This window comes from Dyadobacter sp. CY351, from assembly GCF_021502625.1.
Taxonomy (GTDB): Bacteria; Bacteroidota; Bacteroidia; order Cytophagales; family Spirosomataceae; genus Dyadobacter; species Dyadobacter chenhuakuii.
Map to the genome: position 1 here is coordinate 1 of NZ_JAKFFU010000009.1, position 115,343 is coordinate 115,343.

At 45.8% G+C, this 115,343-nt stretch carries 99 protein-coding genes and 1 tRNA gene (1 of these 100 running past the window's edge); 40 read left to right on the forward strand and 60 right to left on the reverse strand.

Features of this window, described 5'->3' with window-relative positions; genetic code table 11:
- Positions 1-108 precede the first annotated feature (108 nt).
- Positions 109-480 (reverse strand): hypothetical protein, encoded by a 372-nt coding sequence (locus L0660_RS17065; RefSeq protein WP_235160481.1) that lies wholly within the window; start codon positions 478-480, stop codon positions 109-111.
- A 171-nt stretch (positions 481-651) separates the two neighbouring features.
- Between L0660_RS17065 and L0660_RS17070 the strand changes: the two genes are divergently transcribed.
- On the forward strand, positions 652-1,152 hold the full coding sequence (locus L0660_RS17070; RefSeq protein WP_235160482.1) for a hypothetical protein: 501 nt from the start codon (positions 652-654) through the stop codon (positions 1,150-1,152).
- 8 nt (positions 1,153-1,160) lie between these two features.
- On the opposite strand, the gene L0660_RS17075 is transcribed toward L0660_RS17070, so the two are convergent.
- The 4 genes from L0660_RS17075 to L0660_RS17090 all read right to left on the reverse strand — a co-directional run bounded on the left by L0660_RS17075 (position 1,161) and on the right by L0660_RS17090 (position 8,118).
- Positions 1,161-3,371, reverse strand: coding sequence for a DUF2357 domain-containing protein (locus L0660_RS17075; protein ID WP_235160483.1), 2,211 nt, complete (start codon positions 3,369-3,371; stop codon positions 1,161-1,163).
- An 8-nt stretch (positions 3,372-3,379) separates the two neighbouring features.
- Positions 3,380-4,975 carry an MrcB family domain-containing protein gene (locus L0660_RS17080; protein WP_235160484.1) on the reverse strand — a complete coding sequence of 532 codons (1,596 nt, stop codon included), beginning with the start codon at positions 4,973-4,975 and terminating at the stop codon, positions 3,380-3,382.
- 108 nt (positions 4,976-5,083) lie between these two features.
- The gene (locus tag L0660_RS17085; protein ID WP_235160485.1) at positions 5,084-5,611 is read right to left on the reverse strand and encodes a DinB family protein; all 528 of its coding nucleotides are present in this window, start codon (positions 5,609-5,611) and stop codon (positions 5,084-5,086) included.
- Positions 5,612-5,613: 2 nt separating this feature from the next.
- On the reverse strand, positions 5,614-8,118 hold the full coding sequence (locus tag L0660_RS17090) for a YfhO family protein (RefSeq protein WP_235160486.1): 2,505 nt from the start codon (positions 8,116-8,118) through the stop codon (positions 5,614-5,616).
- Positions 8,119-8,334: 216 nt separating this feature from the next.
- On the opposite strand from L0660_RS17090, the gene pfkA reads away from it, so the two are divergent.
- Entirely contained in the window at positions 8,335-9,309 is a 975-nt protein-coding gene (gene pfkA / locus L0660_RS17095) for a 6-phosphofructokinase (RefSeq protein WP_026628635.1), read from the forward strand.
- A gap of 13 nt (positions 9,310-9,322) precedes the next feature.
- On the opposite strand, the gene L0660_RS17100 is transcribed toward pfkA, so the two are convergent.
- Entirely contained in the window at positions 9,323-10,096 is a 774-nt protein-coding gene (locus L0660_RS17100; RefSeq protein WP_235160487.1) for a YdcF family protein, read from the reverse strand.
- Positions 10,097-10,203: 107 nt separating this feature from the next.
- Between L0660_RS17100 and L0660_RS17105 the strand changes: the two genes are divergently transcribed.
- Entirely contained in the window at positions 10,204-11,607 is a 1,404-nt protein-coding gene (locus tag L0660_RS17105) for a TlpA family protein disulfide reductase (RefSeq protein WP_235160488.1), read from the forward strand.
- Here L0660_RS17105 and L0660_RS17110 read toward each other — a convergent pair.
- The gene (locus L0660_RS17110) at positions 11,602-12,702 is read right to left on the reverse strand and encodes a lactonase family protein (protein WP_235160489.1); all 1,101 of its coding nucleotides are present in this window, start codon (positions 12,700-12,702) and stop codon (positions 11,602-11,604) included. The two genes, L0660_RS17105 and L0660_RS17110, sit on opposite strands and share 6 nt — an antisense overlap.
- A gap of 108 nt (positions 12,703-12,810) precedes the next feature.
- On the opposite strand from L0660_RS17110, the gene L0660_RS17115 reads away from it, so the two are divergent.
- From L0660_RS17115 to L0660_RS17160, 10 genes are all read left to right on the forward strand, one after another.
- Positions 12,811-13,149 (forward strand): tRNA-binding protein, encoded by a 339-nt coding sequence (locus L0660_RS17115; RefSeq protein ID WP_235160490.1) that lies wholly within the window; start codon positions 12,811-12,813, stop codon positions 13,147-13,149.
- 350 nt (positions 13,150-13,499) lie between these two features.
- Complete coding sequence (locus L0660_RS17120; RefSeq protein ID WP_235160491.1) at positions 13,500-14,372, forward strand: hypothetical protein; 873 nt, start codon at positions 13,500-13,502, stop codon at positions 14,370-14,372.
- 84 nt (positions 14,373-14,456) lie between these two features.
- Complete coding sequence (locus L0660_RS17125; RefSeq protein WP_409013421.1) at positions 14,457-14,669, forward strand: heavy-metal-associated domain-containing protein; 213 nt, start codon at positions 14,457-14,459, stop codon at positions 14,667-14,669.
- Positions 14,670-14,690: 21 nt separating this feature from the next.
- The gene (locus L0660_RS17130; RefSeq protein ID WP_235160492.1) at positions 14,691-15,155 is read left to right on the forward strand and encodes an HYC_CC_PP family protein; all 465 of its coding nucleotides are present in this window, start codon (positions 14,691-14,693) and stop codon (positions 15,153-15,155) included.
- Positions 15,156-15,242: 87 nt separating this feature from the next.
- On the forward strand, positions 15,243-17,468 hold the full coding sequence (locus tag L0660_RS17135) for a TonB-dependent receptor (protein WP_235160493.1): 2,226 nt from the start codon (positions 15,243-15,245) through the stop codon (positions 17,466-17,468).
- Between the two features lie 11 nt (positions 17,469-17,479).
- Complete coding sequence (locus tag L0660_RS17140; RefSeq protein WP_233797467.1) at positions 17,480-18,049, forward strand: helix-turn-helix transcriptional regulator; 570 nt, start codon at positions 17,480-17,482, stop codon at positions 18,047-18,049.
- 29 nt (positions 18,050-18,078) lie between these two features.
- A complete protein-coding gene (locus L0660_RS17145) occupies positions 18,079-18,315 on the forward strand; it encodes a heavy metal-binding domain-containing protein (protein WP_235160494.1) in 237 nt (78 codons plus the stop codon).
- A 20-nt stretch (positions 18,316-18,335) separates the two neighbouring features.
- A complete protein-coding gene (locus tag L0660_RS17150; protein ID WP_233797469.1) occupies positions 18,336-18,677 on the forward strand; it encodes a heavy-metal-associated domain-containing protein in 342 nt (113 codons plus the stop codon).
- Between the two features lie 16 nt (positions 18,678-18,693).
- Complete coding sequence (locus L0660_RS17155) at positions 18,694-20,130, forward strand: hypothetical protein (protein ID WP_235160495.1); 1,437 nt, start codon at positions 18,694-18,696, stop codon at positions 20,128-20,130.
- Between the two features lie 87 nt (positions 20,131-20,217).
- Positions 20,218-20,961 carry a class I SAM-dependent methyltransferase gene (locus tag L0660_RS17160; RefSeq protein WP_235160496.1) on the forward strand — a complete coding sequence of 248 codons (744 nt, stop codon included), beginning with the start codon at positions 20,218-20,220 and terminating at the stop codon, positions 20,959-20,961.
- Positions 20,962-20,991: 30 nt separating this feature from the next.
- Here the strand turns inward: L0660_RS17160 and L0660_RS17165 are convergent, their stop codons facing one another.
- The 4 genes from L0660_RS17165 to L0660_RS17180 all read right to left on the reverse strand — a co-directional run bounded on the left by L0660_RS17165 (position 20,992) and on the right by L0660_RS17180 (position 24,481).
- Positions 20,992-21,369: a type II toxin-antitoxin system VapC family toxin gene (locus tag L0660_RS17165; RefSeq protein ID WP_235160497.1), complete on the reverse strand. Its 378-nt coding sequence runs from the start codon at positions 21,367-21,369 to the stop codon at positions 20,992-20,994.
- Complete coding sequence (locus L0660_RS17170; protein ID WP_235160498.1) at positions 21,354-21,563, reverse strand: hypothetical protein; 210 nt, start codon at positions 21,561-21,563, stop codon at positions 21,354-21,356. Before L0660_RS17170 ends, L0660_RS17165 begins: the two co-directional genes overlap by 16 nt.
- Positions 21,564-21,608: 45 nt before the next feature.
- A complete protein-coding gene (locus L0660_RS17175) occupies positions 21,609-23,000 on the reverse strand; it encodes an MBL fold metallo-hydrolase (protein WP_235160499.1) in 1,392 nt (463 codons plus the stop codon).
- A 95-nt stretch (positions 23,001-23,095) separates the two neighbouring features.
- Positions 23,096-24,481, reverse strand: coding sequence for an MATE family efflux transporter (locus tag L0660_RS17180; RefSeq protein ID WP_235160500.1), 1,386 nt, complete (start codon positions 24,479-24,481; stop codon positions 23,096-23,098).
- Between the two features lie 347 nt (positions 24,482-24,828).
- Here L0660_RS17180 and hflX point away from each other — a divergent pair, with 347 nt between their 5' ends.
- From hflX to L0660_RS17195, 3 genes are all read left to right on the forward strand, one after another.
- Positions 24,829-26,064 carry a GTPase HflX gene (hflX, locus tag L0660_RS17185; protein ID WP_233797474.1) on the forward strand — a complete coding sequence of 412 codons (1,236 nt, stop codon included), beginning with the start codon at positions 24,829-24,831 and terminating at the stop codon, positions 26,062-26,064.
- A 46-nt stretch (positions 26,065-26,110) separates the two neighbouring features.
- Positions 26,111-26,182: transfer RNA gene (locus L0660_RS17190), tRNA-Arg, on the forward strand.
- Between the two features lie 823 nt (positions 26,183-27,005).
- Entirely contained in the window at positions 27,006-28,202 is a 1,197-nt protein-coding gene (locus tag L0660_RS17195) for a L,D-transpeptidase family protein (RefSeq protein WP_235160501.1), read from the forward strand.
- Here the strand turns inward: L0660_RS17195 and L0660_RS17200 are convergent.
- From L0660_RS17200 to L0660_RS17210, 3 genes are all read right to left on the reverse strand, one after another.
- A complete protein-coding gene (locus L0660_RS17200) occupies positions 28,160-28,936 on the reverse strand; it encodes a murein L,D-transpeptidase catalytic domain family protein (RefSeq protein WP_235160502.1) in 777 nt (258 codons plus the stop codon). The genes L0660_RS17195 and L0660_RS17200 overlap by 43 nt on opposite strands.
- Before the next feature lie 167 nt (positions 28,937-29,103).
- Positions 29,104-29,961, reverse strand: coding sequence for a prephenate dehydrogenase (locus tag L0660_RS17205; protein WP_235160503.1), 858 nt, complete (start codon positions 29,959-29,961; stop codon positions 29,104-29,106).
- A 37-nt stretch (positions 29,962-29,998) separates the two neighbouring features.
- Positions 29,999-31,156 carry a pyridoxal phosphate-dependent aminotransferase gene (locus tag L0660_RS17210; RefSeq protein WP_235160504.1) on the reverse strand — a complete coding sequence of 386 codons (1,158 nt, stop codon included), beginning with the start codon at positions 31,154-31,156 and terminating at the stop codon, positions 29,999-30,001.
- 141 nt (positions 31,157-31,297) lie between these two features.
- On the opposite strand from L0660_RS17210, the gene modA reads away from it, so the two are divergent.
- The 4 genes from modA to L0660_RS17230 all read left to right on the forward strand — a co-directional run bounded on the left by modA (position 31,298) and on the right by L0660_RS17230 (position 34,400).
- Complete coding sequence (gene modA / locus L0660_RS17215; protein ID WP_235160505.1) at positions 31,298-32,050, forward strand: molybdate ABC transporter substrate-binding protein; 753 nt, start codon at positions 31,298-31,300, stop codon at positions 32,048-32,050.
- Between the two features lie 48 nt (positions 32,051-32,098).
- Positions 32,099-32,773 carry a molybdate ABC transporter permease subunit gene (gene modB / locus L0660_RS17220; RefSeq protein ID WP_235160506.1) on the forward strand — a complete coding sequence of 225 codons (675 nt, stop codon included), beginning with the start codon at positions 32,099-32,101 and terminating at the stop codon, positions 32,771-32,773.
- Positions 32,754-33,647, forward strand: a complete 894-nt coding sequence (locus tag L0660_RS17225) for an ABC transporter ATP-binding protein (protein WP_235160507.1) — start codon at positions 32,754-32,756, stop codon at positions 33,645-33,647. The genes modB and L0660_RS17225 overlap by 20 nt, the downstream gene beginning before the upstream one ends.
- A gap of 75 nt (positions 33,648-33,722) precedes the next feature.
- A complete protein-coding gene (locus L0660_RS17230) occupies positions 33,723-34,400 on the forward strand; it encodes an SGNH/GDSL hydrolase family protein (protein ID WP_235160508.1) in 678 nt (225 codons plus the stop codon).
- Positions 34,401-34,496: 96 nt separating this feature from the next.
- Here L0660_RS17230 and L0660_RS17235 read toward each other — a convergent pair whose 3' ends face one another.
- The 8 genes from L0660_RS17235 to L0660_RS17270 form a co-directional block, all read right to left on the reverse strand.
- A complete protein-coding gene (locus L0660_RS17235; protein WP_235160509.1) occupies positions 34,497-35,618 on the reverse strand; it encodes a C1q-like domain-containing protein in 1,122 nt (373 codons plus the stop codon).
- Between the two features lie 171 nt (positions 35,619-35,789).
- On the reverse strand, positions 35,790-36,689 hold the full coding sequence (locus L0660_RS17240; RefSeq protein ID WP_233797484.1) for a sugar phosphate nucleotidyltransferase: 900 nt from the start codon (positions 36,687-36,689) through the stop codon (positions 35,790-35,792).
- Between the two features lie 125 nt (positions 36,690-36,814).
- Positions 36,815-37,141, reverse strand: coding sequence for an iron-sulfur cluster assembly accessory protein (locus tag L0660_RS17245; protein ID WP_026628659.1), 327 nt, complete (start codon positions 37,139-37,141; stop codon positions 36,815-36,817).
- Between the two features lie 121 nt (positions 37,142-37,262).
- Positions 37,263-38,192 (reverse strand): homoserine kinase, encoded by a 930-nt coding sequence (locus tag L0660_RS17250; protein ID WP_235160510.1) that lies wholly within the window; start codon positions 38,190-38,192, stop codon positions 37,263-37,265.
- Entirely contained in the window at positions 38,189-38,581 is a 393-nt protein-coding gene (locus tag L0660_RS17255) for a HEPN domain-containing protein (RefSeq protein ID WP_235160511.1), read from the reverse strand. Before L0660_RS17255 ends, L0660_RS17250 begins: the two co-directional genes overlap by 4 nt.
- Positions 38,578-38,916, reverse strand: a complete 339-nt coding sequence (locus tag L0660_RS17260; protein ID WP_235160512.1) for a nucleotidyltransferase domain-containing protein — start codon at positions 38,914-38,916, stop codon at positions 38,578-38,580. Before L0660_RS17260 ends, L0660_RS17255 begins: the two co-directional genes overlap by 4 nt.
- Before the next feature lie 35 nt (positions 38,917-38,951).
- Positions 38,952-41,408: a bifunctional aspartate kinase/homoserine dehydrogenase I gene (gene thrA, locus L0660_RS17265; protein ID WP_235160513.1), complete on the reverse strand. Its 2,457-nt coding sequence runs from the start codon at positions 41,406-41,408 to the stop codon at positions 38,952-38,954.
- 94 nt (positions 41,409-41,502) lie between these two features.
- Complete coding sequence (locus L0660_RS17270) at positions 41,503-42,243, reverse strand: hypothetical protein (RefSeq protein ID WP_233797490.1); 741 nt, start codon at positions 42,241-42,243, stop codon at positions 41,503-41,505.
- Positions 42,244-42,455: 212 nt separating this feature from the next.
- Between L0660_RS17270 and L0660_RS17275 the strand changes: the two genes are divergently transcribed.
- Positions 42,456-42,710: a YrdB family protein gene (locus tag L0660_RS17275; protein WP_233797491.1), complete on the forward strand. Its 255-nt coding sequence runs from the start codon at positions 42,456-42,458 to the stop codon at positions 42,708-42,710.
- A gap of 1 nt (position 42,711) precedes the next feature.
- On the opposite strand, the gene L0660_RS17280 is transcribed toward L0660_RS17275, so the two are convergent.
- Entirely contained in the window at positions 42,712-45,678 is a 2,967-nt protein-coding gene (locus L0660_RS17280) for an FAD-binding and (Fe-S)-binding domain-containing protein (protein ID WP_235160514.1), read from the reverse strand.
- Between the two features lie 123 nt (positions 45,679-45,801).
- Here L0660_RS17280 and L0660_RS17285 point away from each other — a divergent pair, with 123 nt between their 5' ends.
- Positions 45,802-47,259: a hypothetical protein gene (locus L0660_RS17285; protein WP_235160515.1), complete on the forward strand. Its 1,458-nt coding sequence runs from the start codon at positions 45,802-45,804 to the stop codon at positions 47,257-47,259.
- A gap of 745 nt (positions 47,260-48,004) precedes the next feature.
- Here L0660_RS17285 and L0660_RS17290 read toward each other — a convergent pair.
- On the reverse strand, positions 48,005-49,267 hold the full coding sequence (locus L0660_RS17290; RefSeq protein ID WP_235160516.1) for a HAMP domain-containing sensor histidine kinase: 1,263 nt from the start codon (positions 49,265-49,267) through the stop codon (positions 48,005-48,007).
- Entirely contained in the window at positions 49,264-49,941 is a 678-nt protein-coding gene (locus tag L0660_RS17295; protein WP_233797495.1) for a response regulator transcription factor, read from the reverse strand. The genes L0660_RS17290 and L0660_RS17295 overlap by 4 nt, the downstream gene beginning before the upstream one ends.
- Positions 49,942-50,104: 163 nt before the next feature.
- On the opposite strand from L0660_RS17295, the gene L0660_RS17300 reads away from it, so the two are divergent.
- The 4 genes from L0660_RS17300 to L0660_RS17315 all read left to right on the forward strand — a co-directional run bounded on the left by L0660_RS17300 (position 50,105) and on the right by L0660_RS17315 (position 56,650).
- Positions 50,105-51,520 carry a TolC family protein gene (locus L0660_RS17300; protein WP_235160517.1) on the forward strand — a complete coding sequence of 472 codons (1,416 nt, stop codon included), beginning with the start codon at positions 50,105-50,107 and terminating at the stop codon, positions 51,518-51,520.
- A 14-nt stretch (positions 51,521-51,534) separates the two neighbouring features.
- A complete protein-coding gene (locus L0660_RS17305) occupies positions 51,535-55,893 on the forward strand; it encodes an efflux RND transporter permease subunit (RefSeq protein WP_235160518.1) in 4,359 nt (1,452 codons plus the stop codon).
- Between the two features lie 86 nt (positions 55,894-55,979).
- Entirely contained in the window at positions 55,980-56,273 is a 294-nt protein-coding gene (locus tag L0660_RS17310) for a type II toxin-antitoxin system HigB family toxin (RefSeq protein WP_235160519.1), read from the forward strand.
- Positions 56,270-56,650 carry a transcriptional regulator gene (locus tag L0660_RS17315; RefSeq protein WP_310587953.1) on the forward strand — a complete coding sequence of 127 codons (381 nt, stop codon included), beginning with the start codon at positions 56,270-56,272 and terminating at the stop codon, positions 56,648-56,650. Before L0660_RS17310 ends, L0660_RS17315 begins: the two co-directional genes overlap by 4 nt.
- A gap of 54 nt (positions 56,651-56,704) precedes the next feature.
- Here the strand turns inward: L0660_RS17315 and L0660_RS17320 are convergent, their stop codons facing one another.
- From L0660_RS17320 to L0660_RS17435, 24 genes are all read right to left on the reverse strand, one after another.
- Positions 56,705-57,280: a DUF4136 domain-containing protein gene (locus L0660_RS17320; RefSeq protein ID WP_235160520.1), complete on the reverse strand. Its 576-nt coding sequence runs from the start codon at positions 57,278-57,280 to the stop codon at positions 56,705-56,707.
- Between the two features lie 309 nt (positions 57,281-57,589).
- Complete coding sequence (locus L0660_RS17325) at positions 57,590-58,957, reverse strand: Gfo/Idh/MocA family protein (RefSeq protein ID WP_233797499.1); 1,368 nt, start codon at positions 58,955-58,957, stop codon at positions 57,590-57,592.
- Positions 58,958-59,054: 97 nt separating this feature from the next.
- Positions 59,055-59,261 carry a hypothetical protein gene (locus L0660_RS17330; RefSeq protein WP_235160521.1) on the reverse strand — a complete coding sequence of 69 codons (207 nt, stop codon included), beginning with the start codon at positions 59,259-59,261 and terminating at the stop codon, positions 59,055-59,057.
- Positions 59,258-59,710 carry a DUF6932 family protein gene (locus L0660_RS17335; RefSeq protein WP_235160522.1) on the reverse strand — a complete coding sequence of 151 codons (453 nt, stop codon included), beginning with the start codon at positions 59,708-59,710 and terminating at the stop codon, positions 59,258-59,260. The genes L0660_RS17330 and L0660_RS17335 overlap by 4 nt, the downstream gene beginning before the upstream one ends.
- Positions 59,711-59,723: 13 nt before the next feature.
- Positions 59,724-60,671, reverse strand: a complete 948-nt coding sequence (locus tag L0660_RS17340) for a sugar ABC transporter substrate-binding protein (RefSeq protein WP_235160523.1) — start codon at positions 60,669-60,671, stop codon at positions 59,724-59,726.
- A 72-nt stretch (positions 60,672-60,743) separates the two neighbouring features.
- Positions 60,744-61,691, reverse strand: coding sequence for an ABC transporter permease (locus L0660_RS17345; RefSeq protein WP_235160524.1), 948 nt, complete (start codon positions 61,689-61,691; stop codon positions 60,744-60,746).
- A 62-nt stretch (positions 61,692-61,753) separates the two neighbouring features.
- The gene (locus L0660_RS17350; RefSeq protein ID WP_235160525.1) at positions 61,754-63,256 is read right to left on the reverse strand and encodes a sugar ABC transporter ATP-binding protein; all 1,503 of its coding nucleotides are present in this window, start codon (positions 63,254-63,256) and stop codon (positions 61,754-61,756) included.
- A gap of 198 nt (positions 63,257-63,454) precedes the next feature.
- On the reverse strand, positions 63,455-64,615 hold the full coding sequence (locus L0660_RS17355; RefSeq protein WP_233797505.1) for a Gfo/Idh/MocA family protein: 1,161 nt from the start codon (positions 64,613-64,615) through the stop codon (positions 63,455-63,457).
- Positions 64,616-64,635: 20 nt separating this feature from the next.
- Positions 64,636-65,697 (reverse strand): sugar phosphate isomerase/epimerase, encoded by a 1,062-nt coding sequence (locus L0660_RS17360; RefSeq protein ID WP_235160526.1) that lies wholly within the window; start codon positions 65,695-65,697, stop codon positions 64,636-64,638.
- 18 nt (positions 65,698-65,715) lie between these two features.
- Complete coding sequence (locus L0660_RS17365) at positions 65,716-66,930, reverse strand: class I mannose-6-phosphate isomerase (protein ID WP_235160527.1); 1,215 nt, start codon at positions 66,928-66,930, stop codon at positions 65,716-65,718.
- A gap of 291 nt (positions 66,931-67,221) precedes the next feature.
- Positions 67,222-68,304 carry an aldose 1-epimerase family protein gene (locus L0660_RS17370; protein WP_235160528.1) on the reverse strand — a complete coding sequence of 361 codons (1,083 nt, stop codon included), beginning with the start codon at positions 68,302-68,304 and terminating at the stop codon, positions 67,222-67,224.
- Positions 68,305-68,342: 38 nt separating this feature from the next.
- Positions 68,343-69,158 carry an alpha/beta fold hydrolase gene (locus L0660_RS17375; RefSeq protein WP_235160529.1) on the reverse strand — a complete coding sequence of 272 codons (816 nt, stop codon included), beginning with the start codon at positions 69,156-69,158 and terminating at the stop codon, positions 68,343-68,345.
- A gap of 4 nt (positions 69,159-69,162) precedes the next feature.
- Positions 69,163-69,990 (reverse strand): sugar phosphate isomerase/epimerase, encoded by an 828-nt coding sequence (locus L0660_RS17380; RefSeq protein WP_235160530.1) that lies wholly within the window; start codon positions 69,988-69,990, stop codon positions 69,163-69,165.
- Between the two features lie 34 nt (positions 69,991-70,024).
- Positions 70,025-71,092: a ThuA domain-containing protein gene (locus L0660_RS17385; protein ID WP_235160531.1), complete on the reverse strand. Its 1,068-nt coding sequence runs from the start codon at positions 71,090-71,092 to the stop codon at positions 70,025-70,027.
- A gap of 24 nt (positions 71,093-71,116) precedes the next feature.
- The gene (locus L0660_RS17390) at positions 71,117-71,968 is read right to left on the reverse strand and encodes a sugar phosphate isomerase/epimerase (protein WP_235160532.1); all 852 of its coding nucleotides are present in this window, start codon (positions 71,966-71,968) and stop codon (positions 71,117-71,119) included.
- A 35-nt stretch (positions 71,969-72,003) separates the two neighbouring features.
- Complete coding sequence (locus L0660_RS17395; RefSeq protein WP_235160533.1) at positions 72,004-72,768, reverse strand: DUF1080 domain-containing protein; 765 nt, start codon at positions 72,766-72,768, stop codon at positions 72,004-72,006.
- Positions 72,769-73,002: 234 nt separating this feature from the next.
- Complete coding sequence (locus tag L0660_RS17400; protein WP_233797513.1) at positions 73,003-73,557, reverse strand: fasciclin domain-containing protein; 555 nt, start codon at positions 73,555-73,557, stop codon at positions 73,003-73,005.
- Between the two features lie 289 nt (positions 73,558-73,846).
- Entirely contained in the window at positions 73,847-74,992 is a 1,146-nt protein-coding gene (locus L0660_RS17405) for a glycoside hydrolase family 130 protein (protein ID WP_235160534.1), read from the reverse strand.
- 79 nt (positions 74,993-75,071) lie between these two features.
- The gene (locus L0660_RS17410) at positions 75,072-75,668 is read right to left on the reverse strand and encodes a YceI family protein (RefSeq protein WP_026628689.1); all 597 of its coding nucleotides are present in this window, start codon (positions 75,666-75,668) and stop codon (positions 75,072-75,074) included.
- A 68-nt stretch (positions 75,669-75,736) separates the two neighbouring features.
- A complete protein-coding gene (locus L0660_RS17415; protein WP_235160535.1) occupies positions 75,737-76,288 on the reverse strand; it encodes an alpha/beta hydrolase in 552 nt (183 codons plus the stop codon).
- Positions 76,289-76,312: 24 nt separating this feature from the next.
- On the reverse strand, positions 76,313-77,398 hold the full coding sequence (locus L0660_RS17420; protein ID WP_235160536.1) for a formylglycine-generating enzyme family protein: 1,086 nt from the start codon (positions 77,396-77,398) through the stop codon (positions 76,313-76,315).
- A gap of 8 nt (positions 77,399-77,406) precedes the next feature.
- Positions 77,407-78,861: an NAD(P)/FAD-dependent oxidoreductase gene (locus tag L0660_RS17425; protein ID WP_235160537.1), complete on the reverse strand. Its 1,455-nt coding sequence runs from the start codon at positions 78,859-78,861 to the stop codon at positions 77,407-77,409.
- Positions 78,862-78,871: 10 nt separating this feature from the next.
- A complete protein-coding gene (locus L0660_RS17430) occupies positions 78,872-80,365 on the reverse strand; it encodes a sulfatase (RefSeq protein WP_409013425.1) in 1,494 nt (497 codons plus the stop codon).
- Between the two features lie 276 nt (positions 80,366-80,641).
- The gene (locus L0660_RS17435; RefSeq protein WP_235160539.1) at positions 80,642-81,205 is read right to left on the reverse strand and encodes a DUF4142 domain-containing protein; all 564 of its coding nucleotides are present in this window, start codon (positions 81,203-81,205) and stop codon (positions 80,642-80,644) included.
- 183 nt (positions 81,206-81,388) lie between these two features.
- Between L0660_RS17435 and L0660_RS17440 the strand changes: the two genes are divergently transcribed.
- From L0660_RS17440 to L0660_RS17460, 5 genes are all read left to right on the forward strand, one after another.
- Entirely contained in the window at positions 81,389-82,006 is a 618-nt protein-coding gene (locus tag L0660_RS17440; RefSeq protein ID WP_235160540.1) for a biliverdin-producing heme oxygenase, read from the forward strand.
- Positions 82,007-82,008: 2 nt separating this feature from the next.
- Positions 82,009-84,291 (forward strand): ATP-binding protein, encoded by a 2,283-nt coding sequence (locus tag L0660_RS17445; RefSeq protein ID WP_235160541.1) that lies wholly within the window; start codon positions 82,009-82,011, stop codon positions 84,289-84,291.
- A 116-nt stretch (positions 84,292-84,407) separates the two neighbouring features.
- A complete protein-coding gene (locus L0660_RS17450; RefSeq protein ID WP_235160542.1) occupies positions 84,408-85,508 on the forward strand; it encodes a DNA topoisomerase IB in 1,101 nt (366 codons plus the stop codon).
- A 26-nt stretch (positions 85,509-85,534) separates the two neighbouring features.
- Positions 85,535-86,503, forward strand: a complete 969-nt coding sequence (locus tag L0660_RS17455; RefSeq protein ID WP_235160543.1) for a lipid A deacylase LpxR family protein — start codon at positions 85,535-85,537, stop codon at positions 86,501-86,503.
- A 153-nt stretch (positions 86,504-86,656) separates the two neighbouring features.
- Complete coding sequence (locus L0660_RS17460; protein WP_233797525.1) at positions 86,657-87,124, forward strand: PA2169 family four-helix-bundle protein; 468 nt, start codon at positions 86,657-86,659, stop codon at positions 87,122-87,124.
- A gap of 85 nt (positions 87,125-87,209) precedes the next feature.
- Here the strand turns inward: L0660_RS17460 and L0660_RS17465 are convergent, their stop codons facing one another.
- From L0660_RS17465 to L0660_RS17485, 5 genes are all read right to left on the reverse strand, one after another.
- Entirely contained in the window at positions 87,210-87,860 is a 651-nt protein-coding gene (locus tag L0660_RS17465; protein WP_310589154.1) for an outer membrane lipoprotein carrier protein LolA, read from the reverse strand.
- A gap of 95 nt (positions 87,861-87,955) precedes the next feature.
- Positions 87,956-90,487: a DNA translocase FtsK gene (locus tag L0660_RS17470; RefSeq protein ID WP_255712380.1), complete on the reverse strand. Its 2,532-nt coding sequence runs from the start codon at positions 90,485-90,487 to the stop codon at positions 87,956-87,958.
- A gap of 34 nt (positions 90,488-90,521) precedes the next feature.
- Entirely contained in the window at positions 90,522-91,553 is a 1,032-nt protein-coding gene (locus tag L0660_RS17475) for a quinone-dependent dihydroorotate dehydrogenase (RefSeq protein WP_235160545.1), read from the reverse strand.
- A 64-nt stretch (positions 91,554-91,617) separates the two neighbouring features.
- Positions 91,618-92,106 (reverse strand): DUF6036 family nucleotidyltransferase, encoded by a 489-nt coding sequence (locus L0660_RS17480; RefSeq protein ID WP_235160546.1) that lies wholly within the window; start codon positions 92,104-92,106, stop codon positions 91,618-91,620.
- The gene (locus L0660_RS17485; protein ID WP_233797528.1) at positions 92,097-92,300 is read right to left on the reverse strand and encodes a hypothetical protein; all 204 of its coding nucleotides are present in this window, start codon (positions 92,298-92,300) and stop codon (positions 92,097-92,099) included. Before L0660_RS17485 ends, L0660_RS17480 begins: the two co-directional genes overlap by 10 nt.
- A gap of 292 nt (positions 92,301-92,592) precedes the next feature.
- Between L0660_RS17485 and L0660_RS17490 the strand changes: the two genes are divergently transcribed.
- The 4 genes from L0660_RS17490 (at position 92,593) to L0660_RS17505 (ending at position 103,460) form a co-directional block, all read left to right on the forward strand.
- The gene (locus tag L0660_RS17490; RefSeq protein ID WP_235160547.1) at positions 92,593-95,022 is read left to right on the forward strand and encodes a TonB-dependent receptor domain-containing protein; all 2,430 of its coding nucleotides are present in this window, start codon (positions 92,593-92,595) and stop codon (positions 95,020-95,022) included.
- Between the two features lie 283 nt (positions 95,023-95,305).
- Positions 95,306-96,019 carry a hypothetical protein gene (locus tag L0660_RS17495; RefSeq protein ID WP_235160548.1) on the forward strand — a complete coding sequence of 238 codons (714 nt, stop codon included), beginning with the start codon at positions 95,306-95,308 and terminating at the stop codon, positions 96,017-96,019.
- Between the two features lie 81 nt (positions 96,020-96,100).
- Positions 96,101-101,029 carry a translocation/assembly module TamB domain-containing protein gene (locus tag L0660_RS17500; RefSeq protein ID WP_235160549.1) on the forward strand — a complete coding sequence of 1,643 codons (4,929 nt, stop codon included), beginning with the start codon at positions 96,101-96,103 and terminating at the stop codon, positions 101,027-101,029.
- Positions 101,019-103,460 (forward strand): BamA/TamA family outer membrane protein, encoded by a 2,442-nt coding sequence (locus tag L0660_RS17505; protein ID WP_235160550.1) that lies wholly within the window; start codon positions 101,019-101,021, stop codon positions 103,458-103,460. The genes L0660_RS17500 and L0660_RS17505 overlap by 11 nt, the downstream gene beginning before the upstream one ends.
- 9 nt (positions 103,461-103,469) lie before the next feature.
- On the opposite strand, the gene mce is transcribed toward L0660_RS17505, so the two are convergent.
- Both mce and rsgA read right to left on the reverse strand, forming a co-directional pair.
- On the reverse strand, positions 103,470-103,874 hold the full coding sequence (gene mce, locus L0660_RS17510; RefSeq protein ID WP_235160551.1) for a methylmalonyl-CoA epimerase: 405 nt from the start codon (positions 103,872-103,874) through the stop codon (positions 103,470-103,472).
- 1 nt (position 103,875) lies between these two features.
- On the reverse strand, positions 103,876-104,811 hold the full coding sequence (rsgA, locus tag L0660_RS17515) for a ribosome small subunit-dependent GTPase A (RefSeq protein WP_026628708.1): 936 nt from the start codon (positions 104,809-104,811) through the stop codon (positions 103,876-103,878).
- Between the two features lie 244 nt (positions 104,812-105,055).
- Here rsgA and L0660_RS17520 point away from each other — a divergent pair, with 244 nt between their 5' ends.
- The gene (locus L0660_RS17520) at positions 105,056-106,279 is read left to right on the forward strand and encodes an ROK family transcriptional regulator (RefSeq protein WP_233797536.1); all 1,224 of its coding nucleotides are present in this window, start codon (positions 105,056-105,058) and stop codon (positions 106,277-106,279) included.
- Between the two features lie 41 nt (positions 106,280-106,320).
- Here the strand turns inward: L0660_RS17520 and L0660_RS17525 are convergent, their stop codons facing one another.
- Positions 106,321-107,577, reverse strand: coding sequence for a 3-deoxy-D-manno-octulosonic acid transferase (locus L0660_RS17525; RefSeq protein WP_235160552.1), 1,257 nt, complete (start codon positions 107,575-107,577; stop codon positions 106,321-106,323).
- Between the two features lie 220 nt (positions 107,578-107,797).
- Here L0660_RS17525 and L0660_RS17530 point away from each other — a divergent pair, with 220 nt between their 5' ends.
- From L0660_RS17530 to L0660_RS17545, 4 genes are all read left to right on the forward strand, one after another.
- Positions 107,798-108,568, forward strand: a complete 771-nt coding sequence (locus tag L0660_RS17530) for a hypothetical protein (RefSeq protein WP_026628711.1) — start codon at positions 107,798-107,800, stop codon at positions 108,566-108,568.
- 61 nt (positions 108,569-108,629) lie between these two features.
- Complete coding sequence (gene lipA, locus L0660_RS17535) at positions 108,630-109,508, forward strand: lipoyl synthase (RefSeq protein ID WP_235160553.1); 879 nt, start codon at positions 108,630-108,632, stop codon at positions 109,506-109,508.
- Positions 109,509-109,712: 204 nt separating this feature from the next.
- The gene (metK, locus tag L0660_RS17540) at positions 109,713-110,993 is read left to right on the forward strand and encodes a methionine adenosyltransferase (RefSeq protein WP_235160554.1); all 1,281 of its coding nucleotides are present in this window, start codon (positions 109,713-109,715) and stop codon (positions 110,991-110,993) included.
- A gap of 353 nt (positions 110,994-111,346) precedes the next feature.
- Positions 111,347-112,288, forward strand: a complete 942-nt coding sequence (locus L0660_RS17545; protein ID WP_235160555.1) for an acyl-CoA desaturase — start codon at positions 111,347-111,349, stop codon at positions 112,286-112,288.
- 5 nt (positions 112,289-112,293) lie between these two features.
- Here L0660_RS17545 and L0660_RS17550 read toward each other — a convergent pair whose 3' ends face one another.
- The 3 genes in view from L0660_RS17550 to L0660_RS17560 are tightly spaced (at most 41 nt apart) and all read right to left on the reverse strand, a layout consistent with a single transcriptional unit that may run on beyond the window.
- The gene (locus L0660_RS17550; RefSeq protein ID WP_235160556.1) at positions 112,294-112,707 is read right to left on the reverse strand and encodes a putative toxin-antitoxin system toxin component, PIN family; all 414 of its coding nucleotides are present in this window, start codon (positions 112,705-112,707) and stop codon (positions 112,294-112,296) included.
- Positions 112,707-112,922: a hypothetical protein gene (locus L0660_RS17555; RefSeq protein ID WP_235160557.1), complete on the reverse strand. Its 216-nt coding sequence runs from the start codon at positions 112,920-112,922 to the stop codon at positions 112,707-112,709. The genes L0660_RS17550 and L0660_RS17555 overlap by 1 nt, the downstream gene beginning before the upstream one ends.
- A 41-nt stretch (positions 112,923-112,963) precedes the next feature.
- Positions 112,964-115,343, reverse strand: partial view of an efflux RND transporter permease subunit gene (locus tag L0660_RS17560; protein ID WP_235160558.1) — the 3' portion only. The gene runs 737 nt beyond the window's last position; the window shows 2,380 of its 3,117 coding nt (coding positions 738-3,117); its start codon lies off the right edge, out of view; its stop codon occupies positions 112,964-112,966.

Here is a 115,343-nt window from a genome sequence, read left to right on the forward strand (position 1 = left end):
GCGCCGGGCCCGGGGGGGGCGGGCTGGGGGGGGTTGTGTTTTGTGCACCGCCCCCTTCGGCTCCGCTCAGGGTGACAGGGGTGGTGACTTATCTGGATCAATCCACCCTCAAATCACCTTCAACTCCGGGTCGTAGAACCCTTTCCAAACCTCAATCGTCTCTTCTAATGTTTCCGGTGGGGCGGCCAGGTAGGCTTTGATCTTGGCGAGATTTTCGGAATGGGCGTCTTTGGCGGTGTATTTGATGAGGTCGACGAGCAGGGCGTCGATTTTGGATGTGTCGTTGCGCCAGTTTTTACTGTATTTATTATACCATTCTTCATTTAAAAATACAACGCCCGAATAACGGTAAACGTCAGAAAACCCGAATGCATCGATCACAACCGGTTCTGTCGGCCATTCTTCATCCAGAGCCTTGTCGCTGAAACGCTCACGCCCGTCGCCCAGCAATGCAATAAATCGATATGTTTTTACTGTCATAAGTTTCTTATTTGATGTTTTTTTAAAGCGTCCCAAATTTGCACAATTACTGAACACCACCGAAAATATTATTCCCGACCGAAGAAGCCCGAAAGAATTGCTTGTCCAATTTTAGCCAAAAAGTGGGCATAAGGTGATAATGTGTCCGGAAAATGAACAGATATTTACATTATGATACGCATCTCAACACTCCCTCTCATTGAAACTACCGCGCAATTTGATGCAGCGACGCTTATTTTGCTTGTTGATGTCCTTTTTGTGGGGGATACGCCGCGGAAAATGCGAGAGCATATTAAGGCTAATCATGGTGGGTTTATTTATGATAAGAAAACATTCATTCCCATTACATTAACAGGCACGCCGGGAAGCCTAATTGCCAATGCCGGCACGCCTATTGTTTTCAAATTCGACCACGGTTTCCAGAATGACTATCACTTCAACGGCAACCTGGATGCTGCTATTTTTCACAAAAAACTATACGACATTTCGCATCTGGCCGGCGAGCCTTCGATTCAGTTTGTGAAAGAGGAAGATTTTATCATTGAGCGTTATTTATCCGGAGCACGTGAATATACCGAACCTGAAAAAGAGGCTAAACTCCTTGCGCCTGTTGCGAAAATGCCCGCTATCGGCCAGAAAGCGATGAAAGGTCTGACCCCGGTTAGGAAGTAACACAACCGTTACTTCACCAAAGCTTTCGTTAATTCAGAGAGACTTACCACGAAAGGAACGCTGGAAGCCCTGTTTGGTTTGTATCCGGTCAGTTTTGTAATATCCCATCTTTGGTTCTCGAATTCCGGTTCTACTTTCAAATCAATGCGATAAACGAGATAGAGTATTCCTTTTGGCTTGGGATAATTCTTTTTGATTAAATCTTCTTTTGAAAAAATCCTGGGGCCGGCATCTCTGAGCTTGCATAAGCGGGCCGAAATGGTTTCGCCGGGGCCGTGCAGGAGCAAATATTTTGCATTAGCCTGCTTTGCGCCGAGTGGCAGCGAGCCGCTGTCGGTGCCCGTCCTGAAATTGTAAAGCTTATTTTTCCTGATCCAGCTGAGCTGCTCGGCACTTTTATAAAAGCCAATGATCACGAATGTCTCGTCCGGAATAAGCCCGCGGTTTGCGCCAAGCGTTTCGGGCAAAGGTTCGGTGACAGTTTCTGTGCTTTGCGTTTTATGAATGTCATAATGATGGAAAGCCGCTTTTTCACGTTGCGATGCCCTGTTCAGGAAATGGCGCGTCACGTCTTTCAAAAAATTCCGCAACGCATTGATGCCATTATTAGTCCTGGATGGTCGCACCGCAAAAGCGCCCAGACCGGGAATTAGTTCGTTGAATCCTTTCCATTTGAACGGCTTCTCGCCATCACCCGGATATAGCACATAAGCACCGGCAGATCTGCGGATTGCATCTTTGTATGAATGCATTTTCAAAAGATCATCGCGCTTATATTCCGTGAAAGATTCGACGCGATATTTAGCATCGAAATGAATGTGAACGATCAACTCCTCTTTTTCGGCTTGTTCCTGGCTTATTCCAACCGGCCAAACCGTCAATGTAAAATCCGGTCGCATCCCGGCTGTCCAGCTGCCGGGATTAGGATAATCATTTTTGCCCGAGAATGACCTGTTATAGCTGAATTCTACATTTAATTTCCGGGAAGGGCCATTGAATATGCCCTGAACTGCGACGTGTTTTCCCTGTTTGAGCTGCAACCCCAGTCCGTCCGCAGTTGGCTTTATCAAGTCTTCAATGCTGGTAGGTGTAATTTCAAAAATCTCCCTTACCAGGTCCAGCAACTGGAAAAACAGCCAATACTCGTAAAGCGTGGCAACATCTTTTTTACCGGCTTCATACACATCGTCCCCACCGCGCCAAATCAGTTTCGCGGCCAGATCAAACATCAGCCAAACCCGCAAAACCTCTTTATAACCTGCTTTTCGCTGTAAAACCGGGCTGTTCAGCGAAAGCATAACAGGTTTACCGATGGCTGCAAAAAACGGATGCGTCGACAGCACATGCAGCTCATTTTCCAGCACAATGGCTTCTTCAAAAAGCCGGCTCCCGGCAATTGCATGTGTCCTAAAATCACTGACCAATGCTGAAAAAGTATTCAGCGCATGTTTCACAAAACGATTTTCCAGCGTATCCGCTGATTCAACTTTTGAAGTTGTGACGATGTGGATGGGAACAGAGCCAAGCCGCTTGTACAGCGAATGCGTTTCAGGAAGCCCTACCCGATTGCCCGGGGCTGACAGTTGCCGCAAGATTCCGCCGTTTAACTTTCCAATCCTTCTGATATCTACAACTTGCTCATAATCCGCCCACTTCAAAACCGGCACAGCGGTTATTTTATGGACTGCATTCAGGAAATCTTCGGATTGCAAAATTGATCTGATGAAAGCAAAACGCTGGTATAATGTCCGCGCATCCTGATGAAAATTCGTTGTAAAATTGTGGGTAACCGGCGAACGATATGCCAGCAGCAATTCCGTGCACTTTTCCGTAATGTCCTCCAACATTAACCTGTAATCCTGCCGGTAACTCGCCTTTTTCGAGCGGACTTCCAGTTTAATGTCCGCACATTTAAGCCTCGTTTTGGGTTCCAAAAGTTCCAGGGACGCGGTTCCTGTATAAATGTTGGGTGCCAGACGTCCCGCAGAAGCGCTTAATTTGGATGGAATAACAATTTCCGAAGCCTTTAAACTGTAACTGCCGGACAAGCTATATTCATAAAAATGCCCTTCTATCAACTGTATCTGCGCTTCGCCATTTTCCTGCGCCTCCAATAAATCAATGTAGAAGATGGTCTCAAGTCCATTGTCTTCACCCACGATTTTCAGCTCCACATGCTCACTACCCGCTTTGATGATGATTGTTAATCCGTTGTCCATCGCCTCCATTAAGCCTCAGCAAAGCTGGTGAACCCGTTGTCGACCAGGCTTCTGTACATTCTCTTGAGCTTTTCTAAGGTGACGGGATAATGCACTTCTTCCAGATCTGAGAATGGAATTTTAGCATTGAAATAGTCATCCATTTTGCCCCCGTCTTTCGCACATAATGTTCCTATTGCACGCAATACTGGCTCCAATCTCCTCCGGGAACCGTGCACTTTGGGCAATAATTTTTGAATGATGGCAGCGTCAATGATTTCGTTGACAGGCCAGTGCGGGGATATCTTACTGGCAATGGCTGCAAACCGTAAAATCTCCGCCGCACTGCGATATCCAAATTCCGCACCTGCATGCTGAAGCGACTCGAAGAATGACATAAATACATTAACAATGAACGACTTATGCTTGGATTCGGTCACATTCATCAGCGCGATCTCCATAAAATCGCCCGCCATAACCGCGCCGGAGCCTGCCAGGGTATCCAGGCTTAATGTGCAATCCAGACTCAGAAAATGTTCCATTTCCTCTTTGATCACCCGAAACTCAATTACATTGGCACGGTCCAAAACCTTGGGACTGAACATATAAGTGGTTTCATCAATGTTCACAGTGCCAATAATGAACAGGTTTTTTGGCAGCTTAATCTTCGCCGGAACGCCATCAAGCATGTCCGACTGCCCCGAATGCAGCCGAATGTGCTCGCCTGATTCCATAGCACTCAGAAAATCAGCAAAATAGCGCTCGACGTGACTCAGGTTCATTTCATCAAGAATGAGGAAATAAGGTTTTCTGGGATTTTTACCGGCCAGCAACAGGAGGTCCAGCACACCGCTGTCGGGCTTCACATATTTACCCTGTTCCAGCGCATTGGGATAACCCAGCAACGGCTCACGATTGGTCCAGTCTGCACCGACTGCCACCAGACAAATCTGATTTTCGCTTTCGCAAAGCCATTTGGAGAATGCCAGCGCCAGTTTTGTCTTTCCGGAGCCAGACAGTCCCGTCAGTATCACGAACGGTTTGGCCAGCAAAGACGTAATAAAGCGTAATGTAAAGTTGGGGTTAATGTGCAGGTTGCAGCTGGTAATGCTTTTTTGGAATGCCTTAAAATCGAATGCAACTTTCGTATTGATTTTCTTTTTTGTCGGAACAGGCTTTTGGCCAACGGCCTGCTTATAAATAAGGATGATCTCCGCCAGATCACTTTCAACTTCTGTCCTATCCAGTTTCGCAGGGTCGTAAACTTTAAACACCAGCGAAGCGCCGTAACGGGCGGGTTTGCCCAGATCTTTTTTCTTGAAATACGTGCTAATTTTCACCTGATCCGCCGATTTCCAGCTTATCGCGGGCGGAATGGTTTCGCTTAATCCGTAAGCGAGAATAAGGATATTTTGCTTTTTGTAGTAAAGATAAAATGGATAAATGCCGTTGGTGATCGTTTGCCCCTCTGCCAGAAAAGCGATCCAGGTAACCCGTGCCGGATTGCCTTTTCCAAAGCTTAGCTTGACTTTCAGCCCCTCGAATTGATCGGCGAAATGCGCAGTTTTAAGACTGTCAGTCTGCGACTGTTCCAGAAACCTGGAAAGTTCATTGAAGTAATCCATCAAATAGTGTGTTCAGAGGTCTTTAAAATTCATCCCCGTTGAGGGTTTAAAGATGCTGAATTTTTATTTCTATTCAATCAAAACTTACAACGAAAACTCTTTTTGCGCTTACAATTCTTGTCCCAGAGCCAGCTTAATATGCGCCAAATGATGCTGTAAATGCCAAACCGACATAGCCAGCGCCGCTTTTTGATTAATCCATATTTGCCGTATACTATGGAAATAAGCCTTTGATAAAACTTCCTCATCCAAGGCGGCGGCAAAAAAGACATAGCGCTGGTTTGTACCGTCCAGGATGTTGAGCGAATCCGCAATGGGCATTTGAAGCGAATCGGAAGTTGCTGCCCAGGCGTCCATATTTATTAGCGTGGGCGCATCATAATCCGGCTCGGTAACGGCCTTTTTCATCCGAAAGTAATGCAGGATGGCAATGTCACCCACATGGTGGATCAGCTGGCGAATGTTCCAGCTTCCTTCCCGGTAGGTTTTAGCCAGATCATCGTCTCCAAGGCCTTCTACCAATTTCCTATATTCAGACGCGCTGGTAGCAATGATTTGCAGAAACTGAGCGACGTCTTCTGTTGTATAATTTTCTTTCAGGACAAATGGCCCTATGGGATATTTGCGGTCTGTCATGGCTATGCGTTTTTCTTTTTTTTGGTTTGTACAAAAATGGCCCCGGCGATCAATGCTACCAATAATATCGAGCTAATTAGGTCAATTTTACTTCCAACAGCGACAGAAACGGGCTCGAAACTGAATTTGATCGTATGCTTTCCGGCAGGAACCCTTAACGCCCGCAGAATGTAATTTGCACGCAGCATATCGGCCGGTTTGTCATCGATAGTAACCTTCCATTCGTCACGGACATTGTAATATATCTCTGAAAATACAGCTAACCCGTCTGCTTTTGAGTTGCTTTCGTAGGTCAGTTCATTGGGCTTGTAGCTGGTCAGGACGATCTTATCCGTCGAGTCGGGCTGTAAAGTAAGGCCCGCGAGCTTGGCAGCGAATTTTTGGTCAAGAACTGCTTCGTCTTTTGGTTTTAATGAATCCAATGCGGCCATTTCTGCATCGGCATTGGGCACAACCTTATAACTTTTCACAAACCACGCATTGCCAAGAGCATCGGGGTTAGTTTGGGCCACTTTATTGCCCTGCTGATCCGGGAAAAGGATGTACTTGGTGTTCAACATATTAATAATGTTGGCATTAGGCTTTTGCGTAGCGAGTTGCCGCTCAAACAATTCCTGATAGCGACGCAGTTTTGCGCCGTGATAACCACCCAGTGATTTGTGGAAATACGAAGCGTCAGCGCTGTTGGTTGGTCCTTGCCGCGATGAAAGATCGTAAACACGGTAATTCGGATCCGGATCGCGCAAAATTTGCTCGTCAGCCGGAGATGGCGTGGTTACGCTCTGAGCCGCATAACTGCTCAGAAAGTCTTCATCATTCAGATATCTTTTGTCAATACCAAAAAGGTCGAAAATCACAAGGATCAACAATGTTCCGTAGAATAGGACGGGTTTTACCTTATCCTTCATCGCAAACCAAACCAGCCCGGCGGCCAGCAAAAGGAATATCAGGCTTCGGATGGCATCGTTTTTCATCAAGCTGGCACGATCCTGAACAATGGAATTCATGAATTGCTGGGCAAATGCCTTATCCTGCATCTGCGGCATCAGATATTGTTCAACATATTGCGGATCGCTTGCTGCCTGGAAATCGAAAAACACGCCCGGCATAAGCGCCAGAATAAGCGTAACACCCCCAGTTATGCCCAATGTCATGAGGAAAGATTTCTGAAATTCTTTCCATTCTACACGTTTTTGAACGATCTCGATCAACGCAAGCACGCCTAACAGCACCATTAAAAGCTGCGCCAGCGACACGACCATGGTCATCGCCCTGAACTTGTTGAACATAGGGAAATAGTCAAAAAACAGGTAATTGACCCCTGCAAAAGTTTTACCCAAAGCCCATATAATGTAGAGCAGGATAACGCCCCCAGCCCAGTATTTGATCGGATTTTTTACAATAAATAAACCTAAAACAAAAAGAAAGAAGACGATAATGCCAACATAGTTCGGCCCGCCCATAATCGGCTGATCGCCCCAGTAAAGCGGCATTTGCTGGATCACACTCAAAGCAGACGCAGGATCTACTCCTCTGGCAACTAATGTCTTATAGGATTCGGAACTGTTGGTAAGCGGGCCGTAGGATGTGCCGCCATAAGCGTTGGGAATAACCAGCGTCAGCAATTCGCCGAAGCCATAACTATATGTAAAAGCATATTGTTTGTCCAGGCCGTTCCCGTTTGCCTCGGCCGTTGCCGCACCGCCCGGCGTTGCCCGCGGCGTAAGCTCGGATTTTCCGCGGATGGTTTCTTTTGTATAATCAAATGCATTCCAAAGCCGTGTCGTATGCGTGCCCACAGCCACAACAGCGGCGAAAGCAAGACCAGCCAAAATCAATGTAAGATCTTTAACTAACCCCTTTTTGATATAGGAAACACTCTCTATAATAACCAATATAATGATCCCGATCCCAAGATAATAGGTGATCTGAACGTGGTTAGCGTAAAGCTCCAGGGATAGAAAAAGGCCTGTTAATGCGGCTCCCGCCAGCCAGTTTTTCCTGAAAGCCAGGATCACACCCGCCAGGACACCCGGCGCATACATGATCGCGATCACCTGAGAAACGTGCCCCGCTTCGAGATTAATAACATTGAATGCTGAAAAAGCGAAAGCTACGCCGCCGATTGCGGCCAGCCAGCTCCCGGCCCCCAGCACCAGAAAAAGAATATATGCACTCACCATGCCAATAAGGAAATAATTGGCTGGCGCGGGCAGAAGCCGGTTAATAGCCTGCCCGAGCTTGGTGGAAACGCTCGTGGGATAATCGGCGGCAACGAGGTAAGCAGGCATTCCTGAGAACATCCCGTTGGTCCAGCCAGACCATACGCCGGTTTGTTTTTTATAATCCAAAACTTCCCGTGCAGCTCCCTTGGCCTGGACATCATCCTGCGCAGTGAGTTTTTTGCCCTGTAAAACAGGAGAAACGTACGCGATGGAAAGAATCATAAATCCAACAACCGCTACGAGATGCGGCCAGGCACGCTGCCATGAAATCAAATTTTTCATTCGTTAATGCATATTAAATTTCTATTAACAGCCGCAAATATATAAGTAATGATATATGTTTGAGGTGTAAAATTCGAATCTTCATCCGGCATTTTTTTAACAGAATTCGGAATCAGGTCGTATATTTTAAGAAAATACCGGATAAATTTGCGGAAATTGTGCCTTTAAGATTTTAAAGGAGCTGAACAGAGAACGAAAGAAGTAACCCGAAATTAAATGAAAAGAATTGGAGTATTTACCTCAGGAGGAGATGCCCCGGGTATGAACGCCTGCATTAGGGCGGTGGTGCGCGGAGCTTGCTACCATGGGATCGAAGTTTATGGAATAAGACGAGGATATAGCGGAATGATTGCCGGTGATCTCTATAAAATGGAGTCCCACTCGGTTAGCAATATAGTACAAAGAGGAGGAACGATCCTCAAATCGGCGAGAAGCAAGGAGTTCATGACGCCGGAAGGACGGAAAACTGCATATGATAACCTTCAGGCAGCTGGCATTGAAGGACTGGTGGCGATCGGCGGAAACGGAACATTCACCGGTGCGATGATCTTTGGCAACGAATACGGCATTCCAACCGTGGGCGCGCCGGGAACGATCGACAACGACTTGTACGGAACCGACTATACGATTGGATTCGATACGGCTGTAAACACGGCATTGGACGCGATCGACAGGATACGCGACACAGCGAGCTCGCACGACCGGATATTTTTTATTGAAGTAATGGGCCGCGACTCAGGTTACATTGCCGTGCAGTCCGGAATTGCAGGCGGTGCGGAACTGGTAATGGTGCCGGAAGTTCTTACGCCGATCTCCGAAGTGGTCGAAACCTTAAAACAAGGTTGGAGCCGTTCCAAATCTTCTTCAATCATAATTGTTGCGGAAGGTGACGACGAAGGAAGCGCACAGGAAGTGGCAGAAAAGATCAAAGGCCAGGTGGATGAGAATGCGGATATCCGTGTAACCACATTGGGTCACACGCAACGCGGAGGTCCTCCATCTGCTTATGACCGTATTTTGGCGAGCCGTCTGGGCCTTGGCGCTCTGGAAGGTTTGATTGGCGGACAAAAGAATGTAATGGCGGGGATTATCAACAATGACCTGGTTTACACGCCTTTTGAAGATACAATCCGCCTTCCCAAGCCTATTAATGAAGATTTGTTGAGAATGGTAAAAATATTGAGTGTGTAACTGAGATGGCAGATCAGGTGTAACCCACCAATTTGTAAACAACATTCCCTATCCATTCATGCCAAAGCATGCTGAAAGCGGCGATCGCGCCGGGATCAGGGATCAGGAAATCCTGCAACCTCAGTTGATAATACACACCATAGAAGTCGGCCGGAAAAGTGGCAGCCTGAATGCCCACTTTATTAAAACATCCGGCCGACCGGCGCATATGGAATGCTGAGGTGATCAGCACATATTTACTGGAAGGAAATTTTTGTTTTAAAATTGAAGCTGAAAACTTCGCATTCTCGCGCGTATTTCGGGCCTTTTCTTCAAATATAATGTCTTCGGCCGGCACGCCCCATTTCACCATTAACCTGGCAGCAAGCCTGGTTTCCCCTTTTCCTAAGAATATCCGCTGATCCGAGCTTGTTCCGGTGATCAGGATTTTTTTGATTTTACCTGTCTTATAAAGCAGAAAGGTCTGCAAAACCCGGTCGCCCCGCTTCCCCAGAACGGGATGGTCCTCATCCGGGTGATTGGAATCCATCAAACCGCCCGAAAGTAAAACCCCTACATCATAGACTTCATGGATATCGCGCAAGTTAACCTGCCTGGGTTCCCACCAGTTCAGCGCGGCGTTGACCAGAAAAGTATTTGAGATGAGATACAGCACCACAAAAGCAGATATAGCAGCCGCTTTTCTTGCCTTGCGTCGGCTGGTAAACAAGCTGTAAAGCAGCAAAAAGAACACAATGCTCAGCGGCATTGCCACAAAATCTATTGCTTTGGACAGAAAATAGAACATTTGGATAAGATGCTGATAGAAGTTATCGTTTTGAAGTTAATTTTGTGGCCTGCGCAATATTTGATCCAGCCAAATATAACATTCATAAGCTAACAACTTTTACCTTGATGAAAAAATACAACCGCACTTTACTTCTTATCCTGGTGCTTTTTGCAGCTTCCCAAACGGCTTTTTCACAAGGCTATCGCATTCAGGCAACCATTAAAGGACTTGCGGATTCATCACTGGTAATCGGGCATTACAGCCGGAACAACACCACTTTCGTCCCAAAAGACACTGCGAAGGCTGATGCGACGGGAAAAGTAGTTTTTGAAGGAAAAACAGATCTTCCGGGAGGCTTATACGTTATCCTTTTCCCCGGTAACCGCAGCTGGGTGGAACTGGTGTATTCCGGAAAGGAGCCCAATTTCTCAATCGAAACGGATACAGTTGACGCCATTGGCAATATGAAGGTGACAGGTTCAGCGGAAAACGAGCTTTTTTATACTTATCAAAAGAAATTAAAGGCTGGCGCGCTGGAAATTGAAGCATTGAAGAAAAGCGGCAGCGCGGATGCAGGAACCAAGATAAGGGCTTTACAAGACAGCTTTAATGCATCTCGTTTAAAAATGCTGGCCGACAACGCAGACGCATTTACAGTAAAATTGCTTAAAATGTCTGCCGACCCGGAAATTCCTGCTGCACCGAAACTGGCGAGCGGCAAACCGGACTCTGTCTGGGTTTTTAATTATTACAAAGCACATTACTGGGACAATTTCGACTTCTCCGACGCCCGGATCATCAACACACCTTTCCTCGAACCAAAACTCGACCGCTATATCAAGAATCTGGTCGTTCAGAGACCGGATTCACTGATTAAGGATGCGGATATGCTGGCGAAAAAGGCATCGGCCAATAAGGATGTGAAGTCGCAGGTTGTTTTATACATTACCAACCAATACGAAAACCCCAAAACGGTTGGTACGGAGGCCGTTTGGGTGCATATGGCGCAGAAATACTATCTGTCCGGCGAAATGGGCACTTCCGAGGACGTCAAAAAACGCATTGCCGAAAAGGTAAATACATTGAAAGATCTGTTGGTCGATAAGACCTTCCCAGCGCTGACACTGACTGATCCGGCAGGCAAAAAGATCAGCGTTCAGGACCTGGACGCCAATTACAGCGTCATTTTCTTTTACTCGCCGACCTGCGGACACTGCAAGGAGGCCACCCCGAAACTGAAAGCTTTTTATGACAAGAATAAGGCCAAAGGGATCAAGATCATGACTGTTTCCACCGACCATAACATGGAAGAATGGAAGACATTCATCAAGACATTCCACCTGGAAGAAGTCCCGAACGGCTTTGACGCATTGAACCAGATCGATTTCATCAAGAAATTCGACGTGGTAACAACGCCGATGATCTATATTTTGGATAAAAATAAAAAGATCATCGCCCGCAAAATGCCAGTGGAACAACTGGAAGACTTTCTGAATTATTACCAGAACAAACTGGCGCGAAAGTTATAAGAAAGCCACGCAAATTGGCGCCTTCACGCCAATGCTCTCCTGCCGGAAACTGAACTTCCCGGTAGCAGCATCGACATCGTAAATTACCAGATTATCAGTAGATTGATTAGCAACGATCATAAACTTTCCGCTAGGATCAATGTTAAAATCACGCGGAATAGCGATTGACTTCGTCTGCTGATCCACCATTTCCAACGCACCATTAGCACCGATTTTAAATGCGCTGATGGAGTTGTGCCCACGATTGGACACATACACGAACTTGCCGTTAGGATGCAAATGGATAGCGGAGCTCGTGTTGGTAGGCCCTGAATAATCTGCCGGGATCGTCGGATACGTGTTAAGCGCTTTAATCACCCCATTTTTATCAATGGTGCACGAAGTGAGCGTTGCTTCCAGCTCATTCAGCAGGAAAAGTGATTTTCCCGAAGGATGAATGATCAAATGCCGCGGTCCTGCGCCTGGCTTGCCTGAGAAAAATGGCTGCGCCGGATTAGGTTTTAATGCTCCTTTGCTATTCGCCACGTAATTCATGATTTTGTCTGATCCCAGGTCCGTTACATACACATATTTCCCATCCGGCGAAGCGGTTGCAAAATGTGCGTGTGCTTTATCCTGACGTTTTTCGTTTGGGCCTGTTCCTGAATATTGTTCTTTAAGAACTGCCGCCGAAACCTTGCCATCAGGCTGCAAATCATAAGCGGAAAAGCTTCCACCTCCATAATTGGATACATAGGCGGCCTTACCGGAAGGATGCACCGAGACGTGGCAAGGACCAGCACCAGCCGATGATTCGCTGTTCAGGTAAGTCAGTTTTTTATCTCCTCCTATCGCAAAAGCAACAATTTTATCGCCCCCCACGGCATACAGATTTTTCTTATTAGGTGAAATCGCCACATAGCCGGGACCGACGCAATTATTGAATGTATCGATCACGGTAACCTGTCCCGTAGACATGTTCAACTCGCAAAGGGAAACAGAAGAATTCGCACCTTTGTCCGCAGTTCCGATATAGAATGCCACCGTTTTATCCTGGAATGAAATGCTTACCAAACCGGCCAGCAACAAGGCAAAGACTGTGAATAGCTTTTTCATAATTTTTTGATTTTGTAAAGGCAACTTGAAAGGGAAAGCAGCGCAAAAGGCATTTTTAATGTTATTTTGAATAATATAAAAACAGATTGCTTCACAAAAACGCAGCATATGGACACGATCACCTGGCAGGATTTTGAAAATGTAGACCTCAGGGCAGGAACCATTATTCAGGTTGATGATTTCCCAAAAGCACGGAAACCAGCATTCAAACTCAAAATCGACCTTGGTCCGGAGATCGGGATCAAAAACAGTTCGGCCCAGATCACCAAACGTTACACCAAAGAGCAGCTTCTCGGCAAGCAGGTTTTGTGCGTCACAAACTTTCCCGTCAAACAAATAGCAGACTTCAAATCCGAAGTCCTGACCACCGGCTTCATCCTCCCCGACGGCGAAGTAATCCTATCCAGCCCCGACTTCGATGTCCCGAATGGTACAAGGCTGGCATAAAAAAGATCAAAGAAATAAATCCCGGAGGGATGAAATATCGGTAGCAAGAGGCAATCGCAAACAATGTAAAATCCCGGAGGGATGAAACAAGATGCATGATGTTACATCCCTCCGGGATTTAAAACATTATCCGGGCGTTTCGTTGCTACCAATATTTCATCCCTCCGGGATTTAGAAATCATCCGGCGCATTTCGTGGCTACCAACATCTCATCCCTCCGGGATTGTTTCCGATTGCCATTTAATCATTCATCCCGGCCTTAGGAACATTGGATTGGCCGATCCGGATGCTATTTCACTTTCTTTACTAACCCAACATCTGCAAACGCATCGGTCATTTAAACCCGACTTATGCCCCGTTGTGCCAAAAAAGTTGCCGTATTAGTCCACGCTTGCGACAGATATCAGTTCCTATATAAAGGTTTTGAATATTTCTTTTCCAAATATTGGGACTTTGCTATTGAATGTAATTACTATTTCGCGACTGAGATTTTAACTGCCAATATTGACGGATTTCAGAACATTAAGTCCGGGGAAGGAGCTTGGTCAGACAGATTGGCCTGCTTGCTGACGACTGAGATAGAAGAGGATTATATTCTTTATTTTCAGGAAGATATGTGGCTGGACAAGAAGGTTGACAAAGCGTTTTTCAATGAGTTATTCGAGCTTGCACCGAGTAAGGACTGGAAACAGGTTAAACTTCACAGCGCAAAAATTTACCATACCGAAGCGACCGGACACTATATTCAAAACCTGAATGTGGCGAGGGTGGACAAGACCGTGTCGGATTACCTGATGTCGCATCAGGTCACGCTTTGGAACAGAGAATTCCTAATTAAACAACTTGGCAAAAACGAACATCCCTGGCGGAATGAACGACGGGCGACAAAGCGGTTAAGAAGTGATCCCAACCCTATTTTTCACATTGATTATTTTGCGGAGAACGGCTCCGCTGAAATAAACAGAAACAAGCCTCAGGCGGAGAGAAGTCGCTACTATACCGTTTCTATCAATGGCATACTGAATGCCCACATCGAAAGTTTCGCCTGTGAGCTGATGCAAGGCAACGTAGTGGAGAAGGTTTATGCAAAACGGCTTTTATTCAACTTTGCCAATCAATTGACTCATGACGGGCAACCCAAGCCCAGAAAAGTGGATTTTTTCAAAAAAATCAAATTATGGCTCAAACGGCAGGCCATTTTTGCAAAACCAAAAACTCTGTAATTCATTTTTGTAATTCTGTAACAACTTCGGAGCGGGTTGGGGCGATATTTGCAGGACAAAATTTGAAAAACACTGAATTGATTGATGATGGAAACGCTGAAATTTAAGACTAATATAAAATGCGGGGCTTGCGTGGCGACGGTTACGCCTTTTTTGAATGAGGATAATGCGGTTGAAAACTGGAATGTGGATTTACAAAGCCCCGAGCGGATTTTGAAGGTTGAAACTAGCAAAACTCCCCAGGAAATCGCCGAACTCATGAAAAAGGCGGGTTATAATGCAGAAGAAATAGCCTGATAATTAATATCTTTGAGTTATATGAAAAGCAACTTACACCGATCGATCACTGTTTTCATGGCCTTCCTGGTCCTGATGAGCAGTACGGGATTTGCCTTTATCGAGCATCAGTGCTTGGTCCGGGGCAAGTCGGTGCAGGTTGTGAAGGAGCTCAAAACGGATTCTTCCGTGAGTATGGCCGGCTCTTCCTGCTGCGCCAAAAGCAAAAAATTAAAAGAAGCAAAAGGAATATTTTTCAAAAAAACCGATTGCTGTAAGGAAAGCCAGAAGTTCGAAAAGCTGCAAGTCACCACTTCCACAACTCACGAGCTGGCGAAATTGCTGAAATCCTGGAACGGAGAGCCGTTATTTCTAGTACAAACCGGCTTTTTATCCATCATTGAACAGGAAACAGGCGCCAATGCGCCACCCATTCCTGATATATCCTTCTCCTCCCGGTTGCATGGGAAAAGTATGCGCTATGCAATCCAGTCCCTGCTGATTTGATACATTGATTTCAATAGTTTACGTGCCAAAATTCGCCTCGCGAAGGACCGCACCGCTTTTCTTTTGTTTCAATGAATTAAATAAACCATGCTTAAATATCTGACGGGAGGATTCTTCTTTCTTGTTTCTTCCGCGCTATTCGCGCAACGTATAACCGGCTCAGTCAATGAGCAGGTGCCCGGCAGCAAAGCGCTCAAACCCATTGCGGGAGCAAATGTTTACTGGTCCGGAACAACCCAGGCCACGGCGACGGACACCATCGGCCAGTTCAATATTCCGCGATCGGCGCAGTCCAACTTACTGGTGATCAGTTTCGTTGGATTCCGGAATGATACGGTTAAAATAGGCGCAGAAAACGATTTGCAGGTGGTTTTGCAAAGCGACCAGACCTTGAATGAGGTTGTGGTTCGTGGCAACACGTCAACGATCGACAGGCTTTCGCCACACCAAACCGAAATCATAACCACCCGTGCCCTGGCCAAAGCGGCTTGCTGTAATTTGTCCGAAAGTTTTGAAACCAATGCTTCGGTTTCTGTTTCCTATGCCGACGCTGTTACCGGCTCCAAGCAAATCCAGATGCTGGGATTGAACGGAACCTACATTCAGACCAACATTGAAAACATTCCTTCTATCCGTGGGCTGGCTTCCACTTTCGGGCTCAATTTTGTGCCGGGAACCTGGATTCAGTCGATTGATGTGGGTAAAGGCGCGGGTTCTGTTGTGAATGGTTATGAATCCATGACGGGCCAGATCAATGTTGAAATGCAGAAACCGGACAGCCGCGAAAAGCTTTATTTAAACACTTATCTCAATAACTTCGGTCGCGCGGAAGTGAACCTGAACCTGGCAACACAACTAAACGAAAAGTGGAGCACGGGACTGCTGACGCACGCCAGCACATTGCGCAATCGGGTGGATAATAATAAGGACGGATTCCTGGATATGCCGCTTTATACACAATATAATGTGGTAAACCGCTGGAAATATCAGAGCGAAAAAGTGATGGCGCAGTTCGGTGTAAAAGCTTTGCATGAAGATCGTTTGGGTGGCCAGAATGGCTTTAAAAAAGAGATGAAAGGCTCCGGTAATGTTTACGGTTTTGGCGCCAAAGTGAACCGTTACGAGTTCTTTTCCAAAATCGCACGATTGTTTCCCGATAAGCCTTACAAAGGATTGGGTTTCATTATGAATGCCTCTCTGCATGATTCCAAGTCATTTTTTGGAATGAATAATTATGACGGAACACAAAAAACGCTGTACGGAAACCTGATCTATCAGTCGATCATTGGCAACACCAATCATTCTTATAAAACCGGTCTGAGTTATCTGCTGGATAACTACAACGAACTTTACAAGGACATCCGGCTAGCCAGAAACGAGTCGGTTCCAGGGGCATTTTTCGAGTATACTTACAATAATCTGGATAAGTTTGTCCTCGTTGCGGGCGGCCGAGTCGATTTCCATAACCTTTACGGCACGCAATGGACGCCGCGCATGCATTTGAAATACAACCTGACGGACCAAACCACGCTTCGGGCCTCGGCAGGAAAAGGGTTCAGGGTTGCCAATCCGCTGGCAGAATATTACGGTAACCTGGTGAGTTCGCGCACGGTACAATTCCGCGAAAGCATTCGTCCCGAAGTTTCCTGGAATTACGGCGCAAGTGTTACGCAGGAGTTCAAGATGGGTAATATGAGCGGGAATTTTATCATGGATTTTTATAGGACAAACTTTGAAAACCAGCTTGTAGCCGATATGGAAGATCCGCGTTACATCCGGTTTTATAATCTGGAAGGCGATGCTTACGCCAATAGTTTCCAGGCAGAGGCGAACTTGACACCCATTAAACGCCTGGAATTCAAGCTTGCTTACCGGCTTTTTGATGTAAAACAAACCATTCGGAATGTATACGACGAAAATGTGTTGCTGCCGAGAATGATGGTAAGCCGCGATCGGGTGCTTTTCAATGCCGGATATGCGCTGCCTTATGACAAATGGAAGTTTGATGCAACTATGCAATGGAATGGAAAACGGCGGATCCCGTACATGGGCCACGTTGACGAGCACCACGTTCCCGACAACCTGACATCGACAATGTCGCCGTCATTTTACAACTTCAATGCACAGGTTACGCGTACATTTCCCAAATGGGACATTTACCTTGGCGGAGAAAACCTGGCCAATTTCCGTCAGAAAAACCCGATTATGGGCGCTAATGATCCCTTCGGACAGAATTTTGACGCGGGAATGGCCTGGGGGCCTGTGGTAGGACGAATGATTTATGCGGGAATACGTTATAAAATAGTGAGATAATTGAGCGCGTTATGAAACTGCATATAAAAAACATGGTTTGTGATCGTTGCAAACGGGTAGTCCGGGAAGATCTGGAAAATCTGGGCATTGCATTGCAATCCGTTGAGCTGGGCGAAGTTGAAACCGCCACGGACATTGATAATCAACTGCTTACTAAGGTAAAATCCACATTAGAAGCGAGCGGATTTGAATTACTCGACGACCGCAGGCTGGCCATTGTGGAGCACATTAAGACCTTGATCATTGAGGAAGTGCAATTTTTAAAAGGTCATAAACCTGAACAGCAGAACTTTTCGGATTATTTGTCTGAAAAAATCGGTTACGAATATTCTTATCTGAGCAACCTTTTTTCCTCCGAAACCGGGCAGACCATTGAACAATACATTATCGCCCAGAAAACGGAAAAAGTGAAAGAATGGCTTTCTTATAATGAGCTGACATTGAGCGAAATGGCGTGGCGATTGTCATATAGCAGCCCGGCGCACTTAAGTAATCAGTTCAAAAAGGTGACCGGGATGACGCCCGGAGCGTTCAAGAAAAGTACTTTGGGGAGAATCACGCTGGACAAAGTAGGACATTAGAACAAACATTAAATAAACCTTCAATGATCATGAAAAATATCCTTTTTGCCTCGCTATTGTTCCTTTTTACCGCTTGCGGAGGAAACAACGAAAAGACCGGGAAAGCAGAAACTGAGGCAATGGCCACAGCTGAGAAAAAATACGCATGCCCTATGCAATGCGAGGGAGAAAAAACCTACGCAGAAGCTGGAAAATGTCCGGTTTGCAAAATGGACTTACAAGAAGTAGCGATGGCAGAAACAGATTCTGCGGAACACAATCATTGATCACTAAAACATTCAAAATCATGAAAACTACCATTCTATCCTTATTAATAGCACTTTTTGCCAATATTACATTGGCTCAGGCCGACGGCGACAAGCAGATCAAGATCAAGACTTCTGCGATCTGTGAAATGTGTAAAGAACGCATCGAGCGCAATCTGGGGCTTTCCAAAGGAGTAAAAGAGTCCAATCTGGACCTGAAAGACAAAGTGGTTACGGTGAAATACAACCCGAATAAAACCACCCCGGAAGCCATTAAAGCGACCATTATCAACACGGGTTATGACGCCGATACGCAGGTTGCAAACCAAAAAGCACACGATAAACTGCCAAGCTGCTGCCGGAAAACAGCTGCTGCACATTAATCAAAACCACTTCGTCATGAGCAATAACAAATTGAAAATGCTGGCAATAGCCGGCATAATGGGCACCGCCTTCCCTGTGCTCGCGCAGCACGAGCATCATCAGGAGTCCAAAAAAGATTCAGCGCAGCATGCCGGGCATGATAGGAAGGGCATGGATCGCAAAACCATGAAGCACGACACTGTGGATCACAGTAAGATGGATCACAGCAAAATGGATCACGGCAATATGCAGCATGACTCCGGGCATATGACGCACAGTTTTTCCCTCAGTCTTCCTATGACGCGGAATGGCTCGGGAACAGGCTGGCAACCCGATGCAACCCCGATGTACGCTTATATGAAGCACTCGGATAAGTGGAATTACATGTTGCATGGAAGTGTCTTTCTCCGCTACACGGCTCAGAATTTCAATAATGATGGCTTAAAAGGGTCAAAATCGAAGGTTAGCGTACCAAACTGGTTCATGGGCATGGCGCAACGGCAGGTTGGCAAGAATGGCCTGCTAAATATCCGCGCGATGGTGTCGCTGGACAGGTTGTTTGACGGAGGTGGCGGTTATCCGCTTTTATTTCAATCCGGTGAGACCTGGAAAGGCGAGCCGCTGATCGACAAGCAACATCCGCACGACCTTATTTCCGAACTTTCCGTTGCTTACACCCAAAGGCTGAATGAAAACATTGACCTGACGCTTTACGCGGGCTATCCGGGCGAACCAGCATTGGGGCCAACCGCATTTATGCACAGAATGTCGGCTTTCAATAATCCTGATGCCGTTTTGGGGCACCACTGGCAGGATGCAACGCACATTACATTTGGAGTTGTTACGGCAGGAATCCGGCTCTGGAAATTCAAGCTGGAAGGCTCGTCCTTCACCGGTCGTGAGCCGAATGAGAACCGGTTTGACTTCGATAAGCCACGTTTTGATTCGTACAGTTACCGGTTAATGTTTAATCCTTCCGCAAACTGGGCCATGCAGGTGAGCAGGGGTTTTATCAAAAATCCTGAACCATTGCACGGCGGTGAAAACGTGGACCGGACAACGGCTTCGGTGCAGCATTCGACTAATTTGAGTGGAAAAAACAGATGGATTTCTACTTCCGCGGTTTGGGGGTTGAATGAAGCTGGCGGTCATCATAAGGAGCATGCTATTTTGCTGGAATCGAATCTGCAACTGGACAAATGGGCTGTTTATGGTCGTTATGAACGGGTTGAGAAGAACATTAGTGAACTGGGGATCACCAGATATGATGACATTGGAAAAGAGAAATTTCCAGTTTCCCTGTTTTCACTTGGAATTAACCGCCAGATTGCTTCCTTCCAAAATACCATTTTACAAGCAGGAGCACAAATGGGAATTTACTCCATTGAAAATTCGCTGAAATCCGTTTACGGCAACACGCCGCTGTCCGGACAAGTTTACCTGCGTATAACGCCAGGCCTCATGCGTATGTAATGTTCCGCGCTATCTATATTTTAGAAAGCTGTCAGTCATCCTGGCAGCTTTTCGTAGTTTTGCGCTTCAAAATTAAAGAACGCTCCCGTGGCTTGGTATCACAATTATTTCAAAGGACTTCCGCAACGCGCCTGGAAACTGCATCAGGATGAAGAATACACCGATTATGAAGTCGATTTTTTGCGGGATGTGCTTGAAATAACGAAAGGAAGCAAGGTTCTGGACATGCTAGCGGGTTACGGACGTCATGCTGTTCCCTTGGCTGAGGAAGGTTGCGCAATGACGTGCGTTGACATTTCCAGTGAATATTGCGATGAATTGAAGGCCGTGGCCAAAAAGCAAAAACTGCCTTTGACGGTTATTTGTGACGATGTGCTGCAATGTGATATTGAGGCAAATGCATTTGATGCAGCTTATTGCATTGGAAATAGTTTCAGTTTCTTCCCAAGGGCTGAAATGCAGCAATTTATTTCAAAAATGGCAAACGCAGTCATATCCGGCGGCCACATTGCCATTCACACCGAAAATCTCGCAGAAAGCATTCTGCCCAACTTCCAGACTCGTAACTGGATGCCCGTGAAAGAAGACATTATCTATCTGGCCGAAAACGATTACCGGCCCGAAGAGGGTTATATAGCCGCCGAGCAAACATTTATCTCCGGTTCCGAAAAAGTAACGCACACAGTCCGTCAACACATTTTCACCCTATCAGAAATCATCTACATGTTCGAAACCGCCGGTTTACAAGTCGTAGGAACATTCGGAAACCTGGAAGCCGATCCATTCACATTAGGCGACGAACAGCTATATCTGGTTGCCAGGAAGCTTTGAGGGGAATTCGCTTAGGACAAAGCTGAGCGATTAAAGCTTTTTCGGATTAATTACTTTCAACTTTGTTATATGCTCAAAGTCCTTCTCGTTATCGGTAACGAGTGTTAGGTTATTGGCAATTGCAGTCGCTGCAATAATTGCATCAGGAGTTTTGATTTTCCTGCTTTTGCGAATACTTACGCAGATTGCTACAACTTCGGGAGTAATGTTGAAAATTAAACTGTCATTTATAAAATCACTAATCTGACTGCTTTTCAATGTTTTCCAAGAAAGGAGTTCGATTTGACTTATTACCGACAAGTTGGGAGTCGCATTGATGACGTCATCCATGAAATCGATGCCCGGTTGCGTCAGCATCGCTGATAAATAGTGTGAGACTGCGTTCGTATCAATTAAATATTGCTCCATTCATTACGCATTTGACTGATATGGCGGGTAAGGTCCTGGCTCTCTTCTTTGGAAAGAATGCCCTTGTATTTTTCAGATAATTTAGGCTTTGGGACGTCGGTATTATCGTGCAACTTAATGATTTCCATTGCTTCCAGATCCCTCAGCAACTGCAAAGCCCGCTTATGCGTCAACTCAACGATCATTGTTTCCATAGTGCATCATTTTTGATCATAATATACAAATAACCTGCATCAAATTTAAACCCCTTGCAAAACGGGTAGGTTTGTCTTTTCTACTGCGCCGAAGCCTCCTTCGATGTTGATGACGTGGTCGATGCCGCGTGATTTTAGGATGGAGGCGGCTATCACGGAGCGGTAACCTCCTGCGCAATGTATGTACAGCGTTTTGTTCTTGGGAAATTCAGCCATGAGTTCGTTAATGTAGTCTAACGGCAGATTTTTGGCCCCGTTAATGTGCCCGGCTTCGAATTCAGCTGGCTTTCGCACATCGATCACTTCGGGACTTTCTTCATGATACACCTTTTCAAAAGCATTAGCAGAAACATTTTCAACAGAATCAACCTCTTTTCCAGCCTGGACCCAGGTCTCAAAACCACCATTTAAAAATCCGATGGTGTGATCATAACCAACTCTTGCCAGGCGTGTTACCACTTCCTCTTCCATTCCCGGCTCCGTTACAATCAATAAATTCTGATTCAAATCCGGAATTAATGCGCCTACCCACGGAGCAAAACCGCCCTGAATACCAATGTTGATAGAATTTGGAATAAATCCTTTGGAGAAATCCTCCGGCTTCCGCGTATCCAGAATGAGCGCACCCGTGTTATTAGCCTTAGCCTCAAACGCTTCCGCAGATAATGCCTGATCACCGCGTTCGAGCACGTCGTCAATGCTTTCGTAGCCGTCCCGGTTCATTTTTACATTCTCAGGGAAATACTTCGGAGGTTCGGGCAAACCTGCGGTCACTTCTGCGACGAACTCCTCTTTGGTCATATCCGCCCTTAATGCATAATTGAACCGCTTTTGGTTGCCTAACGTGTCGGAAGTTTCCTTGCTCATATTCTTTCCACAAGCGGAACCTGCACCATGTGCGGGATAAACGATGATGTCGTCAGGCAAGGTCATGATCTTAGTTCGCAGACTTTCAAACAGCATTCCCGCAAGGTCGTCCATATTCAGGTCACCCTTTTGCGCAAGATCCGGACGTCCGACATCGCCGATAAACAATGTATCGCCACTGAAAAGCGCAGTTGGTTTTTGATTTTCATCGAACAGCAGATAACTCGTCGATTCCAGCGTGTGACCCGGCGTATGCAATGCCTTGATAGTAATGTCACCTAATTTAAACTCTTCATTATCAACGGCGATGTGTGCCTTAAATGCAGGATTTGCATTTGGTCCGTAAACAATTTCCGCTCCCGTCTTTTCAGCCAAATCCAGATGTCCCGAAACGAAATCGGCATGAAAATGGGTCTCAAATACATACTTGATTTTCGCACCGATTTTATTGGCCTTTTGAATGTAAGGCTCCACTTCGCGCAAAGGGTCAATAACCGCCGCTTCGCCGTTTGAAACAATAAAATAAGCACCCTGAGCCAGGCATCCGGTATATATCTGTTCTATTTTCATGAAGGATAATTTCAGTTTATCGATACGAAGTTAACCAAAAGGCAGTTGTTTTCGTTTCTGGGCGGGGATCGAATGCACCATCCCCGCTCAGTATTTCATACTTTAACCAACTTCCATTTACCCAGCCTGAACCGCCAGATCCCCAGCAATGCCAGAATGGATTCCGCAAATGGAACCGAGGCAAAAACGCCGATCGGGCCGAAATTCATCATAACGGCAAGCACATACGCAACCGGAATCTCAATCGCCCAAAAACAGATCAGGTTCAGGACAGTCGGCGTTTTGGTATCCCCTGCCCCATTGAGCGACTGGATAACGACCATTCCATAAGCATAGGCAGCATAACCCAGGCATAGCACGCGCAATGCCATTTTGCCTGTGGCAATAACCTGTGGATTAGGACTGAACAGACCAATAAGTTGCTCCGCGCCAATGAACATTAAAACGGCCAGGCCCAGCAGGAAAATAAAGTTGTAAGACGCACACTTCCAGACCGATTTCTCCGCCCTATCCGGCTTCCCGGCCCCCAAATTCTGCCCCACAAGCGTCGCAGCAGCATTAGCAAGCCCCCAGGCAGGCAATAATGTGAACATAATGACGCGAATGGCAATGGTGTAACCTGCCACCACGTCACTGCCGAATTCGGACAAGATACGCGTCAGAAAAATCCAGCTTGCGGAACCTATCAGAAACTGGACGGTGCCACCCGTGGCCACTTTTACAATCGTCGCGATGGTTTTGGGATCAGGACGCAGATCGACCCATAGCAAGCCGAGCGGTTTTTGTGCTTTTGTCAATGAAAATAACTGATAACCAACGCCAATAGACCGTCCTAATGCCGTGGCGAGAGCCGCGCCTGTTACGCCCAGCTCAGGAAATGGCCCAAGTCCGAATATCAGCACCGGCCCCAGAATCATGTTGAAGCAATTGGCAACGATTAGTGACCGCATGGCGGTTGCAGCGGCACCGGCGCCTCGCAATGCTCCGCTCAGGGAATAAAGCAAAATGACGACAGGGCTGCTCAGAAACTGAATTCTTGCAAAATCTGTCCCGAGTTCGATCACCTTTGCATCGGCACCCATGATCCGCAGAATATCGCCCGCAAACCATGTCCCGACCGTTGCAGTAACTGCCGAAATAGCCAGAGAGATCACAATAACCTGCCCCACCGCATGCCTGGCGCCATTTGTATTCCCTTCGCCAACGCGACGTGCAATGGTGGCCGTTGCAGCCGTACTCAAACCAATGGCCACAGAATAAACCAGCGTAATCACAGATTCAGTAAGCCCGACAACCGCCACGGCTTCTGTACTCACTTTTGAAACGAAAAAAATGTCAACAACGGCGAAAAGCGACTCCATGACCATTTCAAGGATCATTGGGACGGATAGTAGAAATATAGCACGGTTGATGCTTCCTTCGGTAAAACTTTCTTCGGAGCCACGAATAGCCTGACGAAGCAGTTGAAACCACTTTTTCATGGATGAAATAAGATTGAAATAAAATAAGAATTGAAAGTGACTAGCGAAAGTCACAGAGAACAGTCCGGTGGGAGAATGTCCGCAGACGGACCAGGAAAAGACTTGTGGTTATTGTAAACCGGGGATGATCACCAACATATTTCGAAGAATTTGGGCAAATATACAAAAGTGCTTTTCTATTATTCAAACAAAATACTGGATTAATTCAGATGTAAGTGTAATTTCACGGCCTGGACGGGGTGAACTTTTGCTTTCGCCAAACCGTTGCCATTCTACTCTTTCCTGCAAATTTTGGTATAAAAATTGGAGCATCGGGCAGGAAAGGAAATACCATTAAACAACTCTTCATGATTGATAAAAAGAAGTTATACTCAACAGCCGAAAAGCCGGAAACTGCTGTGCTTGTGGCTGTTAGTACCCAAAAACAACCGGCGGAAAAGACAAAGGAATACCTGGACGAGCTTGCTTTTCTGGCAACAACACTGGGCGTGGAAACGGTTAAGACATTTACACAAAATCTGGAACGAGCTGATATCCGCACCTACACCGGAAAAGGAAAATTGGAAGAAATTCTGATTTATGTGACCGCGAACCCTGTGGACATGATCCTGTATGATGATGACCTTACGCCGTCGCAGGTGCGAAATCTGGAAGCTGTTTTCAAAGACATTAAAGTGATTGACAGGAGTTTACTGATCCTGGATATTTTCGCGATGCGGGCTCAAACTGCACAGTCGAAATTACAGGTTGAGCTGGCCCAGTATCAATATATGTATCCTCGATTGACACGCCTGTGGACTCACTTAAGCCGCCAGTCTGGGGTTGGTGTGGGTATGCGCGGGCCTGGGGAAACAGAATTGGAAACGGATAGACGTCTGGTGAAAGACCGGATCGCATTCCTGAAAGAAAAATTGGAAAAGGTTGATCGTCAGAGCACTACGCGCCGGAAGGAAAGAGACCGGCTGGTGCGCGTTGCCATTGTTGGTTATACCAATGTTGGAAAATCAACGTTGATGCGCGGGCTTTCGAAAGCAGATGTTTTTGCAGAAAATAAGCTGTTTGCAACCGTTGATTCAACTGTGAGAAAGGTGAATATGGAGAACATCCCATTTTTGCTGACTGACACCGTTGGTTTCATACGCAAATTACCTACGCTGCTCATTGAATCATTTAAATCGACTTTGGACGAGGTTAGGGAAGCGGATATTTTGCTGCACGTGGTAGACATTTCGCACGCTTCATTTGAGGAACATTTGGATGTGGTAAACAAGACATTGGAAGATATTGGCGCTGCCAACAAGCCCACTATTCTTGTTTTCAATAAAATTGACCTTTATAACCCGACATTCAACGCAGATAATGATGAGGGCCAGGAAATTGAGCAGACAGAAAGTGTTCTGGACCAATTGAAAAAGAGCTATATAGCCGATAAGGCGGATCATGTTGTGTTTATTTCGGCTGAAAAGAAGGAAAATATTGACGAGTTGAGAAACACATTATTTTCCATGGTGAAGGAAAAACACTTCTCCATTTATCCAAACTGGCTCGATTTGGGATACACAGCAGTAGAAGCGGAGGAATAATCATTTGTAATTCAAATGATTTTTTGCCAGTTTTGCACCCCAATTCGACTGCGTAGTTCAACGGATAGAATAGGAGTTTCCTAAACTCTAGATATGGGTTCGATTCCCGTCGCGGTCACGAAAGCCAGGCATACGCCTGGCTTTTTTGTTGAATATGAGTTTCCTAAACTCTAGATATGGCCGGGCGGCCGGTGCCGTTCGATTCCCGTCGCGGTCACGAAAGCCAGGCTTATGTCTGGCTTTTTTGTTGAATAGGAGTTTCCTAAACTCTAGATATGGCCGGGCGGCCGGTGCCGTTCGATTCCCGTCGCGGTCACGAAAGCCAGGCATACGCCTGGCTTTTTTGTTGAATATGAGTTTCCTAAACTCTAGATATGGCCGGGCGGCCGGTGCCGTTCGATTCCCGTCGCGGTCACGAAAGCCAGGCTTATGTCTGGCTTTTTTGTTGAATAGGAGTTTCCTAAACTCTAGATATGGCCGGGCGGCCGGTGCCGTTCGATTCCCGTCGCGGTCACGAAAGCCAGGCATACGCCTGGCTTTTTTGTTGAATATGAGTTTCCTAAACTCTAGATATGGCCGGGCGGCCGGTGCCGTTCGATTCCCGTCGCGGTCACGAAAGCCAGGCTTATGTCTGGCTTTTTTGTTGAATAGGAGTTTCCTAAACTCTAGATATGGCCGGGCGGCCGGTGCCGTTCGATTCCCGTCGCGGTCACGAAAGCCAGGCACACGCCTGGCTTTTTTGTTGTCACACCTGGCTGATCCTACGCCCGATAAGTCACCGCTTGTTGTTACTAAAATTCCCCAGGGTCCGAGTCTCCAATGCTATTTTGCGTAGAAAAACATAACTTAAATCTTCAAATCGTAGGACTTTTTAAAGTTCATGGTGATGTAAATTCTTAGCATGGCAATTGCATAGAAGCCTTTAACTAAATTACAACACAATGCAAATGCTCTCTGGCTTGGGCCGCACCCGTTATATCCCTCTATTGATTTTATTTACGCTTGCCATCCTGCAATCTTGCAAAAAGAATCCCAAGGAAATGTCCCGGGAGCAGCTGGAAAAGGAATTGAGCGACAAAAAACATTACGAAAAACTGCTGGAATTCGGCAAAAGTGCCGGAATCAATGTTGAAAAATTTGCTGCAACCGGTGAACAGGCGCCTGTTTTTGCCTTGCTGGAAGAAGCCGGATTTGGGCATAAACCAAACCTACGCTATACAGAAAAGAAAGTTAAGGCAGACACATCACTCCTTCGTGAAGCTGCGGAAGCACTGGTGAAAGGCGAGTCGGTGGACAAAGTGATGAAAGGATTAGAGCCGGTTTATCCTGTTTATAACAATCTTAAAATACACTACGCTAGGCTATTAAAGGAAAACAAGCAAGATAGCGCGGCCGTTGTTGCTGAGACGCTGAATGCTTATCGCTGGATAAAGCGGCAATCCAAAGGCGCTCCGCGGTTCGTTATGGTGAACATTCGCGGTGCCTATCTGGCCGCCATGGATTCAGCCGGACAGAATGTGCTGCGTATGCGTACGGTGGTAGGTAAAAGCGACACGCCGACGCCTACGATGGACACTTATGCAACGAGCATCGTGACACACCCATACTGGAATGTGCCAAAAAGCATTGCTATCAAGGAAATGTTTCCCAAAGCGGCAAGTGATCCGGAATACTTGTCCCGAAATCGAATTCAAATAATTGATAATAAAGGCCAGGCGGTAAATCCGGAAGAGATTGATTGGGAAGAACTTACAGCTGAAAAATTCCCCTACCGCTTTCGTCAGGAAACCGGTGAAGACAATTCACTAGGTTTGCTGAAAGTGGAGATTAAAAATCCACTGGCGATTTATCTGCACGACACGAACGCAAGATATTTGTTCAAAAGTAATTCGAGATGGAGAAGCCATGGCTGTGTACGCGTGCAGCAACCGACCGATCTGGCCAACTATATGGCTGGCACCAAGCTGCTTGACAACGATTTCATGACCGAGCCTGACACGGTGTCGACCCCGCCGAAGTGGCACAAATTAAAAGCAAGAATTCCAGTATTCCTGCTTTATCTGGGTGCCGATTGCAATGAAAAAGGGGATTTGCTTTACTTTGAAGACGTGTATAAAAGAGGATTGCCAAAGGTGTGATCCAGCTTATCCAATTTCAGGCCTGATAATAGAGGTGAAGCCTTAACATATTGCTGGTCAGCAGAATATATAAATAGTCCTGCGCCATTGCAAAGCATGCTGATTAGTTTTTTAGAATCCAGAATAGATACAGCAGGACATCCAAGGCTTCGGCCCAGGCGACCTGTGTTTTTAATAAAAGACTCACTTACATAATCTGCTCCGTGCATAACGATCGCCCTTTCCAGTGCGCGGTCGTTAATGCCTTTTTCAACCCCTTCCAGCCTCAGCGAAAGCCCATGCTTACCCGTGTAAGTCCCTAAAGTTTTATAAAAACCCAGGCTGGATTGATATGATGAATTATCATTCGAAAAACGCTTTGCAAACTCATCACCGGAATTCCTTCCGTGCGCAACGTATGTATTGAGCAACACTTTTCTCTTTATCAGATCTATTACGTAAAGCCTCTTATTACGCGAAGACTGGCTAAAGTCGGCAATCGCAAGGATCGGGTTAGCCAAATTCATCTTCTGAAAACCATACCATGCATAGTAAAATGCCGCCTCAGAAAGACCTTGTTTTTTCAAGCCCAGCGAATCGTAAAGACTTGCCCATTGCGGCTTGGCAAGGGAATCTGGCTTAATTTTTATGGAATCGGAGTTTGTGGAATCGTTAAGTGTATCAAATTTTTGGAACCCGAAGGAAACACTAAGCGCAATCATTACTGCTACTAATACTGCCTGAGCTTTTGTCATTTCTAATCGTTTTATTGAAAAATCTAATTATTATCGATTGAGAGAGGAGGTAGATTAATCCCTTGAAGGGTGCATGTTTAACAGCCCGGGCAATGTTAATGGTTCCTAAAAGACAAAAAACAGCTCACAATGAGCTGTTTTTCAATAAGTTAAAAACTTCATATTTTTCATTTTTTCTCAATTCCGGCTAAAACTCGTCTGATGTCATTTGCCTTACTCATGAAGTCCAGACTTGTTTCCAGATCATGCTGATCAATAGCATCCTTGAACTTTTTCAGCAGCTCAATGTAGTCTCCCAATGCTTTTGATACATTGGTTTTGTTCTGATCAAAAATAGGCGCCCACATTTGCGGTGAGCTTTTAGCAAGCCTGACCGTTGAAGAGAATCCGGTGCTCGCCATGGCAAAAATCGCTTTCTCGTCCTTTTCTTTATCCAACACCGTCAATCCGAGCGCAAAAGAACTGATATGGCTCAAATGTGACACGTAAGCCAGGTGCAAATCATGTTCGGTCGGCTGCATATAGTAAATTTTCATGCCGACGTCTCGCAGGAAAGTTTCAACCAGGCCAAGTGATTCAGCATTGCTTTTTTCCTTATCACAAATAATGACGTATTTATCCGTAAGCAACTCCTTAAATGCAGCACCAGGTCCGGAGTTTTCTGTTCCTGCCATTGGATGTACGGCAACGAATTGCGCACGTTTCGCATGCCCATCCGCAATCTGGCAAATCGCCTCTTTTGTCGAGCCAAGATCCATAATAGTCCGTCCTTCCGGCAGATGATCAAGCATGTAAGGCAAAAGCTTATTAATGGCGTCAACAGGCGTTGCCAGCACATTCAGCTCAGAAATTTGCAGCGCAACGTCAAGTGTAACGATTTCATCCACAATGCCTTTGGCCAAAGCAATTTTTTGATTTACCAAAGAATTATCAACGCCTACAAACTTAACATTCGGATATTTTTCGCGCAGGCTCAAAGCGAAAGAACCGCCCAGCAAGCCCACTCCTATTATACTAAGTATCATTTCGATTCAAAATAAATAAACACCAATAAATTGAGGATTAAGCCTTTATTCGTTCCACTGCTTGCCAGATACGCTCCTTCGGCATGCAAAGCGATAAGCGGATGTAACGCTGTCCTTTCGGCCCGAAGATAAAGCCAGGCGCAATGAACACATGTTTTTCAACCAAAAGAGCATTCACCAGCGACTCCGCCGATTCGACAGAATCCGGCAATTTGCCCCATAGGAACATGCCTTCCTGCTTACGATCCCAGGTGCAGCCAATTGTTTCCAAAATAGCCTCAGCAGCTTCCAAACGGCCTTGATATACCGCATTGCGCTCCTGGTGCCACTCGTCCGAATTATGCAAGGCCGCAACAGCCGATTCCTGCATGGCCCAGAACATGCCCGAATCCACATTACTTTTAATGGTAAGCACGGCATTAATGTAAGGCTTAGCCGCTGATAACCAGCCCATTCGCCATCCCGCCATATTGTGCGACTTGCTCATGGAATTAAGCTCAATCGCAACCTCTTTCGCTCCTTCAACGGATAACAGGCTAATCGGCGCCTTTTTATTTAAAACCAAACTGTAAGGATTATCATGGCACAGCAGAATCTTATGCTTTGTCGCAAATGCCACAGCCTCTTCGAACAACGCTTGCGTTGCAGGCGCTCCGGTAGGCATATGCGGATAGTTTAGCCACATGATCTTAGTTTTCAGCGTTACCAATGTTTCCATCGCGGTCCAATCCGGCTGCCAGCCAAAATCTTCACGCAACGGGTATTCCTTCACAACCGCACCCACCATTTGACTAACGGCCCGGTAAGCCGGGTAACCCAGCTCAGGAACCAGCACTTCATCGCCTGGATCAAGGAATGTCAGAGAAATGTGCGTAATGCCTTCTTTTGAACCAATTAATGGCAATATTTCTGTTGCAGGATCGAGTTTAACGCCGTAAGTATGATAATAGAAATCTGCGATTGCGTTCCGATATGCGGGCGTGCCCACATAAGGCTGATAACCATGCGCTTGCGGCTTTTGAGCCGCCTCAGACAAGGCTGTTATTGTTTCAGACGAAGGCATCATGTCCGGGTTTCCAATCCCCAGGTTAATGACATCATGACCTTCTGCAATCAGTTTGCGAACCTCCGCGAGCTTCACCGAAAAGTAGTATTCGGAAGTCTGCTTGGTGCGCTGGGCAGTATCTATAATCATTACATTGTTATTAATTACACTTTTAAGAAGCCGGTTTCCCAGCTGTGATTTCAGAGCCTGCGCTTGAAATGGCGCGCAATTTACGATTTTTAACGCAATGGGAAGCAATGATCATTTGGGGTTTATCCATTAAATTGCAACATGAATATTCAGCGTTTTTTTCTGCTTTTTTCGGTTTTCCTGGCGGGTTGTTCCAAACCTTCGGAGAAAATTATTGTGGCTACCGCCGCCAACGTGCAATATGTAATGAAGGAAATTAAGGCGGAATTTGAAAAAGAAGCCGGGAAGGAAATTGACATTGTGGTTGGTTCTTCCGGCAAGCTTACCACCCAGATCCGCGAAGGCGCACCGTTTGATGTTTTCGTTTCGGCCGATACAAAATATCCGGAGGAGATTTTCAAAAACGGCGGATCGGCAGAAAAACCCAAAATCTATGCATTAGGATCATTGGTCTTATGGTCAAAAAACATTCCAAAATCTGATCTAAACATTGATTCACTAGCAAACGATAAAATCAAGAAAATTGCTGTCCCTAACCCGGAAACGGCACCTTATGGGGAGGCCGCTATTCAGATTTTAAAGTCAAAAAATTTGTTTGATAGAATAGAAAAAAGGCTCGTTTTCGGCGAAAGTATCGCCCAAACTGCCCAATACATTACGTCCGGCAATGTTGAAGCAGGTTTCAATGCATTATCCATCGCCCTTTCGCCCGAAATGAAAGATAAGGGCAACTACATTATCCTGGATTCGACCGATTATAAACCCATAGAACAAGCAGCCATACTCCTCAATCACAGCGAGGATTCTCCCAAAAAAGCAACCAGCGAACAATTCTATAAATTTCTATATTCCAAAAAAGCGAAAGCAATCTTTCAAAAATACGGCTACAAATAGAGGACAGCCATTCACTCATTCAGTCATTCACGCATTCAAAATTCAAAATTGAACCCTCAACCCCTTTGGCTAACCTTTAAACTCGCAACGATCACTTCGCTGATCCTGCTGGTGCTTGCATTGCCATTGGCCTACTGGCTGGCTTTTGGGAAGTTCAAAGGGCGTGGGATCATTGAATCGCTGATTGGCATGCCGCTTGTGCTGCCGCCGTCTGTGATTGGATTTTACCTGCTTCTGGCATTCAGCCCCTCCTACTGGTTCGGTGCTTGGATCGAAAGTATTTTTGGGTTGAGGCTCGTTTTCAGCTTTCCAGGCCTTGTTATTGCCTCCGTACTTTATAGTTTACCATTTATGGTCTATCCCATTCGCGCAGGCCTGCAGTCGCTTCCCGCCTCATTGCGCGAAGCATCTTATACATTAGGTAAAAATGAATGGGAAACATTCTTCAAAGTGCTTTTGCCAAATTGCAAACCTGCCATATTAACTGCATTTGTTATCACATTTGCGCACACAGTCGGCGAATTCGGGGTTGTGCTCATGATCGGCGGCAATATTCCAGGCGTTACCAAAGTCGCTTCTGTGGCAATTTACAACGAAGTGGAAGCGCTGAATTACGGCGCAGCCAACGATTATGCGATCGTGCTTTTTGCAATTACATTCGTTATTTTGCTGTTGGTCTATTCCATTAACAACCGCCTGCTCCGTGTCCGACAGCCTTCTTGACGTCCATATCAAGCACACTTTGCAAACTGTCCACGGCAAAATGCCGATGGAAATTGGATTATCACTTCCAAAAGGACGGATTTTAGCCATTACAGGACCGTCTGGTGCAGGTAAAACAACATTATTAAGACAAATCGCCGGATTACTAACCCCTGAAACAGGCAAAATCACATTCGGCAACCAAGTTTGGCTTGATAGCGCAGCGCAAGGATCTGTTGCTCCACAACTCAGGAATATTGGTTTTGTTTTTCAGGACTATGCTTTGTTCCCGCACCTTACGGTTGAGGAAAACCTCCTTTTTGGTTTACCAAAAGGCAGCGATCGCAGCATCGTCGATGACCTGCTGAATGCCACAGAACTCTCCAATCTGGCAATACAGAAACCCAACCAACTTTCTGGCGGTCAGCAGCAACGCGTAGCATTGGCCCGGGCACTGGTTAGGAAGCCGGATCTATTGTTGCTGGACGAACCCTTTGCGGCTCTCGATTATAATATGCGGTATCATTTGCAGGATATGCTGTTGAAATTTCATCGCCAGCACAATCTCACCATGATCATCGTAACACACGACATCGGCGAGATTTTCCGTCTGGCAGACCAGGTTGCGATCATTGAAAACGGTAAAATTACCCGCCAGGGAGCTCCTGCCGAGGTTTACGCAAACGAGCAGTCAAAAACGGAGGATTTTGTGATCTTTGGAGAAGTGCTTAGTTGTATAAAACAAGCGGATCAGCTGCTGGTAAGTGCACTGGTTGAAAACAAAGTCCGTCAACTGACATTGCCGCTGGATCTGGCGCCGGAAATGGTTCCCGGCAATACATTTACATTGCATTACCCGATGGATGCGGCCCGCGTGACGTTGATCAGGCATTGAAGAATCCAAATGTCGCTAAGGGTAATTTTAAAAGCTGGCAGTCTTTTTTCCAAAAACCATTTTTATCCATTCTATATGCGGGTCATTTTTAAATTTTTGCAGGTTGCCATTTTCATTCTGCCCCTGATTGCAATGCGTCAGGATAAGCCACTTCGCGTGATATTTTTCGGAGATTCCATCACACAGGCCGGCGTAGGGCCGACGGGTTACATTACCAAAATGAGTGAAATGCTCAAATCAAAGGGTCAGGACAGCCAATACGAGCTCATGGGCGCCGGAATCGGCGGCAACAAAGTATATGACCTGTATCTTAGACTGGAAGACGATGTTCTTTCCAAAAAGCCCGATGTAGTCTTTATTTACGTAGGAATTAACGATGTATGGCACAAAACGTCCTCAGGAACCGGAACGGACCCCGACAAATACGTGAAGTTTTATGAAGCATTGATCAAAAAAATGAAAGCGCAGAACATTCGCGTGATCGTATGTACGCCCACAGTAATCGGCGAAAGAAATGACGCTTCCAACCCCCAGGACGGCGACCTGAATCAATACTCCAAACTCATCCGTGAAATAGCAACCCGCAACAGCCTCCAGCTTTGCGACCTAAGAAAATCCTTCCAGGATTACCTGGCTCTAAACAACCCTGAGAATAAGGAAAAAGGGATTTTAACATCAGATAGAGTGCATTTGACTGATGAAGGGAATAAGTTTCTGGCGGAGCGGATGATGGAAGCGCTGGTGCAGAAGTAATTTTCAGGTTTTGTGAATGTAAATATCTGTGAAAGCAAAAAAGACCTCCAAGGAGGTCTTTTTATGCTGTACGCACATGCAAAATAGCTTGAATATTTACTGTTTCAACACCAAACGTCCACTAAAATGGCTCTTTTCATTCTCAGGCCATATAGTAAGTTCTTTACTCCCATAGTTTTGTACTTCAATATGAACCATATCGCCCTGAATAAGTTGAATATCTGTTGATGCACTTATAGAACCGTCATTCCCGCTTCTAAAATCAAAACTTGAAACCGACATTTTCGATCCTCCCCTTGTTCTTATAAACCGTGCTGTCGTAACAAAATCGTCATAGGTTGCAATACTCCACAGCAGTGTTAAATCAAAGTGGTAGATTCCGTTGAGGGGAGCAATAAATGTGCTGTGTGGAGAACCTTGAACATCATTATAGTTTGATCCCAAATCATACTCCTGAATCGTGAATGCAACTTTTGAGACACTTCCCGGTGCAATTTTTTCACTTCCATTCTCCGGAATCCCACTTGCTCTGAACGCCACGTTCCCTAAGACATTATCCCATGAAGCATTTCCATTCGCATCGGAGGTAAGTACTTTTCCGACTCCAGGAGATTGTCCCGGACCATGGATTTTTATTGGTCCGCTAACTTCCAATGCAGTCCCGTTAGTATTAGCTGCCGAAGCGAGAACCCCTCTACCACTTGAACTGGTGTTCCCAACTATACCGGTACCATTTACAGTAGCGCCTCTCATGGCAATAGCATTAACAGCAATCCCACTTATCGCAATAGAAGAAGAGTTTCCATCATTGTTATTAATAAGAAATAATGGGCCGTTGTGGGTGACTAACTGGGAAAATGGCAACGCTAAATTTGCAACTCCTCCGCCTACTAAACTCCACGCCGGATTAGCAGCTGTTCCGGCATTGTAATAAAACCCCGTTTTGCCGAGGCCTGCATTCGTATTATAAACGAGCAATGCAGTTGCCGGATTTGGAACAGTCGCATTATCGGAAACAGATTGTAACGAAACACGAGGAATCAAAAGTCCTTTATCTGAGCCCACAATTTCGAGCGCGGCACTTGGATCAGGTGTAAGCGTATTGATACCAACTCCTTGGGAAAAAGCGATTTCGCTGGTAAATAACATTATTATTGAAAGTAATGTAAGAAAGCGATAAGAAGGCCGCTTATGTTCTTTTGGTAATGGTGAAATCATGTTCTTGTCAATTTTGGGTGAATCATTTAACAGTTTGAAGACCCAATGTTGTTACGAGAAATGAATGTTCACCAAAGCGATGAGCCTCCGGTGGGAAAGCGTTAGTTTACGGTAAAACAAAAAAGGAGCCGTTTTTGAGACGACTCCTTTTCATTATTCAATGATCTACTTTTACTCCCAAAGCTTCTCCGGATAAACCCCAGCCTCATGCAATGCATTCAGCGATGCCTGAACCGTTGGCTTATCTTCCGGGTAAGTTACCCCAAACCAGTCGGAGGCGATGCGGAAAACGCGGCAATCACCCAGCCCGTTTTTGATAATGTGCGTCATGACGGTTGGGATGTAAAATTCAGCTTTTGGCGTGTTAATGTTCTCCCTTGCGTAGGTTTCAAACAAGTCTTTTGTGATTGGAAACATGCCCGGTTTGAAACCCCAGAAATTCATGGAAACAGGGGTTTCCGGTGCCACTTCTGTTTTGATGTCATTTTCTTCGAAATAGATTTTTCCACCTTCTTCGAAAATTTTGGTGCGTTCCACAACCGATTCGAGGTTATGATCGGCTCTTTCCACGCAAATGCCGCGGGAAACGGTGCCGTTTTCGGATAATGTGCGTTTCAGCTCGTAACCGATCATGGCGTGCTGCTTATCATTGGTGTCGTTGGTCAGAAAGTCGGCCATGGTGGCGAAAGCGTCGCGACCATAAAAATCATCTGCATTGATTACCGCAAAGGGTGTTTCAGTCTGCGGCCAGGCGCACAATGTGGCATGCCCGGTTCCCCATGGCTTTACGCGTTCCACTGTTCCCAAATCCTCAGGAACATATGACTGAATGCCTTGGATGGCGAAATCGTAATCAATTTTACCTTTCAGTTTCGGCGCAAAAATCGCTTCTGCACTGTCTTTAATTTCCTGGCGAACGATAAAAACTACTTTACCAAAACCGCTGCGAATTGCGTCGTATAGTGAATAATCGATGATTGTCTCCCCATTTGGGCCAAACTGGTCTAGCTGCTTGATGCCTCCGTAACGGCTACCGATGCCGGCAGCTAAAATCAAAAGAGTTGGTTTCATTCAAATTGTTTTAATGTGTATGTCTGCTACTTGAAGCGGCAAATTAAGGCCATTCAGGACTATAAAAAAAACGCGTCCGAGGATTTCAGAACGCGTTTGGAAAATAAAATATTTTAAGAATATCGTTAAACCGCAAAGCTTTCGCCGCAGCCGCAAGTGCGGGTTGCATTGGGGTTTACAAATTGAAAGCCCTTACCATTTAAGCCATCTGAAAAATCTAGTATCGTTCCGGCCAGGTAAAGAATGCTCTTTTTATCAACAATAATTTTGACACCTTTATCCTCAAAAACCATGTCCGTAGGCTTCGTTTCAGAGTTAAACTCCAAATTATAAGTCAAGCCTGAACAGCCGCCTCCCAGCACACCAACGCGGATCTGGTAATCCTCAACATGTCCGTCCGCATTGCGGAGTTCAACAATTTTATCTTTGGCGCTATCACTTACAGTAACCATGCTATTTCTAAGTTTTGTATTCGTAAATATTTAACGTCTGAAACAAATAATAAAGTTCACCAGTCCGTTAGAGTTCTTTCCATTTTTCGCAATGTGCCTCTCATCCGATTTTCGGAAAGCATTATAATATGGATGCACCGTTTTTATTGATGGCAGAAACATGCATACTGGCTTCAATTCCGGCGTCCGCAAATTTCAGTTGCATAGCCCGACCTGCACTTTCCGCATTAGCCTTTCCCTTGCTCAATGCAAACATAGAGGGCCCTGAGCCCGAAATGCTGCATCCCAATGCTCCGTTTGCAATGGCTGCTTTCTTAACTTCGTTAAATTCAGGGATCAAAATGGACCTTACCGGCTCAATGATAACGTCAACCATGGACCTGCCGATCAACTCATAATCTGATTTCATCAAACCCGCCACCAGTCCGGCAACATTGCCCATTTGAGCAATCGTGTTTTTGAGCGACACTTCGCTGCGCAGGATAAAGCGCGCATCTTTTGTATTAATCTCAATATCAGGGTGAACCAATGTACAATACAAATCATCCGGCACAGGAATCGTAAAGATATCCAACGGATTGTAGCTCCTGATCACCACAAAACCACCCAAAAGCGACGGTCCAACATTATCTGCATGCGCCGATCCCGAAGCGATTTTTTCACCTTCCATTGCAAAAGGCAGTAATTCCTGACGGGTCAGCGGGTTACCCAGCAGCTCGTTCATCGCAACAACTCCTGCCACTGCACTCGCCGCGCTGGAACCCATTCCGCTTCCTAGTGGCATATTTTTATTTAAAATAACTTCTGCGCCGAAGTCTTTGATGCCCAAATGCTTCAATAAATGCAACATAACAACGGTCACTGCATTTTTTTCAGCATTACGCGGCAACCGGCCTTCATCTCCTGTAATTTCTGTTATAACAACGCCAGGCTCGTCCCGTTTTTTAATCTCCACCACATCTCCCGGCGCCTCAATAGCAAACCCGAAGATATCAAAACCACACGCAACATTAGCCACTGTAGCCGGCGCAAAAGCTTTTATTGAATTCACTTTAAATGGTTGTTTTGCTTTAAGTAGTGAATGGCAGCTTTGGTAAAATATTCAGCATCAGCTAATGCTTCTTCTGCTTGCGCTCCATCAACCTCTTCGTAATCATAATCTCCAAATTGCCTCTTGTCAGAGGTCCTCTGCAACATATCCGTGAGTGACATTTCCATAAGCTCGCTTTTAATATATAATTCGCGAAACTTATTATGCGCTCCCAGATGCGTCTTAGTTTCGACACCCTGCACATGAAGAAGCGCCTGGATAGAATGAAATATCGCGTAATATGAGCGATTTACTACTGCCTCAAAATGGGCACCTTCCAAAGAGTCCCGAGCGGTGTCGAGACATTCGTCAACTTTCCGAATGATCTTATATAGCTTTACTTCACTCATAATTCGATGCCCTCACGAATGACGTTTTTTCCAAGAGGAGTTTCACCAAAAAACAATTTGTTATTTGTATAAGGAATTGCAGAGATCCAAAAGCCATATTTCATGCCTAAATCACTTGAAATCGGAGCCAACATATTGATTTCATTATACGAACGTATTTCTTCATCATTCAAAACGACCATATAATCCACATCAGATTCCTCATGCTGCTCACCGCGCGCATAAGAGCCAAACAGGATCACCTTATTCAGCCGTTTACCATATAACTGGCTCACCTTGCTGACAAACTCCTGAGACAATGCTGATATTTCTTTCGGAATTCCCTTCGTACTCATAGCTTGGCCGTTAAAAACATCACAATTTAAATCCTTTACCCCAAATAACTACTAATACTCATGATATCCGCGAAGACGCCGGAGGCGGTAACTTCGGCGCCGGCCCCGGGGCCTTTGATGACGAGTGGGCGGTCTTTGTAACGTTCTGTCGTGAAGGAAACGATGTTGTCGCTTCCGGATAATGTATAAAACGGATGCTGGGCGTCGACGGTTTTAAGCTCTATGCTGGCTTTTCCATTTTCAAGCGTGGCAATGTAACGCAGCTTTTCATGCTTAGCTTCCGCTTCTGCCTGCATGCTTGCGAAGAAACCGTCAGAAATTTCAAGCTCCTGGAAAAAAGCATCGACTGTGGGCGCATTCAGGCAGTTTCCTGGCAAAATGGCTTTGATCGTAATTTCCTCGGCTTCCAAAGGCACACCTACTTCACGTGCAAGAATCAATATTTTGCGGCCTACATCGGCTCCGCTCAAATCTTCCCGCGGATCGGGTTCCGTAAAACCTTTCACCTTGGCTTCACGCACCACATCTGCGAAACGTATTCCAGGACCGAAATTGTTGAAAATGTAAGATAGCGTTCCCGAAAGGATTGCTTCAATTTTGAGAAATTTATCACCGCTCGCCATTAATCCCTGAATGGTGTTAATGATCGGCAGACCGGCGCCTACATTGGTCTCATACAAGAACTTAACCCCGCGCTGCAATGCGGTCCGTTGCAACGAAACGTATTCTGAGTAAGTGCCGGAATTGGCAACCTTGTTGGGCGTTACTACGGAAATGCTGGCATCCAGCAACATATGATAATACTGCACAATGTCCTTATCCGAAGTGCAATCCACAAAAACGCTGTTGGGCAAGTTGAGCTCGATCATGCGCTGCACGAATGCTGGCAGGCTCGTTTTCACACCCTCATCCATTACGCGGTCACGCCAGTTTTCCGGGCTGATGCCGTCGGGATCGAGGAGCATTTTTTTGGTGTTGGTCAAACCTGCGATGTTGAGGTTCAGCAGCTTTTCTTCTCTTAAATAGGTTGTCTGATTCTTGATCTGGTTCAGTAACGTGCCTCCAATCAGGCCCATTCCTACAATAAACAGGTTGAGCGAGCGCGTTTCAGATTGAAAAAACACGCCGTGGATGGCATTAAGCGCCTTGGAAAGGTCACTTTTGGCAATTACCACAGATATATTAAGCTCGGAAGAACCCTGCGCCGTGGCCACAACATTAATCCCATTTTTGCCCAAAACAGAAAACAGCTTACCGGAAACACCCGTGCTTTTTTTCATTCCTTCACCCACGATCGCGATGATAGAAAGGCTTTTTTCAATGGCAATGCTGTCAATATGGCCCAAGGCGATCTCCGTAGCAAATTCTTTTTCAAGAACTTCCGTCGCGCGCTGGGCATTTTTTGGATCAATAGAGAAACAGATCGAATGTTCGGACGAAGCTTGTGAAATCAGGATAACGCTGATCGCATTGTTGGAAAGTGCGGTGAATAGCCGGCCGGAAATCCCTGCCACGCCAATCATCCCGCTTCCCTGAATGTTCACCAAAGCGATCTCATCAATGGAAGAAATCCCGGTTATCGCATAATCTTTCCCATTAGCGGCTTTTTGCACGTAAGTCCCTTCAAAATCAACATTGAATGTGTTGAGCACTTTCAATGTGATATTCTTGGCAAATGCAGGCTGCAGACTCGGGGGATAGATCACTTTCGCGCCAAAGTGGGAAAGCTCCATCGCTTCCGAATAAGAAATGGAAGGGATTGTAAATGCATTGGCAACCTTACGCGGATCGGCGGTCATCATACCGTCAACGTCTGTCCATATTTCAATGGAATCGGCATCCAATGCTGCGGCAATAATGGAGGCTGTATAATCGGAACCTCCGCGGCCTAATGTGGTTGTTACGCCTTCTGCTGTGGAAGCAATGAAGCCCGTAACACATTGTAAAGCAGCTGCTTTGGCAAAATATTCGAGGATCTGGCGGTTTGTGATCTCAAAGTTCACATCGCCCATTCCGTAAGTTGCATTGGTATGAATAATCTGCCTGGCGTCGCAGAATTCGGCGGTTACGCCTTTGCTTTTCAGGATTTCGGTAATAACCAGTGTGGATAGACGTTCGCCAAAGCTCATGATCAGGTCCAGCGTTCGCTCTGAAAGCTCCTTGATCCAGGAAACGCCCCTTAATATGTCTTCCAGTTCGTTAAAAAGCCCTCTTACCGCGGCAAATGTGCTGCTTTGGTTCTTTACCGGAATCAGGCCGCGCACAACTGCAAAGTGCCTTTCCTCAACCACTTTCAGGAATTCCATGTACTCAGGATTTCCCGCAGCAGCCATTTTACCGATCTCGATCAACCGGTTGGTAACACCGCCCATGGCAGAAAAAACGACCGCAATACGCTCCCCTTCCGCCAGGTTTTTTTCAAGGATACTGATTACTGTTTTAATGCTGTCTACCGAACCGACAGAGGTGCCGCCAAATTTAAGAACCTTCATTTAAAGCTATATTCGAATACGCAGATGATCAATAGTTCGCTGCCACCGGGTTTGAACCGATGCAAATATAACAATTCAGATATACGTTAGCGATTTAAAACGCTATCCCAAATCCAGCTCCTACATTCACGACGCCTATAAAGCGTTTTTCACTCACCTTTTCAGAAAAATCAAATGAACCGCGAACAGCGCGAATGGTAACATCATTGATCTCTGCCTCTGCGCCGATCACATCCGCATTGAGCTGAAAAAACAACGCTCCCGACAACGGCAGTCGTAAGCTTGCACCGCCGGCAAGCCCGAAAGCAGTAGTTGATGCTTTTTTGAGATTAACCGTAATAGGCTCGCCACCGGTTTCCGATGTCCCTATCAAATCGACGGTTGGAGAATTTGCCCAGATTTTACCCGCTTGTGCATGCAGTTCAAGCTGCACCCTATTCATGTTAATGTACAATGCCGGACCGATCATTAATGCATTCAGCTTCCAGTTTGACACATTACTTTGCCAGGTATATCGCTCATTCAGGAATTGTGCATAGCTATTGGCTTTGTCCAAAATCGGCTGAGAATTTGTCTTATTAATGTTCATGCTTCCCGAAGCTCGCAACCCGATCCATCGTGCGACCCGGAAATCATAATTAGCCTGTCCAAAAATGCCGGAACCTGTCAATCCTGCAAATGGATCGTCCAGTTTTTCGCGGGCCAATTCCCCAACCGGTAAGCTATATCCCCCCGAAACTGAGAAAAAACTGCGGGTGTCCTGCGCCCGGCTTTCGATGTTACATAATAGGAAAAGTACAATCAGGGCAGGAAGGTAACTGAGGGAAATTTTCATAAATCAGGCTGAGTATTGTAATAAGTTCTTTGTCGAAGTTTCTATTTTTCATCTAAACTAACATCAAACATACCAGTTTTATTACATTTTTAACGAATGACTTTGTTTGGGGAAATTTTATCAACACAATGTTATATAAATGGCTGTAAAATCCATTTTACGCGGGTTGGTACAACTTTGGTACTAACATTTTCAAACTAAATCATTGAACCATGGACAGGCGAGAAACTGATGACCAAGCCAGAGCTACGAAGAATACCAAGAATGTTTGGAAGTGGATATTAGGTGTGGGTATTGTATTAATGGCAATTGCATTTTGGGGTGGATTTTTCAACCACAACGAAAATTTTACCGAAGCTGAAACACCATCGGAGCAAGGCTCTGGCGCCACAGGAGCAGCGGGAGCAGCTGCGGCTGATAGCGTAGCATCGGATACAATCATGGAAAATGTTCGTAAGACGGAGTAAGTCACTTATCGATAAGTGCATCCCATAAAATTTCGGCAGGATGTTGTGAACGACGTCCTGTTCCGTCTTTTATCTGATGCCTGCAGCTGGTTCCGGCAGCGGCCACCAACACATCTTCGGGCTGCTGGCGTACTGTCGGAAACAACACCAGCTCTCCTATCTGCATGGAAACGGCATAATGTTCCTCTTCATAACCGAAAGACCCGGCCATGCCGCAACACCCCGAGGGAATGAGCTGAACATGATAATTTTCGGGAAGTGATAGCGCTTTTTTAGACGCAGATAATGTGGATAAAGCTTTTTGATGACAATGCCCGTGCAACTTAATCAGTTGCTTTTTTTGTGTAAATACACTTTTATTAATTCTTTTCGCGTCTATTTCGCGGGCAATGAATTCTTCAAAAAGCAATGCATGCTCGGAAATTCTGACAGCATCCGCTCGCTGTTCTGCAGGAACAAGATCGATATATTCATCACGAAATGAGAGAATTGCGGACGGTTCGATGCCGATCAGCGGTGTATCGTAAGTGATGAGATCTTTAAGGTAAGCCACATTTTTAATGGCCAGTTGTTGGGCTTCTTTTACAAATCCTTTTGACAAATAGGAACGGCCGGATTCCTCATGCTTTGGAATAAAGACTTCATAACCAATTCTTTCCAGCAACTTAACGGCTTTCTTGCCAACCTCAACATCATTATAATTCGTAAACTCATCACAAAACAAATAGACCTTCCGGGCATTTGAATGTTCTGGTTTTTGTCTTTTTTTCCACCACTTTTCCAATGTCTCCGAATGCAGATGCGGCATGGAACGATCCGGGTGAAAACCGACCATTTTATTAGCTATTTTCCGAAGTGAAGTTGTGCCAAAAACACCATTAAAAGCCCAGGGAGCGATAGAAGCCAGCTTCATCTGTTTAGAGAAATTTGCGATCAGCTTGCTCCGCATAGGAACCCCATGCGTTTCATAATATTGCTGCGTAAATTCCGCCTTCATCTTGCCCACATCCACACTGGAAGGACATTCCGACTTACAGCCTTTGCACGAAAGACAAAGATCCAGCACTTCTTTCACCATTTCCTGGGTAGCGGCGATTGGTGCGCTGCCTGTTTGCTTTTGGCTAACCGGCGTTAAATATTGTCTGAGAATGTTCGCGCGTGCCCGTGTGGTGTCCCGCTCCCGGCGCGTGGCCATGTAACTCGGGCACATGGTTCCGCCCGTAAGCTCTGTTTTTCTGCAATCCCCTGATCCACTGCACTTTTCAGCCAGACGGAGCATTCCTTCCTGTTTGGAAAAATCAAAAATTGTTTTGATTTCGGGCTGCGGTTTGTCCTGCTCATAGCGCAGGAATTCATTCATAGGCGGCGTATCGACGATTTTATTTGCATTAAAAATCCCATCAGGATCCCAGATGCGTTTTACCTGCCGGAACATTTCATAAACTTCACTGCCCATCATATAAGGAATAAATTCACCCCTTAACCGGCCATCGCCATGCTCGCCCGACAGCGAACCATTGTATTTTTTGACCAATGCAGCCGTATCCGCCAGCACTTGCCTGAAAAGCTGCTTACCCGCTTCGGTTTTGAGGTTGATCATCGGCTCCACGTGCAATTCGCCAGCACCGGCATGCGCATAATATGAAGCGTGCAGACCGTGATTTTGTAAAAGGATTTCCAACTCGGCAATGTATTCAGGCAAATCCTCCACCGCCACGGCACAATCTTCGATGAGGTTAACGGGCTGTGTATCACCCGGCAAATTCCGGATTAACCCCAAACCTGCCTTTCTGATGTCCCAGGCCTTGTTTGCCTCTTCTCCAAACAAAAGCGGATAGGCATAACCCAGGTTTTCTGCCTTCAAGGCAGTAATCAGATTTGCCGCTTGCAGCTCAACCTCCTGAATATTATTTCCCCAGAATTCAACCAGCAACAATGCCGCCGGATCACCCTGCATGAAGAACCTGTTTTGGGAATAAACCGTGTGATCTTTGGTAAAGTCCATGATGTAGCGGTCCACAAGCTCGGAAGCTTTTGGATCAAATTGCATAGCAACGCGGTTTGCATGCAGTGATTCAGCCAGCGAGTTGGCATGCACGCAAACCACACCGACAGACGCGGGCGGCGCATCTACCAAAGCTAGTTTCGCCTCGGTAACAAAGCACAATGTCCCTTCCGAGCCTGCAATCAGATTGCAGAGATTTATTTCATTTTTTTCAAAACCCCTTACCAATGCATCCAGCGCATAGCCTGAATTTCTGCGTGTTACGGTTGGTTTGGCAAATTGTTTTTTGATCAACTCCTGATCCACCGGATTCGAAACCAATCCCATCATGCCAGCCAGAATGGACTGCTCTCTTTTGCTATTGGCCTTTTTACCTATAACCGTGTTTGTAAATTCCGAAACAGACTGGTTATTAAATGTCGTTTCCGAACCATCCGACAGCAATACTTTTACTTCCAGCAAATGATCCCGCGTAGCGCCCCAGGTGATCGAATGCAAGCCGCAGGAATTATTCCCGATCATTCCCCCGATCATAGCGCGGCTCGCCGTAGAAGTTTCCGGCCCGAAAAGCAGGCCGTATTGGGCTAAATGCTTGTTCAGATCATCCCGGATCACGCCTGGCTGCACGCGAACCCACTTTTCGGCCACATTAACCTCGATGATTTTTCCAAAATGCTTTGAAATGTCAACCACAATCCCGCTTCCCACTACCTGCCCCGCCAGCGATGTGCCGGCAGCACGCGGAATGAGTGTCACTTTATTTTTGGCAGCGAATTCAATTAGTCTGCGAATATCTTCCACCGTTCGCGGGAGCGACACTGCGAGAGGCATTTCCTGATAAACGGAAGCGTCCGTTGCATAGATGGACTTTTGAGCCGCATGCAATGTTGAGTTATCAAAATAAAGCTCCCCTTCAAAGCGGGAACGGAGGTCATTGAATTGTAGGATTGAAACGCGGCTCATTCGGAGAATCAGGAATTAAGAGGCTAAGTTAAAAGAAGTACGGGGCAAATGCCGCACGATCTTACGTATATTGGCACACTTTTTACACTTGAAAAGTGACCTCAAAATCTTATTATACACAAAATGAAAAAAGTAACGCTACTGATACTATTATTTACCAGCGTATTGGTAAAAGCCCAAAATACTGCAACTATAACGCTCACTAACCCAAAACAAGCTCCTGTAACCGTAACTTTGGTTCAGGAAGATGTTCACTTCCACCCCAATCTGGGCATAGGCCTTGCCGATGTAAAACTGGAACCCGTCGCCTCCACTGATTTTAAAGACAAAACAACCGAAAAAGCCGTCATTCAATTGCCGGAGCCACGTATGATGCGCCTGCAATATGGCGGTGGAAGCATTAACAAAACCTGGATGCTATTCATCCAGCCAGGCGATGACCTTACCATTGCATTCGCCGATAACGGAGATGTGACTTTCTCCGGAAAGAACGCTAATTATCAGACTTTTCTGAAAAATTATTTCCTTGAAAACCAATTCCAGTATTTGCCGGTATTTGGCTACAAACCGTCGCAGATTGAGAATAAAAGTGTAGTACAACAAAGCGACAGCCTGGAAAAAGCACGCCTGGATGGTTTTGCGAAATTTAAAGCGGCAAATCCTGTTGTGCCTGGTTTTGAGGCTTATGTGTTGGCTACCACGGCTACAGAGCCATCTTTAATGAGACGCTTGATCCAGGAAAAGATCATGCGCGGCAACCGGGTCATGAAGTTGGACGATGCGCAACGCAAAGAGCTCGAAGAAGTTACGTTGGCCGATTTCAAAATCATGTCAGACGAAGCATTGCTAAGCCAGTCGTATCGCGATGAACTGCGCAACTGGGCTTTGATCCCGTCTACAAGGAAATTCCCGCTGGCGTCTGAATCAAGATATGAAATCAGCCCGGAAGCATTGAAAGATGTTTATGCTTTTAGTAAGGAAAAACTAGCAGCCTATCCGAAACAGAAAGAATATCTGCTCACATACTGGCTAAATTACGCCGCCACGGCTATTCCGGGCATTGAAACCAGCAAAGCACTTTTGGAAGATTACAAAACAACATTCCCGCAATCCCCGAATGCCGAATATATAGCGAAGCTGATTGCAACAAAAGAAACATTGCAGCCCGGCGCAGCATTGGCAGATATTACATTGCTGAATGTGGATAGCACGGCTGTAACGGTTTCGTCACTTACCGGAAAGCCCGTATGCATGGTATTTTCGTTCAGTATAGGCCAGCACGAGCCAGGTATGAAGGCGTTGGAAGATAAGTTGGGCGATAAAGCAACATTCGTTTATGTATCCGTCGCTCCCGGCATTCCGTTCGGCACCTGGAAGCAATATGCAAAGGACAGGCCGAATGCAAAGCATTTTTGGGCTTCGGATGAGAACATTGAAATTTTGAAGGAGAAATATGCGATTGATATCCGCTATCCTTTCCTGGTTACGGATGCATCCGGAAAAATCGTAAACCGCTGGATCCCGCAGGAATTTCCTGACAATAAAATGTTGACAGCTGAACTGGAAAAAGCATCCAGGTAACAGGAACAGTTAAAGCAAAAAAATAGGACGTATCAGCGAATCCCGGAGGGATGAAACATCGGTAGCAAAGAAAATAGGCCATCAGCGAATCCCAGAGGGATGAGATATCGGCAGCAAAAAAATGGCGGTCAGCAAATCCCGGAGGGATAAAATATCGGTAGCATAAAAAAATGGCCATATCAGCGAATCCCAGAGGGATAAAATATCGGTAGCATAAAATAGGGCGTCAGCGAATCCCAGAGGGATGAAATATCGGTAGCAAAGAAAAATGGCCACATTTGCGAATCCCAGAGGGATAAAATATCGGTAGCACCATAAGGTCAATCCAAGATAAAAATCCCGGAGGGATGAAACAATGTGTAGGCTGTTTCATCCCTCCGGGATTTTTCGTCATTAATGATCATTTTTTTGCTACCAAGATGTCATCCCTCCGGGATTTTCCGTCATTAATGATCATTTTTTTGCTACCGATATGTCATCCCTCCGGGATTTTCCTTCATTAATGATCATTGTTTTGCTACCGATATGTCATCCCTCTGGGGTTTTTCGTCATTAATGATCATTTTTTTGCTACCGATATGTCATCCCTCCGGGATTTTCCTTCATTAATGATCATTTTTTTGCTACCAATATTTTATCCCTCTGGATTCGCTGACGGCTATTTTTTTTGCCGATATGTTATCCATTCGGGATTTGCTGACCGCCATTTCTTTTGCTGCCGATATGCTATCCATCCGGGATTTCTTTATTGGGATTCTATGCGGATTTTGTGGATTGATTCTTGATTTTGATAGGTGACTTTTAAATTATAATTATCACAAATCTGCTTCACGATTGCCAAGCCCAATCCCACCGATTCGCTGCCGGAGGATTCCTTTTTGAAGCGGTCAAACAAGCTTTCAGGGTCAGTTTTTAATGCATTACCGGTGTTGCTTACCTGCAAATGATGGTTTCCGGATCTGATCTCTAATGTTCCGTTCACGTAATTATGGCGGATAGCATTGTTGATCAGGTTAACGATCATGATTTCTGCCAATGCGGGAGACATTAATGTGATAAATTCTCCCTCAGCATCAATATCCACGCGGAGTTGTTTATGTGAAATGATGTCTTCAAAATCGCCGAGTTTCGCTTTTAGCAAATCGGTCAGATTGGTGTTTTCCTGCTCTGTAAACTGCTGATTTTCAATCTTTGCTAATAATAGCAAGCCTTGATTAATCCGGGAAATTCTGCGGGAAGCGTGATAAATCTCTTCAATCCAGTAAGTATGATCTTTGTCCAGATCACCCGTTTGGATAAACTGCTCCACGCGTGCATTAATAAGCGCGAGCGGCGTTTGCATCTCGTGGGACGCATTCTCGGTAAATTCTTTGAGGCTCTTGTAATCGTGCTGCATTTTGGAGGCCATTTTTACCATCACATCTTCCAGCTCATTGAACTCCGTAATTTCACTTTTCGGAAGCTCCAACTTTTTACTTTTGGTCCAATCAAAATCCTTAATGTTGGCCAGCGATTCGTAAAACGGTTGCCAGATTTTTCCCGAAAGCCGTCGCTGGAAAAAGAACATTCCTACCATCAGCACGCCCAGAAAAGCAATCATAATCGCCGAAATAGCCTCAATAAGCTTGTAAGACTGGATCATCGACTTCCTGATCACAACCCGGTGCGGCTCACCGTCTATGGAGGCGTAGAAAGTCAGCTGCCTAAACGGATCAAGGGTTCCTTCATATCGGTTCAGAATCAATGTGTCTTTAAAAATCACCTCGTCAGAAATGCTGCCGCGCGTGGGGCTGACTTCGATTTTATTTTCTACAAAATACGCATCCTCCAACCACTCGTCGTGCTCCTCCACATAAGCCTCAAAATCGCGTTTCTCAACTTTGAGCCGATTTTCCACCTCGTCGTAAATCATATATTTGATACTCCAGAAAAACGCGATGCCCACCGCAATGTAGATAGCCAGCGATGCGAAAAGGTAAATTCTACTTGTTTTCTGAAGTAATTTCAAGGTGCTGTGAATTTATAACCGATGCCGTAAATGGACTGAATGTAGTCCTTCCCTCCCCTTTCCAAAATCTTTTTCCGGAGGTTTTTGATGTGCGAATAAACCATATCCAGCGAATCATAGGAATCCATATGATCACCCCAGAGATGTTCTGCGATGGATTCTTTGGTCAGGGCCACGTCCGTATTAGCCAAAAAATACAGCAAAAGGTCGTATTCTTTTTTAGACAAAATCGCCTCCTTTTCCCCAATAAAAACCTTTCTGGATTGTAGCTGCACGCGGATTTCTTTCCAGATCATATCATTGTTCCCGCCAAAACTCCGCCTCCTGATCAGCGATTTAACCCTAGCATTCAATTCAGAAAGGTGGAATGGCTTGGTCATGTAATCGTCCGAGCCGATTTCCAGCCCTTTGATCTTGTCTTCCAGCGTGTTACGAGCCGATATAATGATAATGCCGGTGGCTGCTGCTATCTTTTTTAGTGTTTGCACAATGTCAAAGCCGTCGCCGTCGGGCAATGTCAGGTCTACAATCGTGCAATCATATTGGTACAAACTGATTTTCTCATCGGCTTGCCAGAATGTATTGGCCACTTCACAAATAAATCCTTCGCGCGTCAAGTATTCAACAATGCTTTCCGCCAGGCCCTTTTCATCTTCTACTACTAATACTTTCATGGATCGGCTGTAAGATAACGGACAAAGGTAAAATGCGATTCTGGAAAAATTTAGGAGATAATATTTTGTCCTCAAATGGCTTAAAACAGCCATTTCTCCCAAATGTTTCCAGAATTGGCTCCTAGTTTCGTCCCAAAATATTGTTGGATTAACCCGTTATATCATGTTCATTCCTAGTTCAAAAAGGCTTTTTCAAGAAAAGCGGAAAACACCCGGCCTGGTTTTCCTGCTCGCCTTACTGATGTCAAGCGCCATATGCCATGCACAGCAAGTGAATTTACAGGAAATATTGCAGGAAGGCACTCAAAACTATCCTTTCCTGAAATCCAAACAGGCCGAAGTGCGCGGTGCAGAAATGCGGATTAAATCTGTCAAAACGGATTATCTCCCCACTTTTGTCGTTCAGGACCAGTATACATTTTCGACCAATAACAGTGTTGCAGGCTCATTCTGGGGCAATGAAGGGAGCGTCATTTCTCCTTCGGGCGGCATTCGTCCGGAAAACATTTATACGGGCACATTCGGCAGTTTCACCAGCGCACTTATAGACTGGCGTGTTTTTAATTTTGGAAAGGTTAAGGCCAATGTAAAAACCGCCAAAGCGGAGTTATCACGCAGCCAGGCCGATTATGAAAATGAGATTTTTCAGCATCAGGTCCGGATCGTGGACGCTTATCTGGTGCTGCTCATTAACCAGAAACTGGTGGAAGCGCAGCAGCAAAATCTCGAAAGAGCATTGGTTTTCAAGCAGGTTACGGATGCTGCGGTCGGCTCGGGCATGCGTCCCGGCGTAGACAGCTCGCTGGCCAGCGCCGAATTTGCCAAAGCTCAATTATTGTTATTAGAAAGTCAGCGTTCTAAAAAAGCGCAAGCACTTCGACTGGCGGAACTCACAGGCCAGCTGCGCGACAGCATTCAGGTCGATAGCATGGCCTTTTACTCCCAATTACCCGCCGCCAATTCCGAAACAGACTTTCTCAAAAACCCCGCTCTGCGTTTTTCTCAAAGCCAGATCGATGCTTCCCTTGCCAGGAGCAACGCCGTCCGCAAATCATTCCTTCCATCAATCTCGATTTTAGGATCGGGTTGGGCTCGTGGTTCGGGTGTTTCCAACAAGGATGATTCTTTCAAAACGGATTTTGGAAGCGGGGTAAATTACCAGGTTTACAATTATCTGTTTGGCGTTTCCACGCGCTGGAACCTCACCAACATTTTGCGGGTGCGTAACGATTACAAAAACGAACAGTTTCAGGTTGAGCGTTTTAAAGAACTTTATCAAACCCAGAAACTGCAACTCGACCGGCAATCGCGCGATGCGGAAATGCAGTTCCGGCTCGCTTTGGATCAGGCGCGTCTCACACCCGTCCAGCTAAATGCAGCGCAAGGCGCTTTTAATCAGGCACAAGCACGCTACGAAAGCGGCCTAACCGACTTATTTACATTGGCGCAAAGTGTAAATGCGCTTAACCGCGCCGAAGTGGACAAATTCGTCACGAATGGAAACGCCTGGCGGGCGCTGCTGATGCAGGCCGCCGCCGCCGGAGACCTGTCCATTTTCCTTAATCAGATCGCCCAATAAATCAATAATTCACTATGTATCAACTCATTCGAACCGCATTGCGGCAGCCTATATCCATTGTGGTGGTGGTGATCGGAATTTTGTTTTTCTCCATTCTCTCCATCCGCAGCATTCCCGTCGATATTTTTCCAAACCTGGATTTGCCCACCATTTACGTGGTGCAGCCTTACGGCGGCATGGCGCCCGACCAGATGGACGGCTTTATCGCTACGCGTTACCAGGATCACTTTCTGTACGTTTCCGGCATCCGGGATGTGGATGTGAAAACGATTCAGGGGCTTTCTCTGATCAAATTATCATTCTATCCGGGCACGGATATGGCGCAGGCGGCGGCGGAAGTTGCCAACAATGTTTCGCGGGCAAAAGCATACATGCCCGAAGGAACCGTTCCCCCGCAAGTCGTGCGTTTTGACGCCAGTTCTGTCCCCATCGGACAAATGGTTTTCGAAAGCTCATCCCGCTCATTGAACGAAATACAGGATTTTGCCTCGTCCCGGGTGCGGCCCATGTTCAGCCGCATTGAAGGCGTTTCCAGCCCGCCGCCATTTGGCGGAAACCAGCGCACGATCGTAATCCGCGTTGATCCTGAGCGCATTCGGAGTTATCATTTAACGCCGGAAGAGATTATTAAATCCATTGTCACTAATAACCAACCTTCTCCTGCGGGTAACATCCGCATGGGCGACAAAACATTGATGACGCCGGTCAACTCGCTCATTAAGCAACCCGAGGACTTCCTGAACATTCCCATCCGCATCGGCGCCGGACCGACCGTTTTCGTGCGCGACGTAGGAACCGTAGAAGATGGCGCCGATGTGACGGTAAGTTATGCATTGATCAATGGCCGCCGTGCGGTCTATATCCCGGTTGTAAAAAAATCGGATGCTTCAACATTGGATGTGGTGAACAACATTCGCGCCGCTTTGCCGCAATTACGCAATGCGGTTCCCGAGGACGTGAAGATTTCCTATGAATTTGACCAATCCGTTTATGTGACCAATTCTTTGAAAAGCTTGATTACCGAAGGGATTTTAGGTGCCTTACTGACGGGTCTGATGGTGCTTTTATTCCTGAGGGACTGGCGGAGTGTGATCATCGTAATTGTCACGATCCCCATCTCGATTTTGTCCGCTGTGATTTTGATGAATCTGTTTGGTCAAACAATCAACATTATGACATTGAGCGGGTTAGCATTGGCGATCGGCGTCTTGGTGGATCAGGCAACGGTGACGATTGAGAACATTCACCAGCACCAGGAAATGGGTAAGCCCAAGGAACAGGCGATTTGGGATGCTTGTAAGGAGATTGCTTTTCCTGAATTCCTCATTCTGTTAGCTATTCTGGCCGTTTTTGCTCCGTCGTTTGTCATGAGCGGCATTCCGAGATCCATGTTTTTGCCGCTTTCGCTCGCAGTTGGTTTTGCGATGATCGCTTCATTTTTGTTATCCCAAACATTGGTTCCGGTCTTGGCCAACTGGCTTTTGAAAGATCACCCGCATCATGAAGCGCCTACATTGGCTCTTGATCAAAAAGAAATTGACGATGTGATCGAAGAAGGTGCGCATCCATCGTTGCCGCCAAAAGGTTTTGAAAAATTTAAATTGAAATACATTGATTTCCTCAGCGGCATCATGCGCAAAGGAAAGCTGGTGGTTCCCGTTTATCTGATCGGAGCAGTGGCATTGATCGTCGGCGGATTTTTCCTGATCGGGACGGATATCTTACCAAAAGCAAACAGCCATCAATTCCAGATGCGCCTGCGCATTGCAGACGGAACGCGCGTGGAGCGCACCGAGCAGGCGACATTGAAGGTTTTGAATTTAATCAAATCGGAAGTGGGCAAAGAGCATGTGGAGATTTCCTCGGCATATGTCGGCACGGTCCCTTCCAGCTATGGAACTTCCAACATTTTTGTGTTCAACAGCGGGCCGCACGAGGCCGTTTTGCAGGTATCGCTGCGGGAAGATTTTCCTGTTAAAATGGATGCATTGAAGGAAAAACTGCGTGAACGCATTGGAAAAGAAATCCCTGCATTGAAAATTTCATTCGAACCCATTGAGCTTGTCGACAAGATCATGAGCCAGGGAGCCTCGACGCCGATTGAGGTTAGCGTTGCTGCGAAGGACGTTGAAGAAGCAGGAAGATTTGCCAAGAAAATTCAAAAGGAAATGCAACACATTGCATTCCTGAGGGACGTTGAAATTGCTCAGCCACTCGAATATCCGGTGCTGAATGTGGAAATCAACCGTGAAAGAGCGGGTCAGCTGGGCATAACCTCCACCCAGGTCGCCAGATCCATGGTTGCAGCCACCTCATCCAGCCGTTTTACAGACAAAAATCTGTGGCTGGACGATGCAAAGGGATTGGCTTATCAAGTCCAGGTTCAAATCCCTGAATATCAGATGACCTCTGTTGAAGACATTGGAACAATCCCTTTGAAAACCGGCGTCAGCAACCCCCTATTAGCAGACGTTGCCACTTTTTCAGAAAAAACAGCCCCCGGCGAATACGACCGCGCCGGCCCGAACCGTCTGGTAACGGTCACAGCGAACATTCACAAAAAAGATTTGGGCGCGGCCACAAAAGCAGTGCAAACGGCCATTAAGAATGCGGGAGAGCCTCCGCGTGGTGTTTTGGTTGAACTAAAAGGACAATCTAACCTGCTCACCGAGACATTAGGCAGCTTGCAAGTGGGCCTTGTCATCGCGATTGTGATCATGTTCCTGTTGCTTTCGGCAACTTACCAATCCTTCAAATTATCATTAGTCGTGCTTTCAACGATCCCTGCGGTAGTTGTTGGGTCCATTGGGCTGCTGCTCATCACCGGCGCCACATTGAATCTCCAATCTTATATGGGCTTGATTATGTCTGTCGGCGTCTCCGTGGCGAATGCAATTTTAATGGTGACCAATGCCGAAAACCTGCGTTTGCAGCTCAATGACTCGCATAAGGCAGTGATTTTAGCTGCCGGAAGCAGGATACGGCCCATTCTGATGACCAGCATCGCGATGATCGCCGGAATGATCCCGATGGCCTCCGGCATGGGCGAAGGCGGCGACCAGATCGCACCGCTCGGACAAGCTGTAATCGGAGGACTTATCGCATCTACATTGGCATCGCTGCTCATTCTTCCGGCCGTTTTCACAATGGTCCAGAAAAAAGCATCCATTCAATCATTATCACTCGATCCGGAAGATCCGGAAAGCAATTTTTTCCGCAAACAACTTCAAACTTCCCTTTCTATGAACACCTTGAAATCGTTTTTAATTATTGGAATGCTGTCTTTTAGCATTATGTCGTGCAGTTCGGAGGCCGAAACGACGGAGCATAAAGAGCAAAAAGCAGAGAAGGAACCTGCGGTGGAAATGGCCGCCGTGCAAAGCCTGAAACCCGCTAAACACCTGACATTACCCGGCGAATTGAAGCCCTGGAACAAGGTCAGCATTCATCCGAAAGTAAAGGGTTTTGTAAAAACGGTTCATGTGGATCGCGGAACAATGGTGCTTAAAGGGCAGATCCTGGCAACGCTCGAAGCGCCGGAAGTGTTGTCGGAACTAAGCCAGGCCAAAGCGCAGCTGCTCGCTTCCGAAGCGGCGTTACACGAAAGTCAGACCAAATTCCAGACCAGTTCCATGACCTATAACCGCCTTTTGCGCACCAACAAAACCCAGGGCGCCGTTTCACTCAACGAACTGGATGTTGCCAAAGCACGCTCCATCACCGACAGCTCGGCAGTGGCTATGGCCCAGGGAAATGTGCAAGCCGCGCGCTCTTATATGGAAACAAAATCACAACTAGCTAAATATCTGACCGTTACAGCGCCCTTCGACGGCATCATTACAGAGCGGAACATCAGCCCGGGTGCATTGGTAGGACCAGGCGAAAGCGGCGCAAAACCGTTATTCATCCTGGAAGACAACACAAAATTGCGCTTAACCCTGGCGATCCCTGAAAACCTGTCGAATGCAATCCCTTCCAAAGGCGAGATCGCCTTCACCGTTTCAGCAAGCCCTGAAAAGCAATACAAAGGCATTTACGCCAGAAGTTCGCGAACATTATCCGAAGAAAACCGCTCCATGATGACCGAATTTGACGTCGATAACCGCTCCAACGAACTCAAAGCCGGCATGTACGCCCAGGTTTCACTCAATTCAGCCCGCACCACCAACACCCTATTTGTCCCGACCTCCGCCGTAGTCTATTCCAGCGAACAAGTCTTCGTCATCCGCGAAAAAGACAAAAAAGCAGAATGGGTTCCTGTGAAGCGCGGAACCGTCGTGGATTCTCTGGTAGAAGTGTTTGGTGACCTCCATGCAGGCGATCCGATTGTGAAGAAGGCCTCGGAAGAGTTTCGGAATGGGGAGGCTTTGTAAAAACCTAAAATGAATAAATATAGGATCAAGAGTTGCCACTATGACAACTTTTGATCCTATATTTGTGTTTCAACGATACACACAAGATGAATGTTATCAGTTTCAAGATATTAAGAGAATTCTATACCACGCACTCCGATTCCAAAACTTATTTGACATCATGGTTCAAGACGGTCAGAAAAGCGGATTGGAAAGACTTCAATGCAGTTAAAAATGATTTCAGAAGCGTTGACCTAATAGCAGACAACAGATTGATATTTAATATTAAAGGCAATCATTACCGCCTGATCGCCAGGATCAACTTCGAGCATCAACGGATTATGATCAAATGGATCGGCACACATGCTGATTACGACAAGATAAACGCGGGAACGATATGAAGCACATGGAATTAAAATTGATTGAAACGGAGAAAGAATACAACAATGCAATCGCACGCATTGATGAACTCTTTGATGCTCCCCAAGCCAGTAAGGAAGCGAAGGAATTGGATCTGCTGGTGCTGTTGGTCAACAAATATGAGCAGGAAAATTTTCCCATTGAGGAGCCGGATCCCATTGAATATATAAAAATCCGAATGGAGGAAATGGGTTTGAAAGCAACTGATCTTGTGCCTTATATGGGGAATAAGGGCAATGTATCCCGGGTGCTGAATCGCAAACGAGGCTTGTCAATTGAAATGATTCGTAATCTGCACAAAGGCCTAGGATTTCCGCTCGACGTCCTGATCTCCGAACCAAAACTTACACCGGCATAAAACGAAAAGAGCAGCGATCGCTGCTCTTTTCGTTTTCACACCCAAGAATGATTATTAATTCCTGCTATACGTATCTGACGTAGCCTGCGGGAAAGTCCTCAGAATGTCCGTCATGGTGTTTTTTACCATTGTTTCTCGGTCTTCTTTTTTGGTAGGGGCTTTCACTTTTCCGGATGCCCAGCCTTGCCAAACCATACGGTCGCTGTTTTTCTGATAAATGTTCAGGATAAAACGGCTTTCCTGATAGTTGTAGGTCGAAATGTTGTTTCCGCCTCCGTACCACCACATATAAGGTGAATACATGTTATTGGAACGCACTTGCTGACGGTCTTTTACGTCCGTCATAAACCTTACAATGATGTCGGGATTTTTGGTGTCCATTTTATATCCTTTGGCCTCCATCACTTCCACAACCGCATCTCCAAGCCTTCTTCTGTTCAATTCACTTCCCAAAAGCGGGTCCGTTTCCATGTTGTGTTCGGCCTCCACTTTAAAGGTTTTAAATTGTTTTAAATTAACAGACGAATCGTAATCGTAACTTGTCTGCAGCGCCTGGCTGCATCCCATCATTAAGAGCCCCGCAACGACCACCGCAGCGGTGGACTTCATCAACTTCACTATGGTTTTCATGTTTGTTTGAACGTTTAGTTATTGTATTAATCTGACAGTCTCCGAGGGCAAAAGTTTAATTGTTCGGATAACAATATCATATAAACTATAAACAAATTCTTTTGGTATATAAGTTTAAAAAAATCATTTTTTCATACTAAAAAAAGTGCCTTAGGAGTGCACAGAAAGCGATGCAAACGTTTGCACAACCTCCCTACTAAACGTAAGACTCGCACGCATTAAAAATGGTTGTAAAACAAAAAAGCGCCCGGGTTGAGCCGGACGCGATGCACTGGGAATTTATAGGGACCACAAACTTTTATTGCAGGGCTAAACTTTCTTATAATCCGGATGCTTGTACGGATCCCGATACGGGCGGGCCAAAAGCGCATTCGCTTCCCTATCCCCTACAATTTCGCGTTTTACCGGATCATAAACAATGGGTCGCCCGGTTTTCATGGAAAGATTTGCGAGAATGCAGCTGGCAGTTGAAATATGTCCCTCTTCAATGTCGGCAACGGGCTTACTGCTGTTGTCGATCGCACTCAAAAAGTCGAGCATATGGAGCCTTGTAGCGGGTGCTGCATTAAGCTCAATGGCCTTTTCCGTCACATCTTCCGGGTATTTCTCTTTTTCAAAAACCACATCTTTATGAATTTTCTCACCTTTGCCGTTGGGAATGAAATCATAGGCCATTGTACTTGCCCATAATGTTCCTTTTTCGCCATATAAAGTGAATGACCACGGATAATCGGGATTATTAGGCGTTCCCCAGGTGCGGTGCTGCCATACGCAATTCAGCTCATCATATTCAAAAATCGCCGATTGCGTATCTGAAATATTGGATTTCCCTTCTTTTTGGACATAAATGCCGCCCGTCGAGCTGATTTTTTTAGGCCAACCTAGTTTGAGCATCCAGCGCACCGTGTCAAACATATGCACGCACATATCTCCCGTAATGCCATTTCCATATTCCATAAATGTCCTCCACCAGCGCACGTGCGGCAGGCCATCATAAGGCCTCAGCGGAGCCGGGCCCGTCCATTTCTCATAATCCAGAAAATCAGGCACAGCCTCCACCGGCGGATTGCCATTATTCCGCATATGGAAATAACAGCACATCTCAACGTGTGAGATTTTACCCAGCAGCCCAGCGTCAACAATGTTCTTTTTCGCGTCGATCAAATGCGGCGTGCTTTTCCGCTGTGTCCCCACCTGAACCACTTTTTTATACTTTCTTGCCGCAGCCACCATCGCCTCCCCCTCCATCACATCTACACTAATCGGCTTCTGCACATACACGTGCGCGCCTGCTTTCACAGCATCGATCATCTGCAACGCATGCCAATGATCCGGCGTGCCGATGAGGACAATGTCCATTTCATTCTCAGCCAGCATTTTCTGGTAATCGGCATAAAGCTTCGGCGTCTTCCCCGATTTCTGCCGCTGACTCACGAGTTTCCCCGCTTCATTCAACTGATTTTTATCCACATCACAAAGCGCCAGCACCTCCACCGGAGCCACCTGAATCAACCGGAATAAATCACTTTTTCCATACCATCCTGTCCCAATAAGCCCCACCCGAAGCGTTTTGGCAGGATTAATAAGATCCATTCCCCTCGCCCCAAATGTAGAAAGCGCCAGCGCCGCTGTAGCACCATGCAAAAAATGTCGGCGATTGATATTGAAGTTATTCATTGATTGAATGGTTGGTTTAGGAATAAAAAAAGCGCCAGAGTTCTCTGACGCTACTATAAAGATTTTTTTCGGCATTGTTTACTTCAAGCAGACCTATTTAAGCTGCCAAACTTACCCTAATGTCCATTTCGGCTAAAAGTTCAAGCAAATGCTCGGTTAATTGCCTCTTAAAATCAGAAAACTGATTGACAGCCAGCTCATCAGGATTGTCCTGTGCATTGTGTCTTGCTATCGATGCGTTTGCGCGAGCGATTTTTTCCAGTGTGATTTGAATTTCGCTTTGAAGCTGATCGTATTGTTTCATAGTTCAATGCTGATTTTCAGTATTCCTTTCTTTCTGTTTTGGCGGTCTCTTGAAAAGAAGAATTGCCAGTCCAGTTTATCAAAGTTAGTTAAAAAGTAATTTGGATCATCGTGCGGGTAAACCTTTACAAAGTAAACGTCCAGCAGTGGGAAATTTTGTCTAAGCACCGCCAGATTAACTTCATGTCGCTGATAATCTGCACCCTCTAAAAAACAGATCAGATCCATATCGTTCGGATTCGTTTTTGTGCTTGCAAACGATCCATCTATCCAAACTTCAAGGTGCCTGACTCCAATTGCACTAATTTCCGCAACAAGCTTTTTGAACTCGATGAAGATGTCTGCCCTTTTCATACTAAAAACGAAGAACTCTTCTAAATGTGTCCAATCCACCTCAATGATATCGTAAGGGACCAGATAACCATTATCATCAAAATCCAGAATGCTCATTTAATTTTGTTTATCACTTCAAATACTCCCCAACATTCTCCTTCGTCACCAACTGAAACGGAATCAAAACCTCCCTTTCAAACTGTTCCTTCTTAGCAGCTTTCACAGCTATTTCAATGGCTTTACTGCCTTGTTGCTGAGCATTCTGGAAGATTGTAGCATTCAAAGCTCCCTTTTTAACAGACTGCAAAGCATCCGGAATTGCGTCTACACTTATGACGATTACTTTATCTTTCGATCCAGCAGCTTCAAGGGCTTTAACAGCTCCCATCCCCATTTCGTCGTTATGAGCGAAGACGGCGTTGATTTTTGAGCCGTAGGATTGTATCCAGTTTTCCATTAATGACATTGCTTTTGCGCGGTCCCATTCGCCGGTTTGTTCGGCAAGAAGCTTCATGCCTGGATTGGCTTTCAATATTTCTTTCGCGCCATTGTCGCGTTTGATTTGTGCGGCCTGACCCATGAAGCCATGCATAATCAGCACATTTCCTTGGCCACCCAGTTTTTCTGCCAGATATTTCATGGCTATCCTTGCAGATTCCGTGTCATCCGAGCCCACAAACGCAGTTGGTTTTGCAGATGTTTCAGAGTTGACATTGATAATGGGAATGTTTGCATCCATAGCAAGCTTTACAGCCGGTGAACTGGCTTCCACTTCGCAAGGGTTCATAATGATCGCGTCTACGCCCTGGGCTATAAAACTTTCAACTTGTTCTACTTGCTTCAATGCGGAGCGTTCGGCGTCTACGGTAATGAGTTCAACGCCCAGCTCTTTGGCCTTGGCTTCCATTTCGTCGCTTACATTGACGATGAATTCGTTTTGCATGCTTAGCATGGTTGCGCCGACGACAAGCTTTTTGTCGGAACCGCTTTCGCCGTCTTCACTTTTTCCGGATTGGTTGCAGCTGGCAATGGTAAGTGCTAAAGCTGCCAGCAGGACGTATTTTGTAGATTTGATCATTGTATTTTAATTCAAACTAAACCTTCGATTTAACTGTAAATACTCGGATTTGACTAAACAGTGCGCTTCTTGCTAGCGATCCTTCTTACCCATGCTATCCAGCACCACAGCGCCTATGATGATAATTCCCATCACAACCTGCTGGTAATAAGACGTCACATTCAACAAATCCAGACTATTACTAATCACACCGATCAGCAATGCGCCGATTAATGTGCCCGTCATGGTGCCGGTGCCGCCGGATGTGCTCGTGCCGCCAATGATGGCTGCGGCGATAGCGTCAAGTTCAAAACCTGCTCCGGCATTTGGCTGGCCGGTTGTGATCCGGGAAGTGAGTAAGATGCCGCCCACAGCAGAAAGCAGGCCGCAAAGCGTATATACCCACATTTTGACATTGGTGACGTCGATGCCCGATGCCCGCGCTGCTGGCTCATTCCCGCCTACTGCGTACATGTAGCGACCGAGGACGGTTTTATTTAAAATAATGGAGCAGATGATGAAGGCGATGATCAGGATAATGATCGGGAACGGAATGCCGAAAAGATTACCGCCGCCTATGAAGTTGAAGGAATCGGATAAATTGGATATCGGCCTTCCTTTACTTAAAATCAATGCTAAACCACGGCCTATGGTCATGGTGCCGAGGGTCACGATGAAGGGCGGCACTTTGCTTTTTGTAATGACAAAACCATTAAATGCCCCGAAAAAGAGACCTGCGCCTAAGCCCGCCAGCAAAGGCACAAGCAAAGGATAAGTGTCCGGATGCGCGAACATGGCTGCGGTAACGCCCGCAACGGCGACCATAGAGCCGAGCGAAAGGTCGATGCCGCCGGTAATGATGACGAATGTGACGCCGAAAGCAAGCAATGCGTTGATAGAAACCTGCGTTCCGATGATCATAAGATTGGAAACCGTAAAAAATCTTGGTGTGCTGAATGCCAGTGCGAGGCATATCAATGTAAAGGCCAGGAAAATGCCGTATTGACTGAATTTATTAAGGCGGGTTGGGAGAATGTTCATGTTTACTTCGGGAATCGGCTTTCGGCCATCGCTGTTTTTAATGTTTGTCAGTAATCAAAAGCCTATGCAACCGCGTATTTCATAATTAATTCCTGTGTCGCCTCTTCCCTTGAAAGAATGGCCGTTTGTTTGCCTTTTGATAAAACCAGAATCCGGTCACTCATTCCCAGGATCTCAGGCAATTCGGAGGAGATCATGATAATGGCAATTCCTTTGTCGGCGAGATTTCGGATGAGTTTGTATATTTCAAATTTCGCCCCTACGTCCACGCCGCGAGTCGGTTCGTCTAGAATAATGATCTCGGGAGAAGCCAGTAACACTTTTCCTATGACGACTTTTTGCTGATTGCCGCCGCTCAGGTAAGTGACTTTCTGGTTCATATCAGCGGTTTTAATGCGCAGATCAGCGATCATTTGTTCGGTGGATGCTTTCTCGCTGTTTGTATTGATGAAAATCCCATTTCGATGCCGGTTCATGCTGGCTAATGTGGTGTTGTCTTTCACCGACATGCCCGGAATAAAACCCAGGCCCTTGCGATCTTCGCTTACATAGCCAATGCCGTTTTCAATGGCCTGCCGCGGGGTTTTATTGACGACTGATTTGTTCTTAATGATAATTTCGCCGCCATCCAGTTTATCCAAACCAAAAATCACCCGTGCAATTTCGGTTCGCCCGGCGCCCATTAGTCCTGCAAACCCCAATATTTCTCCTGCATGAACTTCAAAATTGATATCTGTAAACTGATCCTTTTTGCTCAAACCCTTCACTGAAATCGCCAGATCACCTTTTGCATGATTGGACTCCGGAAACATATGCTTGATTTCCCTCCCGACCATCATCGAAATAAGCGATTGCTTATCCAACTCGGAAGCGTTTTTAGTGGCAATGTATTTTCCGTCTCGCAAGACGGTTATGGTGTCCGAAATCTGGAAGATCTCGTCCAACTTGTGTGAGATGTAAATAATGGCGACTCCCTTTGCTTTCAGGTCTTTAATGATCTTGAAAAGTGTATCAACTTCCTTATCAGAAATGGCCGAGGTCGGCTCGTCCATAATGATCACTTTTGCATTATTTGAAATCGCTTTTGCGATCTCGACCATCTGCATTTGAGCAACACTTAAATGCTTTATTTTGGATTTAGGATTAATGTTGACGCCCATTTCATCCAGTAAGGTCGCCGCTTTTCTGTCAATGGAAGTGTCATTCAACCAGCCGGATGTCCAGCCTTTTCTTGCTAATATTTCTTTTTCTCTCCCTAAAAAAATATTTTGTGCAACAGTCAGTTCGGGAATGATCAGGATTTCCTGATGGATCATTGAAATGCCCTTTTTCAATGTGGCGCTGACTTTGCTATTCTTTAAATTTTGTTCTTCAAAAACAATTTCCCCTGAATCCGGTGCCAGCAAGCCGATCAGGATTTTCATAAAAGTAGATTTCCCAGCTCCATTCTCACCCATCAAAGCATGCACTTCTCCCCTTTTCAGCTCAAAATGAATATTATCCAATGCTTTTACACCGGAAAATGCTTTTGAGAGATTTGAGACTTTGAGGATTGTTCCCATCATTCTTTTTTAATCCCCCGGTTGAAACCGGGGGCAATATTTTGTTTTTTGGAATGTTGTTTTGATGATGAATGAAGAAGTCAAGAACATATACCGGATGCAAGACCCTCAAAAACAAAACATTGCCCGGGGTTTCAACCCCGGGCTTTATGATAAAATGAGAAATAAAATGGGATAGGACAGAATGAAATCTGATTTTAATTAGCCTTCCCAAGTCACATTGGTGTCTTTCCAGCTTTTTGATGCGGCCGAATCCAAAACTGCTTCGCAAACTTTCTGGGTTTCGTAAGCATCCTTGAATGTTGGACGGCACGGCTCATCGGTTTGCAGGCTTTCGAAAAAGTCGGCGGCTTGGTGGATGAATGAATGTTCGTAACCAATGCTCGTACCCGGAATCCACCAGCGCTTCATGTAAGGCTGGTCGCTGTCTGTTACCAAAATGGATCTCCAACCGCGGACGATGGATTCGTCACTGTGATCGAAGAATTCCAGACGGTTCAAATCGTGCAAATCCCAACGAATGGATGCATGCTCACCGTTGATTTCAAATGTATAAAGTGCCTTGTGGCCGCGTGCGTAACGCGTTGATTCGAAAAGGCCTAACGAACCGTTATCAAAGTGACAGTGGAAAATACAGGCGTCATCTATGCCCACTTTTTTCACTTCGCCGCTGGCTGAATGCACGCGTTCTTTGATAAATGTCTCGGTAACAGCCGAAACGTCCTTGATGCCGCCGTTGATCCACATCGCTGTGTCAATGCAATGTGCGAGCAGGTCACCCGTTACGCCGGAGCCGGCTGCGTCCACATCCAGTCGCCATGTTGCAGCGCCTCCTTGGGGAACATCAGGATTGATGGTCCAGTCTTGCAGAAAATTGGCACGATAATGGAAAATACGGCCTAGTTTGCCTGAATCGACGATTTGCTTTGCTAATGTTACGGCAGGAACGCGGCGATAATTATACCAAACTGTGTTTTTAACACCCGCTTTTTCAATGGCATCCACCATGGTTTTGGCTTCCTCCAATGTTCTTGCCAATGGTTTTTCGCAAAGGATCATTTTGCCCGCCGCAGCAGCCGCAATCGCGATTTCGGCATGCGTGTCATTGGGTGTGCAAATGTCGATTGCGTCAATGTCATCGCGCTCGATGATTTTTCTCCAATCCGTTTCGATGGATTCGTAACCCCACTGCTCAGCAAATGCACGCACTTTTTCTTCGTTACGCGAGCAAACTGCCTTTAAAACAGGGCGATATTCCAGCTCTGGGAAAAAGTCGCCGATTCTTTTATATCCATTGGAATGCGTGCGGCCCATTAGTCCGGTTCCGATCAGCGCGATCCTGATTTCTTTTTTATTTGACATATTCCTGAATTCAAATCGGGTTAAACGATGGGAGAAATAACTTTATCTTCCTGATACCAGCCATGCGCCTGACGCACTTTTATCAGCGCAGCAAGAATGTCATTCCAGGTTTGCTGGTTGGTCATCACCTCGTTCGGGAACATGCAGCCATCCCAGCAAATGTGACGAAATGCCTTGGTAATGTTGCCGTTTTCATCCCGCATCCAATATCCGGCGTCTTTTGTAATGTCCAATCTGCCGTTTGGATCGGTGGCCAGGCAGTGACGGCCCGTTTTATCGTGCGAACCTGTTCCGTGAACCGTTCCGTCGTTTTGTGCAACGTGGAAATCGAATGTATAAGGACGCAATTCAGCAGTCATCTTTTTCAAACCTTCTTCCAATGCAAAGCGGTCGCCCCACTGGAAATCAACTGGCAAAATGCGGTGTTCAGGTGCATTGTAACCCAGCAGATAAAGGAATGTATGCGACATATCAGCCTGGAAACCCATATTCGGACGATCAACAGCGTGCAGCGTGTCAAGCATGGCACGCCAGCTGTGCATTCCGCCCCAGCAGATTTCGCCTTCGGCAGCGATTTTTTCACCAAAATCAGCAGCCACGTCACAAGCGCGTCTGAATGTTTCAGCGATTTGCTTTGTGTTCGCAGCAGGATCAACAGCCCAAACTTCCGGCGAAGCAGCGGAGTCAACGCGGATTACGCCGCCTTCGCGAAGCCCGAGGTCACGCAGTTTTTTACCAAAAATGCAAGCCTGGCGCACCTGCTCTACAAATGTGTCCTTCGCCTCCTTAGTCCCCATTGCGGAACCTGCCCAGACATTCGCCACAAGGCTTCCTACTTCGAGGTTAAGGCCGCTCAGCTTTTCAGCCAGACGTTCCGCGCCGCCGTCCTGGTTCATATAAATACCAACATGCGGGTCAAAAAGACCTAAATCAACGCCGTCAAAACGAACGCCATTCACTTCCGCAGAGGCCGTTTTTTCAAGCATTGTATCAAAAGAAATAATCGGCTCTTCATCAGAACCTTTGCCCACAATCCCAGGCCATGTGGCATTGTGAAGCTTAGGATAATTATTTTCTGGCATGGTTTAAGAATTTATTGGTTAAAGAACTAAGTCAGGATTTCCCGGACCGAAGTGTTTCAAGATTACAATTGGATCTGTTTTGGAAGGATTGCTGATCACAACGCCTTCTGTTGCAGCTTTTTCAGTTACAAAAAACTCATCATTTGTCAATTGACCGTAGCGGATCAATGCGGGTGTTTCAATGTCCCACTCGCCTAGTTTGCCGTGGCCCTGCATCACGATCATTCCGTATGCGCCACCGTCTTTAATGGTTACGGTTTGACCGGGGAATACGGTCAATTCTTTGGCACTGTAAGCTTCGTTCTTGTAGCAAATCCAGTTTTCGCTATATCCTTCCGCTTCCATTTCGGCAACATCTTTCACCGGTTTCGGACGCATGAAATGTTTCTCCATCAAATTAGGATTGACATTCAAATCCCAGTCGATTACTTCCATCAACAAGTCGTAATCGCCAATTCTGTCTTGCGGGGTGCCTTTCCAAAGCAACTCCTCGGGAATAACGGCCTCGTTTACAAGCGATTGATACATCGCGAAAATGTCCGATGCTTTCTGGGGCTCATACGTGCACAAGCTACCCGGTGCGTGCAGCATGCCCGGAGGCACATCCCAGCCCGTACCCGGTTCCAAACGAAATGCCTGGGAGTAGTTCGTGATTTTATTGTCACCCTTGGTGAAGTTCATCAGACATTCCTTGATCTGCTCTTTGGTAGTTCCGGGAGCAATTCCAATAAATGTATAAGGAAAATCGCCACCGTGATTATTGAGCTGCGGCGGGAAATAGTAAGCTTCCGGCTTTCCGTTCTGGCCCACCATTGCGGCGTGCTCGTCTCTGTGGTGGATATGGTGCGGAAGCGGGCCCATATTGTCAAAAAACTTGGAATACATCGGCCAGCTTTTGTATTGATCCCAAAGTCTGTTACCAATAATTTCACCTTTCAGCGCTTCCACCGCATCCCGCAATGTGACTTTTTGAACGCCTGACTCATCTTCCAAAACAATCTGGCTCAAACCTTCATTTTCGCCTGTCAGCGGTCCATTCTCCGCGGGAGTAGTAGATGATAACCAGCGCTCATCGATACCGCCACGCTCTCCACCCAGTACATAATAATCGTCCGGATGTAATTTGATCCTGCGGCCGGGAACGCAAAATGAACGCGGCACCCAGGTGGGCGCCAAACGCAAAATCCCTTTTCCCTGCTCTAACGCCTTTTCAGCTATACTCGAAAGTCCCATTGTGGTTAATAAATTGGTTTAGTTATTAATAATAATATCAGTCTTTGTCAGTCTGTGACTTGCCTTTGTCAGCATGTGACTTGCCTCTCTAAGCCTGTGACTTGCCTTGTCAGCATGTGACTTGCCTCTGTCAGCCCGTGACTTGCCTTGTCGGCCAGTGACTTGCCTTGTCGGCCCGTGACTTGCCTTGTCGGCCGTGACTGCCTCTGTCAGCCTGAGCGGAGTCGAAGGCTAGCGAGACGCCTTCGTTAGTAGCGCGCCTTCGTCTCCGCTCAGGCTGACAGGGGTTGTTCATGCCACATTTACCTGCAATACAAACTCATCAATAATGCTTTTCTCCGTCATCACATTCAATTCAAGATCATAAACCTTCGTCTCCTCAGGCCCAATAAATATCAGCGTCTTATCCTCCCTCGCCTTCGCCTGACCCGTCAGCGGATGCGTGCTGGGTTCCAACCCGGTGACGTATTCACCTTTGCCCCAATGTTGCCAGTTAGCCATCCAGGGCAATTGTTCTTTTTTGAATTTTAATCCAACAGCCAGACCGATCTTTTCATTATAAAGTCCGCAAACGCTGTCTCCGAAAATATCCGCTTCAATGTCAACCAAAGCTACTTCTTCCCCGCTTCCGAGGTGATCTTCCAATGGTGCGGGGCATTTTTTGAAATCGTTTCCTTCTTTGAAAATCTTGGCATTTTCTTCGCCGTGCCTTGGATGCCATTTGCCTCTCCAAAGTATATCCGTTCCTTCGTCAGCCAGTGGCCAGCCGAAATTGAAATGATATAAAAGCATATGCGGAGACGGCGTGTTGCCTTTATTGGTAACCTCGTCATGAATGCGGATTCCGGGTTGTCCTAATGTTGCCGAAATGGTTCTTCGCAGTTCCAGACTTGGTCCAAATGGTTTTGTTTCCCTGATAATGCCGGTAATGCTCATTTGCAGCTTCCCAGCTCGTGGCTCGGGCTGAATGATAGACACAATTTCTGCGGGAGAATTGCTGATCAGACCGTGCAAACCTCTGTCTCCAAATTTGTCCGATTCCGGCCCGCCTACGTGTGTAAGGCCGCAAGTTGTGAGCAAGCCTCCGCCGAATGTTCTTAACCAATCAATTCCTTTATCAGAAAAAGGCTGCGGATAAGTGATGCCGCCGTGACTCAGCCAGGCCAGACTATGCTGATTATAAAATGCCTCGGCAATGTCCATCGCCCTGTCAATGACCACTTTAAAACGCAAACCTGCGCCGGTGTTAATCCAGGCAATGCGTGTTCCTCTTCCAGCGCCATTGTCGAGAACAGACGTTTCGATTCCGCCAATCTGCGCGTGATTGGATACTTTGTCTGTCCAGTCCTCATTTATATGCTCCGCACTTTCCATTTTGTATTAGGTCAATTCAAAAATAAAAAAGGCGCTAATCACCTCGTTTTAATGGGTTTTGAGAGAAAATCCCTCACTCTCTGGTTGAAATCATCCGTGTTTTCGAAGTGAAAAGCATGTCCGAGCTTGTCGTAAAGGAAAAGCTCAGCGTTCGGGATGCCATTTGCGACTTCCTCTGCCATCCAAACGGGCGTGAAAATGTCTTCCCGGCCTCCTATTACCAATGTTGGTTGATATATTTTTGCCAAATCGTTCAGCGCGTTGTGGTTAATGCAAGCGGCGGCCTGACCTTCCAGGCCGTGTAAAGGCTGTGGATAAGGATTTACGGCATCTTGTTTTCTACCCAATTCAAGCTCTTCATGCTTTCTGGGATCATCCCAGGAAGATTTTGAAAAAATTAATAATTGAATGTAAAGGCTAAATTCCTCGGGTATGAACCGCGCTTTGCTGTTCATAATGTGCTGGAACAAACCTTTCGCATATGCATCGCAGCGCGCCCAGGGACACATTAACACCAGTGATTTCACTTTTTTGGGATGCCGGATCGCGAGTTGCTGTGCAATGGTGCTGCCCATGGAGCAACCTACAACATTCACATTCTCCAATTCCAGCGAATCCAGCAGACCGGCGTAATCATCGGCCATTTGTTCGCTGGTGTATGCGCCTGCGGGTTTGTCGGTTTGCCCTACGCCCCTGTTATCGCCGATGATGCAGCGAAAATGGTGTTTCCAATCGGCCACATGCACATTCCAGACAGATCCGGGCGCGGTAATACCCATAATCAGCAAAAGCGGCTCGCCGGAGCCCCTTTCCTCGTAATACATGTTTATTCCGTTGGTTTTTATCGTTGGCATAATGCTATCTTAGTGCTGGGATCAGGTCGTTTTGGATCCAGTTACCGTCGTGGGTGGTGACGAAATCGGGATCTTCCAATGCTTCTTTTCCTTCGTCTTCACAAATGATCCAGCCGCTATAATTAATGTCTTTGAGCCATTGAGTTACGCCAAGCAAATCGACTTTTCCCTTACCCATTAATGTAAATTCAGGATTTCCGTCCCAATCTTTATAATGTACGTGGTTAATGAGCGACTGATATTCTTTCATTTTGGAAAGCGGGTCCATATCGCCGTTGATGATGTGGCCAACGTCCGGCGTCCAACCCGTAACCGATGCGTCCAGTCCTTCCAGCACGATCTTGTAATCTTCGGCTGTACGGATAATGGATGTGTGCGGGGAATTGGGATGGTAACTGCAAGGAACGCCTTTGTCTGCTGCCCGTCGTGAAACCGTGTTGACAATGTTCACAAGCCGCTTTTGGCGTTCGGCAATATCGTGGCGACCTGTTGGAATTTGCACTGTATTTAAAACCGCACCCGGAAAACGTTGCAAAATTTTGATTGCATGATCCGCCACTTCGCGTTCGCGTTCGGTTTCTTCTGCCTCATTCCAGTCTAATGCCAATGCCAATGCAGCCAGTTCAATGCCTTGTTCGTCCAACTTAGCTTCGAGCTTATCCGGATCGATCAAATCGCCCATCCAGGTGAAAATCGGTTGAATTCCCGTAAATCCGGCTTTCGAAATGACTTCAATCATGTGACCCAGCCGGCCTTGATGCGTTTGACCGTTGTTGCTCATAAACCAGGTGTAAACCTCTGATCCGAAGCGAAATGGAAGTGTTTGAGACATTAAATGCTGTTATTAATTTATATAAATCAAAAAATTACTTTGTCTTCTTTTTGACTATCTCGCCAGGCATAATGAGCGAGTCCCAACCTGCGAGGTCCGCAGGCTTGACATTGGCCTTATAACCGCTAAAATTGAATGTCGTAGGCTTGTAAGGTCCTACGAAAGCAATGTCATTGGAAGGCTTGATGTCCTTTTCCATGCCCATCGCCCAGAATGTTGCATTGAGCACCATGCGGCGGAAGCCTTCATTCAGCAAATCTTCGGAAGCACCGTGCGTGGTGGTGAATGAGCGGCCTTTTTTGCCACCTTCAACCTGATATTCCTTGATCCAGGCAACTGGAAGCAGTTCTTTGGTTTTGTCGGGCTCGGAAGTGGGCGTCATGCCGTTGAGCACCTGGCCTCTGGCGAGCACTGTTCCTTTCGGCTCGGCCGTGTAGCCGCCGGATTGCACCCATATATCCCGCACAGCAGTCATGATCGGGTTTGCTTCCTGCCCTTTTTCAATAATGATTTTGGAAGATTGCTTGTGGTTGGTGCCATAGTGGGAAACCCAGGTTTCACCGAGCACATATTCGCCGAAACCATCTTTCCAATTGGCCTTATCGCCTTTATAATCCCAGCTATAATGTGCCCATTTCGGATTATTTTTAATTTCAAAAGCGTGGGTGGAAGTCCGGAATGCTACGATCGGGCCGCCGCGCTTGACGTAATCGTCAATGTGTTGCATTTCCTTATCCGGAAAGCTGGCGAAGCGCATGAACATGACGAGCAGATCGGCTTTTTCCAGAACATTAAGGCCCTTAATGTTGGAGCCGCCTGGGAAAATGTTGCCTGCGGAATCGAGCGCGTAGACAACCGTGCAGGTGAAGCCGTAATTTTTAGCGAGTATTTTTGCCAATGCAGGCAGTGATTCTTCGCCGCGATATTCATGATCCGTCGCTATAAAAACAATGTTCTTTCCAGCGCCAGGACCCTTATCGCCTTTGTAAACGACCCGATACATTTCCGCATCAAAATCTTGCGCACGCACATTGGCTGTTTTAAGACAGAAAATAAAAGCGACAATGCTGGTCAGCAGCAAGGATTGAAGGACTTTATGCATGGTTCAGGAATATTTTTGTTTGGATCAAAGACCGTGTTTCAGGCTCATTTCGCGGATAAATTTGTAGCCATTCTCGGCAATGTCCCACGGATCTGAAAATTCACGCCATACGCCGATGGCATTGGCGAAATCCGGGTCGTTCCTTGAAAAAGCCTCAATCGTGAGCCAGCCCTGATATTTGATTGCTGCCAGGGAAGAAAATGCGTCGTCCCAAAGCACTTGTCCGTCGCCAGGCGTTCCGCGGTCATTTTCGCTGATATGCACGTGCGCCAGCACAGGCGCGATGGTTTGCAATGCTGTGAAATATTTTTTCTCCTCAATATTGGAATGGTGCGTATCGAACATGGCGCGCACATTGGGATGATCGGCTGCTTTCACCAGTTTAAGCAACTGCTCCATGGTGTTGCACAAATAGCATTCAAAACGGTTCAGCGCTTCCAGTGCGAATGTAATGTTGGCCTGAGCCGCATATTCTGCCGCAGCATTCAAAACTTCTCCTGCCAATGCATATTCCTGATCCTGAGCAGGTCGGTTCACGAAAACTGTATGCGCCGAGTGAAAGGGGCCACAAATGATCCTGGCATTCAGGTCATGTGCCCGGTCTACCGCCCATTTGATTTTATCCAAAGCCCTTTGTCGAACCTCCACCGACTCGCTTACCGGATTTTCATCCGCGCCAAGCGTCATTACCGCACTGGTTTCCAGGCCGATATCCTTAGTGTAATTTCCAACACGCTGGTAAGCAGCTGATTCCTGCGGGCCCAGATAAAATTCCGCTCCGTCGTAACCAATTCCTTTCAACCGGTCGAGTATGGGAAAAAGATCATCAGAAACCGCCGCCGTCCAGGCTAGCACATTAAATCCTATTTTATTCATTTTACTATCATTCCGGCCACTGCTGGCCATGTACGCTATTGTTTGATTCGCAAATCTTTATATTCCACTTTCATCGGCGGACCCACGTGAACCTGCACGCCAAGCAAGCCTTTCATTTTGCCATTAACCGTGTCATTATCAGTCACGTCGCTCATTAGCACGCCATTGATATAATGTTGCAGGCGGTTTCCTTTTGCAATAATGTGAAACTCATTCCAGTCTTCACTTTTGATCAATGTCTTCAAAGAATCAGACTTTCCTAATGAACCGGTCACTTCCAGGCCTGTCCATGCATTGCCTTTTACGCCGGCACGAACGGCTTCCGGTGTGTTCTCGCCTGTGTAAGGCTTGATTGTCGTTTTCTGGCCGCGATAAGCGAGCGTTGTTCTTTTGCGCTCTTCGTAATTCTGGCCTGTATAATTGTTTTTTCCATCGATATCGGCCTGGTAACCTTTCAATGCAAAAGGCACGTCTGTTAATTGCTCACTTCTGTAATTAACGCCTGAATTGCCGGCTGTTGCGATCTTCACCGAACCTTTTAATTCAAAATCTGCGGGCTCGCCGCCTTTCCAGATAATGAATGAATTTGTTTTTAAAAGGGTCTCCGGCGTAATTTCTCCTACAAGATTCCCGTTTTCCACTCTCCAGTATTTCGGATCACCGTCCCAGCCTTTTAATGATTTGCCATCAAAAATGGATACGAAGCCTTTTTCTTTCTTCTGGGCCACGCATGAAATCTGGCTTCCGATGCTCAATAAAACGGCCAGCATAAGCGCGGCGCTGATAAATCTGGAATTCATTGGGTTTGTATTTATAGGTTTAGTGACTTCTGAAAAATAGGCTTCCCTTACAACAACGGGATTTTTTTGTTAACTACTCTTAAAAAAGCAGAAAATAATATCCAAAAATTCCTAAAATTATCCGTCGCACTATCCTGTACTAACCTGCATGGGGCACAAAAAAAGGCGGGAAAGCCTAAGCTCTCCCGCCACATCACAACCACTCTACACAACCAAACTCACAAACTCAATTCATTAAGGCATCAAAACTGTGTCAATCACGTGGATCACGCCATTAGATTGATACACATCTGCGATGGTTACTTTTCCCTTGTTACCTTTTGCGTCAGTAACGATCAGGTCTTTTCCGTCCATGGAAAACGTAAGTTCAGCGCCTTGTGCTGTTTTTGCCATTGCTTTTCCTTTTCCGTCCTTGATCATTTTCGCAACTGATTTAGAATCAACTTTTCCAGGAATAACGTGGTAAGTCAAAACCGAAGTCAATGTTGCTTTGTTTTCTGGTTTCAAAAGATTGTCAACTGTTCCTGCTGGCAATGCGTCGAATGCTGCGTTAACCGGCGCGAAAACTGTGAATGGGCCTGTTCCTGACAATGTTTCAACCAATCCTGCTGCTTTTACAGCTGCAACCAATGTTGTATGGTCTTTTGAATTGACTGCGTTTTCGATAATGTTTTTGTTTGGATACATTTCTGCACCACCCACCATTTTAGATTTTTCCTGCGCAAATGCACCAAAAGCAGTCATTAAAGCCACTGCAAGAAAGCTTGTAAATTTCATCGACGTTTTCATAGGTAATAAGTTTGTTTTGTTTTATTACTCATATACGCCTTTACTCTTACAATGGATCGAACGGCAGAAATTAAACATTTGCGAGTGATACATGCAGCTTTGCAAGCCAGAATAGCAACGCAAATGCCAGCGGCATGAAATATTGGTAGCAAGAAGTTGCATGTGCAAGAAAATCCCGGCAGGGATGTAACGGCGTGAACAATGCCTGTCGTTACATCCCTGCCGGGATTTGCCATTTATCCGAAAAATTGTTTTTGCTACCAATATTTCGTCGCGCTGCGACTTGTCTTTACGGAAGCGGATCGCCGGGGGTTTTGGTTTTGGGGTCGTAGACAGCAACTCCTACGCGGGAGTCGGCGCAGCCGTAGTATAGGAGCCATTTGTTTTTGAAATAGACCATTCCTTCAATGAAAACGGTTCCCGCAACATATTGGCCGCTTTTTTCGAACGGTTCCATGGGCCGAAAGAAAGGAACGTCCAACCTGTCGAGCACTTTGGAAGGGTCATTTTTGTCAAATAAAACCTGACCTGCGCAGTAACTATTCGGCGTGAAACGCTTGTCGCCATCTTCGCCTTTGTCGTTTTTACCATTATATAAAAGGACAATCCCTTTTTCAGTAACAATGGCTGGCGGGCCGCATTCTGTTAAATTGCTGTCAAAGAAGCCTTTGCGCGGTGAAATCAGGTTGACCAGGTTTTCATTTTTGTCCACCAACGGCGTCCAGTTGATCAAGTCTGTGGAGGAAGCCAGGTTCACATTAGACTCGCCGAAATAAAGCCAGTATTTGCCATTGATCTTCGCAATCACCTGCTTATCACCGACCAGCTTGGTTACTATGGAGCCTGATTTTGACCAGATTTCATTGAATTTCCCATTGAATGCTTTTGTGAATGCAGGCCCGTGTTTTTCCCATTTCAACAAATCCCGTGAAGTCGCGATGCCGAGCCGCGCTTTGTCCTGGTTCCATTGTGTGTAAATGATCACATATAAACCGTCTTCGGTGACGGCCACGCGCGGATCTTCGCAGCCGCCCGGCCATTCGTTCTTTTTCTGGTTGTCCTCAGCTGGATATAAAACGGGTTCTTTGCGTCTTTTGAATGTAATTCCATCCTCGCTTTCAGCGTAACCCAGGCGCGAGGTGCGCTTTCCGATGGCTCTTCCGGCTTTATCTTCTGCACGATACAGGACAACGATTTTGCCGTTTTTAATTATCGCGGCGGGGTTGAATGTATCATTGGATTCCCAGTCAACCTGCTTTTTGTTCATGGGGCAGAAGAATGTGGACGTGGAATCGGGGGAAATGACAGGGTTTACGCCGGCCGGGCGCTGGAACCCGCCGAAGGTCCAGTCGGGAAGCTTGTTTTCTTTTTGGGCAAAAGCGTTTCCTGAGAGCAATAGCAAGCTGATGGAAAGCCCGGTAAAAAATCTTTTCATGGATATAGGTTGGTTAAAAAAAATCCGGCTCAAATGAATCGAGCCGGATTATACAAACTTTTCTTAAAATTACCTTATCTTATTTGTTCGCCACCAGGTTCACATCCAATGTAAAATCATTGTCGATCGCCTTATCTCCCAGGTTTTCGAAAAAGTTGGAAGAGCGGAATTTGATGTCGTATTTCGTACGGTCCACAGTTACTTTTGCAACAGCCGTCACTTTTTTGGCATCCGCCTTCACAGTTGCAGGAAATTTCACATCCTGAGTAATGCCTTTGATGGTCAATTTACCCGTTACATCATAAGCATCACCACCTTTTGGTGTAACAGAAGATATAACCAACTTAGCCTGAGGATGTTTCTCTACTGAGAAGAAATCATCACTTTTCAAGTGGCCGGTTAGTTTCCCGTTCATTTCTTTGTCGGTAACATCTGTAACAACCAATGATTTCACGTCGGCTACAAATGTTCCGCCTTTCAGCTTGTTACCATCAACGATCAGCGTTCCGCTTTCTACTGGCACACTGCCTGCGTGCGTTCCTGTCACTTTTTTAGCTCCCCAGGTTATTGTGCTGCTTTTTGTGTCAACGGTAAGTGTTTTGTCAGCAGCTTTTTTATCAGGGCCAGCCATTGCAGCGGCATTGAACAGCAAACCGGCAAAAACGAAAACAAACATTTTTTTCATAGTCATTCGATTGTTAAGTGGTAAAATTGATTTGTAAGATAAGAAGATAAAATAAAAATTTATTCAGCAAGTTTAACACCGCTCAGGCTTTCCAGAATTGCCTTACCCTCTTTCCAATCTTCCAGACCTGAAACCGCATTGATATGTCCTTCTTTTCCAATATTGATAAATTCGCTGCCCCAGTTATCCGCAAATTGCTTTGATCTGCCTATGGTTGCGTATATATCATTAGTGCTCGCTACTACGACCGTTTTAAATGCAAAAGGTTTAACGGGGATCGGTGTAAATCGCACAACAAAGTTCAAACGCTTGGACATTTCAGCGTCGGCAGGTGCAACGAGCAGCGCTCCTTCAATGTGAGCCGAACTGTGCTGCTGCGCCCAGTGTGCAATGGTAATGCATCCCAAACTATGGCCTACGAGGACGGTAGGGCCTGTTAGTTCACTGATTTGTTTATCCAATTGTTTCACCCAATCCTCTTTTACCGGCCAGTCCCAGTTTTCCTGCTGCACGCGGCTGAACTGTTGCGGATGTTGCTGTTCCCAGATAGTTTGCCAATGCTGCGGACCCGAGCTGGCCAAACCAGGAACGGTTAGAAAATGCATACTCATGCTGCTGAATCTTGACTGAAAAACTTAAATTTTATCCTTCACACAGCGAAACCCCAGGTTGTTGCTGCCACTGGTGACCTCGCCTTTACCACGGCTGCCGGCTTTGTAACGAATGCAATAATCATCGCTGCAAAGAAAAGAACCGCCGCGCTGCACGCGCTTTACCGCACCCGGCTCCTCGGGATCGTAACTATCCGAAGGGCCTTTGGGGTTATCCTTGGGGCTTTTCTGATAGTAATCGGGTCGGTATAGATCTTCGCACCATTCCCACACATTGCCATCCATGTCGTACAAACCGTAAGGATTGGCGGGGAATGTCTGCACGGGCGCGGCTGCTATGAAACCATCTTCTTTGGTGTTTTTGTCCGGAAAACTTCCCTGGTAAATGTTCGCCACCCATTTGTTTCCGGGTTTCAGTTCGTCGCCCCAGTAATAGGTGTGGTTCCCTTTGCCGCCTTGTGCTGCAAATTCCCATTCTGCCTCGGTAGGAAGCCGTTTACCAGCCCATTTGGCATAGGCGGCAGCGTCTTCGTAGGAGACGTGCGTAACGGGATAATTCTCGCGGCCTTTGATCGAGGATGATTGGCCTTCGGGATGCGCCCAGTTGGCTCCGGGCACGTAATTCCACCATTGCAGGGGGTTATCCAGGGAAACTGCTGTTTTTGTTGGTGTAAAAACGGCGGAGCCCGGAACAAGTTTATCCACCGGGACGCCTGGATAATCCGCTGGATTTAAAGGCCTTTCCGCCACTGTTTTATAATTGGTTGCCTTTACAAAAGCCGCATATTCTGCATTGGTAACCTCATGTTTGTCTATATAAAAACCATTAACAGTAACTTCGTGCATAGGTCTGGAATCGGGAAACTCGTCGGCTCCCATCAGAAATTTACCGCCGTTTATCCATACCATTTCGGCTGTATCTCCTTTTCCCTCAGCAATGTAGCTTGCATTTCTGATCGCCGATGCCCTGGATGGGATCCCATCAGCGATGCAATGCGCGAGGCTGTCTGCTTTCCTTTCTTCCGCAGTCTGCTTTTTATCGCAGCCGGTTATGGAAAGGATTATTATTCCAATAAAAAAACCAATATAAATGGTCTGCAAAAAATTCATATTCCGATTTATTTTACGCGCTCTGTTGAAATGTCATCGATCTTGAAAACATCTTTCAATGCCTGTATGGCTGCATGATGCCCGCACATGCCATGCACGCCACCGCCCGGCGGTGTGGATGATGAACATAAGTAAACGCCCTCAGCGGAAGTGCGATATGGAGAAACCTGTAAAGTAGGCCGTGAATATAACTGCAAAATATCCTGGACGCCTCCGTTAATGTCCCCACCAATGTAGTTGGGATTATAGGCCTCCATTTGTGCGGTGTTCATCGTATGCTTTTCTATGATCGTATCCCGAAAGCCAGGTGCAAAACGCTCTACCTGATCTTCTATAATGGTTGTCATATCCTTATCCGAGCCGTTGGGAACGTGACAATAAGCCCAGGCCGCCTGCTTACCTGCCGGAACGCGTCCCGGATCAAAAAGGCTTTGCTGCGCCAGCAAGACGAACGGTTTATCAACATGCTTCCCTCGGTCCATGCTTTTCTCACCATGCGCAATTTCTTCAAATGTATTGCCCAAATGCACCGTACCGGCTTTTCTGCAAGCGTCGGCTGTAAAAGGGATAGGCTCGTGCAATGCCCAGTCTATTTTAAATACACCCATCCCATGACGATACTTTTCCAACCGTTTGCGATAGGAAGGGCTCAGTCTGTTTCCAGCAATTTTTAAAAGTTGCCTGGGCGTAATGTCCAGCAAAATTGCTTTGGCGTCTGGCAGCTCGTCCAGCAATTTTACTTCAAAACCCGTTTGAATCTGCCCGCCTATGGACAAAAAGTAACCGGCCAGCGCATCCGCGATTGACTGGCTTCCGCCCTTGGGAATTGGCCAGCCTGCCAGGTGCGCACCAGCCATCAACATGATCCCAAAAGCAGATGTGGCTATGTTCTGCAAAGGTTGTATGGCGTGAGCCGCCATGCCTGCCCACAATCCTCTCGCCTCTTTTGTCTTGAAAAGTTTACGTGTCCAGGTTGCGGGCGGAAGCGCCTTAAACCCGAACATGGCCAGGTCGATCGGATGCTTTGGCCATTTCAGCGGTCCGAGCAGATCGGGAAGTAAACCCGGTAACTCGGCCACTAAGGGCTGCATGAAGTCGAGATACGCTTTTTTGTCAATCCCTAACCCTTCCGCAGTTTCCATGACCGACTGGTGCAAAACGGCTGCTTTTCCGTCATCAAACGGATGTGCCGCCGCGAACTCCGGCTGGATCATTTCCACACCAAAATCTTTCAGGGGCAGTTTCTTGAAAAAAGGCGACAGGACGGCCGTAGGATGCACCGCGGAACAAATGTCATGTACAAAACCGGGAAGTGTCAGCTCAGCCGACCGCATGCCGCCGCCAATGGTTGGCTTGGCTTCAACGAGCAAAACAGACAGCCCCGCTTCCTGTAATGTGATAGCCGCCGCCAGCCCATTCGGACCGGCCCCTACCACTATCGCATCGTATCCTTGCTTGTACACAATCTTTTAATTAAATGTTTTTGCTTCCGGCTAATATTTTCAGCGCTTCTTCGTCCTTGTATTCTTTCATGAGCGCTTTCAGCTTTTCTTTCAGATCGGCGGTGATCTTTTCAGTGCCTGGCTTTCCGTAAATATTGGAACCTTCTGTGGGATCTTTTTCCAGATCAAACAATTCCCATGAATCCGCTCCGCCGTAGAAATAGGCCATTTTGTACCGGCTTGTACGCAGCCCGAAATGCGGGAAAACATGGTGCGGCTCGGGGAATTCGTAATAATGGTAATATGCTTCTTTCCGCCAGGGCGCTTTTGCATTGGGTTCGTCTTTTAATAATGGTAAAAACGATTTCCCCTGAATGTCAGACGGGATTTTTGCACCGGCAATGTTCAGCACTGTCGGGGCCCAGTCTACATTTACGATCAGATCTTCTACTTTTTTGCCCGGCTTGATCACACCCGGATAACGAATCACAAAAGGCGTTTTAAGCGATTCCTCATAAATGAAACGCTTGTCAAACCAGCCGTGCTCACCCAGATAAAAACCCTGATCGGAAGCATAAATGACAACCGTGTTTTTTGCCAGGCCTGATTTATCCAGGTAATCCAGCAGCTTTCCAATGTTCCTGTCCAGCGAATTGGCCACTGAGAAATAGTCCCTCAGGTAACGCTGATATTTCCACTCGGTTAATGCTTTACCCGTCAGCTTTTTGTCGGTTACTTCCTTTCCGACTTTATCATAATATGCTTTGAAAACCTTTTTTTGTTCGGGCGTGAAGCGATTGTATGCATAATCATTCTCATAATCCACATCTACTTTCAGGTCCTGCTTCAACCGCATCGTCTTTTCAATGCTCATATCCTGCTGCATCGCTGCCGTCCGGCCTTTGTAATCGTCATAAAAATTAGCTGGAAGAGGGAATGTGACATTGTCGTACGCGCCCAGGTCCTGCAAGTCCGGAAGCCATTCCCGGTGTGTAGCTTTGTGCCCCACGATCAGGAAAAATGGTTTGGCATTTTCCCGTTTTTCGAGCCAGTCAACGGAAAATTTCGTGATTAGGTCCGAGACATAGCCGTTATAACGCGTCGTATCATTAGGCTGTCCGATAAAATCGGGGTTGTAGTAATTCCCCTGATCCGGCAGCACATTCCAATAATCAAATCCGGCCGGAAGACTGTTTAAATGCATTTTTCCGATCCAGGCCGTCTGGTAACCGCTTTGCTGGAGGGTTTTTGACAGTAAAGTCTGGTTTGTATCGAACCTGGTCCGGTCATTCCTTTTATAGCCGTTCGTATGGCTATATTTTCCGGTTAGTAATGTGGCACGACTCGGCCCGCAGATCGAATTTGTTACAATGTTGTTGGTTAACAATGCTCCTTCTCGTGCTATGCGGTCAATGTTAGGCGTTTTGACCAGCTTATTCCCGTAGGCGCCAATGCCCTGGTATGCGTGATCATCGGAAAAGATAAATATAATGTTGGGACGGCCCGCTGTTTGAGCATTAGCCATTTCGCCCGCGCAGAGGATGGCAAGCAGAGATAACAGGTTTAGGAAAAGAGAAAAAGTCTTACGCATTTTCTAATACTCTATTAATTTGGTAGACAAAATAAGCTGATGCAAAAGGAATTAACAAATGTTTCTTTCCAATGCCGTAAATGAAAACTGTAAAAACGCCATCCTTGGTCACAAATTCAGTATTTCTTTTGATTATTCAATGGTTTGGAAACAAAAAAGCCGGAAACCCAATACGGGTTCCCGGCTCCTCAAACTATACTCAAACGGATATTATTTCATCTTATCCTTGATGCCTTGTGCCATTTCCAAATGGTGTTTCAATGTTGGCACTTTGCCAGCTGCCCAGGCCTTCACCTCTGCATCTTTGGCATCGCTTGCTGCTTCTTCAAACTCGCTGATATCCTCCTTGTGGTCATCCACCATGAAGGAAATGTAGTCTTTATCGAATTCAGCGCCTTTTTTCTTCGACAACTCATCTATTTTTTTCTGCTTGTCGTCGCTTACCGACATTGGCAAGGTAATGTTTTTTTGCTGAGCAAGGGCTTTCAACTCTTCATTGGCTTTTCCATGCTCGGTAGCCATATCCTTACCAAATTTTTTCACGTCTGCGCTAGCTGCATTGGTTTGGGCCAATTCGCCCAGCTGTACTTCCAGCATACCACCGTCAGCAGCAGCAACTGCGAATTCTGAATCATCTTCCAGCTTTGTGTCGTCAAGTTTTGCGTCATTTTGCTCTTCAGCAACTTCTTTACTATCCTCAGCCTTATTTGAGTTACATGCAGAAAATGTTGCCAATGCTGCAAACATCATCCCGCTTAATATTATCTTTTTCATAATTCGTTTCATTTTTTTGTGACAATGTACATAAATGTTAAAATACTGTGCCAACCGCAACCGGATAGGGAGATTTTATTCGTTTGCAAAAGTTTATATATTTTTGTAACCCGGAAAGACTTTTGCCTGGATGGAACAATTTTTGACTATTATTAAGCTTTATAAGAATTTCTATTTCCGTTTATGAATGAAGTGCCTAGTTTTCATTCCGATCAGGAGTCTTTTATTCAAAGTCTGAGAAAACAAACTGCGGTCAGCCACCAAAAATTAGAAGAGAATCATTTATCCAAAATGATTCTTGCTGAAAAGGTCAGCCTTACGGATTATCAAAATTATTTGTCTGCCATGTATGGGGTTACCGTGGGCTGCGAAGACTTTGTATTTACGCAGATCAAAGACATTTTCCCCGATCTGGATGCGCGCAGACGGTCACACCTCATAATACAGGACTTGCAGGCTACGGGTTTTTCCCAATCACAAATAGAAGCATTGCCCGTTTACAGGTTCTCTTTTTCTTCTGTGGCTGAAAACGCAGGCGCTATGTATGTGCTTGAAGGCTCGACATTAGGAGGCCGAATGTTATACAAACACATCCACAAAACGCTTGGCCTGACCCCTGAAAACGGATGCTCCTACTTCTGGGGATACGGAGACCAAACCGGCACAATGTGGAAATCTTTCATCTCAACATTTACCCGATTCGCACAAGAGACGGGGCAAAGTGCGGAAATTATACAAGGAGCTGAAAACACATTTAAAATCATAGACAATTGGCTTGACGAAGCAGTAATTGAAAAGTAAGAATGAACATCAAAGACATCGTGAACCGCGATCTTGTCAATTTGACAAACTGCGAAAGTGAACCCATCCATATACCAGGAAGCATTCAACCGCACGGCTTTATGCTGGGCGTCAATAGCCAAACATATCTGATTGATTTTTGCAGCGAAAACAGTGGATCTTATATCGAGCTGGCCCCGCAGGCGATTTTGGGCAAGACATTGTCAGACATTTTCCCTGCACAGGAAGCCGAGGATTTCAAGAACTATGCTTCCAAAGCCATAGATTCGGCAAAACCATTCGTTTTTTCCTTTAACGAAGTGCCGTATAACACCACTGTTCATAAGAGCAATGAAACGCTTGTCCTTGAATTAGAGCCGTTTCCGGACGGGACGATTAATTTACCAAACCTTTACAATCAAACACGGACTTTCGTGTCGATTATGGAAAAGACGAGCTATCTGCACGATCTTTGCCAGGAAATAGCCGCCGAAACACGTGCTATCACGGGATACGATCGCGTGATGATTTATAAGTTCGATTCTGAATATAACGGTGATGTGATCGCGGAAAGCAAACGGGAGGATCTCGTTTCTTTTGCAGGACAAAAATATCCGCATACCGACATTCCCGTACAGGCAAGGGAGCTTTATATCCGTAATCCATTGCGGATGATCGCCGATATCAATTACAAACCCGTCCCCATCCTGACCCTGGACGATGCAAGCGAAAAGACCAATAAATCGTTGGATCTGAGCCTATCTATCCTGAGAAGCGTTTCCCCTATACACATTGAATATCTGAAAAACATGGGCGTCGGCGCGACGTTGACCATTTCCCTGTTACAAAACCAGAAACTTTGGGGGTTAGTAGCTTGCCATCATTATTCAGCCAAGACATTACCACATTATACAAGGCTTTCTGCATTGCTGCAGGGGCATTTTCTTACTTCACAAATCTCGGTGAGAGAAGTCGCCGAAGAATTCGAAGTAACACAGAATGTGGACAGATCGCTGACAGAAATGCTCGCCAACCTGCACGAGAACAACCAGTTTTTTGAAGAATATCATAGTTCGGATGAGCTGCTAAAACTCGCTAATGCATCGGGTGCTGCTATTTTTTATAATAATAAACTGTATAAAAACGGCATTACGCCCGTAGATGAGCAGCTGGTTAAACTGTTCCATTTTCTTGCCGACAACTACAAATCCCAGGGCCTGGCAACCCACAGCCTGAGCGACCAATATCCGGATGCCCATGCCATTTCGCAACAAGCGGCCGGGGTCGTATATCATGCATTGCCAGGACACGCCGATGGCATTATCTGGATGCGGCAGGAGAAAGTTGAAACCATCAACTGGGCTGGAAACCCGGATAAGGCGGTGCTGCCTAACGAGGAAGGATTGCGCCTTTCGCCCCGGAAGTCTTTTGAACGCTGGATGGAAGTTGTGAAAAATCAGAGTGCGCCATGGCGTAAATCGGAGCTCCATGCGGCTTCGGGATTTGCCTATGCATTACAAAAGCACATTAATTACCGCGTAATCCAAACCCAGGAGGATGCGAACCGTGCGCTGAACGAAGAACTGAAAACGGCTAACCAGGAACTGGCTAACCTCAACTGGATCAGCACGCACGATTTAAAGGAACCACTCAGAAAAATCCAGATATTTGCCTCGAAGGTGCTTGACCGGGAAGATCCGGATCTGTCTGCACAAGTGAAAGATTCGGTTGAGCGCATGCGTATCGCGGCCGAGAAAATGCAGAATCTGATCGAAGATATCCTCGCCTACTCCAAGGCTGGTAACTCGGAGAAGGTTTTTGAAGAAATTGACTTAAATGCTGTCCTCAACAACGTGCTGCGGGAACTGCGCGAAAACATTGAGGAGCGTAATGCATCGATTGAGACACAAGAATTGCCCACATTAAAGGTGATCCCGTTTCAAATCCACCAGCTCTTCCTGAACCTGATCAGTAATGCGATCAAATTTACGGAAAGCGGCAAAAACCCGGAGATCAGCGTTAAACTGAGTGTTGTTAAAGGCAGCGATATTAACGACATCATTTCCCCGCAAAAAGACTTTTACAGCATTGCATTTGAAGATAACGGAATCGGTTTTGAAAAGGAATATGAGCACCGGATCTTCGATGTTTTCCAAAGGCTTCATCCCGCACATAAATATCCGGGAACGGGCATTGGTCTGGCCATTTGCAAGAAGATTGCCGAAAACCACAAAGGGTTTATTACCGCGAATTCAGAGCTGGGTAAAGGTTCGGTGTTTACACTTTTCCTGCCCGTAACCCGCTAAGTTTTGAATGAAATATTTCAAATGAGTATAATGTTCCTCATTGTAAACTGAAAATCGGCTCCGTTCAGACTGGTATTACTTTAATATAATCGGACACACAGTCTAAAGTACACTATATGTCGGTAGCCGTAGCAGTTGGGACGTTGACGGAAGCTCCCGTCATCACTGCAAAACAAATTAAAAAATTAAGAAAAGATCCTGCCCTTACAGCCGCTGCGGCAGGGTTAAATTATATTCAGTCTGGCAATGCGCCCGGTTTTCTGCGAAAAGGGAAATCCCCGCGTTTTTATTATGTAGATAAAAACGGTAACAGGGCAAAGGACAAAGAACAGATCAAAAGGATCAAATCGCTGGTGTTGCCACCGGCATGGCGGGAAGCGTGGATCAGTGAAGACCCGGAAGCGCATCTTCAGGCGACGGGCATTGATGAAGCTGGCCGCAAGCAATACCGCTATCATCAACACTGGAACCTGATCCGGAATCAAACCAAATACTATCGCCTGCTGACATTCTCGGAAGCACTTCCCTTGCTCAGGGAACAGGTGGAACACGATCTTCGCAAGCATAATTTTGACCTGAACAAGTCCATCGCCCTAGTCATCAAGCTTATGGACAAAACCTGTATGCGGGTGGGTAACCAGCGTTATAAATTGAAGCACGGTTCTTCGGGCATCACAACACTTGACGCGCGATGCGCAACGGTGAAAGGCAGCACAATCCGGTTTATGTTTACAGGAAAAAAAGGTGTTAAGCAAGACATTACACTGAGGGACACGCAACTGGCAAGACTGGTAAAACAATACAAGGAAATGCCCGGAAAACGGCTTTTTCAATACACCCAGGAAAATGGCGGTCGCTGCTCGCTTAATGCAGGCCAGGTGAATGACTACATTCGAAAATACACGGGTTCTAATTTCTCGGCAAAAGATTTCAGGACCTGGATGGGCACCGTCACTGCATTCGAGTATCTGAGCCATCAGGAAAAATCCGAAACCCAGCGACAGCTTACCAGGACATTAAATACTTGCCTGGACGTGGTGGCGGCACATTTGGGAAATACCCGGACGGTATGTAAAAAATATTACGTCCATCCGGCGGTTTTCCGGGCTTATGAAAACGGAAAAATCCAAAGGTTCCTTAACAAGCAGGTGGAGGAAATGAAGCTCTTCACCCCAAGTGAGCAACACGTAAAGTCTTTGCTGGCGCATCAGGTCTAAATGCACAGCGATAGCGTATATGAGGCATGATGCGATATTTCAAAATATTTATTCTTGCCTCTTTTTTTATTCCAAAACCCGGCTCAGCCCAACGCATTGATCAAACGGCCTCGTTCCGGAATGTGGCAGGCGATAAATACGTCCGGCTGCATTACGACAATGATTTCTTTGCCAAAAGCGATTATTATTACACGCAGGGTTACAGCTTGGAAGTTGTCACACCAGGTTTAAGCAAGAATCCACTCAACAAACTTTTACTTCAAAAAGGCCGGTCCACACATTATGGGCTGGCTTTTGAACATTATGGCTTCACGCCAACAAGCATTTCGAGCGATGCAATTTTATACAATGACCGCCCTTTTGCAGGAGCCATAATGCTCAAATCTTTCCGCATCTCAGTAGACACCGCCAGTAAAACGCGTCTGGTGGCTATTCTTAGTACGGGAATGATCGGGCCAGCAGCCTTTGCAGGAAAAATGCAGCAGAAAATACATTCATGGACAGGTGACCGCGATCCCAAAGGCTGGCAATATCAGATCAAAAACGATCTGGTGCTTAATTACGAGATTCAGTTTCAAAAGCAGGTATTTAATTTCAAAAACGCCGTTGCTTTGAATACGGAAACGCAAGTGCAGATCGGGACATTAAATAATAAAGCGCAGGCCGGATTCACTTTGCGACTCGGAAAATTCGACTCACCATTCAAAGACGCGCCTGTGCAATTGGCCCGGAACTTGCAATTTTACATTTACAATCAGCCATTGATCGGCTTCAATGCCTATGACGCAACATTGCAGGGCGGCTTATTCTCTACGCACAACCCCTATACATTAAAAGGTTCGCAAATCAACCGCGTGACTTTTCAGGATAATTTTGGCTTAGTAATCCAATGCTGGCGCATTTACCTTGAATACTATCAATCCTTCCTGACCAAAGAATTTCAGACTGGAATGGACCATCGCTGGGGAGGGATCAAGGTGGGCTTTTTACTCTGACTCGTGCAAAAAGGGCTACATATACGTTTTTTGATTCCCTGTCATATACAGGTTAAGCGCATTTATAGTATACACCGGATACATGGCACAGCATTTTTATGGTTCGTTTCAAATACGGAAAGATACTTATCACAAACTTAAAATAGCTTAGTTATGGAAACCAATGAAAATCTTGTTGAAGTACTGAACGACCTGATAAAAATTAACAACGACCGTATCGACGGTTACGAAAAAGCAGTTGACGAAGTTGAGGACATCGACCTTGACCTGAGAGGAATATTTCAAAAGATGGCGAACGAAAGCCGTCAGAATATAGATGAGCTGAGTGCCGAGATCAGATCGCTGGGCGGGGAAGTGGCAACAGGCACCACAAATTCAGGAAAAATATACAGAGTATGGATGGACATCAAAGCAACATTCACAGGTCATGACAGGACTTCGGTTCTTGAAAGCTGCGAATATGGCGAAGATGCTGCCCAGGAAGCATATGATGACGCATTAGCAACAGACACAGATCTGCCGGTAAATATCAGACAGATCATTGCCAACCAGAAAGCGGAGTTGCTGGAGTCACACAACCTGATCAAAAAATACAGAGATTTGCATCAGGCTGTTAACTGATAATCAGTGCACAATTTGCTTATAAATGAAAAAGGCGGCGGAATCAAATGATTCCGCCGCCTTGCTTTTTGTAGTACTGACAAACTTATCTTAAATCGACAACTTCGACTCCGGGATATTGTTTTGCATTAAATGCGAAATAGCTGTCGGCAACTGTCACGTCCGGCTTGAAATCATTCAACGTATAAGTGACTTCCTGACCGTTTTTTTGGAAAATCGTCCAGCTGCTGATAGACTTATCTGCCTTATTTACTGCGATCTGCACCTTATTCACCTGGCTTTCTTTCTTGGTAGGGGTTAATTCCACCACTTCCAGCGTTTTGGCACCTGCTTTTTGTTCTTTCAGGAAAGCATATTTAAATCCCTTTTTATATGCCGTGTAAATTTTAGTCGGATCCAGGTCGCCGGTGGCTGTCGGATCAAAATCCTGAAGATTCACTTCATTGGTTTCTTTAATGTAAGTGGCCATCAGCTTTCCATCATTGAAAATCTCCTGGCCAGCCATTTTCAACCTGAACTTTGTCCCTTTCACCGTCGCTTCCCCTTTCAGCGGCTTGCCGCCTTCCGGTGTGTAAGTGAACATTGCTTTGAAGGATTTGATCTTCTGATATTTGCTGCTCATTGCTTCCAGTATGACCGACGATTTTTTGTCTCCCTGTGCATTTGCCGATGTTGCTGACAAGCCTGAGATAACCATTGCTGCAAAGAAATAAGCGCTTATTCTGAAACTTTTCATATTAAAAGGTTTGGTTCTTAGTATGTTAAATAAAATGGTGCAAAACAGTCCTGTTACAAATTTTAGACCAATTGCAATGAGGATGGTTTAACGGGCTAGAGTAAGCCTCTCACACGAAGATGTTCTTCCAGGCCGCTCAGATCATGGAACATGACGTCGCGCGCCTTGCTTCCGGTGAACGGACCAACCACACCCAGTAATTCGAGCTGGTCCATGATCCTGCCTGCGCGGTTGTAGCCGAGCTTCATTTTGCGCTGGATCAACGACGTGCTCCCCTGCTGGTGTGTGACAATAAGCCTGGCGGCGTCTGGCAGTAATCCGTCAAAATCGTCGGGATTAAGGTCGGCTTTGCCTTCGGCTGCATCTTCGCCTTCATATTCCGGCAGTGCATAAGCATCGTCGTAGCCTCGCTGTGCGCCGATAAATTCGCAGACGTCTTCAATTTCCCTCGTATCGATAAACGGACATTGTAAACGGATCACTTCCGAGTTGATCGCCAGCAGCATATCACCCTGTCCCACGAGCTGTTCGGCGCCACCCATATCGAGAATGGTGCGGGAGTCGATGCTGGACGTTACGCGGAATGATAAACGTGCGGGGAAGTTGGCCTTAATAAGACCGGTAATAACCTTAACAGAAGGACGTTGCGTAGCAACAACCAGGTGAATTCCCACCGCACGGGCAAGCTGTGCAAGTCGGGCAATCGGCGTTTCCACCTCCTTACCAGCTGTCATCATCAAGTCGGCAAGCTCATCGATAACCAGGACAATGTAAGGCAGGAAGCGATGGCCTTTTTCAGGATTTAAACGCCTTTGAGCAAATTTTGCATTGTATTCTTTGAGGTTACGAACAGACGCTTCTTTGAGCAGATCGTAACGCGAATCCATTTCTATACATAATGAATTCAATGTAAAAATAACCTTTTTGGTATCGGTAATGATCGCTTCTTCCGCATTAGGCAGCTTTGCCAGGAAATGTCTTTCCAGCTTGTTGAATAATGTTAATTCAACCTTCTTGGGATCCACAAGCACAAATTTCAACTCGGCAGGATGCTTTTTATAAATCAGCGAAGCAAGGATCACATTCAATCCCACAGACTTTCCTTGTCCGGTTGCTCCGGCCATCAGTAAGTGAGGCATTTTCGCCAGATCGACGATATGGATGTCGTTGGAAATGGTTTTACCCAGCACAATCGGCAAATCGTAATTTGCCTTCATGAATTTGTCGCTGGACAAAACAGAACGGATAAAAACGGTTTCCCTGTTCTTGTTAGGCACTTCAATCCCAATGGTTCCCCGGCCGGGCATAGGAGCAATGATCCTGATCCCAAGCGCCGCAAGGCTCAAAGCAATGTCGCCTTCCAGGTTCTTGATTTTAGAAATCCTGACCCCGGCTTCCGGAATAATTTCATATAATGTTACAGTCGGCCCGATTGTAGCTTTAATCTTCGAAATATTGATCCCGTAACTTCCTAGCGTATCAACAATCCTCGTTTTATTACTTTCCAGCTCTTCCTGACTTACTTTTTCATGCTGGTTATCCACCGCATCATTCAGCAATCCTATGCTTGGAAACTGATAAGTCGGCAGATCGAGCATCGGATCATACTGACCAAATTCGCGTAGAACCGTCGCATTAATGTCCTCATCTTCAAACGCTTCCTCTGCCTGTCCATTGGAATGATCCGTCGTGTCTTCCACTTCAAGTTCGAGTTTCAGCGGAGCAGCCGGCGCCGGTGCCACAGGAGCGACAGGCGCAACCGGAATGACAATCGGGGCAACATTAGGAACAACCTCGACTTTTGAAACCGTTTCCAACTCAACCGTCTCTTTTACAGGCTCTTTTTCCTCAAATTCTTCATCATCATATGTATCATTGACAACGGACGTAAAAGTTCTTTCCTCAGCCACAACCTTTTCCTCCGATCCGGGTGCTACATTATTTTCTTTCGCCTCAGGCACAACGTCCGGTCTTGCATTTTTCAACTGCCAGGCTTCATAGGCTGATTTCGCATCGTAAAAGAAAACAGCGAAAACGAACATGGCGAAAATGATCGGGATAACGCTTCCCCATTTCAGCCAGTCGAAGAGCACGACGTTAATTGTGTAACCTATGCCGCCCGAAACAAAGCTTAATGTGTTTTCCTTATCGCTCATCAGCACCACATAGCCCATCATGACGCTTAGCCATAATGTAAAGAAAATCACTTCCTTAGTGGTTCGGGTCAATGATAAAAGTTCCTTTCCAAAAGCCATTTTCCAGCCTGCAATGAACGGCACAAGGGGAAGCAAAAGCGCGCCTACGCCAAACCATCTGTACACGAAAAAATGAGAGACAACTGCTCCGAGCACGCCAAAAAAGTTGCGCGTCTGGCGCCCCGCGTCGCGGATGGATTCATGGCCGAGGCCATCGATCACGCTCTGGTCCGAAAGGCCGGTGATAATGTATGAAAGGAAAGAAATTTCCATGATCAGCCCCAGCACGATGAAAAAGGTGCCCCAGGCCAAAATATTCTTTGGATTGGAAAAAATATGGTTCCAATCTAACGATATGCGAAAGCCTGGACTGGATGTTTCTTCTGTTGTTTTCGGGCGCTGAGTATTTCCCCTTAGCTTATTTACTGACATTTATCTTCAATTCTTGGGATGCGTGTATCAACTCTTATCTTCTGACCAGCGATTTGCAAATGCTTTTCACCAAACCGGGCCCTTCATAAATAAAGCCTGTGTAAAGCTGCAACAGGCTTGCCCCTGCATTTTTCTTATCGATGGCGTCCTGCGCCGAGCCGATCCCTCCTACCCCAATAACCGGAAATGCGTGATTCGACTTATCACAAATGTAACGAATTACTTCCGTCGCACGGTGTGCAAGCGGCGCTCCGCTTAACCCGCCTGGTCCTGCATTTGCAATTTCCGCCTGACTTGTGCGCAAGTCCGCACGGCTGATCGTGGTGTTGGTAGCGATAACGCCCGCGATGCCGGTTTCTTTTACAATGTCAATAATATCATCGAGCTGGCTAAACGTCAGGTCAGGTGCAATCTTTAAAAATATAGGTTTGGGATTAAATTTTTCGGTGTTCTTTTTTTGGAGCTCGCGGAGCAGCTCAGTAAGCGGCCCCTTTTCCTGCAAGTCGCGCAGCCCTGGCGTATTGGGCGAGCTTACATTAACTACAAAATAGTCTACAACATCAAACAATTGTCTGAAACAGATCAAATAATCGTCCAGCGCCTGCTCGTTCGGGGTATCTTTATTTTTTCCGATATTTCCTCCTACCAGGATCTTTGATTTGCGGTTTGCGAGCTTGGCAGCAGCAACTGCGGCACCTTTGTTATTGAAACCCATCCTGTTAATGAGCGCTTTATCTTTTTTTAGCCTGAATAATCTTGGCTTCTCATTTCCAGGCTGAGGCCGCGGCGTAACCGTTCCGATTTCAATAAAACCAAAGCCTAATGCTTCCAGCTCCTCGACCATTTCCGCGTTTTTGTCAAAACCGGCCGCTAATCCCACCGGGTTACGAAATTTCAGTCCGGCCACTTCCTGAACCAGGTCCGGGTGATCGAAAGTATAAAGTGATCTTAAAATTTGGGGTCCAAAAGGGATTTTAAAAGCGAACCGCAGCAGTTCGCAGACAAAATAATGGATGCGTTCAGCATCGAACAGGAAAAGTATAGGGGAAATAAGAATTTTATACATCCTGCAAAAATATGATCTTTCAGAAGAAGCCTCAGTCGGTTGCAGGATTTTTATTTGTTAAGACTTACTCCCGACCGGTATTAGCGTCATTCTGCAATTTCAAGAAATCATCGATCATAATCACATCTCGAATATCCTGGGGCCTTCTTGCTAAAAGTTTCACTTCCCGAAGATCGTTTAAATGCAGAAAATGAATTGTAGCCCCATGAGGACTTTCAAATTTTCTTGACCTTGCAAAAACTTCTGAAAAATCGAAGAGCCTGTGAACACTGGTCAAGATGTCAATCTGTCCTTCGAAACCAAATACTTGTGGCTGAGTAAAATCTAGTAATTCAAGTTTTGCCAACGCGCTCTCATCTAAATCCATACAACGAAAAACGGAAACGAGCCGGGCTCCATTCTCCTGGGTCGGTTTAATCCAGATATCGACATCGTTGGTAGCCCTGTTCAAACCATTAAGAAAAAGAGCAAAACCTCCAATAACCATGTATTCGAGCTTCTGCTCCTGAGCGCATTGAGTGAACTGGACAAATTCGTTGTTCTCTAAATCCATTCTGGTTTTTTAATTGTAAGTGTGCGGGGAGCTCCTTTGGGTTTGACCAATCCTAAAAACTCATCCATTTTTGTTTTATTTTCAAAAAAAGTTACAAACCGCTGTGCCGGACTCTCTTTCATACCATCAAGCATCGCCTGGAAATAAGGTTCGCTTTTATCATTATAGAAAGTGATTACTCTTTTCTTTTCCATCTGTCCTATTTGCTTGTAAACAAATATAAGGAAAAGCTTCACGCTCTTTCAAATTGGTACTTGAGTGAAAAACCAACAGAGTCAAATTACATATCTAGCCAAACGCAATTAAAATATCTCCATTCTTAATTTTTTTATAATTTTATGTAATTAATCAGATAAGGCGCGCGTTACAAATGTTCCTGCCTGGATGGACCGGTTAACTTTTCGTGAACCCGGTTTTATCCAAAACACACGCCTCGTTGACCTTTTAAATAACTTAACTCCTAATAAAAATCTAAAACCTATACCCGTGAAAAGAACTCCGTTTCTTCATTTCCTCGCTCTGTTATTAATAAATCTTCCCCTCTTTACTTCGGCTAATGTCACTGCGAATCCTATTATTGGTTCAAAAAACGTGTACGTAGACGGTGGCAAACTGGTGGGGAAAATTATCGAATCCCCGAGCAATGCGGGCGTCAGCTTTGCGACGGTTGCGCTGCTTATGTCGAAAGACTCGGCGCTGGTCGGCGGGAGCGTTGCGGATGAAAACGGCGTTTTTACAATCGCTAATGTGACACCTGGGAAATATGTTTTGCGGGTGACCAATATAGGTTACCAAACATTATTTGTCCCCAATATCAACGTTTCGGCAGAAGCTAACCTGCTCGACCTGGGTAATGTAACGATTCTGCCGGCCGCACAAAAGCTGAATGAGGTGATTGTAAAAGGGGAAAAGAGCATGATCGTGGATGACATCGACAAGAAGATCGTCAACATTGGCAAGGATATGCTGGCAACCAGCAACAATGTAAGTGACCTGCTCGAAAAAGTGCCTGCGGTTTCACTGGACGAAAACGGAAATCCGCAAGTACGGGGCAAAGGAAATGTGGTGGTGCTGATCGACGGCAAACCTTCGAACCTATATGGCAGCGACCTTCCTACCATTCTGCAATCTTTCCCGGCAAACCTCATCGAGCGCATTGACGTAATGACAACGCCATCCGCAAAATACGAGGGCGAAGGCGCATCTGGTGTTATTGATATTATTACAAAAAAGACAAAAATAAGGGGCACAAATGGCGGCTTGCGCGCAAGCCTTGGCAATAGAAACAACAATAATGCATCTGGTAACCTGAGCTATCGCCTGGGGAAACTTGGCTTAAATGCGTCATTAAGCGGACAAACCAGGAATATGACCTGGAAAAGAAACCTGAGCCGCGATAACTTCATCTCCGACAACACTTCGCATCTTGAACAAACAGGAACAGGCCGTAACAAGGGTAAAAATGCATTTGGCCGCATTGGTGTGAATTATGACTTCAATGATAAAAATTCCATGGAGCTGGGCGTGAATTACTCCCGCGACCAGAGCCGTAATAGCAGCAATTTGCTAAACGAAACAACTTTTTCGTCGGGTAATGCAGCGGAAATTTTCAAACGCCTGAACAACAGCAAAGGAAATGGCGAAAATTTGAATTTCAGTTTCGATTACCGCAAGAAGTTCGATGAAAAGGATCATCAGCTGACATTCACAACCAGCTATTCGCTGGGAGAATCGGACGGGGAATCGTATTACAATCAGGAAAGTGATATCGATAGTTTAATGCGTAATCAGCAGAACCTTCGTGACAACAAACGTCATTCATTGTTCCTGAACTCGGATTACACCTGGCCAATTACCAAAAAGGCAACATTGGAAGTGGGTTTGCGGTCGAGGATGAGCGCGAATGACAACACCAATTCCTTTTACAATATGTCAAAGGAAACGGGAAGCTTCGTTTTTGATCCCAACATCAGCAATGTGTTTGGCTACAAAGACGCGACTTACACAGGTTTTATGACCTTTTCACAAAAAACGGATCTTTGGGGCATGCGCGCCGGACTGCGGGTGACGGATTACAACCAGGATATCAACCAAATCAGCATTAACCGTGCATTCAGCGTCCATTTCCTGACACTTGTACCAAGTCTCGCACTAACAAGAAAGCTTGGCGAGTCGGCGCAGTTGAAGCTGAATTACAGCCGTCGCGTACAGCGCCCGGAAGCGGATTGGCTTAATCCTTACACGGACGTTTCGGATCCAAGAAACATTCAATCTGGTAACCCTGCGTTGAAACCTGAGTTTACGCATAAAGCAGAGATGGGTTATTCCAATTACGAAGCAACTGGCGGCTGGGGACCTTCGCTGTTCATGGATTATTCCAACAATGCGATCACCCGCATCAGGACCATTGACGAGACCGGCATTTCTCTGACGCAATTTGCCAATGTAGGCCGCGAGCTTTCTTACGGGCTGGAAACTGATTTTTCTCAAACCATTTTTGAAATCCTGAAAATCAATGGCAGCGGCAGGATATACCGCAGCGAAGTCGTTTCCCAGGTCGCGCAAATTGACAACAGAACTTGGAGTTACTCGGGCAACCTGAACGCATTCGTGACGCTTCCGGCAGATTTCCGCGCATCGGCTTACATTAATTATGAAGGACCACGAGCAATTGCGCAAGGAACGCGTGAAGGTGTATTTGTCGCCAACATGGGTATTCGCAAGGAGCTTTTGGAAAAAAAGGCAACAATTTCATTTAATGTACAGGACATATTTTTGTCAAGAGCTTACAAAAGCCAGCTTAACACCGCCACGTATTCACAAAACTCGCTCTGGCAGCAAACCAACCGCCTCGTTAACCTGACTTTCCAATACAGGTTTGGTAAAATTTCTGCAAACGGAGGCGATGACGCCTGATTAACATGATAACCAGATAGCAAAAAGGGAAGAGCGGGCAACTCTTCCCTTTTTGCATTTTATGCCTGAGTTGTTAGATGAAATGGTTATTCTCTCAACAAATGACATTGATCCGTTGTAATTGCTGAGAATGGAATGGTTTTTGCAAATAACCCGGTGCAGTAGTGAAATAAATTCCTTTAATTAAACCCCGGACGCTTTACCTGATCTAACATAACGAAAAGCATATTGTTTTTCCCAAGTCGGACTTGTGACACGTTATTCATATAAAACAAACATTGACATGAAAAAATCATTGAACATGCTATCTGCACTGCTGCTGATCTCCTTCCTATCCTTTGGACAGCAGGTGCCCGCCGATTCCGTTTTTTCCAAGTTTTATAAAGCCACCGGTGGGAAAGCCCTGTGGGACGGTGTCAAGACATTGAATCTGAAAAGAAGCTACACTGCAGCCTCAGCGGCTCCCTATGATGCGAATGTGACAGTTTCTATTCCGGACCAGTCTATCAGCAAATCAAAAACCATCATGAAACGCAGCTTCGTTTATACTGTAAAGGGGAATGAAGGCTGGATCAAGGTGCCGATCGGACAAAGAACGGATGTAAAAGACCTTAGCCAGGCGGAACAGCAAAACATGCGCTGGGAAATGTATGAACTGCTTGCGCCATTTGTAGATTATAAAAACAGAGGCCTGATCGCCACAACTGTGGGCATTGAAACATTGAACAGCATTCCGGTTACACAAGTGGAATTGCAGGGTAAAGGTGTGAAATATAATCTATATTTTGATTCGAAAACAGGGCTTTTGCAACGTGTGCGGAAAAACCTGGCGGGTGTGGAAACAACCACTGATTTGTCCAATTATGCCAAATCGGCTTACGGGATCTCTTATCCTACAAAACTGGTCGAAATCAACAGTTTAGACAAAAAGCCGGTCACTATCGTTTCATCTGCCACCATTAATGGACAGGTTAGCCCGGAATTATTTAGACGATAACCCTGGTGCTGGCTTGAATTTTATAGCACACCGTTACTTAGCTCACCCGGGCCCGATATGGGCCGGGCATAACAGAAGAGAATGAAGAAAGCACTAAAAGTATTTGCAATTGTTATTCTGGCGATATTGATCCTGGTTGGTGTTTTGATTTGGGGTATTCAAACGCCTTTTGGACAAAACTTCCTAACAAATCAGGCCAACTCATATCTTCGGAAGAAGCTCAAAACAAAGGTTAATATTGAAAAAGTGCGCTTCGACGTCCCGGATTGGATCCTGTTAGAGGGCGTTTACTTTGAAGATAAACAAGGCGATACATTGGTTGCCGGTAAAAGACTTTATGTTGATCTCGACATGTACAGCCTCATTAAGGGCAATGTCGGGATCAATAAAGTTGAGCTTGAAGGGATTAATGCGAACATTACCAGGGTTCTACCCGACACCGTTTTCAACTTCCAGTTTATTGTTGATGCATTTGCCAGCGCCGATACAACGGTCGTGGAGGATACAACTTCCAGTCCTCTGGAAATGAGGCTAGACCAGATTTCACTGAAAAATGTGCGCCTTTCCTACCGCGACGCAGTTACCGGAACGGACGCATTGGCCAATATTGATTCAGCGCACGTCCGTTTTGACAAATTCAATCCTACCCTTTCCCAATATCATCCCGCCAAACTTGCATTGCTGGGCAGTGAAGTGAAGCTGAGAATGTATCAACCTTTAAAAACCGAGACTACGCCCGAAACTGTTCCCGATCCGGCTGATTCCCTGGACATTAAGGTCGGGGACATTGATATAAGAGAATTCAAATGGCTTTTTGAGGATGAGGTAGGCGGCCTGAAAAACGGCGTTACGGTCGGCAAGCTGGACGGACATGTGAACAACATTTACATGGGAAGCCAATATGTGGATGTCCGCAACCTGAATCTGGAAAAAATGTCGTTATATGCTGAGTTTGCTAAAAAGGCAAAAGCAGAGGCAAAAAAAGATACAACCACAGGAGAACCGGCAACGCCTGGTTGGAATGTTAAAGTAGGCGACATAAAGCTTGTTAATAACGACCTGCGTTACGACGATTTCAACACACCTGCGCAACCAAAAGGACTGGATTTTGCGCATTTGGATGTAAAAAACCTGAATATAGATTTACAAAATTTCATTTTCTCTCCTGAAAACATTGCGGGTTCGCTTAAATCGGGTTCTTTCCAGGAAAAAAGTGGATTTAAGTTGCAGGAATTCAGGACCAATTTCAAATATGGCGCTCAGGAAACTTACCTGCGCAATTTGTATGTAAAAACACCTAATACGCTCCTCAGGGACGAATTAAGCCTTCGATATAAAAACCTTGACGAACTGGCGAAAGACATTGCCAATGTAAAAATTAAATTACGGCTCACCGACAGCCGCGTTGCTTTCGCGGATATCTTATTGCTGGTGCCCGATCTTGCCAAAACACCGCCATTCAGCAAAGAACCAAACGGAATGCTGAAAGGATCTGGTCTGGTAACCGGGTCTGTGGATGATATGCTTATTTCAAAAGCGCGTTTCAGTATGCTGGATGGAACTGTTCTGGCACTTGACGGGCGCATTAAGGGCTTGCCCGATGCGAACAAGCTGGCGATGGACATGACGATCAATGAGCTTTCTTCTACAAAAAGTGACTTGATGAAAATGCTGCCGGATAGCGCAGTGCCAGCCAGCATCGAACTTCCCGAAGACATCAAGATCACCGGGAAAGTAAAAGGTTCGATGGAGGACATTACGATGACAACCACCATCAACACTTCTTTCGGAACGGGAACATTCTCCGGTAACCTTAAAAACATTACAGACAGCATCAGGGCGCAGTATAACGGCACGCTGGCGTTCAATGATTTTGATCTGGGCAAAATGATGAAGCAGCCGCCCCAGGAAATGGGCAAGCTGACGCTCAGGACAGATCTGGCAGGTGTGGGTTATGCACCCAAAACCATGAAGGCGCAGCTGGACGGAACTGTGGCCAGCGCAGACATTAAGGGATACGTTTACAACAACCTGACATTAAAAGGTGATGTCGACAACGGCATGGCGAATGTGAAGGCATCGATGAACGATCAGAACATTGATGTGGACCTTACCGCACAAGCTGACCTTTCCAAAGAATATCCTTCCGTTAAGGCGGATGTGTCCATTGATAAGCTTGATTTGACAGCTTTGAACCTTTACGCCGATTCGCTGCAGATCAAGGGAGATATTAAAGTGGATATGCCATCCACAAATCCCGAAAATCCTTTGGGAACCATTGATATCAATGATTTTACGTTCACACATCACCGCAGGCCGATTACTCTGGATTCCGTTAATGTACAATTGACCGATTCATCCGGACAGCGCCAGGCTACAATTCAATCTCCTTTTCTGAAAGCAGAAATGAAGGGTGATTTTGTATACACCGAAATTGCGGATGCATTGCTGACCGAAGTTGGCAAACATTTCAAAGCGCCAAACATTACTTACAATCCGGTTACCAAGCCGGTTAATTTCACGCTTGACGCAACATTGCGGAATCACCCGCTGATCACCACATTTGTTCCGGCACTGAAGGAAATGAATGACATTCAGTTTAAAGCCAAACTGGATAACCAGCAGGATTCTTCCATCGTGGCTCGGCTGACGATTCCAATGGTGAACTACGACAGCATTCAGACAGAGCGGGTTTCTGTTGATTTTAGTAATACCAACGAAAATGCAGCTTTAAATGCCAATGTTGGGTTGGTTAACACCGGAAGTTTAAGGATCCAGAATGCATCATTAGAAAGCAAAATCGTTGATAATAATGTCAAATTCGACTTCATAGTAAGGGATTCGGTAAATACGGAACGCCATGCGATCCTTGGTGACCTGGCTATTGCGGATAACCGTTACAGACTTAACCTGCGTGAAGGTTTGCTTTTGAATTATTTAAAATGGGAAACGGACACTGCCGGATATATTTCTTACGCGCCGGATAGTTTGTATATCAAAAACTTTGTCATCAAAAGCAAAGATCAATCCCTAACCATTAACTCCACATCCGAAGCACCAAACAGTCCGCTGGACATTGCGCTGGCAAACATTTCTATCGGTCCGATGATCGGCATCGCAACGCGCGACTCAACATTGGCGACAGGGATACTGAATGGGAAAATCCTTTTGAGTGATTATATGAAGGCGCCGGTTTACACAGGCGAACTGACCATCGACAGCCTTGCTGTAACGCAAATCCCGGTTGGTAACCTCGCATTAAAATCGACAAACGAGACTGAAAACCTGATCCGGGTGGATATGTCGCTTACTAACGGGCAGAATAACATGACCCTGGACGGAAGCTATAATCTGAAATCGGAAAGCCCGATGGATTTCAAGCTCGACCTGAAACAACTCAGCGCCCAGACGATCGAAGCATTCAGTTTTGGTGAATTGAAAAAAGCAACCGGAAATTTGACCGGGAATATTGCCATCACAGGCGCCACGGACAGCCCTAAGCTGAACGGAGCGATAAACTTCAATGATGTAGCTTTCAATGCAACGCAACTGGGCTCGCGATATTCGCTTGCCAACCAAAAAATCCTGTTTAACGGGCAAAACATCAACTTTAATAACTTCACTATTGCTGATTCAACCAACCAGCAAATGAAGATCAACGGGAACGTGAACATTGCCAACATTCCGGACGTGGGTTACAACCTGAATATTGATGCAAAGAATTTCAATGTTTTGAATTCTACGCAGAAACAGAATGAACTGTTTTTCGGGAAAGCAAATATTGATGCGGATTTAAGCGTAAAGGGAACAGGCACCAAGTCTGTTATAGATGGCAGCATAAAAGTGGATCCGGGCAGCGACATTACGTTTGTCCTTCCAAATGAAGCCACAGAGGCAGGGGATGCGTCAAAAGGCATCATTGAGTTTGTGGATATGAGCGATTCCACCCAGGTTGCAGTTGCCGATTCAGCTGCCGCTAAAATGACGACCGTTGATTTCGCGTCCCAAATTTCCCTGGATATCGACGTTGATGACAAGTCGGAATTTACGGTTGTGATTGATGAGTTGAATGGTGATAACATCCGGTTAAAAGGAAATGCCCAGCTCAACACGGGTATTGCGCCAAACGGGCAGCTTTTCATGCTCGGTTCTTATGATGTGACCGAAGGTTCCTATGACCTGACATTGCAGATTCTGAAACGGAAATTTGAGATAATCAAAGGCAGTAACCTGTTGTGGACAGGAGATGTAATGAACGCTCAATTGAACATTACGGCGGGTTACACAGTGGAGGTCGATCCGGGCTCAATCAGTTCGAAATTCCAGGGTGCCAGCAAAGTCCCTATTCAGGTCCAGGTGGTCATTACAGGAAACCTGACCACACCAAACATCACGTTTAACATTGTGCCCGATGAAACGATTGACAAGCAAGTAACAAACGAACTTACCAGTCAGGTTTTTTGGGAAGAAATGAAGAACAATCCGTCTGAAATGAATAAGCAGGCGTTTGCGCTTTTGATCACCAATAAATTTATCACAGACCAATCGTCACCTGGTTTTAATCTTGGGTCGAGCGCCGAAGCGGTGGCCCGCCAGAGCGTAAGCCAGCTTTTGAGCGATCAGCTAAACAACTTAGCCTCCGATCTGGTAAAAGGCGTGGACTTGGATATCGGCGTGAACTCAACGGCTGACCAGACAACCGGCGCACGCACCGACCTAAACCTCGGTTTGAGCAAAGCATTCCTAAATGACCGCCTTAAAATTTCAGTTGGTAAAAACTTTGAAATTGAAAGCCAGAGCAATTCCGCTGCTTCCAATGAGGTTTTCGACAACATTGCGCTCGATTATGCGATCACGAGAGACGGCCGCTACTTATTCCGGGCGTTCCGAAAAAACCAATATCAATCCATTTTGGAAGGTTTCATTATTGAAACAGGGGTGAGTTTTATTTTAACGGCAGATTACGACCTGCTGCGTGAATTTTTCCAAAGGCAAAAAAATGAGAAATAGTGTATTAGGCATATTGGTTCTTCTGGTGACACTGAGCAGCTGTTCAGTGAATAAGTACATTCCCGAAGGCCAAAGTCTCTATGTAGGTAGTAAAGTGAAGGTGCAAGCGGATACCATCACTAAACCCAGTGTTATGGGGATAGCATCAGAGCTGGAAGCAATTGTGAAACCGCCGCCTAATAAAACGCTATTGGGTTTCCCTTGGAAAGTGTGGTGGTGGTATTTTATCGGTGAACCGAAAGATGAAGGTGGCTTACGCAGCTGGTTTCGCAACAAACTTGGAGAGCAGCCCAAATTTGCTACGCAGCGCGTTGCCGACATTAATGCAGCCAATATGGTTTCTCACCTGGATAATGAAGCCTACTATCGCTCCAAGGCAACCGGCAAGCTGGTGCCAAGCAAGAAAGAAAAACGCAGGACGGCCATTTACGAGTTTGACGCTTATGTGATGCCTCGTTATGTAATGAATGAGATCAATTATGTGGTCCGGGACAGTTCGCTGTTCAACCGTGATCTTATCATCGCCAAACAAAAAACCCTTTTGAAAAAAGGCGAACCGCCTCGTTTGGAGGTGATCTCCACAGAAAGAAGCCGGATTGACCTGGAATTAAAAGGAAAGGGCTATTATTTCTTCAACCCGGATTATCTGATCATCAAGGTTGATTCCACCATTGGAAAAAGGGATTCTACACTGGCACCGCAGCAGGTTAACATCTTCCTGGAAGTAAAACCGCAAACAGCGCAGACGTCGTTGAAACAATATTTTATAAACAAAATTTATGTTAACACAGGAAGCCAGGAAAGTCTCCTCGCTGACACAACAGCCGCTCCTGAACCTCGTCGCCGCGGGCTAAACATCAAAGACCCGGGGAATTTATACAAAAAACGAATCTTTTATGACGCCATCGGTTTCCGGAGAGGGAATATGTATACCAATACAATGCATAATGTATCCCTGCAACGATTGGTCAACCTGCAAAACTTCAAATTTGTAAAAAACCAATTCGACCTTGTCCCCAGATCCGATTCAGCATTGCTGGATGTGCGTTATGATTTGGAACCATTGAAGAAAAAGGCATTGCAAACGACCATTAGCGCCAGTACGAAGTCGAACAACCTGGGCGGTTCCCAGCTGGATGTGGCCTGGCGGAATAGAAATACATTCAAAGGAGCGGAAATGTTGGCTATAAAGGCATTTTTCGGATTTGACGTGCAACTGGGAGGAAACCGGGAGGCAAATCCTAACCGGATTGGCAATGAATACGTTCGCTACGGTATAGGTGCAGACTTATCGTTCCCACGATTTATTATTCCTTTCGTTAGAATACGGCCGGAGAAAAGCCAAGCGTTACCTAAAACTGTGCTTTCAGTAAATTATGAAAACCGGGTACAACGCGGACTTTATACAACCACCTCTATTCGTGGTGACTGGTCATACATTTGGAGCAAAAATTCAGAGGTTGTACACACATTAACCCCGATTTCGATTAACTATATTCAACCCAGGAAGGTTAATTCTGAAAAGTTGGCAGCCATCGGCTTTAGTCCCAACACAAATCCGATTGATTTCGAAAGGTTAATGAACTTGGTCGAACAAAAGTATTTTATTGCAGGATCTAATTATACCATATCTTATCGCCCGCAACCTAAACCATTCGGAAGAAATCAATTCGCATTTACAGGTGGGATTGATTACGGTGGTAACCTGCTAAGCCTTTTAGCTAAACATTCAAAGGATGATACGGCGAAAATATATGCGAAAGAATTCTTGAAAGTTCCTGTCTTTCAATATGTCAAGCTGGATGGTGACATCAGGTACTATCGCACCATAACACCTGGAATCAAGTGGGCTAACAGGCTTTTGTTAGGAGCAATTAAACCGTATGGCAATTCCAAAGATATGGCTACGCCGCAATTCAAACAGTATTTTGGCGGTGGTAGCACAGGTATAAGGGCTTTCCGTGCACGTGCGCTTGGTCCTGGTGCGTATACACCTGACACGGCAACAATCGCATTGATTGGTTATCAAAACTTTGCTGATATACGGATGGAATTTAATTCAGAACTTCGACTGAAATTCACAAACATCATTAATGGTGCAGTGTTTATGGATGCTGGAAACATCTGGTCATTCGGCAGCCCTGAAAGAGCCAGATATGACTCATCTGCACTCATCAGCAGCGATTTCCTGAAACAAATCGCCGTCGGCGGCGGGATTGGTTTACGTCTTGATTTCTCTTATTTGATTTTCCGATTAGACATTGCCACGCCATTCCGTAAACCCTGGTACACGAAAGAAATTGTATCAGAAACACCGGATGGGCAGGTGCAGTACAAAAACCCCTGGGTTTTCAACGAAGTTAATTTCCGAAGCAAAGCTTGGAGACGGGAAAACCTGATTTTGAATATTGCCGTCGGGCTGCCGTTCTAATGTAACGGATCAGGGCTTGATTTCCTGGCAAAGCTCGATCAGCATGCCATTTGTGGTTTTAGGATGTAAAAAACATACGAGCTTATTATCTGCTCCGGGTTTGGGGGTTTCGCTTAACAAGGCGAAGCCCTCTTTTTTTAGCCGCTCCATTTCCAAAATAATGTCGTCAACTTCGAACGCGACGTGATGAACGCATTCGCCTTTCTTTTCTATAAACCGGGCGATTACGCCTTCGGGATCTGTGGATTGCAGAAGCTCTATTTTGGTTTGGTTAACCTGAAAAAAAGAAGTCAGAACACCTTCGGATGCCACAGTTTCGCGCTTGTAGGGCTGGGAATTCAGCAAACTCGAAAACAATTTTTCGGCAGCTTCCAGCTCCCTGACCGCAATGCCAATGTGCTCGACATTTTTCATATTACTTTCGGTTATCCTGCCCGCCCACCATGCTTAAATAACTTTCGTATCGGCTGATGGCAATGCGGCCTTCCGAAACCGCGTCTTTCACTGCACATCCGGGCTCGTTGATATGCTGACAATTATTAAACCGGCATTGATTCAGCAGTTCGCGCATTTCCGGAAAGTAATGACTGATTTCCTCTGCTTTCATATCTGAAAGCCCCAGTTCCTTAATTCCGGGTGAATCAATGATGAATGTGCCGGGTTCCAGCTCGAACATTTCGGCGAAAGTTGTCGTATGAACGCCCTTATTCGCAAAAGTCGAAACCTCCTGCGTTTTGATGTCCAGGTCCGGCGCTATTGCATTGACCAATGTGGATTTGCCCACGCCCGAATGACCCGAAAGCAGCGAAACCTTTCCGCCTAATAACGCGGCAAATTCTTCCAGTCCTTCCTCGCTTACCGCTGTGGTGGCCATGCAAGTATATCCGAGGCTTTCGTAAAGTTCCATCAGCTCGGCCTGAAATTCCTTCATATCATCATTCAGCAGATCCTGCTTATTGAAAATCAATACGCCGGGAATCCGGAACGACTCAATAGCAACGAGAAAGCGATCTATAAAACCGAGAGAAGTTCTTGGAAAAACCAATGTGGCTATTAAAATCGCCTGATCAACATTCGCAGCGATCAAATGCGCGTGTGCTGTTTTATGCACGGAGCGTCGTACAACGTAATTTTCACGGGGCATGATCTCGTGGATGATGCCAAAATTCTGCGTTTCATCTTCCTCCTCAAACCGCACATTATCGCCCACGGCGATCGGATTGGTCACTTTCAATCCAAGCGCTTTAAACTTCCCTTTCAACCTGCATTGCCAGATATGACCGTCGCGACTGTCCCGCACATCATACCACGAACCAGTTGACCGCAAAACCAAACCTTTAACTAATTCCATTCCGTCTTTTTTTGCAAATAGCGAATTTAATCTGAGTTTCACATAATACCGTCAGACACGGCAAAATCGCCAAATAAATTTAAGTAGTTTTTTGGTCGACCCGGTTTTTTATTTGCCGCCTGTCATTATGGATAATAATATTTTTTAATATTTCGCCTCTTTTAGCGGTTTTTGCATATATTAGTAACCGTTAATCATAAAAAATTTAAGAATCCTTATACAAAATACCTTTACACTCCGCATAATGGACTTAGTTGTAGAAGAACCGAATTCGGTTATTGATATTCGTAAAAACCGTATCAGAAGTAACTTGTTGCTTCATTTGTATCAATCCGGTGACACTTCGATCAACAAAATGGCACGTTTGTTCCATGCCAGCATTCCCTCGGCAACCGGCATCGTGAATGAGCTCATCCGTGAAGGTTGGATTATTGAAACCGGAACAGGTCCGGCACGCGCAGGCAGGCCGCCGGTATTATACGGACTGAATTCGAAAAAATATCTGACGCTTATTATGGACATTAACCGCCATGATACGCAACTCGTTATCTTCGACTTACATAACCAACTCATTTTAAAGCGAAAAGTTGATATCCGCCTCGACGATTCTTCTACTTTCCTCGAACAACTTTTTGAAGCAAGCGACGATTTTCTTAAATCCAATAATATCAATGTCAGCAAGTTATGGGGCATAGGCGTTTCCATGCCAGGCCTTATCAATTCTTCCCAGGGAATCAACCTGACCTACCTTAACCTAACGCCTCCCGGGGTTCCGCTGGTTTCGCATCTGAAGAAACATTTCAAGCTGCCGGTTTGCCTTTTTAATGATACAAAAGCAACCACGATCGGAGAGCACCGCTTTGGTTTTGCAAGAGAAAAATCTCAGGTCCTGACCATCAACATTGACTGGGGTGTTGGATTGGGCATTATCATCAACGGCGAAGTTTTCAACGGCGCATCCGGTTTCGCTGGCGAGCTTGGCCACATTCAGGTAAAACCCGACGGACTTTTATGTCATTGCGGAAAAATCGGCTGTCTGGATACAATCACATCCGCGATTGCATTGATCAGAAGAGCCAAGGACGGCATTAATGGTGGAAAAGCGACTATTCTATCACAGATCGTCAATAACAATCTCGATCTGCTGGACACTTCCCACATCATAGAAGCCGTGCATGCGGGCGACGAATTTTCGATTGACTTGCTAAGCACGGTAGGCACCGAGCTGGGCAAAGGTTTGGCAACAGCCGTTCACCTTTTTAATCCCGAAGTCATAATAGTAGGTGGATTGCTGGCAGAAGCAGGACCGTTTATTTCGAACCCGATTGAGCAGGCGATCAATAAATATTGCCTTTCTGATTTCAAAAACTCGCTTTCAATCCACATTTCAAAATTGGGAGCAAAAGCCAGGTTGCTGGGCACGCAGGCGCATTTGTTTGAGCATCTGATTGCTAAGGAATTTTCCTGAAATAATATAAAGGGCTGGTTTAATGCTTACTATGCATGAAATCAGCCTTTCATTTTTTTCACTTCATTCAGGATGATATCGGTGGACCCAACGCCTTCCGCAATGTAATTCTTATTGACATTTCCAGCTTGCTTCCGGATTTCCTGCGCCTTAACCCATTCATCTATAATGCCGATCAGTTCCTCTTTATCTGCAACGGCAACAGCACCTTTCCTGCTGATCAGGTCAACCGCCTCCTGAAACTTGTGATATTTTTTGTTTCCAAAAACAATAGGAATTCCGAAAGTGGCCGCTTCCAGGATATTGTGCAACCCTGAACCGAACGCACCGCCAATGTAGGCCATATCTCCATATTGGTATAATGAAGATAACATTCCGATATTATTAATCACCAGATAATCATATTCTTTGGTATTGACGCTTGGAGAAAGCTCGGAGTATAATATTGTCTTACCGCTCATTTCCTTACGCCACTGCCCGATCTCGTCCGCATGGATTTCGTGCGGTGCTATGATTGCTTTTAAAACTCCTTTAAAGTGATTTAAAACAGGGATAAGCACCTGCATATCAGCCGCCCATGCAGATCCTACAATCAAACAAGGCCTATTATCACGAAAGACAGCAACTTCGGGAAGATCTTTAACATGAGCTGCAATGGCGGACACCCGGTCAAAGCGCGTATCTCCCGCCAGGCTGCATTGTTGCACGCCTATGCCATGCAGCAATGTGAGCGATTGTTTATTTTGTACAAAAATGTGATCAAAATAACCCAGCATCTTTTTGAAAAAGCTGCCTCGTTTTTTGAAGAAAATCTGATCCGGCCGGAAGATTGTTGAGAAGGAAATAATGCGTGCACCGCTTTTTTTCAATTCGCAGAGATAGTTATACCAAAATTCATATTTGATAAAAAACGCAAAGCCGGGCTGCACAATTTTCACAAAACGTTTTGCATTCGCCGCCGTATCCCAGGGTAGGTAACATATATAATCTGCTCCATTATAGTTTTTTCTCACTTCATAACCCGACGGAGAAAAGAATGTCAGCAAAATGAAATGGTCGGGAAACTGCGCTTTAAATGCTTCGATAACGGGCCGGCCTTGTTCAAATTCACCCAGCGAAGCCGCGTGAAACCATGCAACGGAGCGCCCGTTTACCTGCTTTTGAAACGAATTTTCTAGCTCATCCAGCAACCCGTCACGTCCGGCGACACCAAGCTTGATTTTTTGATTGAACAAAGCCGCAACACGCATCAAAGAGGCGACGATGCTGATTGCGCTTTGATAGATAACTTCGGACAAAAGGCTCTGATTAAAAGAAGATTAGCAAAAAATTAATTCCTGCAAATCCCGGAAGCGCGGGAAGGCTGGAAGGCTTTTTTATTTCTTTTCCGGTTTAAAGAACATAAATGTACAAAAAACCGTTAATGTGGAGGCGATATTCCGCGGCTTTACACTATAATTTTGTACTTTCACTGTTCATACAACACTTCAATTGTAACAGCGATCTAGATCTAAATATATGATGCGTGTAAAATTTTTACTATCAGTATCTATTCTGTTTGCACTATCAACAGATATATATGCGCAACGGCGGGCAAAGGTAGAGGACAGTGAGGAGAGCTATAAATCTTTTACATCTTTTGGGATCACTACCAACACCAACTCCGGCATTTTGGGCGGTGCGGTTTTCAGGCAGTCATCGGCCCTGGGTTCCAAGTTATTCGGCAAAAATCAATACAGATATCTTGCAGTGGAGCTCGTGAATGTAAAGCATCCCAAAGAGCTTTCTCAGCAGGATTTTGTGACCGGCGCAAGACTGGTTTATGGTAAGCAGAATTATTTATTTGTATTAAGACCGGAATACGGACGGGAGCTCACATTGTTCAGCAGGCAAGACGATGAAGGTATTTCAATCAGCGGAATCGTTGCAGCAGGACCGTCACTCGGGTTGGAAAAGCCTTATATGGTTCAGTTTCAGAGTTCCGACGGACGTGTTGTTACGGAGCCTTTTGACCCTGTGAAACATGCCGGAAGCACGCAAACGACCGGAATCGTGGGAGCAGGAAGCTTCTTTCAGGGTTTTGGACAAACTAAAATTGTTCCCGGATTACACGTAAAGACCGCAATGAGCTTTGAATTAAGCGCTTTTCGCGAAAATGTGACCGGCGTTGAAATTGGTTTCATCGCGGAAGCATTTACCAGAAAAGTGCAGATCATGGCATTTGCCGAGAATAGAAGCTTCTTTACGTCGGGTTACCTTACCCTTTATTTCGGAAGCAAAAAACGATAATATATTAGCAATTGATGGTTTTGGTTTTCACAAACCGGGTTGTCAGAGATTACGATTAAATATGATTGAATTACCTGTTATTCCCTCAGAGCGCAAGAAAAGACCAGATTGGTTGAGGGTGAAGCTGCCAGCCGGACCTGAATTCAGGAAAGTAAGGCAACTGGTTGATAATTATAAACTACATACGATCTGCGAAAGCGGAAGCTGCCCGAATATGGGCGAATGCTGGGGCGCCGGAACGGCCACCTTTATGATCCTGGGTAATGTATGTACGAGAAGCTGCAGCTTTTGCGCCGTAGCAACAGGCCGGCCTAACGAATATGATACAGACGAGCCAAGACGCGTGGCTGAAGCCATAAAGCTGATGCAGGTTAAACACGCGGTGCTTACTTCTGTAAACCGTGACGAATTAAAAGACCGGGGCGCAGAAATCTGGTATCAGACGGTGAGACAGGTGAAAGAAAATACGCCCGAAACGACCATTGAAACATTGATTCCCGACGTAAAAAACAATTGGGATGCGTTGATCCACATGATTGAGGCAGGCCAGGAAGTAGTTTCGCACAATATGGAAACGGTGGAACGTTTATACCGTGCGGTACGCCCGCAGGCCAAGTATGAAAGAAGCCTGGAACAGATCAGACGAACCAAAGCCTTCGGTCAGCGCACAAAATCGGGCATAATGCTTGGGCTTGGCGAAACGCAGGAAGAAGTACACAAAGCCATGGACGATCTGGCCGCAAACGGCCTGGATATCCTTACCTTAGGACAATATTTGCAACCTACCAAAATGCACCATGAAGTGATCGAATGGATCACTCCAGAAATGTTCGATAATTATAGAGAAGAGGGACTGAGACGCGGACTTAAATACGTAGAGTCCGGCCCGCTGGTAAGATCCAGTTACCACGCGGAACGCCATGTGAATGTTCCGATTTAAGAAATAACACTAAAATGAAAAGCCTGCTTTCTGACGGAAGCGGGCTTTTCATTTTAAAAATGCCCTTCCTTACTACGCGAATCCGTGCATTCTGGATGGTTTTTAACTCCCATTTATTTGGTTAATATCCCAAAAAAATTCAATTTTGTTTTCTAATCCATACACTAGCTGCTCATTTTTTTGCTGAATTAACATTTTCAATTTATGCCATACTTATTCACCTCGGAGTCCGTATCTGAAGGACATCCTGACAAGGTCGCCGATCAAATATCAGATGCTTTAATTGACAACTTTTTAGCCTGGGACACCAATAGTAAGGTTGCCTGTGAAACGCTGGTTACAACCGGACAGGTGGTTTTGGCAGGAGAAGTGAAGACGAATACTTATCTGGATGTTCAGAAAATAACCCGTGAGGTTATCAGAAAGATCGGATACACGAAAAGTGAATACATGTTTGAAGCCAATTCCTGCGGTATTTTATCTGCTATCCACGATCAGAGCGCAGACATTAACCAGGGCGTTGACCGTGCGGTTGCTTCCGAAAGCTTCGAAGAAAAAGCAAATGCACAGGGCGCTGGTGACCAGGGAATGATGTTTGGTTACGCCACACGCGAAACTGAAAATTACATGCCGTTGGCATTGGACCTTGCTCACAAGATCCTGCAAGAAATGTCGGCGATCAGAAATAACGAATCCAGCCTGATTCCATATCTTCGCCCGGATGCAAAATCGCAGGTGACGATCGAATATAGCGATGACAATGTGCCTTTGCGCATCGATACCATTGTTGTTTCCACACAACATGATGATTTTGACGCAGAAGCAGCAATGCTTGCAAAGATCAAAGAAGATGTGATCAACATCGTAATCCCACGCGTAAAAGGTAAGCTTACTCCTGAATTGCAGCAACTGTTCACAGGAGACATTACTTTCCATATCAACCCAACCGGCAAGTTCGTCATTGGTGGACCGCACGGGGACACAGGACTTACAGGACGTAAAATTATCGTGGATACTTACGGAGGAAAAGGGGCACACGGCGGTGGTGCATTTTCTGGAAAAGATCCTTCCAAAGTAGACCGTTCTGCGGCCTATGCAACGCGTCACATTGCAAAGAACATGGTTGCGTCGGGCCTTTGCGACGAGGTGCTTGTGCAGGTTTCCTACGCCATTGGTGTGGCTGAGCCTTGCGGATTGTATATCAATACTTACGGAACTTCGAAAGTTTCGGTGAACGACGGCGAGATTGCTCTGAAGATCAGCGAGATTTTTGACCTTCGTCCTTACGCAATTGAACAGAGATTAAAATTGAGAAACCCGATTTATTCCGAAACTGCTGCTTATGGACACATGGGCCGCAAGAATGAGGTTGTTAAAAAATCATTCAAAGGAGCAAACGGAGAAGAAAAAGAAGTGGAAGTGGAATTGTTCACTTGGGAAAAGCTTGACTTCGTAGACGCAATTAAAGAGAAGTTCGCATTGTAAGCATATAATTTATCAGTTTTTATAAGGTCGGCTTATAACCGGCCTTATTTTTTTGCCTTTCGCATTCATATAATTTTGAAATTTTCGTTATTGCGCAATTTTTGACTGAAAGGGTAATAAACAATTGTGATAAGCTAATAATCACAGACTATTTACGTTCCCAAGGAAAGTATAATTATACTGAACTGATTACCAAATACTGATTACTTTTTATGCAATATCAAAAGATCAAATTTACAAACGCTGCCAAAAGCACTTTTTTTCCTACGTTACGACAGCGGGTTGATCAGTATTTCTCTGCCAATAATATATGCAAATCCGGAGGTAAACAGATTATTTATAAGGCCTTTTTCATGCTCAGCCTTTATCTGATTCCTTATACTCTGATCCTGACTGGCGCTTTTTCTAACTTAACCATGTTTGCGCTGGCCATCGTAATGGGATTTGGTGTTGCAGGCGTTGGCATGTCGGTCATGCATGATGCGATCCATGGTTCATTGGCTAATTCCAATGTGCTTAACAAAATTTTCGGGGCGTCCATTTATCTGCTGGGCGGCAACGCCTATAACTGGGAAGTGCAGCATAACAGGCTTCATCACACATACACCAACATTCACGAAGTAGACGAAGACATTACTGGAAAATTTTTGCTACGCCTGTCGTTTCAGGAAAAACAAAAGCAAATCCACCGTTTCCAGCACATTTACGCATTCTTTTTGTACAGCTTGATGACCTTGTCGTTCCTTTGGAAAGATTTCAAGGAAATTTCTCTTTTCAATAAAATGTCGGAATCGGGCATGACCAAGCCTTTTCCCCGGAAAGAGCTGGTTAAGCTGGTTTTTACAAAAGTGGCCTACCTTGTTTTCATCTGCGTCATTCCACTTGCATTTACTTCACTCACTTTCGGGCAATGGTTTCTTGGCTTTATGGCCATGCATTGCACGGCAGGAATGATCCTGAGCACAGTTTTTCAAATGGCGCATGTTGTAGAGGGTGTACATCAGCCGGAGCCGGATAATTCGGGTTGCGTAGAGAACGCCTGGGCCGTGCATCAGTTGCAGACCACTTCTAATTTTGCAGGAAGAAACCGCTTCCTGTCCTGGTATATCGGCGGACTTGACTATCAGATCGAGCATCATTTATTTCCATCCATTTCCCATATACATTACCATGCCCTATCGCCTATTGTACAGGCTACGGCGCAGGAATTCGGGTTGGATTATAATGCCAAAGCCAACTTCGGCAATGCGCTCGGTTCGCATGTTCGGATGCTCAAAAGCATGGGCAGGGCCTGATCAGGCTAATGAATTGTAGGCAGCATTTGTAAAAATGCTTGTGCTTTAATCACCTTCACTTTGGGAAACTCTATGGTTGCCAGAATGTTGTAATGTGCATCATTTGAGACCAAAAAATCCGCGTTGCAGGCAATCGCACAGTCAACAAATTTATTATCATCCTTATCAGCTTCAATAAGCTGCCAGAGATAGTATGAGTCTATTTTATGGATATTTGGGAGATTCAGCAGCTCAACCAGATGAAGATCTGTACGATCCTTTCCAAGTCTGATACTCAGCTGCTCTTCGTATTCTGAAATAATTTCGTTTGTTACGACCAGGTCAAATGACTTTTTGAGTAAAGAAGTGAAAATCGGATGATATATCGATTTACTTGGAAGCGCTACAAGCAGCACATTCGTATCCAAAACAATATTCATTACTGAGCCGGATCATTGAGTATGTTTTCCATATCCTCGTTCGTCCAGTTATTATTTTGCCATGCCTGATCTGCCAGTTGGGACAGGCGATTTGCAAAATAATTACCCAACAATTCCTTAATATTATTTAGGTCGTTGTCGCTTACATGATGCGCATAGAGTTGCAATAATTCTTGTTGCACGTTGGAAAATGGCATCTTCAATGTTGATTGCATAGTGTATCTGGCTTGTTTTAAGTAAAGTTAATAATCTTTAACTAAAAATGCCCCTGCTGCTCCTCCAACTCACTTTCCCGGGCAACCTGCTCGATCATTTTCATTTTCCTGAAGTCCTTTGGTCTTGAGAAGAATGTGTAAATGGCCGGGATCACATATAAGGTCAGTACGAGCGAGAACAACAGCCCTCCCATAATCACAATTCCCATTGACATCCGGCTTTTGCCTGCCGAGCCAAGTGCCATCGCAATCGGCAATGCACCCAGGATCGTGGCCAGACTGGTCATTAAGATCGGCCTGAAACGCAATGTGGCTGCTTCGAGAACGGCTTCCTGGATCCCAAGGCCCTTTTCCCTTAACTGATTCGCAAACTCTACAATCAGAATCCCGTTCTTGGTAACCAATCCAATTAACATGATCATCCCGATCTGGCTGAAAATGTTTAATGTCTGGTCAAAAAACCATAGCGAGAACACGGCGCCTCCGATGGCGAGCGGCACCGTAAACATGATAATGAGCGGATCTACAAAGCTTTCAAACTGCCCCGCCAGAATGAAATAGATCAATATCAACGCGAGGAAGAAGGAGAACATGGTGTTCGACGAGCTTTCGGCATAATCCCGGGACGATCCGCTCAATGATGTTTGAATGGCCTCATCTTTCAATTTATCCCTGATCCTGTCCATGGCCGCAATGCCGTCACCAATCGTTTTGCCGGGTGCCAAGGCAGCTTGTACGGTTGCACTCATATAACGGTTATAATGAAAAAGCTGCGGAGGACTGCTTTCCTCTTCTGCCTTTACAATGTTGTCCAGCTGCACCATGCTTCCGTTTGCCGTTTTTACAAACATGCTTTTGAGATCCAATGGCTCATCCCGGTTCTCACGGTCATATTGCCCTATCACCTGATACTGACGACCGTTCATCGTAAAATAGCCAAAGCGCTGACCTGCAAAAGCCAGCTGCATTGTCTGCGCCACATCCTGCACCGTCACACCCAGCGATTTCGCCTTTTCGCGGTCGATCACAATCTGGATTTCGGGTTTACTGAATTTTAGGTTAACGTCTGTGATCGCGAATGTCGGATCGTTTGAAGCTTCTTCCATGAACTTGGGAAGATACTCGCGCAACTTTTCAAAATCCGGCGCCTGAATTACGTATTGAATCGGCAAGCCGCCCCGCGAATCCACGGAAATAGTCTGCTGCTGCACCACAAACGACTTGGCGTCGGGCATGGATTTCAATTTCTGGTTGATATAATCCGCAATTTCCTGCTGTGATTCTTTGCGCTCTTTTTTATCAACCAATGCAATCCTTCCACTACCCGTATTAGCTGCGCCTAAGCCCGAGTTACCCGGGGACGTGATGAGCATCAAGCCCTTTCTCCCCGGCATGGAGTCCATGAGCATATTGCTAACTTCCTGTACGTAGCGGTCTGTAAATTCAAATGAAGACCCTTCCGGCGTTGTCATGTTGATCCTGAACCAGTTACGGTCATCCAACGGAGCCAGTTCCGATTGCAGGCCTTTTCCAAAAAACCAGATCATACCCACTGTAACCGCCACGATAGGAATAGCAACCCAGCGCATTTTCAGAAACCGGGCCAAAGCATTGCCGTAACTATTGGTAATGTTCTCAAAAAACGGCTCCGTCTTTTCGTAGAACCAGCTCTTCTTGTGCGTCTTACGAACCAAGTAAGCATTCAGCATGGGTGTAAGCGTAAGCGAAACGAATGCAGAGATCAGAACCGCCGCAGAAATCACAATCCCAAACTCCCGGAAAAGTTTCCCCACAAAACCTTCCATAAAAATAACCGGCAGGAACACCGATGCCAGCGTGATAGAAGTGGACAAAACCGCAAAAATGATCTCGTTAGCCCCTTTAATGGCCGCCTCAATCGGGCCCATCCCTTGTTCTATCTTCTTGAAAATGTTCTCCGTGACGACAATCCCGTCATCTACCACAAGTCCGGTTGCCAGCACGATAGCCAGCAGCGTTAGCACATTGATGGAAAAGCCCATAATGTACATGACAAAAAACGTCCCGATCAGCGACACCGGAATGTCGATCAGAGGCCGGAATGCAATGAGCCAATCCCTGAAAAAGAGATAGATAATGATCACAACGAGTACAATGGCGATCAGCAGCGTTTCTCCCACTTCTTCGATCGAACGCTCCACGAAAATCGTGTTATCGATTAGCGTATCAAGCTGATAGTCTTTTGGAAGCTCCCGCTTGATGTCCGCCATCCGCTTGTTAACTTCCTCTGCAATGTTGAGATAATTAGCTCCCGGCATAGGTGAAATGGCCAGGCCGATCATCGGAACATTGTCCAGTCTCAAAATTGTCTCCTCATTTTCCGGGCCCAGTATTGCATGACCAATGTCCTTCAAATGAATGGTTTGTGTGGCGGAGTTTTTA

Coding starts and splice junctions, on each gene's coding strand:
- L0660_RS17235 (WP_235160509.1), bottom strand. CDS start 35,618: ATGATTTCACCATTACCAAAAGAACATAAGCGGCCTTCTTATCGCTTT.
- L0660_RS17295 (WP_233797495.1), bottom strand. CDS start 49,941: ATGAAAGTATTAGTAGTAGAAGATGAAAAGGGCCTGGCGGAAAGCATT.
- L0660_RS17170 (WP_235160498.1), bottom strand. CDS start 21,563: ATGGAAACAATGATCGTTGAGTTGACGCATAAGCGGGCTTTGCAGTTG.
- L0660_RS17415 (WP_235160535.1), bottom strand. CDS start 76,288: ATGAGTATGCATTTTCTAACCGTTCCTGGTTTGGCCAGCTCGGGTCCG.
- L0660_RS17150 (WP_233797469.1), top strand. CDS start 18,336: ATGAAAACTACCATTCTATCCTTATTAATAGCACTTTTTGCCAATATT.
- L0660_RS17435 (WP_235160539.1), bottom strand. CDS start 81,205: ATGAAAAAGATAATATTAAGCGGGATGATGTTTGCAGCATTGGCAACA.
- L0660_RS17375 (WP_235160529.1), bottom strand. CDS start 69,158: ATGCCAACGATAAAAACCAACGGAATAAACATGTATTACGAGGAAAGG.
- L0660_RS17145 (WP_235160494.1), top strand. CDS start 18,079: ATGAAAAATATCCTTTTTGCCTCGCTATTGTTCCTTTTTACCGCTTGC.
- L0660_RS17330 (WP_235160521.1), bottom strand. CDS start 59,261: ATGAAACAATACGATCAGCTTCAAAGCGAAATTCAAATCACACTGGAA.
- L0660_RS17080 (WP_235160484.1), bottom strand. CDS start 4,975: ATGGATTACTTCAATGAACTTTCCAGGTTTCTGGAACAGTCGCAGACT.
- L0660_RS17555 (WP_235160557.1), bottom strand. CDS start 112,922: ATGCAATCAACATTGAAGATGCCATTTTCCAACGTGCAACAAGAATTA.
- L0660_RS17405 (WP_235160534.1), bottom strand. CDS start 74,992: ATGAAAAGATTTTTTACCGGGCTTTCCATCAGCTTGCTATTGCTCTCA.
- L0660_RS17140 (WP_233797467.1), top strand. CDS start 17,480: ATGAAACTGCATATAAAAAACATGGTTTGTGATCGTTGCAAACGGGTA.
- L0660_RS17345 (WP_235160524.1), bottom strand. CDS start 61,691: ATGAACATTCTCCCAACCCGCCTTAATAAATTCAGTCAATACGGCATT.
- L0660_RS17410 (WP_026628689.1), bottom strand. CDS start 75,668: ATGTTTGTTTTCGTTTTTGCCGGTTTGCTGTTCAATGCCGCTGCAATG.
- L0660_RS17255 (WP_235160511.1), bottom strand. CDS start 38,581: ATGAGTGAAGTAAAGCTATATAAGATCATTCGGAAAGTTGACGAATGT.
- L0660_RS17320 (WP_235160520.1), bottom strand. CDS start 57,280: ATGAAAACCATAGTGAAGTTGATGAAGTCCACCGCTGCGGTGGTCGTT.
- L0660_RS17520 (WP_233797536.1), top strand. CDS start 105,056: ATGGACTTAGTTGTAGAAGAACCGAATTCGGTTATTGATATTCGTAAA.
- L0660_RS17370 (WP_235160528.1), bottom strand. CDS start 68,304: ATGGAAAGTGCGGAGCATATAAATGAGGACTGGACAGACAAAGTATCC.
- L0660_RS17550 (WP_235160556.1), bottom strand. CDS start 112,707: ATGAATATTGTTTTGGATACGAATGTGCTGCTTGTAGCGCTTCCAAGT.
- L0660_RS17475 (WP_235160545.1), bottom strand. CDS start 91,553: ATGTATAAAATTCTTATTTCCCCTATACTTTTCCTGTTCGATGCTGAA.
- L0660_RS17115 (WP_235160490.1), top strand. CDS start 12,811: ATGGACACGATCACCTGGCAGGATTTTGAAAATGTAGACCTCAGGGCA.
- L0660_RS17105 (WP_235160488.1), top strand. CDS start 10,204: ATGAAAAAATACAACCGCACTTTACTTCTTATCCTGGTGCTTTTTGCA.
- thrA (WP_235160513.1), bottom strand. CDS start 41,408: ATGAAGGTTCTTAAATTTGGCGGCACCTCTGTCGGTTCGGTAGACAGC.
- hflX (WP_233797474.1), top strand. CDS start 24,829: ATGATTGATAAAAAGAAGTTATACTCAACAGCCGAAAAGCCGGAAACT.
- L0660_RS17325 (WP_233797499.1), bottom strand. CDS start 58,957: ATGAATAACTTCAATATCAATCGCCGACATTTTTTGCATGGTGCTACA.
- L0660_RS17340 (WP_235160523.1), bottom strand. CDS start 60,671: ATGATCAAATCTACAAAATACGTCCTGCTGGCAGCTTTAGCACTTACC.
- L0660_RS17465 (WP_310589154.1), bottom strand. CDS start 87,860: ATGAAAAGTTTCAGAATAAGCGCTTATTTCTTTGCAGCAATGGTTATC.
- L0660_RS17450 (WP_235160542.1), top strand. CDS start 84,408: ATGTCGGTAGCCGTAGCAGTTGGGACGTTGACGGAAGCTCCCGTCATC.
- L0660_RS17165 (WP_235160497.1), bottom strand. CDS start 21,369: ATGGAGCAATATTTAATTGATACGAACGCAGTCTCACACTATTTATCA.
- L0660_RS17420 (WP_235160536.1), bottom strand. CDS start 77,398: ATGAATTTTTTGCAGACCATTTATATTGGTTTTTTTATTGGAATAATA.
- L0660_RS17365 (WP_235160527.1), bottom strand. CDS start 66,930: ATGGGACTTTCGAGTATAGCTGAAAAGGCGTTAGAGCAGGGAAAAGGG.
- L0660_RS17310 (WP_235160519.1), top strand. CDS start 55,980: ATGAATGTTATCAGTTTCAAGATATTAAGAGAATTCTATACCACGCAC.
- L0660_RS17545 (WP_235160555.1), top strand. CDS start 111,347: ATGCTCAGCCTTTATCTGATTCCTTATACTCTGATCCTGACTGGCGCT.
- L0660_RS17125 (WP_409013421.1), top strand. CDS start 14,457: ATGATGGAAACGCTGAAATTTAAGACTAATATAAAATGCGGGGCTTGC.
- L0660_RS17495 (WP_235160548.1), top strand. CDS start 95,306: ATGAAAAAATCATTGAACATGCTATCTGCACTGCTGCTGATCTCCTTC.
- L0660_RS17110 (WP_235160489.1), bottom strand. CDS start 12,702: ATGAAAAAGCTATTCACAGTCTTTGCCTTGTTGCTGGCCGGTTTGGTA.
- L0660_RS17065 (WP_235160481.1), bottom strand. CDS start 480: ATGACAGTAAAAACATATCGATTTATTGCATTGCTGGGCGACGGGCGT.
- L0660_RS17455 (WP_235160543.1), top strand. CDS start 85,535: ATGATGCGATATTTCAAAATATTTATTCTTGCCTCTTTTTTTATTCCA.
- L0660_RS17460 (WP_233797525.1), top strand. CDS start 86,657: ATGGAAACCAATGAAAATCTTGTTGAAGTACTGAACGACCTGATAAAA.
- L0660_RS17470 (WP_255712380.1), bottom strand. CDS start 90,487: ATGTCAGTAAATAAGCTAAGGGGAAATACTCAGCGCCCGAAAACAACA.
- mce (WP_235160551.1), bottom strand. CDS start 103,874: ATGAAAAATGTCGAGCACATTGGCATTGCGGTCAGGGAGCTGGAAGCT.
- L0660_RS17485 (WP_233797528.1), bottom strand. CDS start 92,300: ATGGAAAAGAAAAGAGTAATCACTTTCTATAATGATAAAAGCGAACCT.
- metK (WP_235160554.1), top strand. CDS start 109,713: ATGCCATACTTATTCACCTCGGAGTCCGTATCTGAAGGACATCCTGAC.
- L0660_RS17390 (WP_235160532.1), bottom strand. CDS start 71,968: ATGAATAAAATAGGATTTAATGTGCTAGCCTGGACGGCGGCGGTTTCT.
- L0660_RS17335 (WP_235160522.1), bottom strand. CDS start 59,710: ATGAGCATTCTGGATTTTGATGATAATGGTTATCTGGTCCCTTACGAT.
- L0660_RS17260 (WP_235160512.1), bottom strand. CDS start 38,916: ATGAGTACGAAGGGAATTCCGAAAGAAATATCAGCATTGTCTCAGGAG.
- L0660_RS17090 (WP_235160486.1), bottom strand. CDS start 8,118: ATGAAAAATTTGATTTCATGGCAGCGTGCCTGGCCGCATCTCGTAGCG.
- L0660_RS17275 (WP_233797491.1), top strand. CDS start 42,456: ATGGACAGGCGAGAAACTGATGACCAAGCCAGAGCTACGAAGAATACC.
- L0660_RS17430 (WP_409013425.1), bottom strand. CDS start 80,365: ATGGCTAATGCTCAAACAGCGGGCCGTCCCAACATTATATTTATCTTT.
- pfkA (WP_026628635.1), top strand. CDS start 8,335: ATGAAAAGAATTGGAGTATTTACCTCAGGAGGAGATGCCCCGGGTATG.
- L0660_RS17270 (WP_233797490.1), bottom strand. CDS start 42,243: ATGAAAATTTCCCTCAGTTACCTTCCTGCCCTGATTGTACTTTTCCTA.
- L0660_RS17315 (WP_310587953.1), top strand. CDS start 56,270: ATGAAGCACATGGAATTAAAATTGATTGAAACGGAGAAAGAATACAAC.
- L0660_RS17505 (WP_235160550.1), top strand. CDS start 101,019: ATGAGAAATAGTGTATTAGGCATATTGGTTCTTCTGGTGACACTGAGC.
- L0660_RS17240 (WP_233797484.1), bottom strand. CDS start 36,689: ATGAAACCAACTCTTTTGATTTTAGCTGCCGGCATCGGTAGCCGTTAC.
- L0660_RS17440 (WP_235160540.1), top strand. CDS start 81,389: ATGAATGAAGTGCCTAGTTTTCATTCCGATCAGGAGTCTTTTATTCAA.
- L0660_RS17280 (WP_235160514.1), bottom strand. CDS start 45,678: ATGAGCCGCGTTTCAATCCTACAATTCAATGACCTCCGTTCCCGCTTT.
- L0660_RS17285 (WP_235160515.1), top strand. CDS start 45,802: ATGAAAAAAGTAACGCTACTGATACTATTATTTACCAGCGTATTGGTA.
- L0660_RS17385 (WP_235160531.1), bottom strand. CDS start 71,092: ATGCATAAAGTCCTTCAATCCTTGCTGCTGACCAGCATTGTCGCTTTT.
- L0660_RS17500 (WP_235160549.1), top strand. CDS start 96,101: ATGAAGAAAGCACTAAAAGTATTTGCAATTGTTATTCTGGCGATATTG.
- L0660_RS17195 (WP_235160501.1), top strand. CDS start 27,006: ATGCAAATGCTCTCTGGCTTGGGCCGCACCCGTTATATCCCTCTATTG.
- L0660_RS17205 (WP_235160503.1), bottom strand. CDS start 29,961: ATGATACTTAGTATAATAGGAGTGGGCTTGCTGGGCGGTTCTTTCGCT.
- L0660_RS17100 (WP_235160487.1), bottom strand. CDS start 10,096: ATGTTCTATTTTCTGTCCAAAGCAATAGATTTTGTGGCAATGCCGCTG.
- L0660_RS17130 (WP_235160492.1), top strand. CDS start 14,691: ATGAAAAGCAACTTACACCGATCGATCACTGTTTTCATGGCCTTCCTG.
- L0660_RS17155 (WP_235160495.1), top strand. CDS start 18,694: ATGAGCAATAACAAATTGAAAATGCTGGCAATAGCCGGCATAATGGGC.
- L0660_RS17480 (WP_235160546.1), bottom strand. CDS start 92,106: ATGGATTTAGAGAACAACGAATTTGTCCAGTTCACTCAATGCGCTCAG.
- L0660_RS17175 (WP_235160499.1), bottom strand. CDS start 23,000: ATGAAAATAGAACAGATATATACCGGATGCCTGGCTCAGGGTGCTTAT.
- lipA (WP_235160553.1), top strand. CDS start 108,630: ATGATTGAATTACCTGTTATTCCCTCAGAGCGCAAGAAAAGACCAGAT.
- L0660_RS17400 (WP_233797513.1), bottom strand. CDS start 73,557: ATGAAAACGTCGATGAAATTTACAAGCTTTCTTGCAGTGGCTTTAATG.
- L0660_RS17395 (WP_235160533.1), bottom strand. CDS start 72,768: ATGAATTCCAGATTTATCAGCGCCGCGCTTATGCTGGCCGTTTTATTG.
- L0660_RS17360 (WP_235160526.1), bottom strand. CDS start 65,697: ATGCCAGAAAATAATTATCCTAAGCTTCACAATGCCACATGGCCTGGG.
- L0660_RS17350 (WP_235160525.1), bottom strand. CDS start 63,256: ATGATGGGAACAATCCTCAAAGTCTCAAATCTCTCAAAAGCATTTTCC.
- L0660_RS17300 (WP_235160517.1), top strand. CDS start 50,105: ATGTTCATTCCTAGTTCAAAAAGGCTTTTTCAAGAAAAGCGGAAAACA.
- modA (WP_235160505.1), top strand. CDS start 31,298: ATGAATATTCAGCGTTTTTTTCTGCTTTTTTCGGTTTTCCTGGCGGGT.
- rsgA (WP_026628708.1), bottom strand. CDS start 104,811: ATGGAATTAGTTAAAGGTTTGGTTTTGCGGTCAACTGGTTCGTGGTAT.
- L0660_RS17245 (WP_026628659.1), bottom strand. CDS start 37,141: ATGGTTACTGTAAGTGATAGCGCCAAAGATAAAATTGTTGAACTCCGC.
- L0660_RS17120 (WP_235160491.1), top strand. CDS start 13,500: ATGCCCCGTTGTGCCAAAAAAGTTGCCGTATTAGTCCACGCTTGCGAC.
- L0660_RS17135 (WP_235160493.1), top strand. CDS start 15,243: ATGCTTAAATATCTGACGGGAGGATTCTTCTTTCTTGTTTCTTCCGCG.
- L0660_RS17085 (WP_235160485.1), bottom strand. CDS start 5,611: ATGACAGACCGCAAATATCCCATAGGGCCATTTGTCCTGAAAGAAAAT.
- L0660_RS17180 (WP_235160500.1), bottom strand. CDS start 24,481: ATGAAAAAGTGGTTTCAACTGCTTCGTCAGGCTATTCGTGGCTCCGAA.
- L0660_RS17070 (WP_235160482.1), top strand. CDS start 652: ATGATACGCATCTCAACACTCCCTCTCATTGAAACTACCGCGCAATTT.
- L0660_RS17530 (WP_026628711.1), top strand. CDS start 107,798: ATGATGCGTGTAAAATTTTTACTATCAGTATCTATTCTGTTTGCACTA.
- L0660_RS17230 (WP_235160508.1), top strand. CDS start 33,723: ATGCGGGTCATTTTTAAATTTTTGCAGGTTGCCATTTTCATTCTGCCC.
- L0660_RS17305 (WP_235160518.1), top strand. CDS start 51,535: ATGTATCAACTCATTCGAACCGCATTGCGGCAGCCTATATCCATTGTG.
- L0660_RS17445 (WP_235160541.1), top strand. CDS start 82,009: ATGAACATCAAAGACATCGTGAACCGCGATCTTGTCAATTTGACAAAC.
- L0660_RS17200 (WP_235160502.1), bottom strand. CDS start 28,936: ATGACAAAAGCTCAGGCAGTATTAGTAGCAGTAATGATTGCGCTTAGT.
- L0660_RS17075 (WP_235160483.1), bottom strand. CDS start 3,371: ATGGACAACGGATTAACAATCATCATCAAAGCGGGTAGTGAGCATGTG.
- L0660_RS17355 (WP_233797505.1), bottom strand. CDS start 64,615: ATGTCAAATAAAAAAGAAATCAGGATCGCGCTGATCGGAACCGGACTA.
- L0660_RS17210 (WP_235160504.1), bottom strand. CDS start 31,156: ATGATTATAGATACTGCCCAGCGCACCAAGCAGACTTCCGAATACTAC.
- L0660_RS17380 (WP_235160530.1), bottom strand. CDS start 69,990: ATGTCTCAAACACTTCCATTTCGCTTCGGATCAGAGGTTTACACCTGG.